The sequence below is a fragment of the Brachybacterium sp. ACRRE genome, assembly GCF_022346485.1.
In the GTDB taxonomy this organism is placed as follows: Bacteria; Actinomycetota; Actinomycetes; order Actinomycetales; family Dermabacteraceae; genus Brachybacterium; species Brachybacterium halotolerans.
This window is the reverse complement of the sequence record NZ_JAKRMO010000004.1, coordinates 1-102,758: the sequence shown is the minus strand read 5'-3', so window position 1 is coordinate 102,758 and position 102,758 is coordinate 1. Positions and strand designations below refer to the sequence as shown.

Genomic DNA, 102,758 nt, shown 5'->3' with positions numbered 1-102,758 from the left:
GAACACGTCCCGACTGCATGAAACTCTCGACTACCGCACCCCCGCAGCGGTCGAAGCGTCCTACACTCACCCCACGACGACCGCGCCCGCCTAACCACGGAACGAAACCCAGGGCGCTTCAAAGCACTCAGCGAACTGGTCCAGTCGCACCTGGCGGCAGAGCTCGAGGTGATACTGCCCGCCGGAACGTTCTGGGAGGTCGTTGCAGTCGTCGACGCCGAACACCCGATGGCGCGGCGCGACAGCAGGGACGTGTTCACGCGGGTGAGGACGATCCAGATGGTCGAGATTGGGGTAGACGATCTGGACTCGGCACACCCCATTCGCATGACGGCGACAGAGGCGGAGCTCGACGCGCTCGCTTCGGGGCCATCCTGACCGGGGCCGATCCAAAGCAATCGGAACCGTGAACATCTGGAACCTGGGATGATGCCGCCATGACCCAGAAGCCTCTCGTTGTCCCCGACATCCGTTCGCGCGCCGGCGCCTTCGTCGCCGAATGGCGGGACGCCGAAGGATACGAGCGCGGGGAGGCGCAGGAGTTCGTTCGGGACCTGCTGGGGGTCTTCGGAGTCAGCGGGCGCACCGCCGCGGTCTACGAGAAGCGAGCGCAGCGCTCCACGACCGGCCACCGCGGATACATCGACGCCCTGGTCTCCGGCACCGCGCTCATCGAGATGAAGTCCGCCGGCGAAGACCTCGAGCGAGCGGAAGCTCAGGCGCTGGACTACATGGGCTCCCTCACCGAGAACGAGAAGCCCGACTACATCATCACCAGCGACTTCAAGCGCTTCCGGCTGCTGAACCTCCAGGCTGGCCCCGGTGAACGGAGCGTCCTCGAGTTCACCCTGCAGCAGCTGCCCGACCACGTCGAGGACCTGCTGTTCCTGGCCGGGTACCGCCGCACCCAGTTCGGGTCCGCGGAGCAGGAGGCCGCGTCGATCAAGGCCGCCCAGCTCATGGCGAAGCTCTACGAGCACCTCGAGAAGACCGGGTACGACGACCACCAGGCGAGCATCTTCCTCATCCGCACCCTGTTCTGCCTGTACGCGGACGACTCGGGGCTCTGGGACCGCGACCTGTTCTCCCGATGGATCGAGGAGCGCACCAGCGAGGACGGGTCTGACCTCGGATCCCAGCTCTCCACGCTCTACCAGGCACTGAACCGTCCCGAGGAGAAGCGCTACGGCCAGGACGACGACCTGCTGATGGCGTTCCCGTACGTCAACGGGTCCGTGTTCGGCGAGGCCGTGGACATCCCCTACTTTGACCGCGCCTCGCGGGAACTGCTGCTGCAGGCCGCCTATTTCAACTGGTCCAGCATCTCGCCGGCGATCTTCGGGTCGCTGTTCCAGGCGGTGAAGGATAAGAAGTCCCGGCGGAGCCTGGGTGAGCACTACACGACCGAGACGAACATCCTCAAGGTCATCCGCCCGCTCTTCCTCGACGAGCTCGAGGAGCGCTTTGAGAAGTCGAGGAGCCGCCGGGGCGAGCTGGAGAAGCTCCTGGACCATCTGGGGTCGCTTACGTTCATGGATCCCGCGTGCGGCTGCGGGAACTTCCTGATCATCGCCTACCGGGAGCTGCGCGCTCTGGAGCTGCGCATCCATCAGCGTCTCCAGCAGCTTGAGAGTGACCAGGCGAACCGCCAACGCGGGAGGCGTCTCTCGAAGCTGGGGATCGACGGCGACGCTCACCGCGATCGGGGAGTCCAGCTCACGCTCGGCGCCGAGGACCTGGTGCACGTGAAGCTCGCGCAGTTCCATGGCATCGAGCTCGAGGAGTGGCCGGCGACGATCGCGCGCACCGCCATGTTCCTCGTCGAGCATCAGGCGAATCAGGACATGAGCCGCACCCTGGGCTATTCCGCCCCGATGCTGCCGCTGGCGGATTCCGCGCGCATCACCGTCGGCAACGCCCTGCGCACCGACTGGACCGACGTCGTCGCCGCGACCCCGGACACGGTCGTCATGGGCAATCCCCCGTTCCTCGGGCACGCGACTCGCACCCCCGAGCAGGCCCAGGAACTGCGCGACGTCTGGCAGCGCAAGGACATCGGCCGCCTGGACTACGTCACTGGCTGGTACCGCAAGGCCGTCGACTACTTCGGCGGCACGAGCGGCCGCTTCGCCTTCGTCTCGACGAACTCCATCACCCAGGGCGAGCCGGTTCCCGCCCTGTTCGGGTCGATCTTCGAGGCCGGTTGGCGCATCCGCTTCGCTCACCGCACGTTCGCGTGGACCAGTGAGGCTCCCGGCGCCGCGGCCGTGCACTGCGTCGTCGTCGGATTCGACCGTGAGAAGGGCCCAGCCCGCCTGTTCTCCTATCCGTCCCTGCGCGGCGAGGCGGTCGAAGCATCTGCTCACTCGATCAATGGCTATCTCGTGGACGGCCCGAATGTCCTCGTCGAGCAGCGCAGAGCGCTCTTGTCCCCCGGATTGCCCCCGGCAACCTTCGGCAGCATGCCCCGAGACGGAGGGCACCTTGTCGTCGAAGTCGAGGAGTACGACGAGGTGATGGCAGACCCGGCCGCCGCGAAGTATGTGCGGCAGTACGTCGGCGCTCGCGAGCTCGTCCGCCGCCAGGAACGCTGGTGCCTGTGGATGGTCGATCTCGACCCCGCCGACGCGCGGAGATCTCCAGTGCTCCGGGAACGGCTCGAGGCAGTGCGCGAGTTCCGCAGCGCCAGCTCAGCATCCTCGACCCGCGAGATGGCTACGACCCCCAATCTCTTCGGCCAGCGGTCCCAGCCCGATGTCAACTACATCTGCATTCCGCGTGTGGTCAGCGAGCACCGGACCTACATGACCTGCGCCTACTTCGGACCAGAGGTCATTGCCAGTGACGCGACCTTCAAGGCGGAAGACCCGGACGGGCTCCTGTTCGGCATCATCTCCTCATCCATGTTCATGGCCTGGCAGCGCGCCGTGGGCGGTCGACTGAAGTCCGACATCCGGTTCTCGAACACCCTCACCTGGAACACCCTCCCCCTCCCCCCGGTGGAGTCGGCTGCGCGCGAGAAGATCATCGCGGCCGGCGCCGACGTCCTCGCCGCGCGAGCACTGCACCCCGAGCGGTCGCTCGCCGAGCACTACGATCCGCTGGCGATGAGCCCCGAGCTGCTCAAGGCACACCGCGTGCTGGACGTGGCGGTCGACAAGGCGTTCGGGGCCCGCCGCCTGTGCGGGTCGGAGCAGGAACGCCAGAAGATCCTGTTCGAGCGATACGCCGAGCTCACCGCCGCCGAACAGCCCTGATCGACGACACCGCGCCGGCTCAATGGGAGGATCACGCGCCCGTTGGACCCGGCAGCGCCTTCCCGTTCGCGTCGATCTGGCGGTCGATCTCCTCGAGCATCCGCCTGGCGCGGTCGACCTGATCCTGCAGGAGCTCGCGCTTGCTCCACTTGCTCTTGGCGTCGAGACCTTCCGGGATCTCGTCGGCGATCTCTCCCTCGGCATGGGAGATGAACTCCTCGAGGGAGTTGGTGAGCACGTAGTAGTCGGTGTGGTTCCCCAGGTCCAGCACTACCGGGTTGATCTCGTCCTGATCAGGATCCCGCTGGGCCATGTCACAGGCTTCCGTTCTGTGAGGCGCCCGGAGCCTGACACCGAGGGCAGTGCAGCCATCCGCCGTCGTCCAGGATGAAATCCGGAGGCTGCCCACATCCTGAGCAGAGGATCATGTCGTGGTGGCGCTGCCACCCGTCGATGGAGAACCAGTGGCCGTCCTTACCTGGGTAGTGCTGGGTCTTGAGGTTCACCGGCGGGCGGGGCGGCAACGGTTCATTGTGGGCGGCGACGAAGAGCCTGTCAATCTGTCTGTGTAAGTGGTGGTGTTCAGAGGTAGGGGTTGATGCGGTCGGGGTAGGCGGCGGCGAGTTGGGCGAGGGCTTGTTTCCAGTTCGTGGTGACCTGGCCCTCGACGAGGCGGCCGGAGGCCTTGCGCTCGCTGGCGGGCTTTCCCTTCTCCCGTGCTCGATCGAGGGCGCGTTTGTCCTCGATGTTGCAGATCGCCAGCCAGAGCAGCTTGACCGCGGCCTCGGTCGAGGGGAAGTGGCCGCGGTTCTTGGTGACCTTGCGCAGCTGGAAGTTCAGCGACTCGATGCTGTTGGTGGTGTAGATGACTCGGCGCAGCATCGGAGGGAACGCGAGGAACGGGACGAACCGGTCCCACGCGTTGTTCCAGGTCATCACCGCGGACGGGTACTTCTGGCCCCACCCAGAGGCCGTGAACTCCTCGAGGGCCTTGCGGGCAGCGTCCTCGCTCGGGGCGGTATAGATCGGCTTCAGCGCGGCGGCGACCTTCTTGCGGTCGGTGTAGCTGACGAACCGCATAGCGGCGCGGATCAGGTGGACCACACAGGTCTGGACCATCGAGTCCGGCCAGGTCGCCTCGATCGCCTCGGGAAGGCCCTTGAGCCCGTCGCAGCACACGATCAGCACGTCCTTCACGCCGCGATTGGCGAGGTCCGCGCACACGTGCGCCCAGAACGCGGAGCCCTCGGTGTCCTGGACCCAGATGCCCAGCACGTGCTTGACGCCCTCGAGGTCCACGCCCACGGCGAGATACGCGGAGCGGCCGATGACCTGGTGATCCTCGCGGACCTTGATCCGGATCGCATCGAGGTAGATCACCGGGTAGAACTCTTCCAGCGGCCGCTGCTGCCACTCCAGGATCTCCTCGGCGACCGCGTCCGTGATGTTCGAGATCGTCTCGTGGGAGAGGTCCGTGCCGATCGTGGAGGCCAGGTGGTGCTGGATCTCCCGGATCGTCATCCCGCCCGCATACAGGCTGATGATGATCTCGTCCAGGCCACCCAGGCGGCGCTGGCCCTTCGGGAGCAGGCGCGGGGCGAACGTGCCGATCCGGTCACGAGGAACGTCGAGATCGATCGCTCCGACCTCGGACTGGACCGTTTTCGGCGTGGTCCCGTTGCGGGAGTTGCCCGTCCCTCGGCCCTTTGCGTCGTGCTTGTCGTATCCCAGATGGTCGGTCAGCTCGGCCTGCAGGCCGCGTTCGAGAGCGGCTTTGACCAGCGCGGGAATGAACCCGCCGTCGCCGGTCAGCTCGATCTTTCCTGCGTCGATCTGCGCGAACAGGCCATCGAGCTCGCCAGCAGCCTGAAGCTGCTTGACGAGGTCCGCACCCGTGGGAGCATCGCCCTCGTTCTCATCGGTCATGGTCGTCATTGTCTCGGTCCCTTCAGTCAGGACTTACACAGACCATCTGACACGCCCGAGCGGTGACCGGCGTCGACTGTCGGTCTGGGCGTAGCGCTCCCGCTGCGCACCCCGTGGTCCTCCCCGCCCACTGGTGGCCACGCGCCGTCGGCGCGGCGATCCATGGACTCGCCTTTTCTGCACCCACGGTCGACCGGTACCCCGACCCAAGAGACGGAGAAGTATCCAGGTGAAGACCCCGAATCTCCCACTGGTCCCCGAGGTCGACGTCCCGCTGTGGCGGGCACTGGTCGACCTCACCGAGACCCCCGCCATCACTCCCCGAGAGGAGAGCCGGCTGGAGGCCATCTACGCCGCGGCCAGTGGCACCGCCCAGGACGGTCTCGCCACACGCCGCGAGATCCTGACCGGCTCGTGGCTGGTGAACCATGCTCTGCCGACGTTCATCGGAATCGACCACAGCCCCGCCTTCGACCTGTCGACTCTCGACGGAGCCCAAAGAGCCCTTGGCCACACGGCTCGTGTCTCCCAGATCGTTCCTTCCGCTTTCATCGACAGGAGGGCGGGCGAGAAGCCGGTGTACATCGGGACCGGGGTCAAGGGCGCATGCGAGCTCATCCACGAGTACCGCCCCCGGCAGGACTCCTCGCTGCCCCCAGAGCACGCGCACTGCCTGGAGGAGATCGCCAAGACCGCCGCCCGAATCTCACTGGGCGTGAAAGACCCCGACGGACACATCACGTCACGACTGCGAGAAGGGTTCCTCCACCACCTCGAGAGCCTCGTGCACACGGAAGCGTGGTCCCCGCCCACTGCCCGTGGTGAGTAGTTCGAGGGGAAGGACGGGGCGTGGGTCTTCGCATCCAAAAGCGCGTGAAGGTCAGCAAGAACGCGCACGTCAACGTGTCGAACTCCGGCGTCAGCACGTCCGTCAAGATCGGCCGACTCACCTTGAACTCCCGTGGCCGCAACTCGATCAGGCTGTTCAAGGGACTGAGCCTGAAGTTCTGAGGAGGACCCCATGCTGCCCTTTCGCGAAGCCTCGATCGGCAAGCCGATCGTCGCGCTCGTCCTCGGAGTGATCGTGCTGGTCGCAGTCCCACGCGACCTCTACGGATACCCCACCGCGCCCCTGGGGTGGATCGTGATCATCTGGGCCGGCGTGTGCCTGATCGGAGAGATCCTCGCCAACGGCACTGCCCGCGCCCAGGCGAACGGGAACTTGATGTTCCGAGAGGCCAACATGCTCTCCCCCAGCCTGCTCGGCGCGCTTGGATCCGTTCTGGTGGTCTACGCCCCGCCGTCCATCGGCACGGTCCCTCTTCACTCGGTCGGATGGGTCATCGTCGCGGGCGCCACCGCTTGGCTGATCCTCGAGGCGGTCGCCAACGGGGTGACGAGGGCCCGGCGCCGGCCGCGCAATGACAGCGGCGACGACGCCTCCGGGAGGCCCCCGATCATCCTGGAGTGAGCACCCGTCTGCACTCTCACTTCCCCTTCTCGCGGGCCCCGCCCACTGGGTTGAGCATGAGCAGAAAGTTCCCGGAGACCGTCCTCGTTCCCCTCTCCCACAACCGCCCTCCGTACCGCATCGACGACGTGTCCTCGGACAGCCGGTACGTGCGCATTCGCAAGACCGGCCCCGACGTCCTCGCGCTCGTCCCACCCGGCGACGACGCTCACGGGTACCGCACCCGACTGATCAATGAGCTCCAGGCCTACTCCACGAAGTCCATCACCACTCGCCGCTACGACCGCCTCCTGTACGTGCTTCTCTTCGGGTTCGTCCCCCTGCTCCTGATCGCCTCCCTCTTCGTCACCTCCGCCGGCATGATCCCCCTCCCGGACAACTCGGTGCTCTCCAGCACTGCACCGATTCTGTGCCTGGGGGCCCTGGTCATGTACCTGGTCCTCGCGCTCACCCCGAACGTCGGAGTCGCCTACACGCTGACCTCCGCCGTCTACCCGACCAACCCCGAGTACGCGCTGCGCGACATCGTCGCCTCCGGGTCCGGGATCCGCTACCTCACAGAGGACGACTTCACCAGCGAGGTCGCCATGGAAGCGCTTCGCCATGACGTCCTCGACCGCCCCTCGTCCGTGGGGGCGGAGGAGTGGGCGGCCCTGTGGGTCCTCGCCTCTCGCGACAGCCTGTACGCCTCGGCCCTGGTCTCGGTGCGCAAGCTCGCGCAGTTGCACCTGGACCAGACCCTCAAGGAGCGAAAGCGCGAGTTCGCCGCGGAGCTCCAGGTGTGTATCGAGGACCTGGGCGACACGTCTCCGTCTGCCCCGCCCACTTCTCCTGGCGAGGGCACCGATACGAGGGAGGCGGCATGAGCACCGGCAAGAAGATCCGCAAGCGGGACACGGGCGAGCAGGGCAACAAGGGACAGTTCGGCACCATCAGCCGCGCCGACGCCGACGTGGCCGTGCCGCAGGCCCGGTTCGCGGACACCGATGGCCCCGAGCGGTCTGCCCAGAAGTGGTGGGACCGTGCCGCCCAGATGACGGACGTCTCCGGGAAGGTGCCGACCATGGGGCGCGACAGCGGGCGCCCCTACCGCCGCACCTACAAGGGAGACGACTACAGCCTGACGATGCCCTCGCACGCATCGGTGCGGCGATTCGCAAAGGACGTCGCCACGCGCACCGGAGACGAGTCGCGCCCCTTCGAGATGCCCATCGAGTACACCGGGCCGGACGGCACGACCACGATGTCTGCAGTGCGCGTGTCGAAGAAGGGACGCTCCTACGAGGTCACGATGCCCACCGGGTTCGACCCCGAGCGCAAGGCCCAGGTCTCGGAGTCGGTGCGGGCGAGCCTCGAGTCGCGGCGACCGTCGCTGACTCGAGAGCACACCGCGCAGCTCGTGGCCTCCTACCGCCACCGCGCCGCAGGATCCGGGGTCGAGACCCGCAAGGCGGCGTCGTCCTGGATCAAGGGCATGGGCTACAACGCCGAGGCCCAGCAGGCGACCATCGTCATGAGCCCGACCAAGAACAACCCCACGGGCGCCTACGTCTACGACATGGACCCCGAGACGTGGGGACGAATGTCTTCGTCGCCCTCCGTCGGCAGGGCCTACAACACCTACGTGCGCCGCGCCGGCAACTCCAGCGTCGACGTGGCAGTGCAGTGCGCGGACTGCGGCCGCTACTACGGCACCTCCACCACTCACGCATGCCGCGCCAAGGTGTCCTGACCGTCCCGTGAACACCCGACACCGCCCACTACCTGCGTAACCGCACAGGAAGGGCGAGACCATGGACAGCACACGCGACCCGGAGATCAACTGGGAGGACCGCCTGCCCGCGCAGGCGTCAGCGCTCATCGCCGCGCTCTGCGCACTGGTCTCGTTCTTCCTCGGCGAGGACCTCGCACTGTTCGCCTTCCTCCTCGCTGCCGTCGGCGTGCTCGCCGCGGTGACGGCGATCGTTCGCCTCCCCTCCGATGGATGGCTCGTCCCCGAGGAGGCCCGGTGAACGCGACGGGCTCGATGAAGGCCTCCGAGTACGCCGCACAGCGCCGGGAGGAGGCCTCGAAGACTGGCCGCGCCCTGCCGCGCATGTCCGAGACCCTCCCGTCCCTACACGCGCGCGACAAGTTGTTCGTCTGGGTCGACAAGGGGCGCGTGCGCACCTCCGACGGCCCCATGAAGGGACGCGAGATCGCGGCCGTCCTGATGCACACCGACGACTCCGAGGGTCGCCGCGAGATCGTCATGCCCACGATGAGGGATCTGCGCCTGCTGCTGCGCGCGTTCTCCAAGGCTCGCTTCGACACCATCGACCAGCGCAACACGGTCCTCTCCGCCCGGCGCGTCCTCGACGTCGCGGTCGTCGCCCCCTGGTACTCATCGCTCACTGTCATCACCCGCGCCCTCGGCATGCGATACTGGGCCCCTTTCGAGGACACCGACGACCTGCGCGCATGGGGGCGCGCTCTCCGCGTGGCGGATCCGCACTCGGTCACCGGGATGCAGGACCTCTACCGCACCGCGATCCACGGATCGACCACGCACGGCGGCCTGTGCGGGCGCATCACCTCCGCCTGCGATCGCATCACCCGGTCGCGCTCATTCCCCAGCGCCCTCAACGACGCCCAGGCATATGTGGCGATGGAAGCCCTCGGCGACCAGTGGAAGGCGCTGTGCGCCGTCGACAGCACGCTCAGGCCCTACAACCTCGCGGGTCGACGCACCGTTGCCGCACTCCCCCAGCGGCCTTCGCGCGAACGCAACACCGAGCGCTGCCAGATCCCGGCGGGCTCGATCCCGTTCCGCGAGGGGTCCACCGTGTGGGTCGTGGACCCGCAGCACCCCGACGCGGATCTGCGGGGCGGCCGCGTCGCGGGGTTCGGGTACGACCAGGGAGACTTCATCCTCGAGGTCACCCCGGAATCGAAGGGAACATCGTCCTTCCGGAGGGCGTACGGGCGCGAGGTCTTCCTCGTCGAGGCCCCGTTCGGTGGCGCTGCCCGCTTCACGCGCAAGGAGCCCTCTGCCTGGGACGGGGGCGTGCCGCCGGAGGATCCCGTCGAGCGAATCGTGCCCGCCGAACTGTCCCTCGCAGGCATGGAGACTGCTCCCCTGTGAGCGTCCCGTGACCACGCGATCCCGCCCACTGGTAGGGCATGGTCGACATCCAGGAAGAAGTGTTCCGCGCGAGCATCGCGGCGAACGTCCCCGTGTTCATGAAGGGACTGTCCGGCATCGGGAAGTCCTCGGTCATCCGCGACTACGCGACCGCCTCGCGCCGGCATCTCGAGCGCGTGGTGATGATGCACAAGGAGAAGTCCGACGTCTCGGGAATCCCCTCGCTCGTCGAGGAGTCGCACACCACCGAGTTCGCCCTGCCCGGCTGGGCCTCGCGGCTGATCGACGCCGACCGCGGTCTGCTCCTGTTGTCGGAGTTCAACCTCGCCGATGAGGACGTGCAGAAGGCCTGCATGAACATCCTGCAGGAGCGACAGGTCGGGGAGAACACCTACCTGCCCGAGTCCGTGGCGATCGTTCTGGACGGTAACCCTCCCGACTACTCGGCGGGCGCGTCCGATCTTCCCGGGCCGATCGCCAACCGCATGCTCCACCTTGGCTGGGAACTGGACCGCGAAGCCTGGTTGAACGGGATGTCGACCGGATTCCCCATCCCGGAGAAGATCGTCGACGACGCCGACGCGCGCCCCGAGCGTGTGGCCCGAGAGCGCTCGCTCATCCTGACCTTCCTCGACGCCCACCGGCATCTCATCCACGATCAGCCCTCCGACCCCTCGGGTGCGGGGGGACCGTGGCCCTCTCCTCGCTCGTGGGACAACGCGATCCAGGTGCTCTCACGCCTTGACGAGGCGAAGGTCGACGCGCAGCGCATGGCGCTCGGCGGGCTCGTCGGGGACCGAGCGGCGGACGGGTTCATGCGCTGGCGGATCGAAGCGGCGGACTTCGACCTGCGCGCGGTGCTGGAGGATCCGTCCGCAGAGGACTGGACCCACCACCACCCGTCCAAGACCCTCACCGTGCTCGGCGCCGTCTCCTCCTACGCGGTGGACCGGGGAGAACTCGCCACCTGGAAGAAGGCCCTCGAGGTTCTCCTGCACTGCGCGGAGGTCACCGGGCGCAAGGACGTGTGCCTGCGCTCGGCGCGTCTGCTTCTCTCCCGCGCACCCAAGGGCGCACAGATCCCCCGGCGTGCCGAGGACGCCTTCGGGCCGATGCTGCGAAGTGTCGGGGCCTGGCGCTGAGGCGTCCCGCCGCACCTCCTACCCGCCCACTGACCTGGTGACCCACGAGAAGGAGAACCCCATGTCCGGCTATGCACGTCGCCTGACCACCGAGCAGGAGGACCGCCTGTCCGTGTGGCGCGCCCTCGCCGAGAAGGCTGCCCCGTACACCGCAGCCCTGCTGTATGCGGCCCGGTACGTCAACGCTCCTGGGCTGGGAACGCTCGGCGCTGTAGACCCTCGCCTGCGGGTGTTCCTCGACGTCGACGCGATGATCGAGAAGTGGACCGACGAGGAGAGCGCCCAGGTGCTCGTGCACCTGATGTTCCACGTCATGTTCGACCACCACTCCCTGGCCGAGCAGAAGCTGCAGTCCGACGGCGACCTCTCCCCGGACCTGTGGCGCATGGCGGCCGACGCCGCCGTGAACGACGACCTCGAGGATGCCGGTATCACCTTCCCCTCCACGGTCTCGACGACCGCCGAGCAGATCGGCATGGACCGGGGCCTGTCCGCCCCGGAGTACTACGACGAACTGTCCCGCCGCGCGCACGACGCGGACATGGACCTCTTCCACCTTCATGAGATGGCGAGCGATCTCATGGGAGGAGCGATCACCCTCGGGACCGACCTGCAGGATCGCGTGTCCCTCGACTTCCTCACCAGTACCTGGGAGGACCTGGACCTGATCGCTCCCCCGGCGGAGGACTTCGAGATCGTCGCGGCCGTCCACACCGTCGCCGAGGAGATCACCAAGGCCAAGGGGGCAGGGCCCGGACGCCTGGGGCGGTGGGCCGAGAAGATCACCGCGCCCAGCGTGATCCCCTGGCAGATCGTCGTCGGCGGGTACCTGCGCAAGGCCGCTCGGCGCAAGCCCCGGGGACTGCTCAAGACGTACTCCCGAGCCTCTCGCCGCCAGGCTGTGCGTGTGCGGATGCCGGACGGCTCCAGGGGGCGCAAGATCATCCTGCCGGGCACGGTGCGCCCCGTTCCCACGCTCGTGGTCATCCGCGACACTTCCGGGTCCGTGTCGGACCGCGAACTCGGCGAGATGAGTCGAGAGATCGAGGAGATCGCCGTCCAGTGCGGGGTGCCTGAGGATCGGGTGTTCGTCCTGGACGTGGACGATGCTGTCTACCGGGCACGGTCCCTGTCCGAGAAGGGGGTGCTCCGTTCCGCCACGGGTGGAGGCGGCACCGACATGCGCCTGGGCCTCGCCGCCATCCCCGAGGTGTTCACGGAGGCCCCGGAACTGGTCGTCGTCGCCACGGACGGCGGCACCTCCTGGCCCGAGACGCCGACTGCGTTCCCCGTGGTCGCGTTGGTCACCTCCGACGGGAAGGACACCACGCCCGCGTGGATCCACTCGGTCTCGGTCCACGGCGTCCCCGCCTGACGTCCCCTCGCTGTCCCGTGGGTACCCGGGTCCGCCCACTGGGTGGGGGAACCGGCAGCAGATGGAGGAATCGTGGCGCTGAGCATCGCAGACCTGAACACCCTCGGGATCGACACGTCGAAGGCGCCACGCGTCGAGCCCTCCCCCGAAGAGGTGCGGGCCTCGCGCCAGGTGCCCTCGTGGCAGCGTCTCGTCCCCGGGTCCGTTCTCTCGCGGGCCCTGTACGAGACGGCGTCGGGGCGGCGCGTGACGATCATCGACTCGCCTCCCGGTTCGGGGAAGACGACGCTGCTGGTCGACGCGGCCCTGTGGCTCAGCGCGAACACCGACCTCACCCTCACGATCGCCGCCCCCACCCGGTCGGCCGCCACCTCGGTCGCCGAGCGCCTCGCCGCGGTGTGGGAGAACGCCTCCGTCGTGCTCGCCCTCAGCGGAGTGGACAAGGCCTCGACCACGGCGATCCACGCTCCCGGCAACGGCTCATTCCAGGGGGAGCCCGGGGACATCGTGGTCAAGACCATGGCCTCGCTGGGCATGAGCACCAGGGCCACGAGCGATGTGCTGATCGTGGATGAGGCCTACCAGTCGACGTTCGCGTCCCTCGCCGCCGCCGCGAAGGGCTGCGAGCAGGTGCTGATGGTCGGAGACCCCGGTCAGATCGGGCCCGTCACGACCGCCGATACCTCTGTGTTCGAGGACAGCCAGTACCCGCCCCATGGCCGGGCCCCTGATGTTCTGCGCCGTCACCCGGCCGCGAAGACCCTGCACCTGCCCACGTCCTACCGGCTCGGGCAGCGCACCGTGGACGCGATCGCTCCCCTGTACGACTTCTCGTTCGACTCCGGCCGCCCGGACCGGCGCATCGTCGGCCATGAGGAGATCGAGAGTGTGCAGATCGACCGGGACGACCCCGTGGACCTCTACGCCGACGTGGCGCGCCTGGCCCAGACCTACGTGGGTGCTGAGGTGTCCACCGACGACGGGGTGCGCCCGCTGACGAGCAGTGACGTGTGCGTGGTCGCGGGCGACAACATGGCAGTCAACGGCATCGCCGGGTTCCTGTCGACCCTGGGCCTGTTCCCCGGGATCACGGTCGGCACCGCCGATCGGCTGCAGGGCGGGCAGTGGCATGCGGTGATCGCGGTCGACCCCCTCGCGTCCGCTTCGACGGTTTCCGACCATCACCTCTCTCTGGGGCGCCTGTGCGTGATGGCGTCTCGCCACATGACCCACATGGTGTGGGTGCACCGTGCGGACTGGCGGGCCCTGATCGCGGAGCAGGACGTGGAGGACATCGAGCGGATGGTCACGGTCCGAGAGAGCCTGGTGGGCTGACCCGTGCGATCCCGCTACGCCTGTGCGACGCGCTGTGCGGCGGCGAGGAGTTCTGCTCGCAGCTGCTCGAACGACGCGGCGGGTGCCACCTCTTCCCGCACCTCGCGGGTCTGGTCTCCGACGGTGATCGTGCCGGCAAGGACGATCAGGTCCCCTTCGCGCAGGATGTCCAGCTCTCCGTCTGCGATCCCGTCCCCGTCGACGTCGATCTCGAGGTCCTCTTCGAGCTCCATCTCTTCGATGGCCTCGGTGAGGTCGTCGTCGCTGAGCGAGCCCAGGTCGAGGTCTGCTTCACCTCGCCGGGAGCGACCGAACTGCCCCTTGTTGCCGGGCTCTCCGGTGTCGCGCTTGCGGGTCTTCGCCATGCGGGCCCTCCTTCGTAGATCTCTGGGTCTCGTCCTGGCCAGTGGGCGGGGGCCGCCGACCTGCGGCGTCTCGAATCGTGAGCGCCCGATCGCGTCTCGTGCGGTGTCCCCGCCCACTTCTCTCAGTGCATACCTCAGGGGTCGGAGAGTCCGGCCCCGTCGCCCATCCGAAACGGAGGCAGTCCCGATGACCATCACCGTGTATTCCAAGCCCATGTGCGTCCAGTGCGATGCGACCAAGCGCGCTCTGGCCAAGAGCGGCGTCGACTTCGAGGTCGTGGACATGGCAGAGGACGCCGCGGCGCTCGCCCACGTGAAGGAGCTCGGCTACGTGCAGGCGCCCGTCGTGGAGGCCGGGGAGGATCGCTGGTCGGGCTTCCGCCCCGACAAGATCAAGGCGATCGCTCATGCACTGGCCCCCGGGGAGCCGGCCATCGCCTGATCCCGCTGCTGTGAGAACGGCCCGCACACCATCCCGGTGCGCGGGCCGTTCTCGTGGTCCAGGGCTACTGCTCCGGGAGCCACCCGGGGACGCGCTCGTCGAGCAGACGTCTCCGATCCTTCTGAAGCGTGCCCTTCCTGGCGGCCTGGCGCTGCCTGTTCAGCCAGTCTCCGATCACGGGGGTCGCGAGCGGTGGGGTCCGCCCGTGCTCGGCGACGTACCGGGCCAGATCCTCGAGATGCCCCATCCACTTCCGGTCGCGGTCGTTGCCCTCGGGAAGCCACCCGGGAACATGCTTGTCGAGAAGGCGTCGGCGATCCATGCTGAGGGTTCCGCGCCTCGCACTGGAGCGCTGGTTGTGTAGCCACGCCCCGATCCTCGGGACGCTGGCGGGTGGGGTTTTCCCGTGCTCGGCGATATAGGCCGTGAGCTCATCGAGGGTCTGCTCGACGGGACGCCTTTCCCGCATCGACAGGTCCCAGCCTGGTGCTGTCTCATCCAGGCGTCGCCGACGCTCGGGGTCGAGTCTGCCGATCCGCTTCAGGCGGACCTGGTTCATGCGCCAGATTCCGGCAGCGGAGGATCCGCCCATGACGGGGTGACGGCCATGCTCTTGGACGTAGTCGCGCAGCGCGAAGAGCTTCTCCTCCCATCGTGCATCGAAGTCCGGCGTTTCGTCCCACCCTGGCACGCGTTCGTCGAGTTCACGGCGCAGCGTCTCTCGCAGATCTCCTGAGCGGGAAGCTTGACGCTGGTACGCGAGCCAGTCCCCGGCCGCCGAGCTGTGCTTCTTCGGGAGTTCCCCGTGCTTTTCCTTGTGCTCCAGGACGGCAGCGATCATCTTCTCGGCACGCTGCTGTGGGGTTTCGACCTCTGGGAGCCAGCCCGGTACGCGCTCGTCGAGTGCGCGCCGACGGTCATCTTGCAGGGTGCCGGCGCGTGCCTCCTGCCGCTGGTCGCCGAGCCAGCGCCCGAGTCCTCCGGCTGCACGCTTGCTGGGGAGTGCGCCGCGGTCGGCGACGTACTGGGCCAGATCTTCGAGGTTGTCCATCCACTGCTGGTCGCGGTCGTGCTCCCACTCGGGAACGCGCTCGTCGAGCAGGCGCCGCCGGGCCTCCTGGAGCTTTCCACTTCTGGCAGCCGTGCGCTGGTTGCTCAGCCATGCTCCGACCATCGAGCCGCCATTGGGCGGCGTCTGTCCGTACTCGGCGACATACCTTGCGCATTCTTCAAGATGGTCCATCCACTGCTGGTCGCGGTCGTGGTCCCATCCAGGAACGCGCTCGTCGAGCAGGCGCCGCCGGTCCTCCCGCAGCGTGCCCTTCCTGGCAGCCTGGCGCTGCCTGTTCAGCCACTGCCCCGGGCCCGAAGTGCCTTCGAATGTGGGCTGTCCGTGCTCGTCGACATAGGCCGCGAGGGTCTCCAGGCGCTCGAGCCAGACTCGATCCCGGGATCTCTCGGTGCCGCCAGAGGTCGTAACTGGACTCATGTCGTGGACAGTGGGCGGGCTCCCGCCACCGCGGGACGTCGACGGGTCTGCACGCCGCTCATCCCACCACATCGGCGCCGTCCCGCCACTCACCCGCCCCGCCCACTTCCTCTCTCGAGAAGGACGAGCGAGGAGTTCAGCCATGGCGACCACCAAGATCCGCAAGCGCGACACCGGCGAGGCCGGCAACAAGGGCCAGTTCGGCACGACAGCCCGGCCCGACGCATCGGTCACCATCCCTTCCCCCACACCCGTCAGGCACGGTCGCACCATCACCGTCGGCGCCGAGGCCGCGCACCTCGTGTTCGAGATCGAGTCGACCTTCGACGAGAGCGGCCGCACCCTCATACACGTGCAGATCGACCGGGAGCACCTGCCCACCTCCGCCTACCGCGTCGGATCGGAGCCGTGGGACGTGGACGATGACGACGTCACCGACGACCAGGTGGACTCCTACCTCGAGTGCCGCAGCGATGACCCCGAGGCCTTCGCCGAGGATCTCGGGTTCCCCGGAGGCGCCCGCTGGGATTCCCCTACCAGCACCCTCGAACTGACCCACGAGGGGTTCGAGGGCATCGATGACGACGAGCTCTCCGCGACCGTCACCGAGACCCTGCGCGACTTCGACGACGACCTGCGGCTGCACGAGTGGTCGTGACCCGGCGTCCTGCCAGAGGTTCCCCTGACACAGGACGAGCATGTGACGTAGCGTACGTTCCGCACCATCCCTGACTCAAGGAGCCCTCGATGAGCCGCCACTCACTTAGAAGAAACCGAGTCAAAATCTTTGCAGCGACCGCCCTAGTCGCCCTTACCGCTTCTACCGCGTCAGCTTCCGCGGAACCAGCCAATACTGAGGACGATAGCTGCTCCGAGACCAGCTACCAGGCAGGCGATTGCCTGTGGTTTGCCGCAAGCCCGGGGGAAGACCCGCTCACCCAAGGTGTCGGCCAAGCGATCGAGCGCGGCGACACTGACGTCGCCGACAAGTTCATCGCGAAGTATTCGAAGGCGAACGACTTTTCGTCGAAGCAAACTGCCACACTGCGAGCCGAATCGAAGGAGGCCGCGACACCCAAGGAAGCTCCGTCCAAATCAACCACGACACCCCAAGTACAGATGAAGAAGGGTGGAGGCACTACAAGCGGGTTCACCAACACTGTGGCAGACACGGTTTCGTACGGGCCTTGCGGACTTGGGTCGTGCAAGGTGATCGGGAAGACTCACGTAGACTTCCGATACGAGCTCGAAGGCGTCGCAGATTTTTCGCTTGTCGCCGACTTTGATGTGAAATCAGGGCCTAAGATTCTGCTGCACGAAACTCGCTGTCGAACAAGGTTTAACCACGGAGCCTGGCCCGATCAAACCGTGCACACGTGGGGCAATTGCAAGAAGTACGGGGGCCCGACTGGGTATCTCCCCAGCTTCTCGATCCATCTCGAGAACTGGGGCGGAGGGACCCGCGGAGAGATCTACCACCCTGACTACCGACTTAGTTTCAACGTCAAGGGCGGTGCGGATGTGACCAAGAGCTGGAGAGGTCACGACTACAAGATTCGAGAGAGTGGATCAGGCAGACCGTATTGGGTCTGAGTCGTCATGATTGGCCGCGCCCAGTCGGTCCGCCTTCGCGCAACCGACTGAGCGCGGCCTCATATTCAAGACGTTGCGCTTCCATCGACGCTGGGGACAATTTGCGCAACTGTGTCGAAAGAAGTTGTCGCGCGACATCGAGCTCGCATCCTAGTTTAGACGACACTTCTCTCGCTGGATCGTCAGATCCGAGAGACTGAATTATCTTGTCCAGATTATTCGGAAGCTCGAGGAAATGTGGGGCAAACCGTGCTATAAATTCGTCCATTTCGCGCTCCTGTGCGCTGTACACGACACGACCATTTTTGCGCATCTCGGCTCCTCCTCAAGAACGCTGCAAGTTCCACGCGATGGTAGCAACGCTCGTACGAGGATGCGCGCCTCAACTCGGTGGCCCCGACTCACTGTCCCGCCAGACGGGGCGCCCGCCCACTTCTCGGTGTGAGACCCCATCGCGATGAAGAGGAGCGGCCCGACATGCCAGAGAACGCGTCGAAGACCCCGAAGATCCGCAAGCGCGACACCGGCGAGGCCGGCAACAAGGGGCAGTTCGGGAGCACGAGCCGCCACGAGGCCGACGTCGCCGTCGCCTACGACCCCATGGATGATTCCCTGGAGTGGGACCACGAGGACGCGGGCATCCATTGGGAGTACCCGGCGACCGACGCCGAGAGCACGTTCCACGACAATGGCACGATCGCGGACCGCGTCCTGCTGGACGGGACCATCGAGCATCACGACGCCGACGGCACCCTCACCCGCGTAACCCGCGACGACGGGTCCACCATCCTTATCAACGGCGACATGGACCATCCCTACGTCGTGCACCGCAAGCTCTCCGAGTTCGCCTTCGAGACCCACGAGCTCAACCGCATCCAGGCCCGCGCTCGATTCACAGAGATGACCCCGGCCCTGTCCGCCCACGATCCTGAGAACGCCGATCGCCTCGCCGACGCCATCGCCGACCGGGTCGCCGCCGATGACCTCTACGAGGTCGAGGAGCTGTGCGAGTCCGCTGCCCAGCAGCACGCCATGGCGACCTGGCTGCGCGACCACCCGCGGGCGAACAACCCCCACGCACCCGCCGCAGCCCCGGAGTCCCTGAGCGAGGCCCGCAGGATGCGTGACGTTCTCCTGGACAGTTTCGCCGTGGATACGCAGTCCCAGGAGCTGCCCACCGACCCCGGCTACACGCCGATCATCACGCTGGGACGCGGCAGGCCCACCTTGAGCGTGGAGGTGCGCAACGTGCCGGACTCCCTCACCCGCAATCGGTACGACGGCGGTGAGACCCTTAGTCCGGCCGGTGAGGAGCTGCGCGCCCGCGTGGAGCGCTCCTGCCGGCGTTCGCAGATCGAGGTCGAGACCGTGGCCCTCGAGTCCGACTGCCAGCGGGCGATTCGCAGGCTGCGCACGCACCGTGAAGCGATGAGGAGCGAGGTGGAGGCGGCATGATCGTTGCCGGTATCGACCTGTCCCTGTCGTGCACGGGGCTCGCGCTCGTCCGATCCCCTGAGCGTGTGGAGACGTCGACGGTCACGTCGAAGCCGCCGCCGCCAGGAACGGAGACCCTCAGGTCGCGCTTCGAGCGCATGGAGAAGATCTCGGAAGGGGTGCTGGCTGTCGCCGGCAACGCAGACATCGTCGGCATCGAGGCCCCCGCGTACGGGATGCGCAACGCCGGGAAGGTCCACGACCGCTCAGGCCTGTGGTGGCACATCGTCGCGCTCCTCGAACGGGAAGGGGTCCCTGTCGTGGAGGTCTCTCCGCCATCGCGGATGATGTACGCAACGGGGAAGGGCAACGCGGGGAAGGACCTCGTGCTGGTGACCGCGGCGTCGACCTACAAGCAGGCGAGCATCACCGGGAACGATGTGGCGGACGCGGTGGTGATCGCGGCGATGGTCTCCCGCCTGGTCGGTCAGCCCATCGAGTTGCGTGAGCCCGCGCAGGCGAAGCTGAAGGCACTGGCAAAGGTGCACATGCCCGCAGCCCTCGGGGCGGCCGTTGCCTGGAGGAAGGGGTGTCGTGGCGTATCGAAGGCCGGGTGCGGCACCGAGGTTCGGCGGGCTCATCCTTCCCATATAACCCCCTCGGCCTCCTGGTTTCACCCACGTGCGTGAGCTCCAGGCAGTTGCCGCACATCCATCGTATCCGGGATTCACCGGTGTGGCTGAGCGCTGTCCCGTCATCGGTCCAAGCGGCACTGGGGTGTCCTGCGGGACAGTCCGCTCGCCCACTGTGATCCCGAGACGAGTGTGACGCCGCGCGAGGGCAGGACGTCTCCGAGGCGGGCCTTGGGACATGACAGACCCAGGTTCCCCACCGCGGCCGAACATCTGCGAAAGGGACGAACCATGACGCTCGGCAACGTGTGGTCCAAGGCTGCTGGGGCTGCCTCCAAGGTGCTGCAGTGGGGGTGGGGAGCGATCAGCCGGTTCGGGCGGCGCATGCCGTAGGCCAAGGTGCTCGCCTTCGTCGGTCTCACAGCGCTCTCTCCCTTCGTGGCCGTCACGCTGCTTTAGTTCGCGCGGTAGGCCGGCACCGAGACTCCCCAGCAACAACGGCATCCCTTCGGCGTGGACGCTCAGGCGCCCGCCGGGCGGGTCAATGGATGCCATACGGCTCAAGTTGATGCGAGTGTCGGATCCCGCTCCCGTACTTGGATCTGCCGATGACAGGACGTGCCACATTTCGCCCCGACCTAACCCTTCCCCTCCCGACCTTCAGCGCGCGACGCCACGTTCACGGATGCCGCGAAGCGCTCGCCCGGCTAGAATGCCTGAGCACAGGGGTGCATCCTGTAGACGGCCGGTGTTGGCGCCTTCACGGAAAGTCATACCTGCCGGGTTCCCGATGGACCCATCCGGCGACTGGGGTCTCGCTCAATCCCGCCACAGTCGCGAGGCGGACACCCGCAACTAGTTGGGAGCCACTGTGCCTGAAGCAACACCGCGGGAGGCGACGGAGAACGTGGACGGCGAGTTCGCCCAAGATACCGTTTCGGAGCGAGTCGAGGTAGACGTAGCCTCGGGGCCCTCGACGCCGTCTTCTGGGATCACGGCGCCCGATCTCGCGTCATTAGCGCCAAAATATGTTGAATCCCAGCACCAGTCCTACCTGGAGCGGCTGACAGCTGCCTTGGACGATGAGCGGAACCGCAACATCGCGCTCACCGGTCGATACGGGGCCGGCAAGTCGAGCATTCTGGGTAAGTACGTCGAGGAGTACTCAAGCACCACGCTGCGCCTGGCGATCTCCTCGCTCGGTCCGAACGACGAAGGCTCGTCGCTGACGAACCGAATCCAGAAGGAGGTCGTAAAGCAACTCGTCTACAGCGCCGAACCGTCCACCCTTGAGAGGTCGCAGTTCCGGCGACCCGTCGAGCTGTCGTGGGGCAAGGCGACGTTGCAGGCTGGCGCTGTGCTGGCTCCCCTGGCGGTGCTGTTGGCGCTGATGGGCTGGTTGCCGACCCCCGAGGTCGCGAAGTCAGCCAACCCGCTTCTCCAGGGCTTGGTGTGGCTCGTGCTGGCCGGCATCGCGCTGGCCGCGGGCACGGGCGTGCGGCTGCTGACCCACGAGAAGTTCTTCGTTTCCGACCTTTCCGCCGGGGGCGCCAAAGTGAAGCTGTCGGAGAAGAAGCTCACCTACTTCGACGAGTATCTCGACCTGATCGTGAACTACTTCGACTCTGAGAACATCGACGTCGTCATCTTCGAGGACCTCGACCGGTTCGACGACCCGCAGATCTTTGAGGCTCTTCGGGAGCTGAACACGCTGCTCAATGGGCCCAAGCGCGGCAAAGCCCGGTCCGGACGGCCGCTGCGGTTCGTGTACGCGGTCCGCGACAGCCTGTTCGAGAAGATCGGCGCCAAGCAGGACCGAGTCAGCCAGACCGACGCCGCCGCGACGACTGCAGACGCGAGCATGCGAGCGACTCGTCGTGACGACGCCGCAACCGCGGAGACTGCCAGGGCAAACCGGACCAAGTTCTTCGAGATTGTCATCCCAGTCGTGCCGTTCATCTCGCACCGTAACGCCCGTGACCTGCTCAAGGGCCGACTCGACGATGTTGGCGTGAGCATCGAGCGTCCGCTCGTTGACCTGGTGGCTCGACACTGCACCGACATGCGGCTGCTGCGCAACATGGTCAACGAGTACCTGGTGTTCGCCGAGCGGCTCCTGCACCGTGAGAAGCGTGCTCCGGAGCTGGACGAGACAAAACTGTTCGCGCTCGTGGCGTATAAGAACTTTCACATGGCCGACTTCGAAAACATTGCCCGCCGCACCAGCGCCCTCGATGTCCTCTATGACGACCGCCGCGGCATCATTCGCCTTGGCGTCGAGCGGCTCGAGAGAGAGAAGCGCGCTGTGCTCAAGGCGGGCGCGCGACCTGCGTCCGTCCGGCCGTTCATTCGAGAGATGGCCAACCGTCTCAACGCGGTGGCAAGCATGCTGCGAGACGAGAAGGGGCTGACCGGACATGAGGTGCTCTACCGAGTCGGCGACGAGGACTACTCGACGCCGGACGCCGCATCGGCCGTGTTCTGGGACCACGCGCTCGATACGGCCAGCATCACCATGATTGTTCGCCGGCGCGGCCTCGGAGATGTGACACTCGCTTCTGTGCACCAGGAAGAGCTTGAGAGTCTCTACCCGGAGCTGTTAGAGGGGCGGTGGGAGGAGCGGAACGAGAAGGCAGCGCAGGCCGAGGCCGCGAGGCTCGACACCCAGATAGCCGATCTCAGGGGTGCCGGCTTCCGCGGCGTCATCGAGTCCACGGGCAGCTACACAATGCCCCAGTCCCTGGCCGGGACAGGCGGCCCCGGCACCGTCGCATGGCAGGCCGCCGCAAACGGCGACACCTCGACAGAGGCGGTGACGATGGCGGATCGGGTGCACGAACTCCTCGAATCCGAGCTCGCGCGCGACCTGGTCCGCGGCGGTCACATCGACCTGAACTACAGCGTGTACGCCGCCCAGTTCTACGGCAGTTTCGCCGGTATCGACGTCCACACGTTCCTCATCCAGACCGAGCAGACTAACGGCACCGACATCGACTACAAGTTCGACAGTCCGAACGCCGTCCAAAACCTGCTCGCCGAAGCCAGCGCCGACTTCACCGCCTCGGTCAGCGCGTTCAACACCGATGTCGTCGACTGGTTGCTCGACTCTGACCACGGCGGCGCCGACGACGTGGTCGAGCACCTGATGCGGGTTCACGACACAAGCGATATCGCACGGCGGTTCATGGCCACCTACCTGACCTCCGGGAAGGCACGAACCGAGTTCGTGGCCCGGCTCGCGCACGAGGCGTGGCGGCCTGTCTTCACCCACCTGGTCAACAGCACGGACGTGCCCGACGACGTCCGCGTCGAGCTCGTCGACGTAGCGCTGCGAGTTACCACCGCGGACACCATCAGCGCGTTTGACACCCCCGCCGACGTCGCGCACTTCGTGCTTAGCCACTACCAGCAGATGCTGGCCTACACGGACCCCCAGGACGCAGGAATCGCAGACGCGGCAGCAGCGCTGCTCGTGCGGTGCGACGTGCGCCTGTCCGACCTGGACGGACTCCACGACGATGTGCTCCAGCGTGTCGTGAAGACGGACCTGTACGAGCTTAGCGCCGAGAACCTGCGCCTCGCCGCGAGCATCGAAGGCCCCGTCGCCCTTGACCCGCTCCTAGAGGCGGCACCGGACACCGCCTACAGCTACTGCTTGCGCAACCTCCACGAGTACCTCGCCCTGGTTGCCGCCGACGACGCTACAGACCCCGCCATCACCCACGAGGCGACGCTCGTCGACGTGCTGAACACCGACGAGGCGGCCGATTGGTCTTCGAAGCAGCGGGAGGCGCTACTCAGCGCCACCGCGGCCACGGCGACCCTCAGCGACCTCAAAGCGGCACCACCAGCGACGTGGAAGTCGCTGGCTGGAGCCCACCTCTTCCGCGCCACCGCGGCGAACGTCGAGGTTTACCTGGACCAGGTGGGCAGCATCGACACCGAGCTTGGTGAGCTGCTGACCGCCGCCGGCGCCTTCACCGTCGACACTTCCGGCTTGGGGTCCGCCGACAAAGCTGAGGAAGACAATGAGGAAGAGACGTCTCCGGACGTTCGCAAACTCGCGATCACCATACTGAACGCCCGCGTCGCCATCCCCTCGACTGAGATGCGGGCGCAACTCGCAAAGAGCCTCAACCCACAAGCCCACCTTCTCGCGACCGACATTGCCGCCGAGAACAGCGACCTGTTCGCCCGGCTCCTGGACGCCCGCCTGCTTCCCGACGACACCGACACGTTCGATCACCTCGCGACCGGCGGCTGGAACGCCATCAGGGCCGGCATCGAAGCATCCGAGAACGTGGCGACGTTCCTGGCCCCCGAACACGTCGCCGACGCCGTCGGCGACGTGCTCGAAGACCCAAGGACTGCCGACAAAGTCGGTCACCGCATCTTAGGAAACCTGGACTCGTTCGTCTCCGACGAGAACGCCTATACCTGGACACAGATCGCCGAGTACGCGTTGCGGACCCACACAGTCCTCACGTGGTCGCAGCTGCAGCGACTAGCAGCGAACAGCACGATTCCGGCGCAGCAGACGATGCAGCTCATCAGCATCGCTGACCCGCAGCCGGCGGAGGTACCGGAAGTTCTCGCTGTGGTCTCGCATCTTGAGAGTCCGTGGTGCTACCTGGCAACTCGCGAGGCCGAGAAGTTCGACGCACCCGATGATGAGTCGGCCATCTCTGTGCTCCAGTTCCTAGCGTCGCAGAACGTGCTCAAGGTCAACAGGCCGAAGCTCAACGGAAAGCGCACCGTCACCCTCCTGTAGAACGTGGAATTCACCCATACTCTCCGACGGACCACGTCCCTCGACAGGGCGACCGGCAACGGCCACGATTCGGGCCCTCGTCCACTTGACGCCCCTAGATGACGCCGTTCGTCTTGGATCGCGGCGGTGCCCTGGCCTGTGCGGAGTCACCAATAGCAGGTTGGTTCGCGGTTCATTGATCCCTGTCCTTTTGCGGCGAACGTCGCCAGATAGGCCACTTGAGAACGTCCGCTCATACCGCGATCATTAAGTCACACCCCAAAATGTTGGTTTGCCTCAGCTGAAGTGGCCCCGGGTCACAGCGAGGTGGGTGGGAGGGGATGAGCCTAGTAACTTGGGGTGTACTTTCCGGGGGTACGGAGCGCCCGGTCATCCTCGGCAGCACGTGCGTGGTCCTCAAACCCGCGGTGTGGATCGGCAGCATCTACGGGCGGCGTTCCCGGGCCGAGGAGCGCGAGGGCCTTCGTCATGGCCGGCCCCTGTCCAGGCGGATCGCCATGCTCCAGCCGGGCAGTACTGAGCTTGTCGCAGAGTACGGGGACGCAGTGGTCCAGGCAGCGCGTGCGGCTGCTCCATCGGGTGCGGATGCTGCGGTCCTGCATGAGCGTGCTCGGGATCTGGCTGCTCGCTTGGCTCCGAGGCAGTGGCAAACGCTGGGCCGCCGGTCCGACCACGAGGCTGCGCATTCGGTCGTCGCACTACCTTGGCGCCGTGATCCAGGGCTTCTTGAAGCTCTTCAGTGCCTTCTTCTGTCCGACATTGGCTCCGCTCTCTCGCCCTTGAAGGGCGGCGTCGATCTATTCGGATGAGTGCCCGCGTTCGGCGAGGTGTCCCGCTTAGTGGGACTAGGCACGGGCGCCGACGTTCGGCGGCCTCATCCGTCCCACGTAACCCCTCGACCTCCTGGTGTCCCCCACTTGCGTGAGCTCCAGGCAGTTGCCGCGCACCCCTCGTACCTGGGACTCACTGGGATGTCTGCCCCATGCTTCATCATATGACCGAGACCTGCTTCGGTGTCCTGCGGGAGGAGCACCCCGCCCACTGTGATCCCGAGACAAACACGACGGGTTGCGGAAGTGGTGAAGATGGCGGAGCGTCTACGGGCCTACAAGTGCGCGCTGGACCCGACCCCTGCGCAGCGCGCACGCCTCGAGCAGTGCGCCGGCGCCGCCCGGCACGCCCATAACCTCCTGGTCGCCGAGAATCGGGCCCGCGGCGACCGATATCGCCTCCTCCGCGACCACCTTGCCACGCGTGGCCTGGGCCCCGCCCAGCTCACGACGGTGCTCCGGGAGCATGAGGTGGAGTGTCCGGGCGAGCCTGTCCGCCCAATCGGCTACCAGGCCTACGCCACGCAGTACCTCACCGGCATGATCGCCGAGCACCGCGACGCCGCGGCCCGCATCACCTGCGGCGAGGACCCCGCGGCGGTGTGGACCAGCGACCGCTCCGAGGTCCCGTGGATGCACGAGATCTCCCGGCGCGTCCACGTCTCCGGTCTCCAGCACGCCGACGCCGCGGTCAAGAACTGGTTCGCCTCGCTGACCGGGGCGAGGAAGGGCCGCAAGGTCGGGGCACCCCGGTTCAGGAAGAAGGCCAGCTCGCGGGACTCCTTCACCATCCCCTCGCCTGAGGCCATGGGGCCCCGCGCTAGCTATCACCGCACCCTCGACGAGCGCAACGGTCCGATCAGCGACTACCGGCATCTGCGCCTCGCCGGCCTCGGAACGCTCCGCACTCACGACACCACGAAACGCCTCGTGCGAGCCCTCGACCGCGGCGCGGCCCTCCGCTCGTTCACCGTCTCCCGCTCCGGCACCCGCTGGTACGTCTCCCTCCTCACCGCCGAGCACGCCCCCGAGCCCCAGCCGACTCGTGCGCAGCGTGCCGCGGGCGTCGTCGGCGTCGATGTCGGCGTGAAAGTCCAGGCCGCCCTGTCCACAGGTGAGCTCGTCGACAACGTCCGCCCCGGCGCCCGTGCGACGAAGCGCATCACCCGGATCCAGCGCGCCATCGCACGCTGCGAACGCGGCTCACGCCGCCAACAAGCCCTCTACAGGCGACTCGCCGCCGCGCAGCACCTCGTCGCACTCCAGCGGTCCACCGCCCAGCACGCCCTCACCAAGCGTCTCGCCACGGGCTTCGAGCATGTCGCGATCGAGGACCTCAACGTCGCCGGCATGAGCTCGTCCGCCCGCGGGACGCTCGAACAGCCCGGACGCAACGTCCGCCAGAAGGCGGGCCTGAACCGGGCGATCCTCGACGTCGGCTTCGCCGAGATCCGCCGGCAGCTCGACTACAAGACCAGCTGGTACGGATCCCGGCTCCATGTCATTGACCGGTACCTGCCCTCATCGAAGACCTGCCATGCTTGCGGGACAGTGAAAATCAAGCTGTCCCTGCGTGAGCGTGTCTTCGAGTGTGAGTGCGGGTGGCGCGAGGACCGAGACGTTAACGCCGCGAAGAACATCGCCGCGTTCGCTGTCCCGGATCTCGCGGTCACTGGTCATCTCGCCGCCGGCAGGGCGGAGAGACGAAACGGACGCGGAGACCGCGTCGCTGGTCCTCCACTCGAGGTCGTCAGTGACACGGTCGACGATGCGTCAAGACCCCTCCGCCGCGAGGGGCCACCGGTCGGGAGCAATCTCGGCCTGTTCCCACACTCCGCACGGACGGGGTAAGGGCCCTGCTCAGCAAGGGGCCCGCCCGTGCACGCAGGGGAAAGCCAGGGGTATGTCCCGCAGACAGCGGGGTCCAGGGTCTTGCCCGTTCACGCAGGGTACGCCCTTTTCGACGCGCTCGCAGGCTCGCTTATTTGGATTCCGCCCGTGTACTCAGGGAACGGCCCAGCTTCTTCCACATCCATCTCTCTGCAGACGTTATGCCCCACGAGCACACCGGGCGCGCCGGGCGGACACCCACAAGTTCGGACACCACCCCATAAGAACGGCCGCAACCTAGAACAGTGGTCCTACGCCGCGCCGCAGTTCTCAGTCCTTCTTGAAGCTCCGGAGTGCTTTCCGTCCGCCGACGGGGTGCTTGACGTCTTCGCCTCGCAGTTCAGCATCGATTTGCTCCGATGAGTATCCGTGATCGGCCATGTCGCCCGCGTACATCTTCTGAGTCGTGGTCGCGACTGACGAAACCTCGCGGCGCAGCTGCTCGAGCTGGCGCTTGAGGTCTGTGTTGTCGTCGGGGAGGCGCGTGAAGCCCTCGGGGTGACGTGCGGCGAACCCGGGCATGGCGTACCGCGTGGAGATCTCGGCTGGAGTGCCCGTGTAGTCGCCGACGGTCACCTGTGTGGTCTCGAGCTGCTGCTGCTCGTCGTTGGGCAGGGTGTAGCGGTAGGTCCATGCGAGGTGTGTGCGGACGGCGTCGCGGACGGCGAAGCGGTCGAGTTCCTTCGGGATCTGCTGCTGCCATCTCCGCACTACCTCGTTGTGCCTATCGGCGTCCTCGCGTGCCCGGGCCTCGTACTCGGCCTGGCTCCACCCGAGCCTGCGGGGCGGCGCCTGCCACTTGCCTCCCACCATTGCCCCGATCGTCGCGGTGCGGCTCTCGGCGTAGTCGTCCATGACGGACTGCAGGACTTCGTCCGGCACCGGGACGCTCGACCACCATTGCAGGTGCTCCTCGGCGCTGTGCAGTCGTGCGGGGAAGTAGATCGACCCGTCGGCCCCGTCGGTGCTCATGGGCACGAGTGTCGCATCCGCGCCCACTTCTGAGCGAGCAGCACTGGTGAACTGCCCACCGTCACGGCCTCCGGCCGGCATCCGCGGCTGAGTGCTCATCGCTCATCTCCTCCGATCGTCTGGTCCGCTGCTCAACGGGTGATGCGACTGGGGTCGTTCGCCCGGTGCCGGCCATCGCGCGGCAGGGCGAACGATCCCTGGTCCTGGGAGATCGTCACGGACTGAGCAGGGGCCGGATCAAACGATCGCGCATCCACTGCCGTCACCGGCGCAGCGCCGACCGCTGCGGGTGCCGATGCGCTCCCCATCCCCTCCAGGTGCAGCGCACCCTGGCGGGGGTCCAGTCCAAGCACGGACTGGGAGTAGAACGGCAGCTCGCGGGTGGCCTCTCGCATCTGCTCGCGGGCCATTCCGTCGCCGTGTTCGCGCTGATGGGCCGAGAAAATCTCCTGAGCCTTGGCACTCTCCTCGGCGACCTTCTGGTCGAACATCGCCTTGAGCTGCGGGTCGGAGTTCATCGACGAGTAGAACGGCAGGTCCTCGACCATCGATGTGCGTTCGTCAGCATCGGGTACCCGCCCGTTCTCGGCCTGGAAGGCGTCGTAGGAGGCAAGTGCGTCCTGGAGTTCGAGGGTGAGCTGGCGCTCCTGGACGACGGGCAGACCGTGCGCGAGCTCGGTGATCGGCGCCTGGGCGTCGTCGCTCTGGTCCGCCTTGATGCGGGCCTCCAGCTCCATGGTCTGGAGTGCCTCCTGGCGGTCCGTCGTCGACATCTCGGGGACCCCTGCCCGATACGCGTTCTTCGCGACCCCGGTGAGGGCGCCAACGCTCACACCAGCAGCACGTCCGGCACCGTGGGCGAGCGACTGGCGATGCTTGAGGAGGGCTCGTCCGCCCATGACGGCTGCGGGTACCGCGAGACCGCCCGTGGCAAGGCCGAGCCCCCCGTAGAGGGCTGCGCCCTTCAGGGCCCGCTTGTACGTGGCGGGGTCCTTCGCCGCTGCGGCGAGCTTCGAACCCGCGGTGCCAACGACTTTCATTGACGCACCCATCCCTCGGGTGGTGAGGTACTGGGCCGTGAGCGCCTTGTTGTTCCAGATGGCGCTGCGCGTGTCCTGCCCGGACTGCCACTTCTCGCGCAGGGTCTGCGCGCCGCCGGCGATCTGGCGCCGGATGTTGGCAGGGATCGAGGCTGCGCGTCCGAGGGCGAGGCGCGAGCCACGGCCGAGGCCCTGCGCGGTCGCTCCGGTGGAAACTGCCGCGGCGCCGACCTTCTCTGCTCCCGCTTCGATGGTGTCGTCGCGGCCTCCGCTCTCCTGGAATGCGGCGAGCTTGTCGGCGAACGAGAGGCTGTCGGCGCCCTTCCCCTTTACGGCGTGCAGCGGATCACCGATCATGGAGGCATCGCCGAGGAGGTCGTCGGTGTCGTCACCTGGGGCCTGGATAGAAAGCGAATCCTCCGCATCCGCCTCAGCCCCCGACACCTTCTCGGTCGACGCGCCGTCGGTCACCGCGGCCTCAGAAACGCTCGAGCCAGACGTGACGGCGTCACTCTTGCCGCTGGTCTCGACGGGGTTCTCCGCGTCAGCGACCAGATCATCGTTCTGCGCCACCGAAGACCCATCCGTGCTCTTGCCCTTGCCTACCCCGATCTTTCCCTTCGCAGCACCCCACGCCGCGTCCGTGATCCTCCGGCGCCCAGCGTCCATCGCCCCCTTGGCGAGGGTGCCCCCAGCCAGAGCGGCACCGCCCACGGCCAGGGGGTTGCCCGCCATCGCCTGCATGCCGCGCAGCGTGAAGGGCGACTTCGCCTGGAACAGCTTTCTCCACATCAGGTTCAGCAGGAAGATCGACAGGGCCGGGGCCAAGCCGATCCACAGCAGCATCGCGACCGCCCACTGCCCCAGGAACCCGTCACCCATGCGGATGAGGGCCATGGCGACCATCTGCACGAACGCGAACAGCAGCGTGGTGACCGACGTGATCGCCGTGTAGCCGATCCAGCTCTTGAAGAAGGCCACCGACGACCCGAACCCCTGCGAGACCACGCCCGCCAGGGCTGCGATGATCAGGAAGAACGCCATCACGTAGCTGAGCAGCTTCATCACGAACACGGCAGCAGCCAGAAGCGCCATCGCCAGGCCCCCGATGACGGCGGAGACCGCGTAGGCCCAGGCGAGGATCGAGTGGGCGGTGCGCGTCGTGCCCGACACGTTGCTCACGTACGCGTAGGCCTGCGGGTGCGAGGCCAGCCCGTTGTCCGGGTCCTGCAGGGTGTCCTTGTCGCCGACCACGGCGAACTGGACCTCCGAGAGTTCCTTGATGGTGGTGTCCGCGGACACCTTGTCGGAGAACGGCAGGTGGAAGACGAACTTCGACTCGTTCTGGTTGCCGCTGCCGGTGAAGATCTGCTTGCAGGCCTCCGGGGTGATCGGACCGCCGATCTTCCCTCCTTCGATGCCCTCCTTGGGCAGGTCTGCGCGCAGCGAGTAGTTCCCCTTCGCGTCGATCGCGCACAGTCCCCATGCCTGGGACTGGCGGGCGACGCGCTTGTCGTTGGTCATGTCGTTGAGCATCGGGGACCCGGCGGCCGGCACCGCGACTGCGTAGCTCTCGTCGCCGCTGGTGTAAGCGCTCTGCAGGATGTCGTGCCGGTCCTTGGCATCCATCTGGAGGTGGCCATCCAGCTGGTGGCAGGCGGCGTAGTCGGCGCCGAGGGTGCTCTCGTCGCCGTACTGGACGTCGGAGAAGACCCGGTATCCGGTCTCCTCCCACCAGCGGGACATGACGTTGAGCGCGGCGGGAGCGGTCTCGCCGCGGTCTTCGTAGTAGCTCGTGTACTCGCGGTGGAGTTCGTCGATGTAGGCCTTGCAGGACGTCGGGTCCTTCTTCGCCGCGTCGGAGAAGACCGTGGACTCCTTCGAGGATCGATCCGAGATGGGCGTCGCGATGGCATCTGATGCCTTCGAGAACGCCGCAGAGGTCTCCTGCACGAGCCACGCCGGGGAGGCGGTGCCGGGTTCGTAGGTGCCGCCTTCTCCGGTGTCGTTGAGGGACCCCCAGATGAGGGCGCAGAACGCACCGAGGGCGGCGAGCATCGTCAGCAGACGGCGCAGGTTGAAGCCTCCCGCGAAGGTGGCCCAGCCCAGCGCGAGGGCTCCGGCGCCGATGACCAGGAAGATGGCGCCGGAGTCGATGATGGTGGTGCCGAAGCTGGCGGCGAAGTCGTTCAGCGGCTTCACCAGCTGCGCGTTGACCTTCCAGTTCGTGGCGGCGTCCACGAGTAGGGCGGCGATCAGCCAGGCGAAGTTGCCGACCGTCATGATGCCCTCGAACGAGGGCTTCTCCAGGATGTTGACCTCGACGCTCCGCAGCGGCTGCGTGACGTTGAACTCGACGGAGTCCGTCATCGCCATGGACATCGTCCAGCGGGTGATGGGCAGGCACTTGATGGGGTCTGTTTCCCCGTCGACGCGGGCGCACGGGGGCATGTTGTCCTCGGCCCCGCCCCTGTCCAGTGCCGCCGGCTGGATTCCGACTGCCTGTGCCACGACGTTCTGCGGGCTGATCGCGTCGCCTGCGCTGGTGAGGGAGGCGCCGTTCGCCGGGGACAGAGCGAATGCGCTAGCTCCGAGGATCACTGCCAGCGGCAGGAGGAGCTTGAGGATCCAGGCGGGGACCTTGTTGGTGCGGTCCATCAGGCATACACCTCGTCGAGAATCAGTTCGGTGTCCCATTCCTGGGCGTAGTCGTTGTCGATACCGGAGGGAGCGATCAGGACGGGGGTCGACTCGAGCGGGTCGATGATGAGAAGCCCTCCGGCCTGGGAGGAGACTCCCCCCTGGATGAACACGTTGAGCTGGTTTCGAGTTGCGGCGAGCTTCTTGTCGATGAACGCGCGACCGTGGGTGAGTCGGAGCCCTCGACGCTGGTGGATCAACATGAGTCCCAGCGAGACGAAGAACGCGAGGAGCCCCGGGAAGATGCCGAGGTAGGTGGGCACGTAGGGGATCATCTGGAACACCAGGAGGGAGATCACGAAGACCGGGATCGAGATGAAGGTCGAGGCGACGACCGAAATGAGGGTCCCTCGCTTCATGTCGATGGTCAGGTGCACGGACCTACGCTCGGCCTGCGCATCTTTCCCCGTCATGGCCGTGAGGTTGTACAGGTAGACCTCACGTTCCTTCTCGTTCTCGTCGCTCACTCCGCCGCTCCGATCCGACGCTCCACTCAGCTGTCCGCAAGCCCGAGGAGGGCGAGACCCAGGTTGAGAAGGGCATCTGCGATGAGCAGGAGGAGCGGCAGGAATGCCGACGGCGCGGCGAAGATCCCGGCGATGAGCAGCTCGATGGCCATCTCCTTGCCGCCGCCGCCCGCGCCATTGCTTCGCTTGTTCTTGACGATGAACTTGATGATCGCGTACAGCGCGAGACCGATTGCGATTGCGATGAGCATGAGGTCGATGCCGGACACGCTGTCCTGCACTCGCCCCCAGATCTGGTTCCACGATCCGCTGAGATCGACCTTCGTCTTGTTCATGGCTGCCCCTCCCGTGGTGCTGTCTGCCTGCCTGGCCTCTCGGTCTCGCTAGTGGGCGGGGACTGGGCGAACTCGCATCGAGGCATCGGTCAGCGGTCCTCGAGCTGGCTGGGGAACTCGAAGTTCTTCAGCTGCGGGTCGGCGCACTTCAGGGCGGAGCCCCACATCTCGTCGGCGTACGGGCTCGTCTCGAACTGGGAGGCGAAGGCCTCGCGACGCTCGTCGTCGATCTCCCCGAACGGGAGGAAGAGGGCCTCCGTGCGCTCGTCGCGGGCGCCGTCGAGGTAGTCGGCGCACACTCCCTGCACGCCGCGCTCGTGGGAGCGGACCGTGCGGCCTGCGTTCATCGCCTGGCGGTGGCTCAGGGAGTCCGGCTGGGCTGGCGGGATCCGCATGGACTGGGCCAGGGTGTTGTAGATCGTCGTGCTCGTGTTGCGCGAGTGGATCGGCATCGGCGACTCGTCCTTGTTCTGGACGAAGTAGAGCATCTCGGACGCGTCCATCTGGGTGCGGTCGATCGCCTCGGGGAACGGGGTCAGGGGTTGTTCGTCGAGGACCGAGTCGTCGGCCGGGACGGAGAGCCGGTTGGAGGCGCCGCTGTCCTCGTCGTCGACCGAGAGGAACCTGTCCTTGCGCGCGACATGGAAGTCCTCGGGGGGACGGTTGTTGGTGGGGAAGGTGAGGCGGACCTCGGCCGCCAGGCGGTCCTTCTCCCGCCCGGACAGTTCGCGTCCGAGCTCCTGCTCCTTCTGTGCGACCCGCTGTGCGAGGCGGACCTGCCCGGAGCGGACCTCGGAGCGTTCGACCTCGCCCGAGCTCAGGCGATGGTTGAGGTGTCCGCTGACGATGCGGCGCACGAGGGATGCTGTGGCGACGGCACGCACGTGGCCCTCGCGGTCCTCGCTCTCGCGGATGCGCTTGATGATGTCGTGGGCGGTGTCGCCGATGACGTCATCGACGTGCTCCATGGCTCCACGGCGTCGGCAGAGGCGCTCGGCGTCCCGCTGGATGCGCTCGAAGACCTCGTTCTCGTCGAGGAGCTCGGCGCTGGCGTCGACCTCGGCGCGGGTGAGCAGGGCGCTGGCGTCGAAGTGGTCCTGGAGCTTGTCGTTCCACCAGCCGACGGTGAGGTAGCGGTAGCCGTCGTCGTCCGTGCCGACACGGATGTCGGCCTCGTCCCGGGAGTGGGTGCCGAACTGGCCGCTGTTGCCCTGTTCACCGGTGTCCCTCTTGCGCAGGACGCGGGCCCCGTTGCCTGATCCGCCTCGGATCCTCGATCCGTTCGCTGCCATGATCTGCTCCATCTCGTCGCGATCGACTCTTCGATGGAGGTAGTGGGCGGCGCGCTCTGCGAGAAGCGTCGTGGCTTGTCAGGGGCTTGTTCGAAGTGCGTAGTCGGGCAGCCCGATCTTGGTGACCTTGCCGCGGCACTCCGCGGTCCACGGGCACGTCTTCGGGGGTGTGGCCCCGGCGATGTATCCCCACCGCTGGCAGGTGTCGCATTCGGCGATCGTGGTGACGATGGAGGAGCGGTTCCCGTTGCTTCGTCGCAGTCCGCGTAGGGTCTGCTCGTGGGCGTCGAGGTTCTGCAGGTCCTCCAGGGGGAGGTTCACGCCCCGTCGGATCTCCTGGCTGCGCCCCGGGTCGGAGCGCAGGACGCTCTCGAGCTCGTCCCACGTGGTGACTTTGGCGGCCAGCATGATCACCAGGGCGTGCTGGACGGCGCGCGCCCGGTCGCTCAGGTGGTGCTCCAGCGCCCACTGGATGAAGAATCCGCTCACGGGCGGTCCTCGCCGAGCAGTCCGTCCCAGTCGACCTTCGGGATCATCCCTGCGAACTTGGCCTGGTGGTTGTCGGCGACGATGCGGGGCTCGTGACCGATGGCGTCGCTGATGCCGCCGAGCAGCCCGGCGGTCGCCAGCACCAGGGACTCTGTGAGCCGCTGCTCGCCCATCCCGCGGATGATCTGGGCGTACAGGGGGCGTGGCGTCCAGGAGGAAGATTCCTCGTGGCAGAGCCACTCGGCCGTGGCCAGCATCTCCTGGGGGTGGTAGGGGAGGTCTCGGGCCTCGAGCCCGGCGAGGACGAGCCCGGCGACGAGGTAGGGCTCGAAGCGCTCGGAGATGCCCCGGTTGTTCAGGAGCATCTCGTGGCGCATCGCCCGGGCGTAGAGGTACGCGCCGGTGCGGCCAGCCCCCTCCGTGAGAGAGAGCTTCCCGTTCTCCAGCGTGTTCAGCGCCGATGTGAGGGCGGCGTTCATCGGGAAGATGGAATCGGTCATGCCACCACAGTGGGCGAACGGGGTGCCTCGCGGGACATGGTGACGGGCTCTTGGTAGTTCTGCTCGCAGTGGCGGATGCGCGGGAGCAGGACGTCCTCGATGATGCTGCCTTCGTCCAGGGCGATGCCGGTGACGGATCGCGCTCCCCCATCGGAGGCGTTCAGGGACATCGCCACCTCGAGGGTCGTCCCGGACCCGAGGAACGGGTCGAGGATCCGGGCGTCGCTCGCGGCGACCGTGTCGAACCAGCGCGCGAGCACGTGAACGTCCTTGGGGAAGGGGAAGTCCGCTGCGCCTTCGACTCGTGCGAGATGCCTCGCGCCCTCGCGCTCCTGGCGGAACACGGAGCGGGGCACCGCCGTGGAGTTGTCCTTGAGCATCCGCTTGAGTTTGGGCTGGGTGGTGTGGTCGGGCCCGAACTCGATACGTCCTTCTTCGAGCATCCGGTCCATCGAGGCGTCGTTCATCCGCCATCCGCGCTTGGGGACGGGGCAGTCGCGGCCGGTCACGGGGTGCTGGAGGGGACGGAACGATCGGCTTGCTTGCTCGGAGGGGGCTCCGGGGTCTGAGACCCGGTAGAGGGACCCGTTCTCGTCGATGCGGTCGTATTCGGTCAGCCCTCGGGGCAGCACGGCGCGTCGGGGCAGCAGCCATGCACGGAATCGCTTCTGCGCTTCGTCGGCGTTGCCGTGGCCGGCGCGCCAGGCGCTGTCGGCGGCCTCGAGCATGGTGCTGGCGTCCGGGCGCTCTTGTCTCCACCTCGTGCCGGTCGCCTTGATCGCGGCGAGGTCCTTCGCGTAGATCACGAGGTAGTCGTGGGAGACGCTCAGCAGGTGGTTGGCGTTGATGGTGGATCCATCCCAGACGATCGTGCCGACGTGGTTGTGAGCGCCGAGCAGATCGTCGAGGAGGACACGCAGGTGGTGCACTTCGCGGTCGTCGATGGAGGCGATGACGATGCCGGCCTCGGTGAGCAGTCTGGGCAGGTGGACGAGCCGGGGCGCCATGAAGCCGGTCCAGTCGTCGAATCGGTCCGTGTAGGCCTGCACGACTCGGCCACCGGTGTTGTAGGGCGGGTCGAGGTAGATTAGGTCGAAGGGCTCGGTCAGGGTGGCCAGTACATCGAGGTTGTCTCCGACCCGGACCGTGTGCTGTGGCGAGGTGCTCATGCTCTTATCAGTGAGCGGGGAGCTGCGGCAGCCGCGCTCAAGCGCGGGGGCGCGGGGTTCAGTACCTGGTCTGGCGCGGGCGCATGTAGGTGTGTCGGCGCACGCCGATGCCGCGCAGGTAGGCGTCTCGCGCGGATTCATCGGGGTCCTCGCGCGATGCGGCGAGAGACTCCCAGGCTGATCCGTCGTCGTGGGAGTGCTTCTTCAGCAGCTCCCCCAGGGCTTCGGGTCCTGCGGAAGCGTCGAAGTCTTCCTCGCGGGATGCCTCGGTGTCAGCGGTGGGGTAGTCCTCGTCCGCGAAGTCGTAGTGGAGGGTGGCGGTGCTGGTCGTCAGGTCGATCTCGGCCTGCTGCATGATGTCGTCTTCGTGCTTCGCCGCTCCGTAGAGGTACTCGGCGTGGATGCGGTGGGGGCCGTCGGGGCGGAGGTAGTACTGCAGGTCGCCACGCTCGTCGGAGATCTTGAAGACGCCGGCGTAGGTGCCGTCGCTCTCGACGTCGATCTCGGGGCAGAGGGAGGCGATGACCTCTCCTGAGGGTCCGGAGTCGCGCAGGGCGGCAGCGTGAGCGGAGGGGTGTTCGGGGGTGCGCACCGAGACGTCCGCGTCGTCGCGGCCGATCGACCCGAACTGCCCCTTGTTGCCGGTCTCTCCGGTGTCGCGCTTGCGGATGATGGTGCTCATCGCCTGTCCTCCTGGTAGTCGTCGCTCACTGGGGTGAGTGGGCGGGAGGTCGCGGGGCGCGTTCTCCAGGCATCGGGGCGGGCTCTGGCCATCGTGGAGCCTGACCACCCGGGCTTACACCGCCTTACACTTGATCAATCTGTAAGGAACAGTCCGAAGGAGCACCGTGCAGCTCAGCCCGTACACCCCCGGGGAAGTAGCCCGAGACGTCCCCGGCCGCGAAGTCCAGCTCCAGGAGATCGGCGGGATGCTGACCCTGCCCGCCCTCCATGGGCGCTTCTCCGGCCGCATCCGCGTCGACACCGGGCCCCGCGGCGTCGGCAAGACGAGCCTGCTGCGTCGCGTCCAGGGAGACGCTGTGCGTCTCGGGCTCGCCCCGATCTACGTGACTGCAGGAAATGGGCCGCTCTCCGCCGTGATCGCCGACCAAGCGAGCAAGCTCGTCCATGACTGGGGCACTCCCAACGATCCCGGCAGTTGGATCGACCGACTCTCCGTCACGCTCGGCGTTCCCGGCGTCGGGCATGTCACCGCCGAGCACCGCAAATCCCCGTCGTCTGCGCAGGCCACGCGGGCGTTCCGTGAGCTCATCGAGAAGACCACGAAGGAGGCCGTCGCGCAGGGGCTCTCTGGAGTCGTCGTGCTCGTCGACGAGTTCCAGGACGCCGACAGCGACAGCCTGAAGACCGTCGCCTACGCCTGGCAGGAGATGCAGGGAAGCAGGGTGCCCGCCGCGTTCGTCGCCGCTGGCCTCAGCCACACAGCGGACGTCGTGACGGCCGCCGTCACCAGCGCTGAGCGGTTCGCCTTCCGAACGATGCGCGACCTCGAGGACGCCCAGGTCCGCGAGGCGCTCACCGAACCCGCGACAGAGCTCGGCGTCCGCTGGGAGACCCCGGTCCTGCAGGACGTCGTGCGCGAGACCCGCGGCTACCCCTACGCCGTGCAGCTCTGGGGAGATGCGATGTGGGCCGCCGCCGGCTCACCCGACCCCGACGGCGTCATCGGCGCCGGCGCATTCGAGAGCGCGAGGGAGTCGGTCAACAACGACATGGAGGCGCTGTACCGCGCGAGATGGTCCAAGGCCTCCCCCAGGGAGCGCGAGGTGCTCACCGTCATGGCCACGCTCGGAGGGAACGAGGTCGCACGGGCGAGCATCGCCGAACACCTCGGCGTCGCATCGGGATCGCTGGGCGTCGTTCGGCAGTCGCTGCTGGACAAGGGGATCATCCAGATCGCAGGTCACGGGCTGCTGTCCTTCAGCGCCCCCGGATTCTCGGAGCATGTCCTCTCGCACTCATCACGCTGAACAGCCTGCGGGGCGTCAGGCTGCGGCCAGTTCCCCTCGTCGGGCGAAGGCCCTCTCGCACTTGCGCAGCAGAGGCTCGGCGATCTCCCACATCACGTCCCCGATCGCCAAGGAGTCCATGTCCTGCTCCGCGACCGCGACACGGTGCCCGGTGCCGCCGACGACCTGGTCGAGGACCTCGATGTTCTTGCGCAGTACGCGCTGGATCGTATGGTCCAGCGTGCCCGGGGCGACCATGGTCGTGACCATGACGGTGCGCTCCTGACCGATGCGGTGCTGGCGGTCTTCCGCCTGAGATACCAGGTCGGGGATCCATTCGGTCTCCACGAACAGAGCATCGGAGCCCCGCGTGAGTGTGATGGCGACGCCTGCGGCGACGATGTTCGCGAGGATCACGGCGATCTTGCCGTCCTGGTAGGCGTCCTTGATGCGGTCGCGCTGGACCATCGAGGTCTTCCCGTTGATGACCGCGTGGGGGACGCCGAGCTTCTCGAGGTGTTCGTCCAGCGAGTCCATGACGACCTGGTGAATGCCCCACACGATCAGGGGGCGGTCGTAGACCGTCTCGCCGTTCTCCTGCCGGCTGGTGGACTCCACCCACTCGGAGATGTGCTCGGCGGCGGCGGGGGTCTTCGAGAGACCGGCCGCTCGGCGCAGCAGGGACACGCAGCCCATCTGGTCGGCGCACCAGGCACGCACCTCGCCCTCGGATGGCGCGCCGCCCAGCTCGCGGCTGCGATCCCGCAGGTACTGCGCTATCTTCTCCTGTACTTCGCGAGTGGCCTTGCGGTACTCGGTCGGTGGGACGTCGACGATCATCGTCGAATGCTGCTTCTCGGGGAGGTCGGGCAGCACCTGCTCCTTGGTGCGGCGCACCCACACCTGCTCTCGCAGGATGTCGCCGAGCTCCCCGAGGTGCTGCTTCGCCGGCACGACCTTCGTGATCGTCTGGGAGCCGACCTGGATGTCGTAGGAGCGCGTGTAGCGGTTCATGAAGGCGGTGCGGGACCCGAAGATGGGCTTGAGCTGCCCGGTGATCTCCAGCAGTGAGGGCAGGTCTGCGGGGTTCGTCATCAGGGGCGTCCCGGTGAGCACGAAACGCTCCGTGGCGCTGTGGGCGAGTCGTCGCATCGCCTTGGAGCGCTGGGAGTCCCAGTTCCGTGCTCGATGCCCCTCGTCGTAGATGAGGACGTCGGCGTTCCACTCCATCAGGTCTTCCAGGAGTTCACTGCGGGTCGGGGCGGCGAGCAAGGAGTCGGTGACCACGACCATGCCCCGTTCGGGGAGCTCGGGAACCTTGCGGCCGGGCCGGATGACGGCGATGGCTCCATCGATGTGCTCGGGCACCCGACAGCGTTCGATCTCGGCGGCCCAGTTCGACTGCGCGACCGGCGGGCACGCGACGATCCAGCGTTGCGCTCCGAGCAGCACCGCGGCGAGGATGCCCTGGACGCTCTTGCCGAGTCCGGGCTCATCTGCCAGGAGGTGGCGTCCCCCGGCGGCCACGCACAGCGCACCGATGTGCTGGTACGGGTAGGGGTCCATGCCGAACCAGTCGGGTGCGTCGCCCACGGCTCGGGTGAGGAGTGCGAACTCCTGTTCGTAGCCCTGGACGCTCGGGGCAGCGGCGGCGTTGCGCGCGGCCTCTTCGGGAGTCGAGGGGTTCTCGATCCGTGCGATCGCGAACTCGGTGCCGCCGACGTCCTGCCCGGGTCTCGCGTTCTTCGGGGGTTGTGCACGGTTCAGCGTGTCGGGGAGAAGTGCGCGGGGCCAGTCCGACACGGCAGATGCTGTCGCGGTGAAGCTGCCCGTGGCGGGATCGAAGTCGGCGCCCTCGCCCAGGTTGAAGGCGACGTCGTCGCGGAGCGCAAGGCGGGGGTAGACCTCGATGCGGTCATGCCCCCGGTCCAGCACCAGAGGGTCGTGCAGAGATGCGAGGGTTTCGGGGAAGTCGAAGGCGTCTACCAGCACGCCGGCGTCTGCGAGCAGTCCCAGCATCGGAGCGGTCGGCGAGTCGGCGACGCACCGGCCGGTGGCCGTGTCGACGGTGATGCCGGGGATGGCTCGCAGTGCTGCCACGAGATCCTCGCCGGTCCTTCGGTGCACACTGCCTCGGGCGACATGGAAGTCCAGGCGGGGGTTCTCGCGCGTGCCGGTCAGCAGCGCGTACGGCATCGTTCAGTCCTCTTCGTCCTGGAGAGGGTGCGGCCACTGCCGGCGCCATGCTCGAGCCATCACGATTCCGTATCCCGCGATCAGCAGGATCGCCCCGTAGAGGGGGACGGCGGTGATGAAGAACAGCCAGACCAGCGCGTACTCGTGCCAGTGTCGTCGGCGTTCCCGCCGGGACAGGCACATCGGGATGACACCGGGGAGGATGACGAGCACGACCACGAGGAGGGCACTGCCTGTGGCCTCGGTGACCAGGGAGATCACCATCAGCCAGAGGCTGGAGGCGATGGCCGCGAGGGCGAAGGGCAGCAGGTAGATGCGCAGGGCGCGGATCACGGATCCGAGCGCGGAGAACGTGCCGGTGTGGAGCGTGTGCAGCCAGGTGCTCGTCGTGTTCATCGGGCGAACCTCCATGGGGTCGGGGTGAAGTGGTCGGGGTCGGCGACGGGCACGGGGTCGATGAACAGTGCGATCAGCCCGGAGAGCAGGTCGAGTCGCGTGATGCCCATCTGGTGCGCCGCGTCCTTGAGGAGGACGGGGAACGTGCATGCAGAGGCGGCGCGCCGTGCTTCTTCCTCTGGGGGCAGTGGGCGGCGGATGCGGTCGAAGTCCGTGTAGGCGTCGACGAAGGTGTCGAGGAAGGAATCCAGTGCGCCCATGAGACTGTCCTCCGCATGCGCGGGGACCTGGCCGCGGACGCGGTTGCGCGTACGCGCGAGCTCGCCAGAACGGGCCTTGGGTCGGGGCAGGGGCATGATCGCGGCCGCGCACAGCAGGTGCGGGATGTCGCGCGCCTCGGTGGACTTCGCGAGCATCTCGGCGATCTCGTCAGGTCGCCAGTGTGCCCACATCGATTGGATCGCGTACGCGGGCTCCGTGGTGTCCGGGGTGGAGCGCGAGAGCACCTTCCGCGGAAGGGAAGGATCCTGCTCGATGGCATCCTTCAGCAGCTGCCGCTGACGGGGAGTGAGTGTCCACGAGGCCACGGGAGGGAGTCCCAGGAGCTGGTGGATGGCGGAGGCGTGGACGATGCGGAGGGTGGAGCTCGTCGACGGCAGACCCTGCGTGTGCTCTTCGATCTCGGGGGTCCCGGATCCGAGCACTTCGTCTTCGGCGCTGGGCGTGGTGACCTGCTCGAGCTCGAAGGGCTGGGCGATGGCGCGGGTGTCCACTCGCATCTCCCGGAGAATGCGTGTGGTGCGCATGGCTCCGATGACCTTCCCGATCCAGCCAGAGGCGGACGTCGTGCCGTCGGCGAAGCGCTTCGCGTCCAGGTGCCCCCGGCCCTCGGTGCTTCCCAGGGCGTACTGGGTGAGCATCGTGGTGACCGCGCTGGTGATCTCTTCGACGTTCCACGTCTGCGCGAGGTGCCGGTGATGGCGGGCGCACATGAACCGCACGACGTCGCTCTCGACCGCCACGGAGAGGATCTGGCAGGCGGCGTCCTCGGGGGTGACTGCTCCGGCGACGACGAGCTGCCCGATGCGGCGCGCCTGCTCGTCCAGGCTGCGTGTGCCTGGGTCGAGGGTGCTGGTGCCTGATGTCGTCACGCGGCTCTAGTGGGCGGGGCGAGACGCTCACGGGACGCCGGCCGGGTCAGATCACCTGGCGTCCTTCTCGCTTTGCGCGGTCCAGGGCGTTGGTCGAGGACTTGTCGAGGAAGTTCTGCGGGATGGTGACCTCGATGTCGACGGCGCGATCGTCCATGTCGCAGTACAGGCCGATGGCCCCTCGGATCAGGCCTGTGCGATTGCCCTTCTCGTCGTACGTGAACAGGGGCTTCCTGCTGTTGAAGTTGGCGCCGCCCTGGCCGATGCGCTCGGGCGCCATGGTGTAGGCCACGCGCTCCTCGGTGGCCTGCACCCCGAAGAGCTTGAAGGCGGCCTCCGCTTCCTTCTTGTCCTTGGTGTGCAGGATGATCCCGCGGGCGATGTGGTTCGTGAGGTTCGCTTCGATGAGGTCCGAGATGCGCTGGGTGAACAGGATCGGGAACACCTCGAGCGAGCGGGCCAGGCGACCGAGTCGTTCGACCTCCTCGGCACCGGCGCCCAGGAACACCCACGCCTCGTCGAGCTCGAGCACGCCGCGACGGCCGCGCAGCGCTTCGGCGGAGCCGTAGACCATCATGCGGATGAGTGCTGCCGATACGCGCTGGGTGAGGCTGAGCGACCTCTGGTCGACGCCCATGGGCGGCAGTTCGAGGTCAGCGTTGCCGACCTTGATGTACGTGATGCCCTCCGAGGCGCTCAGCACCGCGCCCTCGTCGCTCAGGCCGACGATGGCCCCGAACATGGGGTCGTTCTCGGACTGGCGGATGATCGGGTCGGCGAGCTCGGCGCTGGCCCTGCCGTGCTCCTTGGCGACCTTGAGGGCGGTCCCGATGGCCTTGGCGCCGTGCGCGACGCCGAACTTCAGGGCCGCCTGCAGGTCGGCCTCGAGGTTCTGCGTGGATTCGGGCCACACGTTCACGGCGTGCAGCATCGACACGGCGGTGTTGATGCCGTCTGCGGGTGTCTTCGAGAACCGCAGCGGGTCGAACACTCCCGTGCCGCCTGCTCCCCCGATGCCGCCGGAGCTGCCGGCGAACGAGTCCAGCGAGAACGACGTGCAGTCTTCGCCGAAGGCCTGCGTGAAGTCTTCGCCCTTCTTGGGGGTGATGGCGATGACGGGGCGGCCTTCCTTGCAGAACTGGTCGGCTGCGAAGGCGAACAGCTGCGACTTGCCGGCGCCGCTGGACCCCACGACCGCTCCGAGTGGGTAGACGTCCTGGTCGGAGGACCTGGTCGCGCTCATCAGCGCGGGCTGTCGATCGTGGACGGTGAAGCCCAGGGTGATGCCGGTGGCGTCTCCGACCGTCGCCAGGGACGGCATGCCCGAGTAGGCGACGGTGGAGGACGGCAGGTCCATGAGGTTCGGGTTCGAGCGCACAGGGGATGCCACCCAGCTCTCCGCGAGCGCCGGATGCTGGCGGTTGTTCATGGGGGCGACCTCGAACGCCGTGCCATTGCCCAGCGTGTCCAGCCGCTTCTTCCCGATACCGGCGAAGGCTGCGACGACGCTCGTCTCCACCAGCGTGGGGAAGGCCTTGCCCGTGGAGTAGGCGCCTTCGACGGAGTGCAGGGTCTGCTCCATCTCGTCCTGCTGCTGGTCATCCAGCTTGCCCTCGGCGCGGGCGTTGCGGATGTCGCGGAGGTACCGGCGACGCTGTCTGCGCAGCTCGCTGCGGGTGATCGCGCTGGGTTCGATCTTTCCGCGGATCGACACCATCACGGCGCCCTTGTCCAGCAGCGACGTCACCCAGGAGCTCAGCTTCTCCTTCGCCGCCTGGAAGGGCAGGTCGAGGCCGTGCACGGAGCCGAGCTGCAGGACGTGGTGACCTTCGATGCCCGAGGGCCAGGTCGCGCATGACGCGACGTCGGCACGGGCGGCTGCTTCGGCGCCGGCGACGGTGCGGAAGACGTGGATGTGGTCGGCGTGCGGCAGCAGGGACGCGTCCTTGGACCCTCCGGCGGCCCACCAGGTCTCAGCCAGGTGGAAGTCCCTAGTGGTGGGGATGGTGAGCCCGGACCGCGTGAGCATGTCGTCGACGTCTTCGTAATCGGGCTGGTAGTCGCTGAGCGGGACTTCGGCGGTCACGAGCGACGTGGCCAGGGAGTCGACGGCATCTCGCAGGGAGCGGTCTGCTCCCCCGATGACGTCGTTCAGCCCGGTGCCGAACAGCAGCACGCGGTCCTGGATGCGCCGGTTGCCGAACCATGCCTGCAGGTCCTCGGGGTATCGGGACTCCGGCGGTGGCGAGTAGCGGCGCGGGAGATTCACCAGCAGCAGGTGGAAGGAGCGGTACCGGCTGCGGGCGACGGATCGGCGAGCGGCGGTGTACGAGGTATCCGCTGCGAGCTCCTCGAACGCCGCTGCGAGGGAGTCGCCGACGTTCAGGGCGTCGCTGTGGGTCTTCGCATCGCGCACGGGGGCCATGGGGACCTTGCGGTACAGGTTCAGCTTGCCGGCCACAGGGAGGATCCGGCCGTCGGGGTACCGGATCTTCGTGGCGGTCGGCATGATGGGCGAGTTGAGGCTCTGCAGTGAGATCTGCGGTGCCTTCGCTGTGTTCGCCACCTGGTCACTCCCCTCCGTCGGATGCGGTCTGCTGGTCTGTCTGATCGGCGCCACCTGCGTCGGAGGCACCCGACTGGTTGGTCGATTCGGAGTCGACGTCCCCGTCCAGAGAGACCGCGTTCTGGTAGTTGCTCAGGCCGGTGCCAGAGCCGACGGGTCCCCAGGCGGTGACGTAGGGCGCGGCGGTGTCGGCGCCGCGCACGAGGACGTCGTACTGGACGTTCGTCTTGGCGTCTCCGCTGCCCTTCGAGTCGGCCGGCAGGAGCTCGACGTTGACGGTCGCTACCACGGTGGAGGTGTCGGCGGTGCCCTGCTTGGTCACCGGGGATGCAGCGGTGATGACCTGCACCTCCCCGGCGGTGACGCCGGTGAGCGAGGAGTACACGTGCGAGGAGTCGCCGTCGCGCGTTGCGAGCTTGAGATCGTTCGGCGATGTGGTGAGCGCCTTGGCCCACGAGGTGATCGCGCTCGTGGTGGAGTCCGACGCGCCGCTGGTGCGCCATCCGTCCATGGGTTCCTGGGGGTCCCAGTCGGAGACCGCGCTGGCATCGATGGGGGTGATCGTCGGCGTGGACAGCACCTTCACGCCGCGGCTGGCGGCGTAGGCGGTGCGCACTGCCGCGTGGTAATAGGTGCCGTCCGAGGTGCGGATCGTGAACTGGTGGGTCATCAGGGTGTAGCCGACGTCCTGTTCGGTCGCCTTGACGGACTCGGTGTCGGTGACTCCGTCCCAGGAGGAGATCTCGGCCCCGTGGAAGATGGAGTCGTTCGAATCCAGCCAGGACCGCAGGGAGCTCTCGGCTTCCGTGCGGCCGGTCTGATTTGCGGACGCCGACGAGGCTTCGCTGTCCCCGGTGACGGCGTTGCTCAACAGGACGATGGCCGCCAGGAGCAGCACGACCGAGAACGGGGCGACGATGAGGTTCGTCCAGATGCTGCGTCGGACCCAGGCGTAGCGCCTCTTGCCGGGGTTGGAGCGCGCGGTGTCGCTGGGCACCGTGACGGCGGTGTCCAGCATGTCCTCGACCTGGTTGCGGCCGCGTGTCTTCTTGCGTGCCATCAGCTCGTCTTCTCCATCCAGTCGATGTCGTCCGAGGCGCGGTCCTCGGCGTACCGAGCGACTCGCTCCCTCGCGGCGTAGGCCACGGGCGCGTCCATGTCCTCGGTCATGTCCTGCAGCACTTCCAGGGGGATGTCGTCGCGGGAGACCACGGCGCTGCGCACGTCCACGGAGCGGTGCGTGGCCAGCCGCAGCCAGCAGTCGTCGCAGAAGTCCGTGCCGGGTCGGCGCGCCTCGAAGCACGGCTGCCAGCACACCCGGCACGTGCCGGGGTCGTGTGAGAACGGGTGGTCCTCGCGTCGCGGTGCCGGCCTCCAGGCGCGGCACGCAACGCGGATGGTCTCCCAAGGGCTGCGCATCGTCACCAGGTCACTTCGCCAGCAGGCCGATCAGGCGCTCGATGGCTGCCTGGTCGACCTGGGCCTCTCGTACGGGGTCGACGAGCACGAGCGCGGCGTCCGTGGACTTCGTGGGGATCTTGTCGGGGATCTCGACGTCGGCGAAGGCGGTGACCACCTGGGCCAGGGACTGCAGCTCGGGCTTGGACATGCCCACCAGGTGCACGACGGCCTCGGGGATGCTCCCGTCCTGGATGACGTTCAGGTCCGCCACGGCGCGCTCGAGCGGGGTGCGCTTGGCTTCCATGATCGAGGTGGTCAGGTCGGCGATACCGACGGAGGGCGCCCCGATCATCTGGGCGACGAGCTCGCGGGTCTGATCGTCCGTCTCGGCGATCTCCTCGGCCTTCTCGGCGATCCGTCGCACCGACGGCTTGGGGGTGCGCCCGGACCGGGACCTCGCCTTGGGTGTGCGCTTGGCGCGAGGCGCGGGGTCCTCGACCACGTCAGGGGCGGTGTCGACGGCCTCCGTAGGGGCGTCGTCGGTGATGTCGTCGGTGGCGAGCATCTGGTCGGTCATGTGTTCCTCCACGGGGTCGAGGGCCTGTCATGTCTCCTAGTGGGCGGAGACCTTCCGAACTCGTCGTGAGCGCTGTCGGTGCAGGTGATCTGGCGGGACTCTCCGCACAGGGACGGGCCGTGCCGGTCTGACGTGCAGGTCGGCACGGCCCGTGTCCATCGGTGTGAGGAGGACCGTGGACGGCTCAGGCGTCGGGATCGAACTCCCCGGTCTCGGGATCGAACCTGTTGTCGGCTCCGAGGTCCATGAGGTGCTGGAGGACCCGGGTCTTCTTGTTCGGGTTGTTGGCCCAGGGCTCGAGGATCACCCACAGCAGGACTCGGTGACCGAGCAGGGACTTCGCCTCGGAGGCGACCATCAGGCCCTCGGGGTTGTCGGTCCTCTCCGTGCGCACGATCTCGTATCCGAGGTCGACGCCGTCGATCTCCTGCTGCGTACCCGTGTACAGCAGGAGCTTGCCGCGGGTGGAGGACTTCTCCCGGGTGACCTTGACGATCGTTCCCGTGAACCGCTTGAGGTCGATGCCCTGCGCGGTGCCGCTGAGGCGGTCGATCAGCTTCCACGAGGCGGATCCGTCGGACAGCTCGGCGACGAGCTCGCGGATCGACTTGGACACCGCCACCTGGCGCGGCACTGCCTGTTCGACGCCGGGCACCTGGACGAAACCGTCGTCGGTGACGTCGTACTTCGCGACGCGGTCGTGCGCCGCCATGATGATCTGGGCGTGGTCGAGCGTGGTCATGGGTCAGTCCTCCTTGCCCGCGGGGGCGATGGTGGCCAGGGTGTCGAGGTCGGCCTCGGCACCGTCGGAGTCCGCGAGCCGGATGGCGGCGGCGGCGATGGATCGGGTGTGGCCGGTGGTCATCTTGATCCACGTCGACCAGCTCTCGGCGTCCTCCCCGAAGGGCGGGGGAACGGCGTCGAGGACGGTGCGCAGGACGCCGCGGATGCGCGTGTTGGTGCCGTCCTGGAAGGACGTGGAGCCGGTGAGGCCCGACTGCACGGTGGTGACGATGCTCGCCAGCACTCCCGTCAGGGCGTCGACGGAAACGCGCTGGATCGGGATGTCGTGCTTGTGCAGCGTCTCGTAGGACAGGGAGGCGATGCCGAAGTAGCCGATCGAGGCGTAGCTGGCGCCGTTGAGCCTGTCGTTGACGGTCTCCTCCCAGGGCTTGCCCTCGGCGAGGGAATGCTCGGCCATCTCCATCAGTCCTTCCATGTGGGGTTCGATCAGGTCTCCCGTCTCTGCCGGGGACACCTCTTCAGTGGGCGGACCGGGCACCTCGTAGGACGCCTCGGAGGCGTCGATGTCCAGCAGGTCCGTGGCGCACAGGGCGGTCTGGCTGTCCGTGCGGTCGGTGTTGAAGCGCGACTCCTGCGCTGCGGGGCAGAGGTTCACCAGTGGGCACCATCCGCACAGGGGGCCGACCTTGGTGGGGAACATCTGCTCGGCGACCATGTCGTTGTGCGTGTCCCAGGCGCGGGTGAACTCTCCGACGGTCTGGGAGACGCGCTTGTCGGAGACCGCGACGACGCTGCTCTTGCCGTGGCGCACGTAGTAGACACGGCCTTCGAGGACGGGCTCGTCCTGGAGCTTGCGCAGGGCGGCGGCGTACAGGCGGATCTGGTCGCCGTGGTCGTCGCCGTAGCGCTCGATGGTGCGTCGGTCCGGCACCTTGTTGCTGGTCTTGTGGTCGACGACGCGCAGTCCGGTCTTGCCTCGCGCGGTCACGCGCTGGGTGAGGTCGACGTACCCGGTGAACGGGACGCCTCCCAGCTCGATGCCGCCAAGGGGCCATTCGGTGGCGACCACGTCGATGTTCCGGGGGTCCTCGATGTCGAAGATGCCCTGGTACTTGCCCATCACGTCGGAGATGAACAGTTGGCGGGTCACGGGGTCCATCAGCTGGGGGAACTCACCGTGCCGCCACTGGGCGACCATGGACAGCAGGAGGTTCGCTGCCCGGCGCCGAGTGCGCTTCCCGCGCGGGAGCTTGTACAGCTCCTCGAGCACGGCGTGCACAGCGGTGCCCTGGGTGGTCGCGGCGAAGGGATCGTTGTCCCTCTCCCCGACGAGCTTGCCGAAGGCATACCCGGCGGCACAGTTGTGCAGCAGGGACTTCGCGGTCGAGGCGGACAGCGCCCGGCGTCGCACCTTGTCCACGTCGAGGGCGTCGAGATGAAGCCCCTCCCGTGTCAGGGTTGTGGACACGCGGTCTCCCTTCGTGGACTGTCCGTACCCCTATGAAGTGGGCGGGCGGGAGCTCTCGTGGGACCGTGAACGGGCGTCCACCTCACGCCTCGTCCTCGCCGTACAGGGTCGACATCGCGATGGGGACGCCGCGAAACCGTGACCCGCCGGCCTGCGTCTCGATCTCCCCGGTGCGTGCCCCGTCGCGGACGCGCTGCTCCCAGATGCCGTCGGCCACGAGGCCCTCGTGCCAGACGGCCTGCCAGCTGGTGCGTGCCGTCTGCCCGGCGGGGATTAGGTGCCTGGCATGCTGCCGGGCGGCCTGGAAGGCGTCGCGGGAGAACACCACGACGTCGACGCCCTTGCCGCGCGCGTTGGGCACGAAGCGACCGAGGATCTCCCCACGTGGATCGCGGCCGGTCGGCCATCCCAGACGCAGGTTCAGGCTGGTGTCCGCAGTGGGCCCGTTGCCGGTGTCCTGCGGGACGATCGCCTCGACGTACCCCTTCTGGCTCTCCAGGAGGTAGCGCAGTGCATCGACGAGGGCGTGCCCGGCGGTGCGCCCCTGCTGGGTGCGCGAGAGATCGACGGTGAGGGTGGCCAGGTCCTCGCGCATGGAGGAGATCCGGTCGCAGAACTCGTCGTCCATCTCGAGGTGGGCGGCGTACTGCTCGAGCATGGTGACGCTGAGCAGGTACTCGCTGGCGATCTGGGCGTGCCGGGTGGCGTTGACCTTGCTGCCGAGCTCCCGCTCGACGTGGCGTCGGATGTCCGCGGCCGCATCGTCTCGCTCGGCGACGAAGGTCGAGCGAACCTGGGCGTAGCTGTCGCGAGCGAACCAGTCGCACATCCACCGCAGCATCTGTGCGGACAGGCGGGCCTGGTCGCCCCTCTTGAGCATGGTGTTCAGGGCTCCGAGCGGGTCCTCGGAGGCGGAGTTGATGAACCCGCCGCCGCCGTCGCTGTAGAGGGTGAGCATGCGGTCACGCACGGAGTCGACCTGCAGCTCGTTCTCGGCGGTCACGACGACGAACGAGCGTGGAGGGTTCTGCACTCGGGTCTTCATGTCCGAGGTCATGCGGCCCTTGCCTGCGCCGTTGAAGGCGGACCGGACCATGGCCTCGAGGTCACTGGTCTGCTTCTCCCACTGCCGCTGGTCGGAGTTGGGGGCGAAGTCGTCGATGACCCACATCATCGACTTCGAGACGGCGTTCTCCATCCATGCGCGCGTGTCCATGGCGGAGCCAGGGAGGCGCTCTGCGCTCCAGGCGCCTCCGCGTGACTGCCAGAACCCCTGGATCATCGAGGCGATCCAGGACTTCCCGGAGCGACGGCCTCCCACGAGGTACAGGACGCTGTGCGGGGTGATGGGTGCGATCGGGCGCACGCCGGACAGGAGGGCGACCATGCCGAAGCGCGGGTCGACGAACGTGTCGGTGGACGTGTAGGCCTCGACGATGCGTCGCAGGAGGTCACGCTGCTCGGGGATGGTCAGCGTCTGGTCGATAACGCCGAAGTCGTCAAGGTTGGGGAAGTCGTCTGCGGTCAGTCCGGCCTGGGAGCGCTCATCTCCTTCACCGCCGGGCCCGACCACGTGTCGCCCGGCGATGAAGGAGGGGATCCCGTCCTTGGTGGGGACCCATCCCTGGCATCCCCACAGCACGTCGTCGGTGGTCTCGGAGGCGCGGTAGGCCTTGATGGCGCGCGTCCAGTTGATCCCGGAGCGCGGCGGCCAGGAGGGCAGTGCGGAGACCTTGGTGGGGACGTCCGCCCTGTAGCGGGTCTCCCAGCGCGCGGGGTCCTCGTCGAGCATGCCCTTGGGGCCTCGGATGGTGGCGGAGTCGACGAGTCCGTCGGCCGTGCGCCACTGGACGAAGATGGCGACCTGGCGTTCGGAGCGGGAGACGGCGCCGGGGATGATGCGGCCGCTCTCGAGCTCGTCGGAGGTGGGCATGCGGAACTCCTCGAAGCTCAGCAGGCGTCCGCCGACGTCGTCGATCTTCTGCCAGGTCTTGATGTCCGGGCCGCCGTTGGGGTCGGTGCGGACGTTGCAGACCTCGACGCCGAGCCCGTCGGGGGTCACGCGGGTCTCGCCCTTCTCGCCGGTGTCGTCGACGGGGCGCTCGGGCAGCTCGGTGATCAGCAGGTCCATCGCGTCCTTCCAGCGGCCGGAGTAGGCCAGGAAGTCGTCGATGCCTCGCTTGGGGTCGACGGTGTCGTCGCCGCGCGGGGAGAGGTCGACCAGCGACGTGTCGGAGGCGTTGCGCTCGCGCAGGAACTCCATGAGCCCGTGGGCGGCATCCCACACGGCGGCGTTGCGCGCGATGTCGCCGTCGAAGCAGATGATGGCCCGTCGCTCGCGCATGGTGACGGTGTTCCACTCGTCGTTGCGGCGCCAGGACTGCACGCCGGGGATGGCGAGGATGAGCACTCGCTTGTCCTCGGGGATCCTCTCGAGCAGTCCGCGCAGTCCTTCGAGAGGATCAATGGCGCCCACGGCTGTGCGCAGTGCCTTGTCCTCGACACCGGCGTCGCGGAGCATCGCGGTCAGTGCCGAATCAGCCTTCACGACGCCCTCGGTGAAGAGCATGGGGATGCTGGAGTCGGAGAACCACTCGGGCGGGGTCGCAGGGTGGGCGTCGATGGCGGTCCCGCTCCCGCGGAGGAACATGTACTTCGCCCAGCTGGACCCCTCGGGCGGATCGTCCTCCGGGCGCAGCTGGAGGGTGCCGAGGATGTGCTCTCCGCGTGCGACGGAGTCCATCTTGAAGTAGGGGATCTCCATCCATGCGCCCTGGCGGGCGAGGTTGAGCAGGTGGCGGCCGGGGTTGCGGCGGCCGTCGTATCCGAAGCGGCGGAGGGTGTCGCGGGCGTCGTCGTCGCCGGAGATGGTGCGGTAGCCGCGGGCTTGGGCGACCAGCGGGGCGACGATCGAGGACTGCAGCTTGACGACGGAGACGTCTCCGATGGACCCCGGGTACTGGGATGCGGGGAACGGCTCCTCGCGCATGGAGGAGATGGCGGTGTCGATGTCGGCGATGGAGGTGCCGCCCTCTTCATCGAAGGCGGCGTCCTCCTCCTCGACAGGTGCGGGGGTCGCCTCGAGATCGGGGTCGGTGGCCTCGACGTCCACAGCTGCGGTCTTGGGATCCTTGGCGCTCATGCTGGGGACAGTGGGCGGGGCGCGACTCTGGTGGGACGCGGCACCTGGGATCCCGACGGGCGATGGGCGTGCTGTTCGCGCTGGCTGGACGTGGGTTCCGGTGGGATTCGCGCGTGGATCCCCACCGGTCCCGACCGAGTTCCACCCATCGAACGCGCAGGTCGGGACGGGAACCCCCTCATCCCCTACATACTTTCTCTATCTCCTAAGAAGAGGAATGTATGTATGTATGAGGGCGTCATGTTCTCCAGTCCCCTCATGTGTATACGTCGCGCCCGTCGGGATGGGGGATCCGGGGGTAAACCGGCGTTGGCCTGCACATAAGTAGCCCCCACGACGATGGGGCGGCGTGGGGGCTGGGTGGGGCTGCGGGAGAGTCAGATGTCGAGATGGCGTGCCGGGTGCTCGGACTCGTCGTCCATGCCGGCGACCGCGCGATAGTCCTCATCGGTCAGCGCTGCCGTGAAGACGTCAGGGTCGATGCTCTCGTGCGGCACTCCCCTGCCGTCCTCGACCATGAGGGCGTAGGACAGCCAGCTGTACATCATCGACAAGGGGAACTCGTCGTCCGCCCCCCTGTAGATGCGCCGCCTCCACAGCGACCACAGCACGATCGACTGCGCGATGTCGGCGGTGCGCATGTCGCGCCTGGTCGCCTCGGACTGGTTCCGCACGTCCGTGAGCGTGAACTGGCCGTCCTCTGCGCCGGCGGCGCACGCGGCCATCACGCGGGCGGCGCCGGGAGGCATGGGGTCGGCGATCGCGGCGAGACTGAGGTCCAGCAGCATGCGCTGACGGTCCCACTCGTCTTCCTCGTCGGGGATGAACGTGACGTCTCCGGCGTCGCGCCAGGTTCCGAACCCCGGGGTCGGATGCCGCCACGGGTCGTTGGGCGGGAGGGTGTCCAGGATGGAGGCTGCGACTCCTGTTGCCCAGGCGATGGTGAAGGTGGGGGTGCGCCGAGTCCACTCCCGGAATCGTCGGTCGATGTCGACTCGCGTGGAGATCGGAAGTAGGGGCTCGTAGGCGCCCGCCGCCCATTGGGCGAACGTGCGCCTACGGGCCGTCGCCTCTTCCCGAGTGATCTCCATGATCGTGCTCCTATGAGTGTCTCGGCGCCGCATGGGATCAATACTCCCTGATCATTGGCGCTCAACGAAGTCGCGATGCACTTGATTTGCTGTGGCTTGGCATATAGCCACCATGAGCAACTACCGCATCGGTGTCATCGGCTTGCCGGAGGTCCGTGATGCCCTGCAGCAGCTGGGCGTCGACGTCGTCTCCGGTGAGACCTTTCCTGAGACGTCTCGCAACATCCGAGAGGCAGTGAGTACCTCGGCCCTGCCAATCCTGGTCGAGGACCAGAAGCAGCTCGGACTGGCGCAACTGCTGGCCCGGGTCCCTGAGGGGACTCCGGTGGCTATCGTACGCAGAAGTGAACATGTGATGAACGACAGGTGGCCGTCGGTCGCCATCGCCTCATCTCTCGGTGACTATCTGCGCGCCATTCAGGTCGAGGATATCGACCCCCTGTTCGACGACATCTTCGTCAACGAGGACGGGTCGGTCAACGAGGACGACACGGACCGGACAGCCGCCGCAGCCGACCCGCAGGAGTCCCCGGCCCCGTCGGCCCAGGAGGAGACCAGCCCGGACGCCTCCGACTGGCTGTCCGACGCGACCGATGAGGAGGAACCGGCCCCCTCCCCCGCTCCCGTGCACACCACGAGCTCGCCCAGCGCGGACAGCCCGTCCGTCTCCTCGAGCACCTCCGACTGGCTGTCCGACGAGGACTCGGCCGACTCGCCCTTCGAGGACTCGACCCCCGAAGCCCTCGACGACGACGCCTCGGACGACGAAGAGGAAGACGACGAAGAGGAGTTCGAGGGGTACACCGCCCCGACCCCTACCGCCCGCGCAGCACGCTCCCATCGCGCCGACCCTGCGCCGGCACCGCAGCCACCCGCTGCAGCCCAGCCTGCGCCGCACAAGCCACAGCCACGGCGCCGCATCGCCATGCCCACCTTCGCAGCCGCGGAGCCGACGGAGGAGAAGGCACCCGGCGCGGCCGTCGAAGCCATCGACCGCGACTTCGACGACGTCACCGACCTCGAACCGGAGCAGCCCGACGACGATGACTTCGACGTCGACACCGCCCTGGACGGCGCCTTCTCGCGCACCGCCAAGTCCTCCGCGCACCGCAGCGCACCCCTGGGAATCGCCCTCGAAACGTTCGCCGGAAAGGGCGGCGTCGGGAAGTCGACCGTCTCCCTGTGCATCGCCCAGGCCGCAGCCGAGGTCGGCGGACTCTCGGTGTGCCTGATCGACGCCAACCGCGGACAGGGCGACCTCGGCCTCTACCTGCGAGTGCGCAAGAGCGACCTGCCCTCCATCTACAACGCCGTCACCATCGGCGACCTGCCGGCGGCGATCCTCTCCCCGGAACAAATCGCCTCCGCCCGCAACGGCTCCGGCGATAAGATCTCCTTCAGCTTCGTGCAGGCGCCGCGCCCCCTGCCCGGCGGCGAGGTATCGCACGAGATCCAGGCAGTACGCCCCGAGCACTACGCCGAGCTGATCCGCATCGCGCGCGAGCGATTCGACCTGGTCATCGTCGACACCCAGATCACGGAGGGCCTGGACACCTCGGGAGTCATCGACGACGTGATCGGCCCCGTGCTCAGCCACGGCGGCTACGGACTGGGCATCGCCGAGTTCAGCACGACGGGGGTCGAGAACCTCCTGACCGCCATGAACTACCTGCGCAACCTGGGCGCCGACAGCGCCCGGATGATGTCGATCGTCAACCGCCTGGACTCCTCCGTGCGGGAGTACGGGAAGCTCCCGCAGCTGCTGGGGCGCGAGGCGAAGTGGAAGGGGGCCATCCAGTACAACGAGCGCATCTACGACGACATGGTCTCTCGCCACATCCCGTACAACGTCCCCACGATGCGCAAGGTCGTCATGGACGTGCTGTTCACCATCACCGGGCTCGAGGAGTTCAACGCCCGACAGGAGTCCGAGCCCGCCTCCTCCAAGCTGCCCTGGTGGAAGCGGTGGTTCCGCCGATGACCTCCACCACCTCCGAGGATCTGTGCACTCTGCTGGACCGCATGAGCTGGGGCCGCTCGGCGTCACGCCACGTGCGTCCTTCTCGCCCCGCGCGCCTGCATGCCCTGCCTCCGACGATGTGGGTCACGCCCGCCGGGGAGATCGGCGGCCACAAGGCGGCCTCACGCGGGGTTCTCCCGGCGACCGTCGAATGGGACGAGGGCACGATCTGCGTCGCCGCCCCCGACCCCACCGAGCACACGAGCACCACGTGGACCCTCAACGCCGCCGGCATGCACCGCTCGGGCGCCATCGTTCTCGCCGAAGGTGCCCCACTGGCCGGCCGGCCGTCACGGAACATGTGGAGCCGCCACACCGCTCCGGTCATGTCGACCTACGAAGCCGGCCAGGCGCTGGATGACCTCGAGGAGCAGGGCGAGCTCGCGAAGTGGGAGATGCTCCAGAGCCTCGAGCACTTCGCCCACGAGAAGATCGGCGCGATCTCATCGGCGATCTGCCGCGAGATCTCCGGCGCCGACGACACCGAAGCGGCCCCTCACCTCCTCGACGACGAGCAGATGGGCGTCGTCGTCACCAACGTCATCTACGGGACATCCGGGACGACCAGCCGGATTCTTCGTGGGCTCGAGCGGTGCCTGGACCCCGCGACCACCCGGAACGTCGACCCAGTGCGCTACCTGACGACGCAGGTCCGCCGAGACCTCGCAGACGAGGTGAGAGTGGCGATCGGCGACCCACAGGTCGGCTCGCGAGTGCGACGCATCGCCCGCGGCCTCGGCACCGGCGCCACCCTCGACCAGATCATCGAGCGCTACAACCAGGCGCACACCTCGGACCGAATCTCCACCTCGCGGGCGATCCGGGCCCTCACGGTGGCGCCCACGTTGGAATCGTCCGCCGTTCGATCCCGATTCGAGGTCCGACATGCCTGAGACGTACAGCCCTCACATCGACATGTCCGAGCTCACCGAGACGCGCCGGCAGGCCAACGCCGCGCGCGGCGAACTGCTGCAGCTCATCGCCGACGAGACCCTCACCCCTTGGGAAGCAGTCATCGCCGCGGCCACGTCAGGAGACAGGCACCTGATGCGCCTGCAGCTCACCCAGCTGATCACCGCGCACCCGGGATTCGGGGAGGCGCGGGCCAGCCAAGTCGTCGAGCAGGTCACGAACATCCTCGAGACGACGCCCGCGCACAGCCCCACCGGGCGGATCACTCTCGCCTTCATCCTCGACCAGCAAGCGCAGGGCAAGAGGCTGCTGGCTGTGCTCGACGCGTTCATCTCGCACGGTCTGATCCACGACGGCGACGAGCTCGCCGTATGGGCCGGCTTCCCCTTCACTCCCCCGCCGTCGTTCGCCCCGAAGGAGGGACGATGACCCCGATCATCCTCGACTCTCCGATCCGCACGGCCAAGAAGCGCCACCACCACAGGTGCGAGTGCGAGCGAGACACGCTGGACTCGCCGTGGAAGGCCGAGCTGTGCTCCATCCTCCACACCCGTGACGAGCAGAAGGCGCAGCTGCTCCTGGACGCCTTTCTCGAAGCTCACCACGGTGAGATCGACCAGGTCATCAAGCGCGTCCAGTATAACGCTCATCTCGACTACCGCGATCGCGTCACGCCCTTCTCCTACTTCGGGCAGGCGCTGCTGCAGATGATCAACAACCGGTGGCGCGCGAAGGACCGGGATGGCACCACGCAGGTGTTCAACCATTCCCACAACATCCCCTCGATCCTGGAGATGGAGACGCGGTACTGCGTGCGCGAGGACCGCAAGCGTGGACTGCTGGACGGGTCGGCCGGCCTTCCGGGTGGAGGCGCCCACGATCGGAAGAAGAGGCTGCTGGAGAAGTCTCGGCAGCTGTTCGAGGACGAGAACGACCGCACCCCGACTGACGACGAGATCGTGAAGTTCCACAACGAGCGCATGCTTGCCACCAGGAAGGATGCGGCTCGCCAGTCCGTCCTGATCACGCAGAAGGATCTGCGTGGACAGCAGGCGGTTCCGATCGACGATGCGTCTCTTGCCGCCGAGGAGCGCCTCATGTCGGTGGACTCTCCCGACATTGGTGCGTTCGAGCGTGAGCAGCGGCTGAAGGCCCTGTTCGCGTTGTGCGAGCGACAGGACCGAGAGGCCGCGGAGGCGAGGACCCGTGCCCTCAAGCGGGATCCCGTCCTGATGGCCGATGTCGCACGGGCCTACTTCGCGCACCATCTCGAGGGCGAGTACCCCACCCGGCGGGAGCTCGTCGAGGCGCTCGGCGCCACGGAGTCGGCGCGGCGTCGCGAGGTGGGCTCCCAGTTCAACGCGGTGCTGCAGCTGGCGCGGACGGTGTTCTCGGACTACCAGCCGATGGACTGAGCCCTCTTCGGTCACTCCATGTGCACTGCCTGCACCTGGGGGAACCTCTGGGAGACGAGCTCTCTGGACGTCTCGAGGATCAGCGGTCTCTGGTCGCCGGCAAGGCCTCTGCGCGTGAGCAGGCGCGCGATCTGATCGGCGACGATGTTCAGGTGGTCCTGCACGTTCTCGGGGTGCTCGCAGTGCGCGCGTACCCACCGCACCCGCGTGGCACCGGACTCGAGGTCCTTCCCCAGCTCTCGGGCACGGCGCATGATCCAGGGGTGCAGGCTGCCGTAGGGGCTGGCCCCGTTGCTGGCGACGAGCATCCGTGCGATGTCGTCGTCCGTTGCATCGGCGAACTGCAGGGCGAGGCGGATCGCGGCTCGACTGTCGCTGTAGATGGTGCGTCGCCTGCCCTTGGGGCCCTCGAGGTGGATGGAGTTGCCCTGCAGGATTCCGGTGAGCTCAGCGATGTGCAGAGGAGCACGGAGGGAGCGGCGCGTTTGGATACGGGCGACCTGGCCGTCGAGCGCCACAGCGACGGCGGCGGTGCGGCGAGATGAGCGGTAGGAGGCGTCGCTTGCGATGGAGACCTCTTGAGCCAGCAGGGAGCTGGCCTTCTTCATGCGCAGCAGCTCGCGTTCGCTGGAGACGTCGAATGGCCGCAGGACGTACAGACCTGTCGCGCTCTCGATTTCCTGGGCGTGTGCCAGGGCCTTCTCGTCATCGGTGAGCAGGATGATGTGCCCACCCTCGCGGTCCGCCAGGAGGCCTTCGAGCACGTCCTGGAGGTCTTCGCGGTGTGCGATCGGCCCGTTGGGGCTCTTCACGAGGCATTGCTCGCCGTCGCGGCACATGATGAACGTGCGCATCATCGCTCACCGCCTCGACCGTACGTCGTGCACGGCGAGCAGCTGCCTGTGGTCTCGAGTGCCATGACGCCCCTTCCTGCGTGTTGCAGGGTTAGTGGGCGTTCGCGGTCTCCCGCGGGCCAGGAGTCGATTGCCGGCGCTCTGGAAAGCGACGGCGAGTTCACGTATACGCTCGACTCGATCCGATTTTCTTTCGAGGAGGCAGACGTGGCGAGAAAGACGCATGTGGTGCTGGTGGATGATGTCGACGGCTCGGACGCGGAGGAGACCGTTCGCTTCGCACTCGACGGCATCGCATATGAGATCGACCTGAGCAGTTCTCACGCGCAGGACCTGAGGTCCTCCTTCAGCACGTGGGCGACGTCGGCCCGGCGCACGGGCGGCAGGTCGCGGCGGGGGTCATCTTCTGCTCGTGAGGAGACTCGGCGCATCCGGAAGTGGGCGCAGGACAACGGCTACGACGTCGCGGACCGCGGACGCGTGTCGGGGGCGATCCGCGAGGCCTACGCGAAGGCCGAGTGACCCCTTCCCCGCTGCACGTTCACAGGCCGATCTTGCCGGCGGTCGAGTCGTCGACGGCGCTGGCGGGGCGCACGTACCTCGACAAGGAGTCCAGGCGCCGGTGCCTCGTGGTGCGCGCGATGGTCATCGGGTCGAGGCCCGCTTCGGCGGCCGACGTGGCGTGACCTGCTCGGAGCGAGTGGCCCGACACCCAGGACTCGGTGCCGAACACCTGGGAGTACTCCTTGCCGGTGATGCCGGCTGCGGTCGCACGCGCTTGGATGATCCGCGCGATGGACCGGTCAGAGATCTTCGTCTTGGCGATGCTGGCGTGGCTGAAGATGCGGGAGAACAGCGGGCTTCCATCCCCGATCCGGCGTCCGCTGGCTTCGAGCCAGTCTTCGACGGCGAGCACCGGGCATGTCTCAGGGTGCTCCCCCAGGGGCACACCGATCACGTCGCCCTTCCCGGTCTGGTCCGTCTTGGATCGCCTGATGCGCACGAGCAGACCGGTGTCGAGCCGAGTGAGGTCCTTGGTGGTCAGGTCGGCGACTTCGCTGCGTCGCTGGGCGGCGGCCAGCCCGATCAGGAGGATCGCGCGGTCTCGCTTGCCCACGGCTGTGTGCAGGTCGTCCATCGCCTCGATGATGAGGCGCATTGCGTCGGTGGTGACGGGGGCAGCGCGTCGTGACGGCGCCGTTCCGTGGCTGCGGCCCACGGATCGCAGCGCGAGGCGCACTCCGTGGTGGGCTGTGGGGTCCTCGAGTCCGCTGTCGAGGTGAGCGGCGGAGATGGCTGCAACGTCGCGGGAGATCGTCGAGTGGGAGACGCTGTTCGCGCGGTGGGCGATGAATGCTGCAACGACATCGGGGGTCGTGGGGTGCGCGGGGTATCCGCGCTCGTGGCACCAGCTGACGAAGGTGCGCAGTGCGGAGGTGTAGGACCTCCGGGTCTCGTGCGCGCGACTGGAGGTGAGCAGGGCCTCGAGCTTCACCGCGTCCTCGGCCGAGATGATCGTGCCCGGGGAAGTTCTCTGCTGGACGGTGCCGCTCATGGATTCTCCTTCGTTCCGCGAAGGATAGAGGGAGCGGACGTGGCGCCGCCAACGTGCCGTGTCACGGAGCCCCATGATTTGCTGATCCCCACATACCCACATTCCTGGGTTCTCGGTGATGTGTTCTTGATGCGCTCCTGTAATGTGGGCGTATGCGTGTTGCCGTGATCTCCACTAAGGGAGGGTCGGGGAAGACGACATGCACCATGCACCTGGCGCAGGCCCTGGCGGCGTTCGGCACTGTCGAGGTTTTCGATATGGATCCCCAGGGTTCTGCGACCGACTGGGCGTACCGGGCCGAAGATTCCGGCGACCCTATGGACTTCCATGTCAGGCCTTCGAACGTGCGGGAGCTGACGCACATCTCGAGGGTTCAGACTGCGGATCATCTGGTGATCGACACGCCACCCGGGCTGCCAGATGTGATCCTCGCCTCGGCGCGGGCTGCGGATGCGGTGATCATTCCGACGGAGCACTCCGGTCTGGACATGGCGCAGGTGTGGAAGCTCCTGGAGGCTCTGCCGGATGTGCCATACGGGGTGCTGATCTCGAAGTCGAATCCACGCACGATCTCTTACCGTGAGGCGGTGACCGAGCTCCAGGACCACGACGTCCCGCTGTTCGCCACGGATGTCCGAAGGAGTGAGCGGGTCAAGGACAGCTTCGCGCGGCGGCTGCGCCCTGACAGGCTGTTCGGGTACGACGCGGTGCTGGAAGAGCTCGCCCGCGCCTTGGGTGTTGGGCTAGCCCCAACAGGGAGTGAGGAGCCACGGTGAATTCTAGTGTGCAAGGGGCCGCGTCGACTCGTCGCCCGCTGACCATGGGGCCGTCGACGCGCGCGACCCCTTCGGTGTTCCCAGGGCGCACGTCCGCTGGCGCGGAGGAGCGGCTGACTGTCGACATCCCTGCAGGTCTCAAGAAGCGCTTGAAGCTGGAGGCTGTCCGCCGGGATGTGACGGTCAAGACCGTGGTGATCCAGGCGCTGGAGCGAGAACTCGGGGCCAATGAGGACGCTCCCACGATCGAGTGACCGTCGGCCCGCGCGTCCGCACATCAGGGTTCCTGGATCCCCACATTCGAAGGTTCCCTCAACGGCGGGAATTCACATTCACGCAGTTCAGGGTCTCTGGACATGTGCACATGTGGAGGCGCGGCCTGGTCCCGCCTCCGACGGGTCGTCAGGCGATCTTGTGTTCCTGCTCTGCGACCCAGGTGTTCACGCTCGAGACCCGGTAGCGAACTCGCCCGCCGACCTTGATGTACTTGGGGCCGAGTTCGAGGCTCCGCCAGTTCGCGAGTGTGCCGACGGACAGACCGAGCGCTTCGGCGACGTCGCCCGCGGTGAGCAGTTCGTCCATCGTGATGACGTCGGGTGCGGGGTTCTTGCGAGCCATGGTGACCTCCCGGACTGGGCGAGGTCGCGGATCGACCCCTTGTGCTCATGTCAGTGGGCGGGAGGTCACGGAACTCGTCGCGAAGCTCCCGGCAGGTACCTGGTTACCCTGTGCGAGCCCACAGGATCACGGGGGATCACGGTACCGACGACGGGGGAGCTCGTGAGCCAGGCCGCTGTCCACACCACGTGGCACGCACCAGTCGCCGATGCGACGGCGAGTCACGGCTGCAGGTACGAGTTAAGTACGACTTAAAGAGGGAAGCGCCGTGAAATCGGGTGACCCGGCATGAGCTTAAGTGACTCGCATTCGTCACATCAGCGCAGGTCAACACAGCTTCCCTTGACGCTGACCAGCGAGGATCTCCACTGGGGTTCGATAATCCGTAGGTTGCAGGTTCGAGTCCTGCTGGGGGCACTCCGTCCGCTTCGCGAGGAGCTCGACCCCAGGGCACTGAGTCCGCGGATCGGCATCGCTCCGCTGCTGCAGGTGAACTCGATCGGGACCAGGCCGTTCCGGGCGAAGGCCGTCATCCAGGTCCTCTGCGGCGCCCCGTCCCCGCCGTGACCAGGATATCTCCCCCACCGGGGCTTGCGGCAAGGCCCCCTCGGCCCGCCAGAATGCTCGCTCGCGGCCGGATGCTCCGGCCGCAGAGGGGCGGAGGCGCACATGGTGGACGCACGGATGGACGAGGACGTGCACGACGTGCTCGTGGTCGGCGGCGGGCCGACGGGCATGATGCTCGCGGCCGAGCTGCGGCTGCAGGGCATCGACGTGGTGGTGCTCGAGAAGGAGGAGGAGCCGAGCCGCCTCGTGCGCTCGCTCGGCCTGCACGCCCGCAGCATCGAGATCCTGGACCAGCGCGGGATCCTCGAGCGCTTCCTCGCGGAGGGGACGGTGTACCCGGGCATCGGTCGGTTCGCCGGGATCCCGTCGGCCAGCTCCCCCGAGCTCGACACCGCTCACGGGTACACGCTCGGCATCCCACAGCCCGTGACCGACCGTCTGCTCGAGGAGAGAGCGCGCGAGCTCGGGGCCGACGTGCAACGCGGACGCGAGGTCGTCGACATCGCCCAGGACGCGGAGTCCGTGGATCTCGTCCTCGCCGACGGCGAGCACGTGCGCGGACGCTGGGCGGTCGCATGCGACGGCGGACGCAGCCGCGTGCGGGGCCTGCTCGGGATCGGCTTCCCGGGCGAGGCGGCCGAGCACGTGTGGCTGCTCGGGGAGATGGAGGTGACGGCCCCGGCCGAGGAGGTCGCCGCCGTCTCCGAGCGCGTGCGGCGCGAGCACCGCGGCTTCGGGATCGGCCCGTCCTCGAATCCGGGGCTCCACCGGGCCGTCGTCCCCGCGGAGGGTGTGGCCGAGGACCGCACGGAGGGGCCGACGTTCGAGGAGTTCCTCGAGCGGCTGCGCGTCTTCGCGGGCACCGACTTCGGCGGCCACTCCCCCGTCTCGCTCACCCGCTTCACCGACGCCACGCGGCTCGCCGAGCGCTTCCGCAGCGGCCGAGTGCTCCTCGCGGGGGACGCCGCGCACGTGCACCCGCCGCTGGGCGGCCAGGGGCTGAACCTCGGCATCCAGGACGCCTTCAACCTGGGGTGGAAGCTCGCGGCGGTCATCGCGGGTCAGGCCCCTCCCGCTCTTCTCGACAGCTACGAGGCGGAGCGGCGCCCGGTCGCCGCCGACGTCCTGACCACCACGCGCGCGCAGAGCGTGCTGATCTCCGGCGAGCCCGGCGCACTCGCCCTGCGGCGCGTGCTCGGCGAGCTGATGGACCTCCCGGAGGTGGACCGGCTGCTGAGCGAGAAGATCGCCTCGCTCTCGATCCGCTACGACCTCTGGCCCGGTGGCGAGGCGCCGGGCGGCATCGTCGGCCGCAGACTGCGGGACCTGCCCGTGGGCTCCGGGCGTTTGTTCGAGCGGATGCGCGAGGGCAGGTGGACGCTGATCGATCCGTCCGGCGCCTTCGACGACGAGCGGTGGTCGGATGCGGTGGATCACCTGGTCGAGCCCGTCGAGGACCTCCCCGCGCCCGCCGCTCTGCTGAGGCCCGACGGGCACATCGCCTGGGCCGCCACGGCGCCGGCGCCCGAAGGTCCCGGACTGCCCGCCGCACAGTCCTCCCTCGACCCCTCGAGCCCGGAGCCCGACCCCTCGACCCTGGAGTCGGTGCTCGAGCACTGGCTCCCGCGGTGACCTCGGGGCGCCCGGATCCGCGTCCTGACGCCTAGCGTGGGGGCGAGGGCCGGATCGCCGAGCCCTCGCCCATCCACGAGGACGTCGGAGGTCCAGGCCATGAGCGATGCATCCACCCCCATCACCGCGAGCGCGACGATCGCGACGTGGCTCGAGCACCCCCGCGGCGGACGGGGCCGACCGGGCAGACCCGGCAGACCGCGCCGACGCATCCTCGGGCCGCTTCGCCGGGCGCACCGTCGTGGTCACCGGCGCCGCCGGCGGCATCGGTCGGGCGACGGCCGAACGGCTGCTCGCCGAGGGCGCGCGCGTGGTCTCGACCGACATCTCCGCCGAGCGCCTCGAGGCGCTCGCGGCCGAGACCTCTGGAGCGCACGCGGACCGGCTGGTCACGGTCGTCGGTGATCTCGGCTCCGCGCGAACGATCGACGCGATCCTCGCCGCGGCCGGCGAGCGCGTCGACGCGCTCGCGAACGTCGCCGGGATCAACGACGACTTCTCCGCGATCCACGAGGTCAGCGACGAGATGTGGGCGAAGGTGCTCGCGGTGAACGTGGGCGGTCTCGTCGCCCTCACACGGGCGGTCACGGCCCGGATGCTCGAGACCGGGGGCGGCTCGATCGTGCACGTCGCGAGCGAGGCGGGACTGCGCGGCTCGGCCTCGGGCGTCGCCTACACGGCCTCCAAGCATGCGGTCATCGGGATCACCCGGTCGATGGCCTTCATGTACGCGAAGAAGGGGATCCGTACGAATGCCGTCGCGCCGGGCGCGGTCGCGACGGGCATCCCGATGCAGCCGGAGATCGCGCCCTTCGGCAGCGCCCGGCTCGAGGAGGCGCGCGGGAACATCCCGTCCCTCGCCACGGCCGAGCAGCTCGCCTCCTCGATCCTGTACCTGCTCTCCGAGGACGCCTCGAACGTCAACGGCGCGGTGCTCGCGTCCGACGGGGGGTGGTCGGCGGTGTGACGGGACGCCGGGTCCGGGTCTCCGTCCGGGTCACAGCAGCAGGGCGATGATCGCGCCGATCACGAGAACGGCACCCGTGAAGGCCGGGATCGCCCAGTCGCCCGGCGTCGCCGCCGCACCGGCGCCCCCGCGCAGTGCCGCGGGGTCGTCGGGCCCCGCCCCGGCGAGCGCATCGGCCCGACGGTCCGCGAGTCGGCACACCACGAACAGTCCGATCACGAGGACCCCCGCGAGGACCATGTACAGCGGGGTGCGGTAGAGCCACGAGTACGGGGAGAAGTGCACGATCGTCACCGCCGCGAAGACGATCGGGACCTGCCGGTGCGCGCGGCGCAGGATCAGGTAGATGAGGATCGGCAGCGCGAACACCTGGGAGACGGCGAGCGCCGTGGACAGCTCGTCGAGCAGCGGGTCCTGGGGGCGCGGTCCGGTGGCGGTCAGGGCCATCAGGCCGAAGGCGATCGGCAGGGCGATCACCCCCTGCAGCAGCACCGCGTAGGCGCCCGCGAGCTGCCCGCGCCATCGTCAGACGCCCGCCGCGAGCAGCCAGGTGAGGCCGTAGGCGAGGAGGAAGGCGAAGCCGTGGTGGTTGACGGTCGCGAGCCGGCTCAGATCCGTATCCATGCCGACGGTCTACCGGGGTCGGCGCCCGCCGTCCCCGGGTCCGTGCGAGGTCATGACATCTGTCGTGGAGCGCCCCGTGACGCCGGTCCCGGATCGCCCTCGAACCCGGCCAGCACCTCGCGGACCACGGCCGCAGGGTCGCTCGCGCCCATGATCGCGCGCATCAGGGCGACCCCGGCGACACCGGTCGCGGCGAGCGCGGGGACGTCGGCGGGCATCACGTCTCCGATCGCGACGATCGGCAGGCGTGTGCTCGCGAACAGCGTCCGGTAGCCGTCGATGCCCAGGGGCGTGCGTCCCGAGTCCTTCGTGGGCGTGGGCCGGAAGGGGCCGGCGCCCACGTAGTCCAGCAGCTCCGCCTGCCCCTCGGCGGACCTCACGAGGTCGAGGGTGCCTGTGGTCAGCCCGATGATCGCGTCCGGGCCCAGCAGCGCGCGAGCCGCGGCGACGGGCAGGTCGTCCTGGCCGAGGTGGACGCCGTGCACGTGCGCGCCGCGCGCCCGGGCGGCGAAGGCGACGTCCGCCCGGTCGTCGACCAGGACCCGGCACGCGGGAGCGACGGAGCCGACCGCACGCGCCACCGCGGTCACGAGGCCGAGCAGCTCACGGGCCTCGAGCCCCTTCGCACGGACCTGGACGATGCCCGCGCCGGCCGCGGCGGCGGCAGCCGCGGTCTCCACGGTGCGGCGGTCGCTCCCGGAGGTCACGAGGTAGCAGCGCAGGTCGAGCGGCACCGGGGCCGCCGGGGCCGCCCCGTCTACGTCCAGGCCCGGGCGATCGTGGTCGTGGTGGTGGTCATGGGGCAGGGTCATCGGTCCTCCTCGGCGGTCTGCAGGGCGTGCTCGCCGATCTCGTCCAGGGCATCGAGCAGGGCGGTGCGAAAGGCACCGGGCCGCGGCGCGCGCCGGGCGGCGCGCTCCCCCGCGACGTCGAGCCACACGGTCGCGGCGTGAGCGGAGCGAGCGGCACGAGCTGCGAATTCCGATGTCCCGACGGGCGGGTCGACGGGCCCGATCCTCTCCACCGCGACGAGGCACGCGGCGGTGAGCGCCCCGAGCAGACAGCCGGTGCCGGTCACCCGGGTGAGCAGCGGGTGGCCCCGACGGACCTCGATCTTCGGTGTGCCGTCCTCACCGGAATCGCCCGCACCCGCACCCGCGCCCGCGCTCGCGTCCGCCCCAACGATCCGGTCGACGGGCCCTGAGACGGCCACCGCCCCGTCGGTGAGGGCGACGATCTCGCGGGCGGCGCCACGAGCGCTCTCAGTTCCGTCGCTCGCGTCGGCCCCGCGTCCGCCGGACCCTCCGCGCAGGGCGAGGACCTCCGACGCGTTTCCGCGCACCACGTTCGGACGCAGCCCCACGAGCTCGCAGGCGAGGGCCGTGCGCACGGGCGGGAGCCCGATCGCGGTCGGATCGAGCACCCAGGGGTGACCGGCCGCGATGCTCGCGAACACGGTCGCGGGGATGCCCGCCATCGCATCGGTGCTGAGGGTCCCGAGGTTCACGAGCAGCGCGTCGGCCGCCTCCGTGACCACGGGCGCCTCGGACTCGGTCTCCGTCATCATCGGGCGGGCACCCGCGGCGAGCAGGCCGTCGGCCACGATGCCCATCGACACCGTCGCGGTGAGGCAGTGGACGAGCGGCGGGCACCGGCGCACCTCGGCGATCACCGGGGCGACCGCGCGCAGGTCCGCATCGTCGTCGTGCTCGTGCGGTTGCTCGTCGCGGCTCATCGCCCGCTCCCGCGGCCGTCCCGCGCGGCGACGGCGTCGAGGTCCCGATCGATCTCCACCGCGGACAGCCGCGGTCCGATCGCCGCGCCGAGGACGAGGAGGATCCCGCCGAGCACGAGCAGCGAAAGCACCGCGGCGCGCGGCCCGAGCAGCGCCGAGAGCCCGGGCAGGTAGAACGGGTAGAGCGCGGGCAGGATCAGCGAGAGGCTGTAGCCCATCCCGTAGCCCGTGGACCGCACCGACGTCGGGAAGCGCTCGGAGAGGTAGGCGGAGACCGGCCCGTACGCGGCGACGGTGACGACCTGGAGCGCCGCGGCGAGCACGGCCGCACCGGCCAGCGTGCTCGAGCCCACCGCCGTCCACCACAGCACCGGGCCCAGCACGGTCGCCGCGATCCCCCACCCGATGAGAAGTCGGCGCCTGCCGGTGCTCGTGGAGAGATGCCCGGCGAGCGCCATCGCGAGCGCCTGCGCGCACGAGGCGATGCCCATCGCGACCGAGACGCTGGTCGCCGGAAGGCCCGTGTCCTCGCCGAGCTGGGCGGTGAGCATGATGACGGTCGTGTTCGTGAGCAGCCACAGCCCCGTCATCAGGGTGAAGACCTGCCAGAAGGCGCGCGCCCAGCGTCCGCGCAGCATGGCCGCGATGCCCGTGACGGCGGGCTCGTCCGTCGGCTCGGGCCCCTGGGGCCGTTCGCGCTCGCGCCGGGCGATCGGCGCGTCGACCACGTGCCGTCGGTAGTAGACCAGCATGCCGAGGGAGGCGAGCGCCCCGAGCACGAACAGCGCGCGCCAGCCCCAGGCGGCATAGGCGTCGGGCCCCAGGACCAGGAGCAGCGCGGCGGTCGCGAAGGCGATCGCGGCCTGCGCCCACGGCGCCATCGAGAGGATGAGCCCGCTCATGAGGCCGCGCCGGCGCGGGGCCGACCATTCCATGGCCAGGGGGATCGCGGCCGAGTACTCGCCGGCCACGAAGATCCCGCCGAGGAAGCGCAGGCAGAGGATCAGGCCGATCGTCCCCGCACCCAGCAGCTCATGGGTGGGCATGGCGGCGATCAGCAGGGCGCAGGCGGCCGTGCCGGTGATCGCGACCTTCGTGGTGCGCGTGCGCCCCAGGCGGTCCGAGATCCTGCCGAAGACCATGCCGCCGACGGGCCTGCCCAGCATCATCGCGATCACCACGATCGCTCCCGTGGTGGCGGCGATCCCCGGGCCCGCGACGACGGCGAGCGCCGGGGTCAGCGCGGTGAGCGGCAGGAACACGTGGACGTTGTCGATGAAGTTGCCGACCACCCCGGCGCGCAGTGCGGCGCGGCCCTCGGGCGGCAGCTGCGGCATCGGCGTCGGCCCGGCCGGCGGCGGGTGGGCCGCGGCGGCGATCGTGGGCGGGCTCTCGGGCAGACGTGACCGCATGGCGGACATCCCTTCGTCAGTGCGAACTGCATCAGGTTCCACGGGTGTGATCTCAGCGCGCGCGGCGCACCCCGTGTCCGGCGCGCCAGTATTCCAGAGGCGCCAGCGGGGCCGCGGCGCCGTCCGCGGCGACTACCCTTGCCACGTGAGCACTTCGAATCGTGGAACCGCCGACCGCATCGTCTGGGTCGACTGCGAGATGACCGGACTGGACAAGGAGAAGGACGCGCTCGTCGAGATCGCCGTCCTGGTCACCGATGGTGACCTCAACATCCTCGGGGAGGGCGTGGACGTCGTCGTCAGGCCCCCGGCCGAGGCGCTGGAGCAGATGGGCGACTTCGTGCGCACCATGCACACGAATTCCGGGCTGCTGGAGGAGCTGGACGCGGGCATCACCCTCGAGGCCGCGCAGGAGCAGTGCCTGGCCTACGTGCGCGAGCACTGCCCGGAGGCCGGCAAGGCGCCGCTCGCGGGCAACTCCGTGGGCACCGACCGCGTCTTCCTCGACAAGGACGTGCCGGAGTTCGCCGCCTGGCTCTCCTACCGCACGATCGACGTCTCGAGCCTCAAGGAGCTCGCCAAGCGCTGGTTCCCCCGCGTCTTCTACAACACGCCCGCCAAGCACGGGGGCCACCGCGCCCTCGCCGACATCCGCGAGTCCATCCAGGAGCTCAAGTACTACCGCGAGGTGCTGTTCGTGGCCGACCCGGGGCCGACGACCGCGCAGGCCCAGGCCGCCGCGCGCACCTTCGAGCTCACGGCCGACGGCGAGAGCGCCGACGGGTCCGACGAGGCGGCCGCAGGCGCGGCGGGCTCCTCCGCACCGGCGGTGCCGTGGCTGCAGCGCGCCACCCATCGCACCTGGCTGGACTCCGAGGGCGAGGAGCTCCTCGTCTTCGGCGCCGAGTCGCTGCGGGAGGACGGCGGCTTCGGCTGGCTCGACGAGAACGGCGAGCTCGACGGCGACAAGCCGGCCGAGCTCTGGGTGACCTGCCGCATGACCCACTGCTTCGCGCTCGCCACGATGCTGGGCAGCCCCGAGTACGGGCGCTTCGTGGACCACGGCATCGAGTCCCTGCGCACCGTCTTCAAGGACGAGGAGCACGGCGGCTGGTTCTCGAAGATCGCCGGGGAGACCGTCATCGACGACGCCAAGGAGGCCTACGCGCACGCGTTCGTGGTGCTCGCGGCCGCCTCCGCGTCCGCCGCCGGACGCCCGCACGCCGCGGAGCTGCTCGAGGAGGCCCTGGGCGTCCTCGACGAGAAGTTCTACGACGAGGAGGCGGGGATGAGCGTGGACACCTTCGACCGCGCCTTCGCCGTCTGCGAGGAGTACCGGGGCATCAACGCGAACATGCACACGACCGAGGCCCTGCTCGCCGCGGCCGATGTCACCGGGGAGCGCCGCTGGCTGGACCGCGCCGTGGGCATCATGACCCGGGCGATCGACGAGTTCGCGCGCGAGCAGGACTGGCTGCTGCCGGAGCACTTCGACACCTCGTGGAACCCGATCCTCGACTACAACGAGGACAAGCCGGCCGATCCGTTCCGTCCCTACGGCGCGACCGTCGGCCATTGGCTCGAGTGGTCCCGCCTGGTGCTGCACGGGCGCGCCGCGCTGCTCGCGAAGGACGGCGAGGCACCCGACTGGATGCTCGAGGCCGCGAATGCCCTGATGGGGAGGGCCGACGACGCCTTCGGCATGGACGGCGAGCCCGGCTTCCCCTACACGGTGGACTGGGACGGCACGCCCGTGGTGCACGAGCGCATGCACTGGGTCGCCGCCGAGGCGACCGCCGCCGCGGCCGTGATGTTCCAGGTGACGGGCGACCGGAAGTGGGCCGACCGCTACCAGGCCTGGTGGGAGTACGTCAGCGAGTTCCTGCTGGATCCCGAGCGGGGCAGCTGGCACCACGAGCTGGACCGGCGCAACCAGCCCCAGGCGCGCACCTGGGAGGGCAAGCCGGACATCTACCACGCCTACCAGGCCACGCTCATCCCGCGACTGCCCGTCACCCCGACCATGGCCGCCGCGGTCCGCGACGGCCTGGTCGACGAGATCGGCTGATTCGGCCTGGCGGCGCCGCTCTCACATGCGGCGCCGCCCTCAGTTCCGGTCGAGGGCGGCGTCGAGGCGCTCGATCTTCCCGTCGAGCTCGCCCTCGTGCCCGGGGCGGATGTCGGCCTTGAGCACGAGGGAGACGCGCGAGCCGTAGCGGCCGGCCTCGGCCGTCGCGCGCCGCACGACGCCCATCACCTCGTCCCAGTCGCCCTCGATCTCGGTGAACATCGAGCTGGTGCGGTTCGGGAGCCCGGACTCCCGGACCACGCGGACGGCGGCGGCGACGGCGTCGTGGACGCTCGCGGCGTCGGATCCCTCGGCGAGGTCGCGGGTGAGGCCGGGATCGGAGGGCTCACCGGTGGGCTGGACGGAGAAGGCGATGATCATGCCCCCACTGTTCTCCCCCATCGGCCCGCGGGCAAGCGGATCATGCGCTGACGACGGGCCCGCGGCTCCTCGAGATCCACTCCCGCAGCCGGGAGACCGTGTCCAGGACGGGTGTCCCGGTCGTGTCGATGACCTCGACCTGCCACGCGCGCGGCCTCGCGGCGGGAGGCAGCCAGCGCTCCCATCGCATGCCCGGCTCGCCCGTCGCGACGATCACCTCGGGAGCGTGGGCGGGGTCCGCGGCGTGCCGCCGGTGCCAGCGAGCCCATCCCAGGAACGCGTCGACCTGCGTCGGCGACCACGTCCCGGGATCACGGGCCACCAATCGGCGTCGACGCTCCTCGTCCGCGACGTCGAGGAGGCACACCGCCGCGCGCAGGTCTGCGACCTCCGGCACCGCCAGCAGTTCGCCGATCGGCGACTGGCCCGTGAGCAGCAGGTCCACACCGTGCTCCTCGAACCGGATCGCCTCGCGCACCCACCAGCGCAGTTCGCGCTGGCGCCAGGCGGTGTCGGCATTGCTCGGCACGCCGCGCTCGTCGCTGTCGTGGACCACGATGCGCGGAAGATCAGCGCACGAGAAGGCCGCCGTGGTCTTCCCGGAGCAGCTGGAGCCGGTCACGAGCAGGAGCATGCGGCGAGCCTGTCATGACGAGGCGGGATCCGGCTCCTGCTTTTCCGGCCCGGAGTCCTCCGGACCGATGCCCCAGTCTGCCGTGCCGGCGAAGTGCAAGGCGTCTCACAGCGAGAACCCCCGTCCGAGGGTGCGGAGCAGGGCCGACGCCCGGTATGCTTGCTTCTCGTTGCGGTCCTCGGAGCGCACATGGTGGTCGTAGCTCAGTAGGTAGAGCTCCTGGTTGTGGTCCAGGCGGTCGCGGGTTCAAATCCCGTCGATCACCCCAAGAAACGCCCTGGTGACAGGGCGTTTTTTCTGTCCGGAGGACTGTCCGGACATCGTCGTGGACACCGGCGGCGCCCAGCGAGCCCATGCATCCGCCGCCCCGCTCTCATGCGACGCCGCCTCTCCCGCCTCCCACTGCAGCCCGCCGCTGCCCGGGAATCATTCGAATGCCGATGCAGCGAATTCATGATCGATGCGCAGGAAACACCCCGCACCGAATTCTTGGACGCCCTCGACCTGCACATGAACGGTGGCGCGCCCTCACACGGCCTCCATTCTTCCTCCATGCCTCTCATCAATTCTCTTACCATTCGTCCGCATTCCGTTCACCGCCCGTACACCTGACGTACTGCGTCCGTTCCCTCAGTCGGTGAAGTCGACCACGGACCCCCGTCCGAGCCCGTTCCGCACACCTCGCCGGGCCAGAAACCAGCACCCGTCGATGCCAGGTCGCGACGCCGCGACCTGCACGCCATGGCCGCCGATGTTCCTCACCTGGGGTGATACCGCGTTCGCCCACCGCACCCGACGGCGGCCCACCCCGCGATCACCGGCCCCGCGCCCCGCACTCGCCACCCGTCCTCCGCGGTGGTCCCCATCGGCCTGCGGGATCTCCCCGTGACACCGGCGCGACACGACCGATTTCCCCCGGCGGTGCTGGGCTAGACTCACCGCAAGCATTTCGGTCGCCCGCCCGGAACAACGAACGCATCGAATTCACGGGCACACGCACGAAATGCATCACAGACTCCAGGCGTCACCTCCTGCAGCAAGCGATGAGAGGCAAGGATTCACCAGATGACCGATCCGAAGCAGACATTCGACGTCGCCGTGTGCGGTTGGTGGTACGGGAAGAACTACGGGTCGATCCTCACGTACTACGGCCTGAACCGCGCGATCCAGAACCTCGGCCACTCGGTGCTCATGGTCCACGAGCCCCTGGGCTACAACGGCTTCCGTGTCGAGTGGCCGGACGACATCGTCTCCATGCAGTTCGCCGAGCGTGTCGGCTACCACACCACCCAGCAGATGCACTTCACCGAGCTGCCGCGCCTGAACGAGCGCGCGCGCACCTTCGTGGTGGGCAGCGACCAGCTGTGGAACCCGCTGATCGGCCGCGTGAACAGCGATCTCTTCCTGGACTTCGTCTCGGAGCAGAACAACCGCGTCGCCTACGGCACTTCCTTCGGAAACCGCGGCACCAAGAAGTTCACGCCCGAGTTCATCGCCACCCACGCCGCGCAGCTGCAGCGCTTCAAGGCGATCTCCGTGCGCGAGGGCTACGCGGTGGACACCGCGCGCGATATCTTCGGCGCGAAGGCCTCGCTGGTCGTCGACCCCGTCTTCCTGCTGCCTCGCGAGCACTACGACGAGCTCGCCGCGAAGGCCACCGTCGCCCCCGAGGGTGAGTACCTCAGCGTGTTCTTCCTCGATCCGACCGAGGAGAAGAAGGCCGTCGCGCAGGGCATCGCGGACAAGCTCGGCCTCGAGATCATCCGCGTGATCCCGAACCCCGATGACGGCATCGAGCACTGCCGGACCCTGTGGGCCGACGAGCCGCGCGCCCAGATCCTCGACGAGGACCGTCCGGAGAACTTCCTGCGCACCTACCAGGACGCGGAGTACGTCGTCACCGACAGCTTCCACGGCTCCGCCTTCGCGGCGATCTTCGAGAAGCCCTTCTCCTCGATCTTCAACAGCAAGCGCGGTGCGGACCGCTTCAAGAACCTCATGAGCTCGCTCGGCTTCGACGAGACGCGGCGCGTGCGCGAGACCGACTCCCACGAGGACATCGCCGCGAACCCGAACGTCACCCGCGAGATCGACTACTCGACCGCCCGCGACTACATCAGCTCCGGCCGCGAGTCGTCGATGGCATGGCTGAAGGACGCGCTGGACCCGAGCACCACCGGCTCCGCCGCGCTCTACCCGCGCCAGAAGCTCACGCTCACCGCGCCGGAGTTCGCGACCGGAGGCTCCGGCTGGAAGATCGCCCGTCGCGGCAAGCAGACACGCCTGCGGGTGGCGCGCGGCGGCGACGTGCTGGGCAACCTGGTGTGGACCGATCTGCCGGAGCCGCTCGTCGCAGGCTCGGCCTACCAGCTGCGCATCGACTGGACGCCGACGACCGACGCCAAGAAGGTCAACATCCACGTGCGCAACCCCGAGTCGACGCGCTTCCGCGTCGTCGGCGCCGTGAACGTCGAGGGCGCACGCGGCCAGGCCCGCACCGACACGCTCACCTTCACGGTCTCCGAGCCCGGGTTCACCCAGTTCATGCTCGGCGGCGTGCACTTCACCGGCCGCCGTGCCGGGGCGGACATCCGCAGCATCGAGATCGAGCGGATCCCCACCGGCGCCCTCGCCGCACAGGCCCCGGCCAAGCGCAAGGGCGGGGCTCCCGCGGGCGGCTTCTCCGCCCAGGCGAAGGCGCTCGCGCTCAAGGACTCCGAGCGCCAGGTGCGCTCGTTCGGCCACGCCCGCTCGGCCGACGGGGTCTCCGGCGCCCAGGCGCGGATGATCTTCCACGCGCACGCCATCGAGAAGGGGCTGAGCCGCAGCAACTTCCGCCCCGGCTTCGGCGGCCGCGCGGTCCCGGGCCTCGCCAAGGAGATGAACGCCTGGCTCGCCGCGGATCGCGACACCTCGGACGAGTTCCTGCAGAGCTCGGCCGCCGTGATGAAGGCCTACTTCGACCGCCACGACCAGCTCGGCACCGACGTCTCCCACTTCCGCCAGCTGTTCTCCGAGCCCGCCCAGGCCCTCATCGACGGCACCACCCACTCCGAGGGCGGCGTGCTGCCGGCCGGGCAGGTCCGGGAGCTCGTCGGCGAGGTGGAGAACGAGGATGCGGAGCGCAGCTTCCTCGACGTCGTCTACGGCCGCCGCAGCGTGCGCGAGTACACCTCCGAGCCCGTGAAGGACGAGGAGATCGCGCGCGCGGTGCAGATCGCGATGCAGTCGCCCTCGGTCTGCAACCGCCAGGGCGCGAGGGTCCACCAGTTCGAGGACCCCGACGTCATCAAGAAGGTGCTGGACATCCAGGGCGGCTTCGCCGGCTACGAGATGCCGCCCAGGCTGCTGCTGGTCTCCGCGGACCTGGACGCGTTCCTCTTCGCTCCCGAGCGCAACCAGCCGTTCGTGGACGGCGGGCTGTTCATGATGTCGCTGCTGCTGGGACTCACCCAGGTGGGTCTGGGCTCGGTGCCGCTCAACACGGCGATGGGCACGGAGAAGGAGACCAAGATCCGCGAGCTCATCGACATCCCGGACCACGAGGTCTTCATCTCGTTCATCGGCGTGGGCCACTTCGACGAGAACGTCCTGGTGCCCCGTTCGAAGCGCACCGGTGTGCAGCGCGCGCTGGTCCAGCACAAGGACGCCTGAGGCCCGGATCTCCGGCGGGCTCTCCCCGCCCGGTCACGACGAGCGCGCTCACCCTCGGGTGGGCGCGCTCGTCGCGTTCCTGCTCCGCGCGTCCGCGAGCACGCCGTCGAGTCGGTCGCGCGCCGCGTGGAGCTGCTCGATCTGCTGCTCCATCCGCGCCCGTTCGCGCTCCAGCCGCTCGACCATCGCGGCCGTGGTGCGGCCGCTGCGCATGCACGGCAGCAGCTCGGCGATGTCGGCGCTGCTGAGCCCGGCGGCGAAGAGCTGCTGGATGAGCAGCACGCGGTTCACGGCCTCCCCCTGGTAGGAGCGCTGCCCACCGCCCGTGCGCTGCGCCTCGAGCAGTCCCCTCGACTCGTAGTAGCGCAGGGAGCGCACGCTCACCCCGGTGCTGCTCGCGAGCTCGCCGATCCTCAGCATCCCGGTCTCCTCCTGCATCGCGCCCCCGCCCCTTGCATCTGACATGGGTGTCAGGTCCTAGTGTCGCGCACATGGACATCGCACACAGCACCGCACTCGTCACCGGAGCCAATCGGGGCATCGGCCGCATCGTCGTCGAGCAGCTGCTCGAGCGGGGCGCCCGGCGCGTCTACGCCACCGCCCGGCGCCCGGAGTCGCTCCCCTTCACCGACCCGCGGGTCGTCCCGCTGCGCCTGGACGTGACCGATGGGGCGCACGCCGCCTCCGCCGCCGAGCAGGCCGGCGACGTCGACCTCCTCGTGAACAACGCCGGCATCGCCTCGGCCCAGAACCTGCTCACGGGCGACCTCGAGCGCATCCGCGCCGAGATGGAGACCAACTTCTTCGGCGCCCTGCATGTCTCCCGGGCGTTCGCCCCGGTGCTCGCAGCACACGGCGGCGGCGCGATCATCAACATCATGTCGCTGCTGTCCTTCCGCACCTTCCCCGGCAACGGCTCGTACGCCGCCTCGAAGGCCGCCGAGTGGCAGCTGACCAACAGCACCCGGCTCGAGCTCGCCGCCCAGGGGACGCAGGTCCTGGGCGTCCACCTCGCCTCGACCGACACCGACATGATGGCCGGCTGGGACATCCCCAAGAACGATCCCCGACAGGTCGTGGCGATGCTCCTCGACGCCCTCGAGGCGGGCCGCAGCGAGGTGCTCGACACGGACACCGCCGCGATCAAGGCGCGCCTGGCGAGCCCTCCCGAGCAGCTCTACGCCGAGCTCGGCTGAGCCTCCGGGACCCGGGCAGGTGGGAGGATGCCCCGATGGACACCTCCCCTGCCCTGGTCCCGGAGCTCATGGTCGAGGACCTCGCGCGCAGTCTGCGCTTCTGGGTCGAGGAGTGCGGCTTCTCCGTCCGCTATGCGCGCCCCGAGGAGGGCTTCGCCTATCTCGAGCTGGGGAGCGCCCACGTCATGCTCGATCAGCGCGGTATCGGCCGCGACTGGGTCACGGGGCGGCTCGATCCCCCGCTGGGCCGGGGCATCAACCTGCAGATCGGCATCCCGGACGCGGAGGCGCTGGCACGGCGCCTGGTGAGGCGCGGCGCGGAGCTGTTCCTCGCTCCCGAGACGCGCTGGTACCGCACCGGAGCGCAGGAGGCGGGCGTCGTGCAGTTCCTGGTCCAGGATCCCGACGGCTACCTGCTCCGCTTCCAGTCGTCCCTCGGGAAGCGGCCGAGCGGGACTCAGTCCGAGCCGCTCGCGTAGATGTCCCGGTACATCCGCAGCGCCGCGGCGCGCAGGGCGCTCGGGTCGTCCCCGGCGAATCGGCCCGGCACCAGTCGCGCGGGAATCTCCGCCCCGGCCGTCATCGCCTCCGCGAGCATCCTCGCGGCGCCTGCGGCATGCGTGACCCAGAGGCCCTGAGCGATCCAGACCCCCTCGACCTCGGGATGGGCGCCGACGAAGGGCAGGTTGTCCGGGCTCATCGCGAACACTCCGTCCACCCGCCGCTGCGCGGTGAAGCGCGCCCGCTCGTGCAGGACCTGCTGCGCGGCCTCGATCGCCGTCGAGAAGGCGGGGTCCCACGGCAGGGCGGCACCGCCTCCCAGCTGCTGCTGGTCCACGGGCTGCGGCGCATGGTCGTAGGTGCCGATGCCCAGCCTGTCCTCGTGCACCCGTGCGTAGACGTGGTGCTCGGGCCATCGCAGGAACGGCCCCGGTGCGAGGCCGGTCGAAGGTCCCGAGTAGACGTAGGGATGGGCGACGGGGACCAGCGGCAGGTCGATCTCCGTTCCCTCGATCCGCCGCATCAGGGGCGGCCCCCAGATGCCGCCGGCGAGCACTACATCGTCGCCGCTGTACGAGCTGCCGTCGGCCGAGGTCACGCGCACCGTCCCCCGATCGCGGGAGATCCTGACGACCTCTCGCCCCTCCACGATCCGCACCCCACGGGCGATCGCCTCGCGTCGCGCGCAGGCGAGCAGGGCGGGCACGTCTGCGCTGCCGTCGGCGGGGAAGAGTCCGACGCCCTCCACCCTGTCGAGATCGACGAGGGCGGCGACCGAAGCAGGAAGGTCCGAGGGCCCGAGCAGCTGTGCCGGCAGGTCCGCGGCGCGGGACGCGTCGACGCGGCGCGCGACCTCTCGTGCTCCCGGGGCGGACGTCGCGATCTCCAGGCCGCCGGTCCTCTCGAACGCGGCACGGCGAGAGCCAGGGCCAGGGCCAGGGCCAGGGCCGGGGCCGGGGCCGACGGAAGACCTCTGCGAAGGCGCCCCGATCTCGTCGAAGATCTCTGCTGAGACGCGGGCGAGCTCGGTGAGCAGGGGCTCGTCGTTGAACACGCCCACGAAGCCCGGGGCGAAGCGCGTCGAGCCGCGGGGCTCCCCCGTGTCGCGCTCGAGCACCGTCACGGTGCAGCCCGCGTCGGCGAGCTCGCGGGCGAGGCAGATGCCGACGATCCCGCCGCCGACGACCAGCATGCTGCGCTGCGGCTCCGACACGGTCATGCGTCCTCCTCGCTGCGCTCCGCAGCGCACGCGGGGCCGCGGAGCACTTCGTTCCTAGACGGTCGCCTCGTACTTCCGCGCGCCCTCCTGGACGCCCGCGAAGCGGAACGGCGCCGTGGTCGCGCGCGGGGTCTCGACGTCCTCATCGCTGCCCAGCAGGCGCTCGTGCAGCTCCTCGTACTCGGCAACGGTCACGGGGACGCGTGCATCCAGGGCCGCTCGGGTCGCCGCGGCCCGCTCGGGGCGCGCGTACCCGGGCTGGACGGTGCCGGTGAGCATCTCCCCCGCGCTGCCGGAGCCGTAGCTGAACAGGCCGATCCGTCGGCCCTCGAGCCCGTCGCGGTGGTCCAGCAGCGCGGCGAGCCCGGCCCACAGCGAGGCGGTGTAGGTGTTGCCGAGACGGCGGTCGTAGACGGCGCCCTGCTCGAGCGCCTCGGGGTCGAGCCGGCCGCCGGTGTGCTGGTCGAGGAAGCGCTGCGCCTTGACGGCCATCTTCGTGAAGGGCTGGTGGTAGACCACGGCGTCGAGCTCGTCGACGCCGGGGCCGCCCTGTTCCTGCAGGTCGTCCCACGCGCCCAGCAGCGCGTTCTTGTAGGCGCTGATCGAGAGCCGGCCGTTCACGAGCGCGGTCGTGGAGTCGTTCGGGCGCCAGAAGTCGTCGACGTCGGCCGAGTAGACGCCGGAGACGGGGTCGATCGCGAGGAGCGCCGGGTCGGCGGCGATCAGCAGCGCGACGGCGCCGGCGCCCTGCGTGGGCTCTCCGGAGGTGCCGAGGCCGTAGCGGGCGACGTCGGCGGCGATCACGAGCACCTTCTCCCGGGGCCGACGGGCCACGATGCCGATGGCCGTCTGCACGGCGGCCGCGCCCGCGTAGCAGGCCTGCTTGAGCTCGACGGAGCGCACGGAGCTCGGCAGCCCGAGCAGTCCGTGGACGATCACCGCACCGGACTTGGACTGGTCCACGCCGGACTCGGTCGCGAACAGCACGGTGCGCAGGCCCTCGGTCCCGGTGCGCGCGAGCAGCCGCGAGGCGGCGGAGGCGCCCAGGGTGACCACGTCCTCGTCGGCCGCGACCACGCCCATCTCGTCCAGGCCGATCCCGCGCGTGTACTTCGCGGGGTCGACGCCGCGCGCCTCGGCGAGCGCGCCGAGGTCCAGGACGTGGTGGGAGGCGGCGAGCTCGAGGTCCTCGATGCCGATGCTGGTGCCGGTGGATTCTTCGGTGCTGGTGGGTTCTCCGGTGCTGGTCATGAGCGCGGTGCCTTCCTCCGCTCGAGGCGACGATGGGCCGTCATCAGCTCACCCTGGTTGGTCTGGGCGGCCAGCAGCGAGAGCTCGCCGCACAGCACGCTCGCGGCGATCAGCGCGGCCAGCCGGCGCGAGTTCGCGCCGGGCTCCCGCTCCTCCCGGCAGCCGAGCCGCTCCATCGCGTAGTCGACGTGCGGGAGGTCCTTGCCGTTGCCCACGGTGCCGACGATCAGGTGCGGGAGGGTGCACGAGAAGTACAGCCCCTCCTCGCGGACCTCGGCGTGGGTGAAGCCCTGGGAGCCCTCGACGATGTTCGCGGCGTCCTGGCCGGTCGCGAGGTAGAAGGCGAGCAGCATGTTCGCGTAGTGCGCGTTGGCCGAGCGCAGGGCGCCGGCGATCGTGGAGCCGATCCAGTCCTTGCGCACCACCAGGTCGGTGATCCGCTCGGCGGTCGAGCGCAGCTGCTTCTCGACGATCTCGTGCGGGATGAGGATCTCGGCGACGACGCTGCGGCCCCGGCCCAGGACGCCGTTGACGGCGGTGGCCTTCTTGTCCGAGCAGAAGTTCCCGGAGATCGATCCGTACTCGATCCCCAGGTCCCAGGAGAGGATCCGCTCCATGAGCTGCTCGGAGGCCTGCGTGACCATGTTGTGGCCCGAGGCGTCGCCCGTGGTGAGCGCGAAGCGGGTGAACAGCAGGTTCCCGACGATCTCGGGGTGGATCTCCTCGAGACGGGCGAAGCGGGACCCCGAGGAGACGACCTCGCGCAGCTCGTCGACGCGCTCGGCGATGACCTTCGACGCCTCGAAGGCGGTCGCCGCGTCGGGAGCGACGAACAGCGTGGAGCGGGTCATCCGCTCCCCCAGCACGGTCGCGCGGATGCCGCCCTCGACCAGCCGGGAGATCCGCGCCCCGCGGCCGACGGAGGGCCACAGCGGGGTCTCGTAGGTCGCGAGCGGCACCTCGATCTCCCCCTCGACGGCGTTGCCGCTCATCCGCAGCGGGCCGACCCAGCGGGTGGGGATCTGCGTGGTGGGCGCGGGCGCAGCAGGGGCAGATGCAGTGGTGGCGGATGCGGTGGGTTCGGGCTCGGTGCTCATCGCTGCTCCTGGGGGTCGGAGGGATCGTCGGTGGCGCGGGCGGAGCGGTGCGCGCAGGCGCCCGCGTCGATGCCGCGCAGGGTGCAGAACTCGCGCAGGCGCCCGCGCACGAGCACATCGGTGCCCGTGAGGCCCGCTGCCGTGCGGGCGCCGAGCAGGGCCGCGAGCTCGCGGGTGTGCCGCTGCCAGGAGCCGATGAGCTCGACGAGCCCTTCGGGCCCGCCCTCGACCACGGCCTTGAGGAAGGAGCCGGCGACGCCGACGGCGCGGGCGCCGAGCGCGAGGGCCTTGACGACGTCGAGGGGGTCGCGGACTCCGCCGGAGGCGAGCAGCGTCATCCCGCCCAGCTCGTCCTGGTGGGCGCGGGCGTCCAGCAGCGCGGCGGGCGCGGACTGGCCGAAGCCGGTGAGATACGAGTAGTCGCGGCCGGGGCGGCGGTCGTTCTCGATGGCGAGGAAGTCCGTGCCGCCGCGCCCGGAGACGTCGGCCCAGGCCACGCCGATGGATGCGAGGTCGGCGAGGGTGCGGGCGCTGAGCCCGAAGCCGACCTCCTTGACGAGCACCGGCACCTCGAGCGCCGCCACGATCTGCTCGATGCCCCGCAGCCATGAGGAGAAGTCGGGGCTGCCCTCGGGCATGACGGTCTCCTGCACGGCGTTGACGTGCACCTGGAGGACGTCGGCCTGCAGCAGGTCGACGGCTCGGCGGGCGTCCTCGACGCTGCGGCCCACGCCGATGTTCGCCATCACGAGACCGTCGGGGTTCTCGCGGCGGATCACGCGGAAGGCGTCCGCGGCGGACTCGTCCTCGAGGGCGATGGAGACGGAGCCGCAGCCCATGGCGGTGCCGGTCTCGCGCGCGGCGATCGCGAGCTGCTGGTTGATGCGCCCGGTGGACTCCGTGCCGCCGGTCATGCCGTTGATGTAGAAGGGCGCGGCCACGGTGCGGCCGAACAGCTCGACGCCGAGGTCGACCTCCGGCAGGCTGACCCCGCCGAGCGCGTGGTGGAGGAACTCGAGATCGTCGAACTCGGTGGTGCGCGTCCCGCCCTGCCACTGCGCGGTGGCGAGGCGCACGTGGTCCTCCTTGCGCTCGCGGCGTCCCGCGGCGTCGGCGTCGGGCCTCGCCCCGTCGGTCCCCGCGCTCATCGCACGGCCCCCGCGGCGTCCGCGGTCTGCGGGAGGTGGGGGCGCAGGTCCAGACGCAGGATGTCGTGCTCGCGCCAGGTGGCGAGCACCGCGTCGTCGCTCACGTCGCCGGGCAGGAGCATGATGCCGCAGTCGCCGCCGCCCGCCCCGGAGGGCTTGCCGGCGGCGCCGCTGGCCTCGGCGAGGTCGCACAGGGTGCGCAGCTGGTCGGTCTCGATGGTGGTGCCGCGCAGGCGCCCGAGCTTCTGGAGCAGGCGGCGGCAGCGGCGGATGATCTCGAGCATCGTCGCGGGGTCGCTGTCCCAGGCGGCGACGAGCTCCTCGACGGCGGTGCGGGAGTCGTCGAGGAACCGGGCGTAGTGCGCGTCGAGGTCGTCCTCGCTCATGCGCACGCGGTCCACGAGCCGCTCGGTCGAGGCGGGAGAGCCGGTCCAGCCCACGAGCAGGCGCAGCGCGGCGAGGTCCGGCAGCGGACGCACCGTGCACACGTCCCATTCGGGGGCGGTGAGCACCTCGGCCACCGGGAGGGCGTCGCTGAGGGCGAGCAGCCGCGCCCGGTCGGGCGCGGTGTAGGCGATCCAGCCGCCGAAGGTCGAGGCCGCGAGGTCGCCGCCGGAGGCCTTCGGGGCGACGTGGATGGTCGCGAGCAGCGCGAGGCGGAAGCGCTCCATCGCGGTGAGCCCGAGGCCGTAGAACCGATCGAGCGCATCGACGACGGCGACGGTGACGGCGGCCGAGGACCCCAGCCCGAACTTGCGACCGCTGGAGTCGTCCAGCTCGGAGTCGATGTGCAGGTCGAAGTAGCGCGGGTCGAGGCCCCGCTCGGAGCGCAGGCGCTCGAGGATCGTGATCGCCGCGGTGACGTAGTCGAAGGGGCTGTGGTCCACCACGATGGTGTCGCCGTCGGCGTCGCGCACCCAGGTCACGGGGCCGTGCCCGTAGCGGCTCGAGTGGACGCGCCCCATGCCGATCGCCTCGGTGAGGCGCACGGTGAGGTAGCGGTCGACGGCCACGAGGATCGCGGGATGGCCGGGCTCGACCACGGCGTACTCGCCGGCGATGTAGAGCTTGCCGGGGGCGCGGGTCTCGATCATCGCTCGCCCCCGTCCGTCTCAGCCGCATCGACCGTCGCGTCCACGAGGTGCGCGCCGGGCCCGGGGCCGACGATCCGGACGCTGCCGTGCGCGGAGACCGCCCGGGCGACCGTCTCGGCGTCCGCGGGCGTGGTCAGCACGCACACGTTGGGGCCGGCATCGGCGGTGGGGTGGGCGACGACGCCCTGGGCCCGCAGCGCGGCGGCGGTGTCGAAGACGGCCACGCTCGGGGGCGCGAGGTACCGCACGGGCGGCTCGCTCGAGGCGATGACGGCGTGCATGCGCAGGGCATGGGACTCGGTGATCTCGCCGATCCGGGTGACGTCCCCGGCGGCGCACGCGCGCACCATCTCCTCGAGGGTGCGGGCGGTCGAGGTGATCCAGGCGTCGTAGAACGGCGAGGTCGCGGCCGTGCGGCGCATGCCCTCGCGGCTCGAGACGGCCTTCTGGGCGCCGTCGACCGTGACGATCACCAGGCGCAGGTCCGGGGCGTCGATCTGCTCGGCGTAGGAGGTCTCGTCGTCGGTCCCCGCGTGCCAGACCGCATAGCGATCCACGACGGAGCGGCAGGCCGAGCCGGAGCCGCGGCGGGCCAGGCGGCTGAGCGCGCGCTCGTCGAGCGCGAGCCCGAAGGCGCGGGAGGCGGCGAGGGCGAGGGCTGCGAATCCCGAGGCGGAGGAGGCGAGGCCCGCGGCGGTGGGCGCCTCGTTCACCGAGTCCACGCGCGCCCGCTCGCTCGAGCCGGAGAGCTCGCGCACGTGGTCGAGGAACCGCGTGGTCCGGGCGAGGGCCGTGCCGGTCGCCGGGGTGCCGTTGAGGACGAAGGAGTCCTCGTCGGCCTCCGGGTCCAGGGCCACCGTGGTCGTCGTGGCGAAGGCGTCGAGGGTCATGGACATGCTGCCGGCGACGGGGAGGATGAGCTCCTCGTCGGCCTTGCCCCAGTACTTCACGAGCGCGATGTTCGGGTGCGCGCGCGCTGTCGCCGTTCTCATGCGGTCTCCACCGTGGTCTGCCAGGTGCGGGTCGCGCCGGCGTCCCGCAGCATCGTCTCGAGATCCGCGGCGCGGGCCGCGTCGGGGGCGAGGGCGAGCACGCAGCCTCCGCGCCCTCCCCCGGTGAGCTTCGCGCCCGCCGCGCCGGCCCCGCGGGCCGCGGCGACGAGGCGGTCGAGGGTCGCATCGGACACCTCGAGCTCGGTGAGCAGGGAGTGCGCCTCGTCCATGAGCGCGCCGAGCGCGGGGACGTCGCCGGCGGCGAAGCGGTCGAGGGACTCCTCGACGATGCCGCCCAGGCGGCCGATGATCCCGTCGACACGGCTCGGGAAGGTCTCGCGCAGCTCGCGGACCGCGCCGACGGCCTCCGCGGTCGACCCCTCGTGGCCGCTGTCGGCGAGGACGAAGGTGAGCGGGGCGCCGACGGGGACGGGGGTGACCTCCCCGCCGCGGAAGCGGATGGGCACGTCGGACGCGACGGCCCTGCCGTCCAGTCCGCTCGAGCGGCCGTGGGCGATGGTCTCGGCGGCCATGACGACGTCGTGGACGGCCTCGGGATCCAGGGGCGTCTCGGTGAGGTCGCCGATCGCGCGGGCGATGCCGGCGGCCACGGCCGCGCTCGAGCCGAGCCCGCGCTCGAAGGGGATCGCCGAGTCGATCTCGACGTCCAGGCCGATCGGCGCCGAGGTGGTGAGCGCGAGAGCCGCGTGGATCGCGGTGACCAGGGGGTGCAGGCGCTGCGGGGCGTCGGCCGCGGAGCCGGTGAACAGGGCGCTGCGCAGGTGGAGCTGCTCGTCGGCGCGCTCGGTGACGCGCACGGTGAGGTCGAGCGCGTGCAGCGGGACGGCGATCGCGGGGGTGCCGTAGACGACGGCGTGCTCGCCCAGCAGGATCGATTTCGCGTGGGCCCGGCCGATGCCGGTGCGCGCACCGTGCACGCTCGTGCGCGCTGGGTTCATCCTCGTCTCTCCCCGCTGCCTGGTGGGTTGCCGGCCGACCTCCGGCCGTGCGCCAGGATACGGCGCGCCGCCCCGGGCCCGCCCGCTGCGGTGGGCCTGCTCACCTGCACGCTCACCTGCACGGACGCCGAGGGAGGACATGCGTCGATTCTGGCACGCGCCACGCCGCCCCGAGCGGGGTTCCTGGGCCGGGCGTGCGAAGGTTCTGTGAACACCCCGGCACAGTCGCCGGAGGGCTCCCCTCACATGCGCGACCAGCCGGGGGTCGAGGGGCCGATGAGAGGGCGCCAGCCCGTCTCGGACATGAAGCGCACGGAGCTCACGCGCAGGCTGCGGCGCTGGACGTCGAGCCGGGTGCCGACGACGGCCTGCGCGATCTCGGGGTAGAACTTCGCGGGCCCCTTGGCCTTGGCCTCGGTGCCGAGGTCCTTGGCCCAGCGTCCGCGGGTGATCGGCTCCCCGCCCACGTTGTAGAAGCCGCTGCGCGCGCCGAGGGCGGCGACGAAGGCGCGGCCCGCGTCGCGATGGTGCAGCAGGGTGATGTAGCTCTCGGGCCGACCCAGCAGGATCTGGTCGCCGCTGCGGGTGGCCTTGAGCGTGTGCGTGGTCTGCGGGTCGCGGCCGAAGAGCTGGCCGAGGCGCAGGATCACGGCGCTGCGCCCGCCGGTCGCGAAGTCGACGGCCGCGCGCATCTCGCGCACTCGCGGGCGGAAGGCCTGGTTCCGGACGGACAGCGGCTCGTCCTCGCCGATCCACTCGTCGCCGTTGTCGGGGTAGAGGAAGATCGTGGACTCCTGGACGAGGCGCTGCACACCCGCTGTCTGCGCGGCCGAGGCGATCGCGACGGAGGCCTCCATGTGCAGCTTGTCGTCCTCGCGCCAGGCCAGCGGGCGCATGGCCGCCATGCCCTTCGGGACGTGGGCGAGGGTGTTCACGACCACGTCGTGGCCCGCGAAGACGTCCTCGAGGGCGGCGGCGTCGAAGACATCGGCGACGACCGCGGAGGCGCCGCGGCCCTCGACCACGGGGATGCCGCGCTCACGGCGGGTCACCCCCGTCACCTCGTGGCCCGCGGAGACGAGCGCCTCGACCGCCTCCTGCCCCAGAACGCCGGTGGCACCGGTGACGGCGATCTTCACAGCCGATCTCCTTCCGCAGGTCGCATGTCGCGTCGTGCGCGGATCGTCCGGATCGAGAGCCCTCGAGCGGATCGAGCCTGCGCAGGTCGAGTCTAAGTGATCCTGCACCGCTCTCCCGATCCGCGGCTGGGAGCGGCGTGCACGCGAACCGGACAGGGGCCGCGAGGACGATGGGAACGACGAAGCCCCCGTCGCTTCCGCGACGGGGGCTTCTCGATCGGGTGCGCCATCAGGGACTCGAACCCCGGACCCGCTGATTAAGAGTCAGCTGCTCTAACCAACTGAGCTAATGGCGCCGACGAACGAAAACATTACCCCGCTCGGGTCCGAGCGCAAAACCGGAGGCCACGCCCTGTGAGCGAGCAAACAGGAAGCGGCCCGCGCCGGGCGCACCGCGCGCCGGCCGGGCCGCCCCGACGGAGGATCAGTGGGCGCCCGCCCGCTGGGCGAGCACGAAGGCCTCGGCCTCCTCGCTGAGCTCCTTCGCGTGCGCCGTGGCCTCCTTGCGGTCGCTCGCCGCGGGCTTCGAGCCCCACAGCGGGCGGCCGTTGCTCTCGGGCACGATGTGCACGCAGATCAGGCCGATCACGCCGGCCGCCATCAGGTAGATCGCGGGCCACATGAGGAAGTGGGTCCAGGTCACCAGGGAGGTCATCACCGTGGAGGTGGTGCCGCCGAACAGCGAGATGGCGACGTTGAAGGAGATCGACAGGGCGCCCGCGCGGACGGCCGTCGGGAACAGCGACGGCAGCGTGGAGGGCATGGTCGCGCTGAAGCAGATCAGGCTCAGGCCCATGATCAGCAGGCCGAACAGCACGGTGACGTCGCTGTTCCCGCGGATGAGGAGCACCGAGGGGATCGAGAGCACGATGAGTGCGATCGAGCCCGCGCGCACCACGGCCTTGCGGCCCACGCGGTCGCTCAGACGGCCGATCACGGGGATCAGGATCAGGCACATGACCATGACGATGATCTGCAGGATCGAGGAGGCGAGGTCGGAGACGCCGCCGCTGCCCTGGTACTCGCGGATCATCGGGAAGAACTGCGGCATGAACGCCGTCAGCATGTAGTTCGTGACGTTCCAGGCGAGCACGAGGCCCATGCACGCCAGCAGGTTCGGCCACAGGCGCAGGATGCCCTTGATCTCGCCGCGGCCCTTCGTCCCGCCGCCGGCCTCGGAGCTCGCCGGCGCGCCGGACTTCTTCGCGGCCTTCTTCTCCTCGGCCTTGGCCTTGGCCTCCGCGTCCTGCTGCTTCTCGAGCTCGCGGTAGGCGGGCGTGTCCTCGAGCTTGGAGCGCAGGTAGACGCCGACGAGACCCAGGGGCAGGGCGACGAAGAACGGCAGGCGCCAGCCCCAGCTGAGCAGCTGGTCCTGCGTGAGGATGGCGGTCATGATGGTCGCGACCGAGGCGCCCAGCACGTAGCCGCCGAAGGTGCCGACCTCGAGCAGGCTCCCGAAGAAGCCGCGACGGCGGTCCGGGGCGTACTCGGCGATGAAGGCCATCGCGTTGCCGTACTCGCCGCCGGTCGAGAAGCCCTGGATCAGTCGGCAGGCCAGCAGCAGGAACGGGGCGGCGAGGCCGATCGTCGCGTAATCGGGCAGGACGCCGATGAGGAAGGTGCCCAGCGCCATCATGATCATCGTGGTGGCGAGGACCGACTTGCGTCCGATGCGGTCGGCCAGCGGGCCGAAGAACATGCCGCCGAGGGGGCGGACCAGGAAGGCGACGGCGAACAGGGCGGCCACGATGATCGCGCCGGCGGCTCCCGCGTTCTTCGGGAGGAAGACGCCCTCGATGGTGACCTGCAGGTATCCATAGACGCCGAAGTCGTACCACTCGGTGATGTTGCCGATGGCCGCGGCCCCGATCGCTCGCCGGATCACCGAGGGTTCGGTGATGGTGACCTGCTCGGGACGCCACTTCTGCGGCGTATAGCTGATCGTGCTCAAAGAACTCCTCCTGCGTGCTCGATGTCCGGGTGCGCTGGGCGCCGTCGTCCAGGAACCGCTCGTGCACAGTACTCCTGTGATCTCCCCGACATCCACGGGATGACGCGCATGAGCGAGCGCCGGGCAGCGGGGCCCTCACGCCGTCGCCGCCACGGGTCTAGGGTCGTGGCAGAACCGGACGAGGAGGCCGCGATGACGCAGTTCCAGGATTCCTACCCGTACGCGATCGTCGGCGCGGGGGTCGCCGCGGCCAGCGCCGTTGCGGGCATCCGCGAGAAGGACGGCACCGGCTCGATCGTCGTCCTCGGTGCGGAGCCCGACCCGCCCGTGCACCGACCCGATCTGTCCAAGACGCTGTGGCTGGACGCCGACGCGTCCCTCGAGGACTCGGTGCTGGATGTGACCGGGGAGGGCGTCGAGCTCCACACCTCGAGCCCGGTCGTCGCGATCGACCCGGACGGACATCGCGTGGAACTCGCCGACGGCACCCGGATCGGCTTCGAGCACCTGCTGATCGCGACGGGCGCCTCGCCGCGCACCGGCCCGATCGCGCCGGGCCCGCGCGTCATCCACTACCGCACGAGCGCCGACTACCGGGCGCTGCGCGCCGTGGCGAGCCCGGGCGCGCACGTCGCCGTGGTCGGCGGCGGGTACATCGGCGGCGAGATCGCCTCCGCGCTCCTGCAGAACGATGTCGGGGTGACGCTGGTCCTCCCCCACGGCACGGTCCAGCCCGGCATGTTCCCGCCGGATCTCTCGGACCGCATCACCCGGAAGCTCGCCGCGAAGGGCGCCCGCATCGTCACGGGCCGCCTCGCCGGAGGTTCGGAGGACGGGGACTCCGTGACCCTGACCCTCGAGGACGGCGGGGAGATCACCGCGGATGCGGTCGTGATCGGGATCGGCGTCACCCCGAACACGTCCCTCGCCCAGGAGGCGGACATCGAGGTGGACGACGGCATCGTCGTGGACGAGCTGCTGAGGACCTCCGCCGCGGACGTCTTCGCCGCCGGGGACGTCGCCTCCTACCCCGATGCCCTGCTGGGCAGGCGCCGCGTCGAGCACGTCGACAACGCCGAGACGATGGGGAGGGCCGCCGGCCGGGCGATGGCCGGCGACCTCACCCCGTACGAGCACACGCCGTTCTTCTGGTCGGACCTCCTCGACGACGGCTACGAGGCGATCGGGGAGCTCGACGCCTCGGGCGTCCTGCGCGAGGACGCCTCCGAGGACGGCTCCGCCGAGGTCGTGCTCTACGGGGCCGACGGGCGCGTCCGCGGCGCGCTGCTGTGGAACACGTGGGACAGCGTCGACGCCGCTCGCGAGCTCATCGCCGAGACCCGCGAGAACCCGGTGGCCGGCCCCGAGGACCTGCGCGGCAGGATCAGCCCCGGCGGCTGAGGGACGGGTCCTCGGCCTCCTCGTCGAGCGCCTCGTCGGCCCCCGCGCCGCGGGTGCGCAGCAGGCTCGCGACGGTCGCGATCGCGACCACGAGGCCGATGAAGGACAGCGAGAACCAGATCGGGACCTCGGGCACCCACAGCAGCGGCTGTCCGCCGTTCACGAAGGGCAGCTCGTTGACGTGCAGGGCGTGCATCACGAGCTTGACGCCGATGAAGGCGAGGATGATCGCGAGCCCCTGCGCGAGGTAGACGAGGCGCTGCAGCAGACCGCCGATGAGGAAGTACAGCTGACGCAGGCCCATCAGGGCGAATGCGTTGGCCGTGAACACGATGTACGTCTGCTCGGTGAGGCCGAAGATCGCGGGGATCGAGTCGACGGCGAAGACCACGTCGACCACGCCGATGGTGAGCACCGTGAGCATGAGCGGGGTGACGAAGCGCCTGCCGTCGATGCGGGTCACGAAGCGGCCGCCGTCGTACTCGTCGCTGACCGGCAGGACGCGGCGCACCAGGCGCATGATCCGGCCGTCGGTCGGATCGGAGTCCTCGGACCCGAAGGCCTGGCGCCAGGCGAGCACGAGCAGCAGGGCGCCGAACACGTAGAAGACCCAGGAGAGGTTCTCGATCAGCGTCGCGCCCACGGCGATGAAGGCGCCGCGCAGCACGAGGGCGATGACGATGCCGATCATCAGCACCTTCTGCTGATGGACCCTGGGCACGGCGAAGCTGGTCATGATCAGCAGGAACACGAAGAGGTTGTCGATCGACAGCGCCTTCTCCGTGAGGTAGCCCGCGAAGTACTCGCCGCCGTATCCCCATCCGGAGAAGACCCCGATGCCGACGCCGAACAGCAGCGCCAGGCCGATGTAGAGGGCGGACCAGCGGGCGGCTTCGCCGATCGAGGGCTCGTGCGGGGTGCGCACGTGCGCGAAGAACTCGTACACGAAGAAGGCGACGGTCACGGCGAGCGTGACCGTCCAGACGAGGGGTGAGACGTCCACTGAGGGCTCCTGAGGGGCTCGGGCAAGCGATGGCTGCCAGAGTCTCCTTCGTCCTGGTCCCCCAGAACCGACGGCCCGGGTCGTGATCGCACGACCGTATTGACGAGCCCGCCGAGGCGAAGTACTCCCTCTGCACCGCAGACGCTACGGAGGGAAGGTGAACTGGAGCTGGGAACGGCCGGCTCAGTCCGCGCGGTCCGCTCAGTCCGCGCGGTCCGCGCGGCGCGCGAGCCGCGAGGGCCACCACACGCTGCGCCCCACGTCGACGGCGAGCGCCGGGACCAGCAGGGTGCGCACCACGAAGGTGTCCAGCAGGACACCGAAGGCGACGATGAACGCGAGCTGGGCCAGGAAGAGGATCGGGATCACGGCGAGCGCTGCGAAGGTGGCCGCGAGCACGATCCCGGCCGAGGTGATGACTCCGCCGGTGAGGGTGAGTCCGCGCAGGATCCCGGGTCTCGTGCCGTACGCGAGGGACTCCTCGCGCACGCGGGTCATGAGGAAGATGTTGTAGTCGATGCCCAGGGCGACCAGGAACACGAAGCCGTACAGCGGCACGGCCGCGTCGGCCCCCGGGAAGTCGAGCACGTGGTCGAAGACGAGCGCGGAGACCCCGAGCGCCGCCCCGAAGGAGAGGGCCGTGGTCGCGATGAGCAGCAGCGGGGCGAGCAGGGAGCGCAGCAGCAGCACGAGGATCGCCGCGATCACCGCGAGGACCACGGGGATGATGAGGTTCCGGTCGTGCACGGAGGCGTCGTCGGTGTCGATCGCGGTGGCGGTCTCGCCGCCCACGAGGGCGTCCTGCGGCAGGTCCTCCCGCAGGCCGCGCACCGTGGTCTCGGCGGCCGCGGAGTCGGGGGCGTCGGCGAGCGTCGCCTCGAGCAGCACGCGCCCGTCCTCGACGCGGGGGTCGACACCGCCCCGGATCCCGTCGGACGTGACCGCGGCGCTGCCCGAGGGAGCGTCCGAGGAGCGCGCGCTCACCGACTCCACCCCGTCCGCGTCCAGGAGCCGGTCCGCCGTCTCCTGCAGCTGGTCCTGCGGGACGAGGATCTGGGCGGGGCTGCCGGAGCCGCCCGGGAAGTGCTCGCCGAGCACCTCCTGGCCGGTGCGGGCCTGGGAGTCGCCGAGGACGAGCTCGGACTGGGAGACGCCGTCGGCCCGCAGCTGGAGCAGGCCCGCGCACGCGACGCACAGCACGAGCACCACGCCGATCCAGATCCGGCGCGGGTGGCGCTCGACGCGGCGGGCGACGCCGGCCCAGAGCCCGCGGTTCACGAGCTCCTCCTCGCTGCGCTCGGCCTCGGCGGGGTCGTAGAGCGGCCGACGGGGCCAGAACGCGGTGCGGCCCGCGAGGAACAGGAGCGCGGGAAGGAGGGTGAGCGCCGAGAGCATCGCGAAGGCGATGCCGATCGCGGCGACCGGGCCCAGCGTGGAGTTCGAGCGCAGGTCGCTCAGCAGCAGGCACAGCAGGGCGGCGATCACCGTTCCGCCGGAGGCCAGGATCGGCTCGGCGGTGCCGCGGATCGCGCGCAGCAGCGCGACGCCGCGGTCGGGGACGGCGCGCAGCTCCTCGCGGTACCGGGCGACCATGAGCAGGGAGTAGTCGGTGGCGGCGCCGATCACGAGGATGAACAGGATGCCCTGGGTCTGCCCGCTCAGCAGCAGCACGCCGGCGTGCGCCAGGTGCCAGATCACCGCGAGCGCCGCGCACAGGGCGAACATGCTGGTCGCGAGCACCATGAAGGGCAGGAGCGCCGAGCGGTAGACGATCAGCAGGATCGCGAGCACCGCGGCGAGCGCGACGCCCAGCAGCAGGCCGTCGATGCCGGAGAAGGCCTCCGTGAGGTCGCCCGAGAAGCCCGCGGGTCCGGTGACGTACGAGGTCGTCCCCTCGGGCAGGTCCGCGGCGAGGGCGCTCTCGAGGTCGGAGACCGCCGCGCCGAGGTCGGCATCCGCGTCCAGGGGCACGAAGGACTCGACGGCCCGGCCGTCCTCCGAGGGGATCGGCGGCGACGCGTTCCCGGAGACCTGGTCGAGGTCCTCGGCGGAGGCGAGGGCGTCCTGGACACCGCGCAGCTGGTCCTCGCTGAGCGCCCCGTCGCCCGCGCCGTCCGCGGTGACGACGACGATCGCGGGGATGGTGTCCCCCTCGGTGAAGGCCTCGGCGGCCTTCTGCACCTGCGTGGCCTCGGCCGAGGTCGGGAGGTAGGCGGTCCGGTCGTTGGAGGAGACCTCGTCGATGCGGCCGAACAGTGGCCCGCCGACGGAGGCGCCCGCGAGCCAGAGCACCACGAGGAGCGCGGGCAGCACGATCCGCACGGCGCGGATCCAGCGGGTCCGGGGCGTGGGCGTGCCGCGGTGGGTCATGAGGGCTCCGTCCAGAGATTGCTAGCCTGGCGAGCAATCTACCCCATCGCCGCTCATCGCCGCCGGTCCCGTCGCGGGCGGTGGCTACGCTGTCGCCCATGAGCACGAGTCCCGAGCCGCACTCCCCCGCCCCCTGGCGGGTGCAGGACATCGACGCGAGCGACCCGTCCGGGGAGCTCGTGGACCGCTCGGGGCTCACGCGCGAGGCGATCACGGGGATCGACGAGCTGATGGCGGCCCTCGTGGAGCTGCGGCGCACCGAGGAGGAGCTGCGCGAGGCCTCCGAGGCGTACATGCAGCTGAACTCGACGGACATGCGCGCGCTGCACTACCTCATCGCCGCGGCCCACCGCGGCGAGCGGCCGACGGCCGCGGCCCTGGGCTCGGAGCTGCGGATCTCGAGCGCCTCGACGACGAAGCTGCTGGACCGCCTCGAGCGCGGCGGGCACGTCCACCGCCGTGCGCACCCCTCCGACCGCCGCGCGATCACGATCGAGGTCGCGCCCGCGACACGGCAGGCGGCCATGGAGACCATGGGACGCCAGCAGGCCGGCCGCTTCCGCGCCGCCGCGCGCCTCAGCGACGCCGAGCGCGAGACGATCACGACGTTCCTGCGCTCGATGGCCCGCGAGATCTCCGTCGAGGACGCTCCGTGGGCCCGCGAGGCACGATCGTCCGCATCCGCCCCCGCACTCACCCCCTCCCCTGAGCCCAGAGAGCCGAGGACCTGACGATGACGACCCCGCCGGTGCCCGCCGCCGCCCCGAACGCCCTGCCCAGATCTCCCTGGTACGAGCGCCTCTCCTGGCTGTTCGTCCTGGTCGTCGGCGTCTTCGCCTACATCGTGATCTTCGTGGTCATGCTGCTCACGCGCAACACCACCCTGCTGCCGACCGTTCTGCTCGTGGGCGCCGGGACCGTGCCGCTCACCGTGCTGCTCGCGGCCCAGACCACGCGCCGCGGGATCCTGGTGCCGATCCCGATCGTGCTGCTGACGGTCGGCGTCGGCGGCCTCCTCGCCGTCACCATCGCCGGCTTCCTCGAGACGATCGCGGCGCTGATCCTCGGACAGGAGTCGATCCTGCTGGTCGGGATCATCGAGGAGACCGCCAAGCTGATCGTCCCGCTGCTCGTCCTCGCCATCGCGCACCGCGCCACCCGGGGCGGCGGGATCGCCGTCGGCATCGCGGCGGGCACGGGCTTCGCGGTGCTCGAGACGATGGGCTACGGCTTCAACGCGCTGCTCGAGCGCGGGGGCGGCCTCGCGGCGCTCGACTCGACGCTGGTCCTGCGCGCGATCCTCGTCCCGGCGGGGCACGTCGCCTGGACGGGCGCGATCTGCGCCGCCGTCTGGCACCTGGTCGAGGGGCGACGCAAGGGGCTCGCGGTGCTCGAGCTGGTGCTCACCTATGTGGCCGCGATCGTCCTGCACACGGCCTGGGACGCGACCTCGAGCGCGGTGCTGCACGTGCTGATCGGCGTCGTCAGCGTCGGCGCGCTCGTGTTCCTCATCCTGCGCGCGCACCGCTCGCACGTGAGGTCGCTGGAGGGCGTCGCCGGCGACCCGCGCTGAGCGGCCCCGTCCCTCACCGCCCTCACCAGGAGCGCGCGGCCCCCTCGAGGGCCTCGCGCACGCGGACCACGGCGGGATTGCACTCGGCCCCGGGCCGCTGGACCAGGAACAGGGTGTTCAGGGGCGGCACGTCCTCGCCGCCGAGGTCCACGAGGGACCCGGCCTCGAGATCCTCCCGGCACAGCGACCGCGGCAGCACGCTCGCCCCGGCTCCCGCGCGCACGGCCGCGAGGACGGCGTGCAGGGTGGGGGCGATGAGCGCGGCCCCGGGCGGCTGGGCGCCGAACACGGAGCGCCAGTAGCGCCGCACGATCGGCATGTCCTCGGCGATGCTCACGAGCGGCACCTCCCGCAGCGCGCGGCACAGGCTCTCCCCGTCCTCGCGCCCCTCGAGCCGGCGCGCCCACTCGGGGGCGACGACCAGCACGTACTCCTCGTCGCTGAGCGGCGTCGCCGCGAGCGCCCGGCCCCGCGGCCGACGGGTCGTGATGACCAGGTCGTGCGTCCCCTCGCGCAGGGATTCGAGGAGCTCGTCGGTGAGCCCCTCGGCCGTGCGCAGCTGCACGCCCTCGGCGACGAGCGGGGCGAGGGCGGGGAGCACCCGCGAGCACAGCATCTCGGCGGGGCCCGCGAGATGGACGGGGGTGGCGACGCCGTCGAGGTCGCACTCGTCGGTGCGCAGGGCGTCGAGGGCGTCGAGCGGACCGCGCACCCGCTCGGCGAGCTCGTGCGCGTAAGGCGTCGGCTCCACGCCGCGCGGCAGGCGCGTGAACAGCGTGCGGTCCACCTGCGCCTCGAGGGCACGGATCTGCGTGGTGACCGAGGGCTGGCTGAGACCGAGCGCGCGCGCCGCGGCGGTGAAGGAGCCGGCCCGGTGGACGGCGAGGAAGGTCCGCAGCAGATTGAGGTCGAGGACGGGTGTGCTCACGTCTTCCACCCTACCGCCCGCCCCATACGCGGACACATGTCCGCCATAGGCGCAGCTATTGGACGCCGGAGGCGTCGAGGTATAGCTTCGTCGATGTCAGTCAGCGTCGCTGCCATGTCCGGGATCGCCATCGGGGGATCTCTCGCCCTGGGGCGCGCGGACACGGCGGCCGGCGCTCGTCCCCCAGCTTCGAGGAGCAGTGGCATGAGCCGCACCCTGTTCGACCCCATCACCCTGCGCGATCTCACCGTGCGCAACCGCGTGTGGGTCCCGCCGATGTGCCAGTACATGGTCGAGAAGACCGACGGGGTCGTCACCCCGTGGCATCTCATGCACTACGGCTCGTTCGCGCGCGGCGGCGCGGGCGCCGTGATCGTCGAGGCGACCGGCGTGGTGCCCGAGGGCCGCATCAGCCCCCAGGACCTGGGCCTGTGGAACGACGCCCAGCGCGACGCCCTGCGCGGCGTCGTCGACCTCGTGCACTCCCTGGGCGCCGCCGCCGGCATCCAGCTCGCCCACGCGGGCCGCAAGGCCTCGACCTTCAGCGAGTGGGGCAACCCGGCGCCCGGCACCTCGATCCCCGTCGCCGACGGCGGCTGGGAGACCGTCGGCCCCTCGGATCTGGCCTTCGGCGATCTGACCGCGCCGCGGGCGCTCGACGCGGACGGGATCGACGGCGTCATCGAGGCGTTCGTCGCCGCCGCCCGTCGCGCCGTCGAGGCCGGGATGGACATGATCGAGATCCACGGGGCCCACGGCTACCTGATCCACGAGTTCATCTCCCCGCTCAGCAACGTCCGCACGGACGAGTACGGCGGCAGCCTCGAGAACCGCGCGCGGCTGCTGCTGCGGATCGTGGACGCCGTGCGCGCGTCGATCCCCGAGGGCATGCCGCTGCTGGTGCGGCTCTCGGCGACCGACTGGGTCGAGGACGGCCTGCACGTCGAGGACACGGTGCACGTCGCGCAGTGGCTGCGCGAGCACGGTGTGGACATGGTGGACATCTCCTCGGGAGGCAACAGCCCGGCGGCGCAGATCCCCGTCGGCCCCGGCTACCAGACGCCGCTGGCGACGGCCGTGAAGCAGGGCGCGGGCATCCCGGTCTCCGCCGTCGGCATGATCGACGAGCCCTGGCAGGCGGAGCAGATCACCGCGACGGGCCTCGCGGACGTGGTGCGCGTGGGCCGCGAGTTCCTGCGCGACCCGAGCTTCGCGATCCGCACGGCACTCGCGCTGCGCATCGCGGAGCCGCCCATCCCGGCCCCCTACGTCCGCGCCTACCGCCAGCAGCTGCGCGGCTGAGGCAGGGACCCGCGGGTCACAGCCCCAGCAGGGAGTGCACGGACGCGGTGCGCTCGGCGAGCAGACGCCGCACGTCGGCCGCCGCGGCGGCGAGGCTCTCCGCCTCGTCGTCGTGGTCCGGCCGATCGCTCGCCGGGCCCCGCCCCAGCACGCGCTCGACGGCCGAGGCGAAGGTCTCGGTGGCGAGGTCGTCCCCCGCGTGCGAGCCGTGCAGGGGCCGGCCCGCCATAAGTGGGTCCATGAACCCGCGCAGGAGGCACTGCAGCGAGAAGGCCTGGTGATCGGCCTCGCAGACGAGGCACACCAGGCCGTGCTCGCGCCAGATCCCGACCATCTCGCCGACCAGGCCGACGGGCATGAGCAGCCGCGTGAGCTGCACCGTGCGGGGGTCGTCGACCGCGTCGCCCAGGAGGTCCCCGTCGGCCCTCTGCAGCGCGCACACCAGCACGCGCGAGCGCAGGCTCTCGACCAGATGCAGGCAGAGCCGGTCGGGTCGCGCGCGGGCGGGATCCTCGCGCAGGGCGCGGGAGACGCGGCGCGCGGCCTCGAGCAGGTCCCGGGCGATGAGGCCGACCATCAGGTCCTGGTCGGAGCTCCACAGCCGGCGTGCGCCGGCGGGCTCGACCCGCGCCGCACTGATCACCTCGTCGAGGGTCACCGCGGAGCCGGGCTGCTGGGCGAGCACTTCGCGCGCGGAGTCCAGGACCCGCTGTGCGATGGGGTTCCGGCTCTCGGGCATGAGAGCGCCGGCGCGTCGCGCGTGCACGCGAGTCCCCTGCTCCCCCATGCGTCTCCCCTCGTCACTCCTGCGGGTGGTCCGGCGGCCTGCTCGCTCCTCCCAGCACCGGTCGGTTACGTCGGAATTGAGCGACCTGTCCGATCCGCCTCACCGGCAGAGAATACGTCATCGCACGACCGCTCCAGGAACGGGTTCGGCCCGGAAGACCGGCGGCCCGGACGACACACCCCGACGGGACGGCCGCGCGCCCCACGCCGAGGGCATCAGGCCTGGTCGTCCGCGATGTTCCCGGGGTCCGTGTCGTTCCCGTCGGACCCGGTCCGGCTCCCGTCGCCGTGGGGCCGCGACCCGGGCAGGGGCCGACGGGCGGTGCCGCGGAAGGCGCGGTAGCCCCAGATCGTCATCACGATCACGACGGCCCATGAGACGGCGAGGACGACGCCGATCACGACGCCCGGATCGGCCAGGAAGGCCCCGATCGCGACCAGGGAGATCTGGCCGGGGATGCAGGCGATGAGCGAGGCGGTGAGGAACTCGCGCTGGGTGATGCCGAAGGCGCCGGCCCCGTAGTTCACCGGCCAGTAGGGCAGGCCCGGCATCACCCGCAGCAGGAAGACCGCGGCGAAGCCGCCGTTCTCGAGCCGATCTCCGACGGTGCGGGCATGGCTGCCCAGGATCTTCCCGACGACGCCGCGGCCCAGCAGCCGGGCGACCCAGTAGGCGCCCCAGCAGCCCAGCATCACCCCGACGATCGAGAGCACGCCGCCCTCGAGCACGCCGAAGAGCATGCCGCCCGCCACCGCCATGATCGTCACCGGGATCGGGGTCAGCGCGACCACGGCGTAGAGCAGGGCGAAGACGAGGAACGCCGCCCAGCCGTAGTCCTCGAGGCGATCCTGGAGGACGTCCAGCGAGGGAAGGCGCACGGTGAGGGCGAGCCACACCATGAGCAGCACCACCGCGACGAGCCCCATCGACCGCAGCACGGGCAGCGGCTCGAACCGACGGGCGGAATGCTCATGCGGGGACCGCTCGGGCGAGGCGGTCCCGGGCGGGGCGGACTCGCCGTGGGGCACGGCGGGATCCGGGGATGCGGGCGGCGTGGCGTCCTCGCTCAGGAATCCGCCGACTGGGCCAGGAAGTCCTCGGCGCCGCCGACGAGCTCCACGTGCCCGGTCTTCACGTCGGCCGAGGCCATCTTCGCGACCTCGGCCGCGAACTCGGCGACCGAGTACAGGCGGCCGGCGGCCTCGCGGCGCGCGTCCAGGGCTCCGGGCTCGGCGCGGTTCAGGAGGGTCGCGGTGACCGTGCCCTCGATCATGTCGCCGGAGACGACGACGAAGCTGATGCCCTTGGCCTCGAGCTCGGGGATGCGCTCGACCAGGGCGTCCTCGCCGGCGCGCTTGGACAGCGCCACCGCGACGTACTGGTCCATGGTCTCGACGTCGCGGATGAAGTGGGCCTGGTGGCTGGTCACGAAGACGACGCGGCCGCCGTCGCTCATGAGCTCGGTGCCGGCGAGCAGAGCGTCCAGCTGCGCGTCGCGGTTCAGGCGCATCGCGTAGTCCTCGCCGAGGTCGGCCTCCATGCCGCCGGAGGCGTTGAGGACCAGCAGATCCAGGCCGCCGAAGGCGTCGACCGCCGCGCGCATGAGGCCGCGCACGTCCTCGGGGCTGGTGAGGTCGGCGCCGACGGCGATCGCGCGGCCGCCGGCCTCCTCGATCTCCTTGACGACCTTGTTGGCGCGGGGCGCCTTCTGGCGGTAGTTGACGACCACGTTGGCGCCCTGGGCGGCGAGCAGCTTCGCGGTGTCCGCGCCGACGCCTCGCGAGGATCCGGTGATGACGGCGGTCTTGCCTGCGAGGGACGTCGACGACATGGTGCTGCTCCTTCGATGGGGTCTGGGCGCCGGTGCGCGACCGGCATCGTCCCGAGGCTACCGGACGCTCAGAGCTCCCGGACCACCCGTGCGGGGCTCCCCACGGCGAGGACGCCGGGCGGCACATCGGACGTCACGACCGAGCCCGCACCGATCACGGCTCCCGCGCCGATGGTGACGCCGGGGCAGACGATGACTCCGCCGCCCAGCCACACGTCGTCCTCGAGCGTGATCGGCTCGGCCGCTTCCCACCCCTGGGCGCGCGCCTCGCGCTCGAGCGGGTGGATCGCGGTGAGCAGCTGGATGCTCGGGCCCAGCTGGCACCGCTCGCCGATGCGGACGTCGACGACGTCGAGGGCGACGAGCCCGAAGTTCACGAAGGTGCCCGCGCCGATGAAGAGTCGGCTGCCGTAGTCGACGCGCAGGGGCGCCCGCACGTGGGCCCCATCACCCAGGCCTCCGAGCAGACTGCCGAGGATGCCCTGCGAGGCGTCGGGGTCCTGGGCGTAGACGTCGTTGAAGCGGGCGGTCTCGCGCAGGGCGCGACGGAACTCCCGCTGGATGTCGGGGTCGTCGGCGATGTACCAGTCGCCGGCGAGCATCCGCTCGAGCTGGCTGCGGGGGTCGTCGGGGTCGACGGCGAAGGGCTTCATGGGCACGAGCCTACGGGCGAGGGGCGCGTGGTGGAGGCCGGGTTCACCGTCCCGCGAGCCGCATGCCGAGCGACGGGGCGACGTCCACGAAGCCGGTCGCGTCATACAGCCGACGCCCGGGCGGATCGGCGATCAGCGTGATGTACGGGTCGGGCGGGGCGGCGGCGCGGATCCTCTCGATGAGGCAGTCCAGGACGACGCGGCCGATCCCGCGGCCCTGTTGGGCGGGCGCGGTCGCCATGTCGGCGATATGGAAGTACCACCCGCCGTCGCCGATCACCCGGCCCATCGCGACGAGGGCGCCGTCGGCGTCGCGCACGGTCTGCCATGCCCAGCTGCCCGTGAGGATCGGCGCCGCCTGCTCAGGAGTCCTCGGGCTGAGGCCGGAGGCGGTGCGCAGGTGCACGTACTCCTCGACGGTCGGCGCCTCGGTGCTCGCGACGAGGTCATCGGGCAGGGTGCGGGGCGGGAGATGCGAGGTCATGCTCGTCATCCTCGCAGTCGGTGGGGCTCCGCGGGATACTGGGGCGATGCCCTCCCCCACCCCGGAATCCGATGACCCGCGCGATCGCGGGGCTGGTAACGCACCTGCACCTGCACCTGCACCTGACGATTCCTGCCTCTGCGGAAGCGGCGAGGTGTTCGCCGGCTGCTGCGGACCGATCCTCGCCGGTGATCGCGACGCCCCGACGGCCGAGGCGCTGATGCGATCGCGTTTTTCCGCCTTCGCCCTCGGGGACACGGCGCACCTTCGGCGCAGCTGGGACGCGGCGCAGCGCCCGTCGGCCGCGGAGCTCGAGGCGTCGGATGATGGGGATCTGCGCTGGCAGAAGCTGCGGATCCTCGACGTGGACGCGGGCGGTCCCGGGGATGCGGAAGGCGTCGTGGAGTTCGTGGCGATCGCGCGTGGGAGCGAGGGCAAGGTGCGTCTGCACGAGCGCTCGCGATTCCGGCGGGTGGAGGAAGCACCGGGGTGGGTCTACGTCGACGGGGAGATCCGCGGCTGACGCCGATGATGAGCAGGGGGCGGCCCCTCGGACGCAGTTCGCCCCCGGTACGCGGAGCGATCCGCGCCGGGGGCGAGCATGTGCGCTGCGGGTCAGCGGCGGAAGAGGCCCTTCACGGTGCTGACGGCCTCGTTCGCCCAGCGGGCGACGGCGTTCTTGGGGTTCACGCGGTCGACGAGCTCGTCGATGTCCGAGGCCAGGTTGTCCTGGCGCCTCGTCGCCTCCTGGCGCATGTCCTCCAGGGACACCTTGTTCTTCTTGGCCACGGCTGCCTCCGGGTCGTCGGGTGCTGACGGGTCCGATCGTATCGTGCACACGGGGCCGCCGCGTCCGGACCGCTACTCTGGTGCGGCGCGCGAGTGGCGGAACTGGCAGACGCGCTGGATTTAGGTTCCAGTGCCCGAGGGCGTGCGGGTTCGAGTCCCGCCTCGCGCACCTGTCTCCCAATTCATGCGGCCATCGCATTCACGGTCGCGCCGCCCTGCCCTCGTCGGCCCCGACGCACGATCCGGTTTCGGGCGTGCCTGTAGAGGGGCACGGTGGCGTGCCCCTCTACAGGTGAGGGTGGTGCTGCTTTCGGGGTTCTGACCTCGATGCCCTGCGAGGGTGGGCCGCGCCGGTGGGTCAGAAGGGTGGTGGTCCGGGGTCAAACTTGGGTGGCGGGTTCTGTTTCTCGCGTGGTTTTCGGGTGGTGGCGCTGATGGGGATGTCGCCGTCGAACTGGAACGTCGGGAGCGGTTGGTACCGGCGGCGCACGGGTTTCTCGACGGGGACTTCTTCCAGGTCGGGGGCGCCGGCCTGGTCCATGTCCACGCGGGGCCACGGGTCAGGTGGCCCGGGCCGGATCGGCCACGGCGAGTCCAGCCGGGAGGGATCGGGAGTCGGTGCCTCTGCGCTGATTCCGGCGTCTGCATCGCGTTGCTGCTCGTACTCGTCCTGCCTGCGCTGCATCGAGTCCCAGACGGCGTCGAGTTGGGCGACGGCCTGTGGGGTGAGGAGGTCGGTGTCGTCCTCGCGGAACACGCGGAAGCGTTCTTGCATCTCCCACACCGTGCCCGCGGTCCCTGCCGGCGACTCGTCCGCCTCCACACGGACGGGATCGAGGCGCCCGGCGGTTTTCATCGCGTGGTGGAACCAGCACAGGAAATGCAGGTTCTCCACCGCCGTCCGACCACCACAGACGGGATCGGCATGGTTGTACTCGACGATGTGGTCCGCTTCGGAGGCCACGGACGCGGTGCGTTCGCAGCCGGGGACACCGCAGGACTGGCCACGCAAGCGCAGGTGTTCGAGCATTGCCCCGGTGGGCCGGTACTTCTCCGCCGGCCGCGGCAGAAACTCACCCGTCGAGGGATCGGTGAGGACTCGGAACCATTCCTCGCTCTTCCCGGCGATCTCTCTCGCCATCTGCGCGGGAATCGGGGTCCCGTCCTCGAGAACACCGGGGGCGTCGTCGCCACCGACGAGGGTGAGGAAGGGGACGAGCACGTTCAACCGGAACCGGGCCTCGGGCACGGTGATGCCGCCGGTGTCGAGCTGGGCGGCGTGGGCGAGGTGGTAGCGGATCAGGTTCAACGACAGGGGCATGCCTTCGTTCTCGACCCGACGATCCGGATCCAGCGGGATCTCCGTGCCCTCGATGAGGGCGTGGCGCTGGGCGTTCTGGATCGCCCGCGCCGCCTGATCGAACCGCCCGGCGAGGGCTTTGATCTCGGGGGCAGGGCCGATGATCCGCAGGGACGCGACGCCGTCGAGGGTTCCGGGGTCCAGCACCATGCGGCGACGGGTCGCGGAGACTTCTTCGGGTTCTTTCGGATGCCGCTGCTGAATCTTCGCCACCAAGAGTTCGAGGCATTTCGTGAACACCCTCGGCATGATCGCCAAACACCACGACGCGACCGTCACATCCACCAGCACCATCTCCGCCGGGGTGAAATCAGCGGTCCGCCGCAACAGGGTGCGGAACCATTCCGCAGGGAATTCCCCCGCCTCCAATGCCTGAGTGCAGCGAGGCAGGAGGTCCACGGCCCGGTGGGCGTCGGTGATGGCTTTGGCGGCCTGCCCGCGGGTGCAGCGCATCGCGACCGCGACCATGAGGTCCTGCTGCTCGACCTCGAACGGGTCGGCGTCCATGTCCTCACGCCCCGCCCAGAACGGAGCCAACGCCACGAAGCGACGGGAGAGCTCGTAGGACTCGTCGACGCCCTCGTCCCACAGGGCGCGGACCTGCGCGGTCAGCTCCGCGTCCGGGCGGGCCTTCACCCTGCGCGCGACGACGTCCCGGCAGACCGCCTTCTTGGGTTCCTTCACGATGAACAAGGGTCGGACGCCCTCCGGGGGCGCGGCCACGAAGCGGGGCGTGTGGACGTGCATGTCCTCGCGCTGACGCTCGGTCATCTTCTCCAGGTCATCCAGGACCGAGAAGGTCGACTCGATCGCCGGCTCCCCGGGCAGGTCCAGACGCCCCTGCGACTCCGGCTGCTCCACCGCACTCACACCACCCACCCCCTTCCCTGGCATTCCACGACTCCGCACGATAGTGCGCGACGTCAAGACTCTGAATCGATAGACGAGAACAATGAATCCGGCGACTTCAACCATGAAACCGCCGCCACTCGCGCTCGATCGATATGTCCGATTCTATCCCGCCGCGCCCCCGAAAACTAGACCTCAATCGAGAATGTGGATAAACCCGCGAACATTCCCCGCCCCCTCTGTGCCCACCCACCTCTCAGTGGATAAACTCGTGGAAAACACCCCCTTGTGGAGGAACCTCCGAACGCCCCCGAT

The 102,758-nt window shown here is 69.3% G+C and carries 91 protein-coding genes, 3 tRNA genes, 1 pseudogene and 1 riboswitch; of the genes and pseudogenes, 41 read left to right on the top strand and 54 right to left on the bottom strand.

Going from position 1 to position 102,758, the window contains the following annotated elements; translation table 11 throughout:
* Window positions 1-168 precede the first annotated feature (168 nt).
* On the top strand, window positions 169-378 hold the full coding sequence (locus MHY49_RS02240; RefSeq protein WP_239202245.1) for a hypothetical protein: 210 nt from the start codon (window positions 169-171) through the stop codon (window positions 376-378).
* A gap of 59 nt (window positions 379-437) precedes the next feature.
* Window positions 438-3,257, top strand: coding sequence for a DNA methyltransferase (locus MHY49_RS02235; protein WP_239202244.1), 2,820 nt, complete (start codon window positions 438-440; stop codon window positions 3,255-3,257).
* Between the two features lie 31 nt (window positions 3,258-3,288).
* Here the strand turns inward: MHY49_RS02235 and MHY49_RS02230 are convergent, their stop codons facing one another.
* A complete protein-coding gene (locus MHY49_RS02230) occupies window positions 3,289-3,570 on the bottom strand; it encodes a hypothetical protein (RefSeq protein WP_239202243.1) in 282 nt (93 codons plus the stop codon).
* 269 nt (window positions 3,571-3,839) lie between these two features.
* Window positions 3,840-5,192 (bottom strand): IS256 family transposase, encoded by a 1,353-nt coding sequence (locus MHY49_RS02225; RefSeq protein WP_239202242.1) that lies wholly within the window; start codon window positions 5,190-5,192, stop codon window positions 3,840-3,842.
* Between the two features lie 220 nt (window positions 5,193-5,412).
* Between MHY49_RS02225 and MHY49_RS02220 the strand changes: the two genes are divergently transcribed.
* The 10 genes from MHY49_RS02220 (at window position 5,413) to MHY49_RS02175 (ending at window position 13,630) form a co-directional block, all read left to right on the top strand.
* Complete coding sequence (locus MHY49_RS02220) at window positions 5,413-6,012, top strand: hypothetical protein (protein ID WP_239202241.1); 600 nt, start codon at window positions 5,413-5,415, stop codon at window positions 6,010-6,012.
* A gap of 20 nt (window positions 6,013-6,032) precedes the next feature.
* Window positions 6,033-6,194 (top strand): DUF4236 domain-containing protein, encoded by a 162-nt coding sequence (locus tag MHY49_RS02215; RefSeq protein ID WP_239202240.1) that lies wholly within the window; start codon window positions 6,033-6,035, stop codon window positions 6,192-6,194.
* Window positions 6,195-6,204: 10 nt separating this feature from the next.
* Window positions 6,205-6,654: a hypothetical protein gene (locus MHY49_RS02210; RefSeq protein WP_239202239.1), complete on the top strand. Its 450-nt coding sequence runs from the start codon at window positions 6,205-6,207 to the stop codon at window positions 6,652-6,654.
* Window positions 6,655-6,710: 56 nt separating this feature from the next.
* Window positions 6,711-7,520 carry a hypothetical protein gene (locus tag MHY49_RS02205; RefSeq protein WP_239202238.1) on the top strand — a complete coding sequence of 270 codons (810 nt, stop codon included), beginning with the start codon at window positions 6,711-6,713 and terminating at the stop codon, window positions 7,518-7,520.
* Window positions 7,517-8,386 carry a hypothetical protein gene (locus MHY49_RS02200; RefSeq protein ID WP_239202237.1) on the top strand — a complete coding sequence of 290 codons (870 nt, stop codon included), beginning with the start codon at window positions 7,517-7,519 and terminating at the stop codon, window positions 8,384-8,386. The genes MHY49_RS02205 and MHY49_RS02200 overlap by 4 nt, the downstream gene beginning before the upstream one ends.
* Before the next feature lie 61 nt (window positions 8,387-8,447).
* A complete protein-coding gene (locus tag MHY49_RS02195) occupies window positions 8,448-8,666 on the top strand; it encodes a hypothetical protein (protein WP_239202236.1) in 219 nt (72 codons plus the stop codon).
* Complete coding sequence (locus tag MHY49_RS02190) at window positions 8,663-9,778, top strand: hypothetical protein (protein ID WP_239202235.1); 1,116 nt, start codon at window positions 8,663-8,665, stop codon at window positions 9,776-9,778. Before MHY49_RS02195 ends, MHY49_RS02190 begins: the two co-directional genes overlap by 4 nt.
* Before the next feature lie 38 nt (window positions 9,779-9,816).
* Window positions 9,817-10,920, top strand: coding sequence for a hypothetical protein (locus MHY49_RS02185; RefSeq protein WP_239202234.1), 1,104 nt, complete (start codon window positions 9,817-9,819; stop codon window positions 10,918-10,920).
* 61 nt (window positions 10,921-10,981) lie between these two features.
* Window positions 10,982-12,295: a VWA-like domain-containing protein gene (locus MHY49_RS02180; RefSeq protein WP_239202233.1), complete on the top strand. Its 1,314-nt coding sequence runs from the start codon at window positions 10,982-10,984 to the stop codon at window positions 12,293-12,295.
* 72 nt (window positions 12,296-12,367) lie between these two features.
* Window positions 12,368-13,630, top strand: a complete 1,263-nt coding sequence (locus MHY49_RS02175) for an AAA family ATPase (RefSeq protein WP_239202232.1) — start codon at window positions 12,368-12,370, stop codon at window positions 13,628-13,630.
* 14 nt (window positions 13,631-13,644) lie between these two features.
* Here the strand turns inward: MHY49_RS02175 and MHY49_RS02170 are convergent, their stop codons facing one another.
* Window positions 13,645-13,995, bottom strand: a complete 351-nt coding sequence (locus MHY49_RS02170; protein WP_239202231.1) for a hypothetical protein — start codon at window positions 13,993-13,995, stop codon at window positions 13,645-13,647.
* A 187-nt stretch (window positions 13,996-14,182) separates the two neighbouring features.
* Here MHY49_RS02170 and nrdH point away from each other — a divergent pair, with 187 nt between their 5' ends.
* Window positions 14,183-14,437 (top strand): glutaredoxin-like protein NrdH, encoded by a 255-nt coding sequence (gene nrdH / locus MHY49_RS02165; protein WP_239202230.1) that lies wholly within the window; start codon window positions 14,183-14,185, stop codon window positions 14,435-14,437.
* Window positions 14,438-14,501: 64 nt separating this feature from the next.
* Here the strand turns inward: nrdH and MHY49_RS02160 are convergent, their stop codons facing one another.
* Entirely contained in the window at window positions 14,502-15,926 is a 1,425-nt protein-coding gene (locus MHY49_RS02160; RefSeq protein WP_239202228.1) for a helicase associated domain-containing protein, read from the bottom strand.
* A gap of 142 nt (window positions 15,927-16,068) precedes the next feature.
* Here MHY49_RS02160 and MHY49_RS02155 point away from each other — a divergent pair, with 142 nt between their 5' ends.
* The 7 genes and pseudogenes from MHY49_RS02155 (at window position 16,069) to MHY49_RS02130 (ending at window position 27,037) form a co-directional block, all read left to right on the top strand.
* A complete protein-coding gene (locus tag MHY49_RS02155) occupies window positions 16,069-16,584 on the top strand; it encodes a hypothetical protein (RefSeq protein WP_239202227.1) in 516 nt (171 codons plus the stop codon).
* An 89-nt stretch (window positions 16,585-16,673) separates the two neighbouring features.
* Window positions 16,674-17,519, top strand: a complete 846-nt coding sequence (locus MHY49_RS02150; protein ID WP_239202225.1) for a hypothetical protein — start codon at window positions 16,674-16,676, stop codon at window positions 17,517-17,519.
* A gap of 477 nt (window positions 17,520-17,996) precedes the next feature.
* On the top strand, window positions 17,997-18,974 hold the full coding sequence (locus MHY49_RS02145; protein WP_239202223.1) for a hypothetical protein: 978 nt from the start codon (window positions 17,997-17,999) through the stop codon (window positions 18,972-18,974).
* Window positions 18,971-19,642 carry a hypothetical protein gene (locus tag MHY49_RS02140; RefSeq protein WP_239202221.1) on the top strand — a complete coding sequence of 224 codons (672 nt, stop codon included), beginning with the start codon at window positions 18,971-18,973 and terminating at the stop codon, window positions 19,640-19,642. Before MHY49_RS02145 ends, MHY49_RS02140 begins: the two co-directional genes overlap by 4 nt.
* An 850-nt stretch (window positions 19,643-20,492) precedes the next feature.
* A complete protein-coding gene (locus MHY49_RS02135; RefSeq protein ID WP_239202219.1) occupies window positions 20,493-24,356 on the top strand; it encodes a hypothetical protein in 3,864 nt (1,287 codons plus the stop codon).
* A gap of 1,085 nt (window positions 24,357-25,441) precedes the next feature.
* Window positions 25,442-25,555 (top strand): annotated as a pseudogene (locus MHY49_RS19280) (helix-turn-helix domain-containing protein); the annotation flags it as partial.
* A 102-nt stretch (window positions 25,556-25,657) separates the two neighbouring features.
* Complete coding sequence (locus MHY49_RS02130; RefSeq protein WP_239202218.1) at window positions 25,658-27,037, top strand: transposase; 1,380 nt, start codon at window positions 25,658-25,660, stop codon at window positions 27,035-27,037.
* 309 nt (window positions 27,038-27,346) lie between these two features.
* Here MHY49_RS02130 and MHY49_RS02125 read toward each other — a convergent pair whose 3' ends face one another.
* From MHY49_RS02125 to MHY49_RS02085, 9 genes are all read right to left on the bottom strand, one after another.
* Window positions 27,347-28,048 (bottom strand): hypothetical protein, encoded by a 702-nt coding sequence (locus MHY49_RS02125; protein WP_239202216.1) that lies wholly within the window; start codon window positions 28,046-28,048, stop codon window positions 27,347-27,349.
* Window positions 28,049-28,179: 131 nt separating this feature from the next.
* Window positions 28,180-31,746 carry a hypothetical protein gene (locus MHY49_RS02120; protein WP_239202214.1) on the bottom strand — a complete coding sequence of 1,189 codons (3,567 nt, stop codon included), beginning with the start codon at window positions 31,744-31,746 and terminating at the stop codon, window positions 28,180-28,182.
* A complete protein-coding gene (locus MHY49_RS02115) occupies window positions 31,746-32,255 on the bottom strand; it encodes a hypothetical protein (RefSeq protein ID WP_239202212.1) in 510 nt (169 codons plus the stop codon). The genes MHY49_RS02120 and MHY49_RS02115 overlap by 1 nt, the downstream gene beginning before the upstream one ends.
* A gap of 26 nt (window positions 32,256-32,281) precedes the next feature.
* Window positions 32,282-32,590 (bottom strand): hypothetical protein, encoded by a 309-nt coding sequence (locus MHY49_RS02110; RefSeq protein ID WP_239202210.1) that lies wholly within the window; start codon window positions 32,588-32,590, stop codon window positions 32,282-32,284.
* 89 nt (window positions 32,591-32,679) lie between these two features.
* Window positions 32,680-33,882: a hypothetical protein gene (locus MHY49_RS02105; protein WP_239202209.1), complete on the bottom strand. Its 1,203-nt coding sequence runs from the start codon at window positions 33,880-33,882 to the stop codon at window positions 32,680-32,682.
* Window positions 33,883-33,960: 78 nt separating this feature from the next.
* Window positions 33,961-34,371, bottom strand: a complete 411-nt coding sequence (locus tag MHY49_RS02100; RefSeq protein ID WP_239202207.1) for a hypothetical protein — start codon at window positions 34,369-34,371, stop codon at window positions 33,961-33,963.
* The gene (locus tag MHY49_RS02095; RefSeq protein WP_239202205.1) at window positions 34,368-34,871 is read right to left on the bottom strand and encodes a hypothetical protein; all 504 of its coding nucleotides are present in this window, start codon (window positions 34,869-34,871) and stop codon (window positions 34,368-34,370) included. The genes MHY49_RS02100 and MHY49_RS02095 overlap by 4 nt, the downstream gene beginning before the upstream one ends.
* On the bottom strand, window positions 34,868-36,040 hold the full coding sequence (locus MHY49_RS02090) for a site-specific DNA-methyltransferase (protein WP_239202203.1): 1,173 nt from the start codon (window positions 36,038-36,040) through the stop codon (window positions 34,868-34,870). The genes MHY49_RS02095 and MHY49_RS02090 overlap by 4 nt, the downstream gene beginning before the upstream one ends.
* A gap of 58 nt (window positions 36,041-36,098) precedes the next feature.
* Window positions 36,099-36,722 carry a hypothetical protein gene (locus MHY49_RS02085; RefSeq protein ID WP_239202201.1) on the bottom strand — a complete coding sequence of 208 codons (624 nt, stop codon included), beginning with the start codon at window positions 36,720-36,722 and terminating at the stop codon, window positions 36,099-36,101.
* A 166-nt stretch (window positions 36,723-36,888) separates the two neighbouring features.
* Here MHY49_RS02085 and MHY49_RS02080 point away from each other — a divergent pair, with 166 nt between their 5' ends.
* On the top strand, window positions 36,889-38,031 hold the full coding sequence (locus MHY49_RS02080) for an ATP-binding protein (protein ID WP_239202199.1): 1,143 nt from the start codon (window positions 36,889-36,891) through the stop codon (window positions 38,029-38,031).
* A gap of 15 nt (window positions 38,032-38,046) precedes the next feature.
* Here MHY49_RS02080 and MHY49_RS02075 read toward each other — a convergent pair whose 3' ends face one another.
* From MHY49_RS02075 to MHY49_RS02025, 11 genes are all read right to left on the bottom strand, one after another.
* Window positions 38,047-40,206: a DEAD/DEAH box helicase gene (locus MHY49_RS02075; RefSeq protein WP_239202197.1), complete on the bottom strand. Its 2,160-nt coding sequence runs from the start codon at window positions 40,204-40,206 to the stop codon at window positions 38,047-38,049.
* Window positions 40,207-40,209: 3 nt separating this feature from the next.
* The gene (locus MHY49_RS02070) at window positions 40,210-40,602 is read right to left on the bottom strand and encodes a hypothetical protein (protein WP_239202195.1); all 393 of its coding nucleotides are present in this window, start codon (window positions 40,600-40,602) and stop codon (window positions 40,210-40,212) included.
* Window positions 40,599-41,753, bottom strand: a complete 1,155-nt coding sequence (locus MHY49_RS02065) for a hypothetical protein (protein ID WP_239202193.1) — start codon at window positions 41,751-41,753, stop codon at window positions 40,599-40,601. Before MHY49_RS02065 ends, MHY49_RS02070 begins: the two co-directional genes overlap by 4 nt.
* A 46-nt stretch (window positions 41,754-41,799) precedes the next feature.
* The gene (locus MHY49_RS19275; RefSeq protein ID WP_239202191.1) at window positions 41,800-44,319 is read right to left on the bottom strand and encodes an ATP-binding protein; all 2,520 of its coding nucleotides are present in this window, start codon (window positions 44,317-44,319) and stop codon (window positions 41,800-41,802) included.
* Between the two features lie 4 nt (window positions 44,320-44,323).
* On the bottom strand, window positions 44,324-45,379 hold the full coding sequence (locus MHY49_RS02055; RefSeq protein ID WP_239202189.1) for a hypothetical protein: 1,056 nt from the start codon (window positions 45,377-45,379) through the stop codon (window positions 44,324-44,326).
* Window positions 45,379-45,636, bottom strand: a complete 258-nt coding sequence (locus MHY49_RS02050; RefSeq protein ID WP_239202187.1) for a hypothetical protein — start codon at window positions 45,634-45,636, stop codon at window positions 45,379-45,381. Before MHY49_RS02050 ends, MHY49_RS02055 begins: the two co-directional genes overlap by 1 nt.
* A gap of 112 nt (window positions 45,637-45,748) precedes the next feature.
* A complete protein-coding gene (locus tag MHY49_RS02045) occupies window positions 45,749-46,297 on the bottom strand; it encodes a hypothetical protein (protein WP_239202185.1) in 549 nt (182 codons plus the stop codon).
* Window positions 46,298-46,481: 184 nt separating this feature from the next.
* Window positions 46,482-47,039, bottom strand: coding sequence for a hypothetical protein (locus MHY49_RS02040; RefSeq protein ID WP_239202183.1), 558 nt, complete (start codon window positions 47,037-47,039; stop codon window positions 46,482-46,484).
* Between the two features lie 3 nt (window positions 47,040-47,042).
* On the bottom strand, window positions 47,043-48,509 hold the full coding sequence (locus tag MHY49_RS02035; RefSeq protein WP_239202181.1) for a PD-(D/E)XK nuclease family protein: 1,467 nt from the start codon (window positions 48,507-48,509) through the stop codon (window positions 47,043-47,045).
* 82 nt (window positions 48,510-48,591) lie between these two features.
* On the bottom strand, window positions 48,592-51,651 hold the full coding sequence (locus MHY49_RS02030) for a DUF3854 domain-containing protein (RefSeq protein WP_239202179.1): 3,060 nt from the start codon (window positions 51,649-51,651) through the stop codon (window positions 48,592-48,594).
* Window positions 51,652-52,028: 377 nt separating this feature from the next.
* The gene (locus MHY49_RS02025; protein ID WP_239202177.1) at window positions 52,029-52,742 is read right to left on the bottom strand and encodes a hypothetical protein; all 714 of its coding nucleotides are present in this window, start codon (window positions 52,740-52,742) and stop codon (window positions 52,029-52,031) included.
* Between the two features lie 355 nt (window positions 52,743-53,097).
* On the opposite strand from MHY49_RS02025, the gene MHY49_RS02020 reads away from it, so the two are divergent.
* The 4 genes from MHY49_RS02020 to MHY49_RS02005 are packed head-to-tail and all read left to right on the top strand — an operon-like array spanning window position 53,098 to window position 57,089.
* Entirely contained in the window at window positions 53,098-54,723 is a 1,626-nt protein-coding gene (locus MHY49_RS02020; RefSeq protein ID WP_239202175.1) for a hypothetical protein, read from the top strand.
* Window positions 54,720-55,655 (top strand): hypothetical protein, encoded by a 936-nt coding sequence (locus tag MHY49_RS02015; RefSeq protein ID WP_239202173.1) that lies wholly within the window; start codon window positions 54,720-54,722, stop codon window positions 55,653-55,655. The genes MHY49_RS02020 and MHY49_RS02015 overlap by 4 nt, the downstream gene beginning before the upstream one ends.
* Window positions 55,648-56,103 (top strand): hypothetical protein, encoded by a 456-nt coding sequence (locus MHY49_RS02010; RefSeq protein ID WP_239202171.1) that lies wholly within the window; start codon window positions 55,648-55,650, stop codon window positions 56,101-56,103. Before MHY49_RS02015 ends, MHY49_RS02010 begins: the two co-directional genes overlap by 8 nt.
* Window positions 56,100-57,089, top strand: coding sequence for a hypothetical protein (locus MHY49_RS02005; RefSeq protein WP_239202169.1), 990 nt, complete (start codon window positions 56,100-56,102; stop codon window positions 57,087-57,089). Before MHY49_RS02010 ends, MHY49_RS02005 begins: the two co-directional genes overlap by 4 nt.
* An 11-nt stretch (window positions 57,090-57,100) precedes the next feature.
* On the opposite strand, the gene MHY49_RS02000 is transcribed toward MHY49_RS02005, so the two are convergent.
* Window positions 57,101-57,946, bottom strand: a complete 846-nt coding sequence (locus MHY49_RS02000) for a hypothetical protein (protein WP_239202167.1) — start codon at window positions 57,944-57,946, stop codon at window positions 57,101-57,103.
* A gap of 204 nt (window positions 57,947-58,150) precedes the next feature.
* Between MHY49_RS02000 and MHY49_RS01995 the strand changes: the two genes are divergently transcribed.
* A complete protein-coding gene (locus MHY49_RS01995; RefSeq protein ID WP_239202166.1) occupies window positions 58,151-58,465 on the top strand; it encodes an Lsr2 family protein in 315 nt (104 codons plus the stop codon).
* A 19-nt stretch (window positions 58,466-58,484) separates the two neighbouring features.
* Here the strand turns inward: MHY49_RS01995 and MHY49_RS01990 are convergent, their stop codons facing one another.
* Window positions 58,485-59,498 carry a site-specific integrase gene (locus MHY49_RS01990; RefSeq protein WP_239202165.1) on the bottom strand — a complete coding sequence of 338 codons (1,014 nt, stop codon included), beginning with the start codon at window positions 59,496-59,498 and terminating at the stop codon, window positions 58,485-58,487.
* 152 nt (window positions 59,499-59,650) lie between these two features.
* Here MHY49_RS01990 and MHY49_RS01985 point away from each other — a divergent pair, with 152 nt between their 5' ends.
* Together MHY49_RS01985 and MHY49_RS01980 are read left to right on the top strand one after the other, a co-directional pair.
* Window positions 59,651-60,274 carry a ParA family protein gene (locus MHY49_RS01985; protein WP_255719175.1) on the top strand — a complete coding sequence of 208 codons (624 nt, stop codon included), beginning with the start codon at window positions 59,651-59,653 and terminating at the stop codon, window positions 60,272-60,274.
* Window positions 60,271-60,528: a hypothetical protein gene (locus MHY49_RS01980; protein WP_239202163.1), complete on the top strand. Its 258-nt coding sequence runs from the start codon at window positions 60,271-60,273 to the stop codon at window positions 60,526-60,528. The genes MHY49_RS01985 and MHY49_RS01980 overlap by 4 nt, the downstream gene beginning before the upstream one ends.
* Before the next feature lie 148 nt (window positions 60,529-60,676).
* Here the strand turns inward: MHY49_RS01980 and MHY49_RS01975 are convergent, their stop codons facing one another.
* A complete protein-coding gene (locus tag MHY49_RS01975; RefSeq protein ID WP_239202162.1) occupies window positions 60,677-60,892 on the bottom strand; it encodes an AlpA family transcriptional regulator in 216 nt (71 codons plus the stop codon).
* Between the two features lie 669 nt (window positions 60,893-61,561).
* On the opposite strand from MHY49_RS01975, the gene MHY49_RS01970 reads away from it, so the two are divergent.
* Both MHY49_RS01970 and MHY49_RS01965 read left to right on the top strand, forming a co-directional pair.
* Window positions 61,562-63,091, top strand: a complete 1,530-nt coding sequence (locus MHY49_RS01970) for an FAD-dependent monooxygenase (RefSeq protein ID WP_239202156.1) — start codon at window positions 61,562-61,564, stop codon at window positions 63,089-63,091.
* A gap of 106 nt (window positions 63,092-63,197) precedes the next feature.
* Window positions 63,198-64,058: an SDR family NAD(P)-dependent oxidoreductase gene (locus MHY49_RS01965; RefSeq protein ID WP_239202154.1), complete on the top strand. Its 861-nt coding sequence runs from the start codon at window positions 63,198-63,200 to the stop codon at window positions 64,056-64,058.
* A 30-nt stretch (window positions 64,059-64,088) separates the two neighbouring features.
* On the opposite strand, the gene MHY49_RS01960 is transcribed toward MHY49_RS01965, so the two are convergent.
* The 4 genes from MHY49_RS01960 to MHY49_RS01945 form a co-directional block, all read right to left on the bottom strand.
* Window positions 64,089-64,550 carry a hypothetical protein gene (locus tag MHY49_RS01960; RefSeq protein WP_239202152.1) on the bottom strand — a complete coding sequence of 154 codons (462 nt, stop codon included), beginning with the start codon at window positions 64,548-64,550 and terminating at the stop codon, window positions 64,089-64,091.
* 182 nt (window positions 64,551-64,732) lie between these two features.
* The gene (locus MHY49_RS01955) at window positions 64,733-65,494 is read right to left on the bottom strand and encodes a thiamine phosphate synthase (RefSeq protein ID WP_239202150.1); all 762 of its coding nucleotides are present in this window, start codon (window positions 65,492-65,494) and stop codon (window positions 64,733-64,735) included.
* Entirely contained in the window at window positions 65,491-66,417 is a 927-nt protein-coding gene (locus MHY49_RS01950; protein WP_239202148.1) for a hydroxyethylthiazole kinase, read from the bottom strand. Before MHY49_RS01950 ends, MHY49_RS01955 begins: the two co-directional genes overlap by 4 nt.
* Window positions 66,414-67,829 carry an MFS transporter gene (locus tag MHY49_RS01945; protein WP_239202146.1) on the bottom strand — a complete coding sequence of 472 codons (1,416 nt, stop codon included), beginning with the start codon at window positions 67,827-67,829 and terminating at the stop codon, window positions 66,414-66,416. The genes MHY49_RS01950 and MHY49_RS01945 overlap by 4 nt, the downstream gene beginning before the upstream one ends.
* Window positions 67,821-67,913: riboswitch (TPP riboswitch) on the bottom strand. Its footprint overlaps the gene before it by 9 nt.
* Window positions 67,914-67,974: 61 nt before the next feature.
* Here MHY49_RS01945 and orn point away from each other — a divergent pair.
* Window positions 67,975-69,897, top strand: coding sequence for an oligoribonuclease (orn, locus tag MHY49_RS19270; protein ID WP_370645948.1), 1,923 nt, complete (start codon window positions 67,975-67,977; stop codon window positions 69,895-69,897).
* Window positions 69,898-69,936: 39 nt separating this feature from the next.
* On the opposite strand, the gene MHY49_RS01930 is transcribed toward orn, so the two are convergent.
* Together MHY49_RS01930 and MHY49_RS01925 are read right to left on the bottom strand one after the other, a co-directional pair.
* Entirely contained in the window at window positions 69,937-70,278 is a 342-nt protein-coding gene (locus tag MHY49_RS01930) for a thiamine-binding protein (RefSeq protein WP_239202145.1), read from the bottom strand.
* Between the two features lie 40 nt (window positions 70,279-70,318).
* On the bottom strand, window positions 70,319-70,912 hold the full coding sequence (locus MHY49_RS01925) for a hypothetical protein (protein WP_239202144.1): 594 nt from the start codon (window positions 70,910-70,912) through the stop codon (window positions 70,319-70,321).
* A 192-nt stretch (window positions 70,913-71,104) separates the two neighbouring features.
* Here MHY49_RS01925 and MHY49_RS01920 point away from each other — a divergent pair.
* Together MHY49_RS01920 and MHY49_RS01915 are read left to right on the top strand one after the other, a co-directional pair.
* Window positions 71,105-71,180 (top strand) — tRNA-His (locus MHY49_RS01920).
* Window positions 71,181-71,977: 797 nt separating this feature from the next.
* A complete protein-coding gene (locus tag MHY49_RS01915) occupies window positions 71,978-74,566 on the top strand; it encodes a polysaccharide pyruvyl transferase family protein (RefSeq protein ID WP_239202143.1) in 2,589 nt (862 codons plus the stop codon).
* 48 nt (window positions 74,567-74,614) lie between these two features.
* Here the strand turns inward: MHY49_RS01915 and MHY49_RS01910 are convergent, their stop codons facing one another.
* Entirely contained in the window at window positions 74,615-75,031 is a 417-nt protein-coding gene (locus tag MHY49_RS01910) for a MerR family transcriptional regulator (RefSeq protein WP_239202142.1), read from the bottom strand.
* A 26-nt stretch (window positions 75,032-75,057) separates the two neighbouring features.
* On the opposite strand from MHY49_RS01910, the gene MHY49_RS01905 reads away from it, so the two are divergent.
* Window positions 75,058-75,762: an SDR family oxidoreductase gene (locus MHY49_RS01905; protein WP_239202141.1), complete on the top strand. Its 705-nt coding sequence runs from the start codon at window positions 75,058-75,060 to the stop codon at window positions 75,760-75,762.
* Between the two features lie 35 nt (window positions 75,763-75,797).
* The gene (locus MHY49_RS01900; protein WP_239202140.1) at window positions 75,798-76,241 is read left to right on the top strand and encodes a VOC family protein; all 444 of its coding nucleotides are present in this window, start codon (window positions 75,798-75,800) and stop codon (window positions 76,239-76,241) included.
* Here MHY49_RS01900 and MHY49_RS01895 read toward each other — a convergent pair.
* The 10 genes from MHY49_RS01895 to MHY49_RS01850 form a co-directional block, all read right to left on the bottom strand.
* On the bottom strand, window positions 76,220-77,482 hold the full coding sequence (locus MHY49_RS01895; protein WP_239202139.1) for an FAD-binding oxidoreductase: 1,263 nt from the start codon (window positions 77,480-77,482) through the stop codon (window positions 76,220-76,222). The genes MHY49_RS01900 and MHY49_RS01895 overlap by 22 nt on opposite strands.
* Window positions 77,483-77,536: 54 nt before the next feature.
* The gene (locus MHY49_RS01890) at window positions 77,537-78,733 is read right to left on the bottom strand and encodes a hydroxymethylglutaryl-CoA synthase (protein WP_239202137.1); all 1,197 of its coding nucleotides are present in this window, start codon (window positions 78,731-78,733) and stop codon (window positions 77,537-77,539) included.
* On the bottom strand, window positions 78,730-79,830 hold the full coding sequence (locus MHY49_RS01885) for a hydroxymethylglutaryl-CoA reductase (RefSeq protein WP_228358136.1): 1,101 nt from the start codon (window positions 79,828-79,830) through the stop codon (window positions 78,730-78,732). The genes MHY49_RS01890 and MHY49_RS01885 overlap by 4 nt, the downstream gene beginning before the upstream one ends.
* Window positions 79,827-80,978: a type 2 isopentenyl-diphosphate Delta-isomerase gene (fni, locus tag MHY49_RS01880; RefSeq protein ID WP_239202135.1), complete on the bottom strand. Its 1,152-nt coding sequence runs from the start codon at window positions 80,976-80,978 to the stop codon at window positions 79,827-79,829. The genes MHY49_RS01885 and fni overlap by 4 nt, the downstream gene beginning before the upstream one ends.
* Window positions 80,975-82,072 (bottom strand): phosphomevalonate kinase, encoded by a 1,098-nt coding sequence (locus MHY49_RS01875; protein ID WP_239202133.1) that lies wholly within the window; start codon window positions 82,070-82,072, stop codon window positions 80,975-80,977. Before MHY49_RS01875 ends, fni begins: the two co-directional genes overlap by 4 nt.
* On the bottom strand, window positions 82,069-83,064 hold the full coding sequence (mvaD, locus tag MHY49_RS01870; RefSeq protein ID WP_239202131.1) for a diphosphomevalonate decarboxylase: 996 nt from the start codon (window positions 83,062-83,064) through the stop codon (window positions 82,069-82,071). The genes MHY49_RS01875 and mvaD overlap by 4 nt, the downstream gene beginning before the upstream one ends.
* Window positions 83,061-84,023: a mevalonate kinase gene (gene mvk / locus MHY49_RS01865; RefSeq protein ID WP_239202130.1), complete on the bottom strand. Its 963-nt coding sequence runs from the start codon at window positions 84,021-84,023 to the stop codon at window positions 83,061-83,063. Before mvk ends, mvaD begins: the two co-directional genes overlap by 4 nt.
* Window positions 84,024-84,265: 242 nt before the next feature.
* The gene (locus tag MHY49_RS01860; RefSeq protein WP_239202129.1) at window positions 84,266-85,162 is read right to left on the bottom strand and encodes an NAD(P)-dependent oxidoreductase; all 897 of its coding nucleotides are present in this window, start codon (window positions 85,160-85,162) and stop codon (window positions 84,266-84,268) included.
* Window positions 85,163-85,384: 222 nt separating this feature from the next.
* Window positions 85,385-85,458 (bottom strand) — tRNA-Lys (locus MHY49_RS01855).
* Between the two features lie 128 nt (window positions 85,459-85,586).
* The gene (locus MHY49_RS01850; protein ID WP_239202128.1) at window positions 85,587-87,113 is read right to left on the bottom strand and encodes an MFS transporter; all 1,527 of its coding nucleotides are present in this window, start codon (window positions 87,111-87,113) and stop codon (window positions 85,587-85,589) included.
* A 192-nt stretch (window positions 87,114-87,305) separates the two neighbouring features.
* Here MHY49_RS01850 and MHY49_RS01845 point away from each other — a divergent pair, with 192 nt between their 5' ends.
* On the top strand, window positions 87,306-88,514 hold the full coding sequence (locus MHY49_RS01845) for an NAD(P)/FAD-dependent oxidoreductase (protein WP_239202127.1): 1,209 nt from the start codon (window positions 87,306-87,308) through the stop codon (window positions 88,512-88,514).
* On the opposite strand, the gene MHY49_RS01840 is transcribed toward MHY49_RS01845, so the two are convergent.
* Together MHY49_RS01840 and MHY49_RS01835 are read right to left on the bottom strand one after the other, a co-directional pair.
* Window positions 88,498-89,517: a TerC family protein gene (locus MHY49_RS01840; RefSeq protein ID WP_239202126.1), complete on the bottom strand. Its 1,020-nt coding sequence runs from the start codon at window positions 89,515-89,517 to the stop codon at window positions 88,498-88,500. The two genes, MHY49_RS01845 and MHY49_RS01840, sit on opposite strands and share 17 nt — an antisense overlap.
* 201 nt (window positions 89,518-89,718) lie before the next feature.
* The gene (locus tag MHY49_RS01835; protein ID WP_239202125.1) at window positions 89,719-91,887 is read right to left on the bottom strand and encodes an MMPL family transporter; all 2,169 of its coding nucleotides are present in this window, start codon (window positions 91,885-91,887) and stop codon (window positions 89,719-89,721) included.
* A 98-nt stretch (window positions 91,888-91,985) separates the two neighbouring features.
* Here MHY49_RS01835 and MHY49_RS01830 point away from each other — a divergent pair, with 98 nt between their 5' ends.
* Together MHY49_RS01830 and MHY49_RS01825 are read left to right on the top strand one after the other, a co-directional pair.
* Entirely contained in the window at window positions 91,986-92,618 is a 633-nt protein-coding gene (locus tag MHY49_RS01830; protein ID WP_239202124.1) for a MarR family winged helix-turn-helix transcriptional regulator, read from the top strand.
* Between the two features lie 2 nt (window positions 92,619-92,620).
* A complete protein-coding gene (locus MHY49_RS01825) occupies window positions 92,621-93,460 on the top strand; it encodes a PrsW family intramembrane metalloprotease (protein ID WP_239202123.1) in 840 nt (279 codons plus the stop codon).
* 22 nt (window positions 93,461-93,482) lie between these two features.
* On the opposite strand, the gene MHY49_RS01820 is transcribed toward MHY49_RS01825, so the two are convergent.
* Window positions 93,483-94,388, bottom strand: a complete 906-nt coding sequence (locus MHY49_RS01820) for a LysR family transcriptional regulator (RefSeq protein WP_239202122.1) — start codon at window positions 94,386-94,388, stop codon at window positions 93,483-93,485.
* Window positions 94,389-94,592: 204 nt separating this feature from the next.
* Between MHY49_RS01820 and MHY49_RS01815 the strand changes: the two genes are divergently transcribed.
* Window positions 94,593-95,690: an NADH:flavin oxidoreductase/NADH oxidase gene (locus MHY49_RS01815; RefSeq protein ID WP_239202121.1), complete on the top strand. Its 1,098-nt coding sequence runs from the start codon at window positions 94,593-94,595 to the stop codon at window positions 95,688-95,690.
* A gap of 16 nt (window positions 95,691-95,706) precedes the next feature.
* Here the strand turns inward: MHY49_RS01815 and MHY49_RS01810 are convergent, their stop codons facing one another.
* From MHY49_RS01810 to MHY49_RS01790, 5 genes are all read right to left on the bottom strand, one after another.
* Window positions 95,707-96,456 carry a hypothetical protein gene (locus MHY49_RS01810; protein WP_239202119.1) on the bottom strand — a complete coding sequence of 250 codons (750 nt, stop codon included), beginning with the start codon at window positions 96,454-96,456 and terminating at the stop codon, window positions 95,707-95,709.
* A 236-nt stretch (window positions 96,457-96,692) separates the two neighbouring features.
* Window positions 96,693-97,505 (bottom strand): TVP38/TMEM64 family protein, encoded by an 813-nt coding sequence (locus MHY49_RS01805; RefSeq protein WP_239202117.1) that lies wholly within the window; start codon window positions 97,503-97,505, stop codon window positions 96,693-96,695.
* A 38-nt stretch (window positions 97,506-97,543) separates the two neighbouring features.
* Window positions 97,544-98,308 carry an SDR family oxidoreductase gene (locus MHY49_RS01800; RefSeq protein WP_239202115.1) on the bottom strand — a complete coding sequence of 255 codons (765 nt, stop codon included), beginning with the start codon at window positions 98,306-98,308 and terminating at the stop codon, window positions 97,544-97,546.
* A 68-nt stretch (window positions 98,309-98,376) separates the two neighbouring features.
* Entirely contained in the window at window positions 98,377-98,961 is a 585-nt protein-coding gene (locus tag MHY49_RS01795) for a sugar O-acetyltransferase (protein WP_239202113.1), read from the bottom strand.
* A gap of 43 nt (window positions 98,962-99,004) precedes the next feature.
* Window positions 99,005-99,445, bottom strand: coding sequence for a GNAT family N-acetyltransferase (locus MHY49_RS01790; protein ID WP_239202111.1), 441 nt, complete (start codon window positions 99,443-99,445; stop codon window positions 99,005-99,007).
* On the opposite strand from MHY49_RS01790, the gene MHY49_RS01785 reads away from it, so the two are divergent.
* On the top strand, window positions 99,444-99,968 hold the full coding sequence (locus tag MHY49_RS01785; RefSeq protein ID WP_370645946.1) for a YchJ family protein: 525 nt from the start codon (window positions 99,444-99,446) through the stop codon (window positions 99,966-99,968). The genes MHY49_RS01790 and MHY49_RS01785 overlap by 2 nt on opposite strands.
* A gap of 92 nt (window positions 99,969-100,060) precedes the next feature.
* On the opposite strand, the gene MHY49_RS01780 is transcribed toward MHY49_RS01785, so the two are convergent.
* Window positions 100,061-100,234 (bottom strand): DUF3618 domain-containing protein, encoded by a 174-nt coding sequence (locus MHY49_RS01780; RefSeq protein ID WP_228358047.1) that lies wholly within the window; start codon window positions 100,232-100,234, stop codon window positions 100,061-100,063.
* Window positions 100,235-100,321: 87 nt separating this feature from the next.
* Between MHY49_RS01780 and MHY49_RS01775 the strand changes: the two genes are divergently transcribed.
* A tRNA-Leu gene (locus MHY49_RS01775) sits at window positions 100,322-100,403 on the top strand.
* Window positions 100,404-100,592: 189 nt separating this feature from the next.
* Here MHY49_RS01775 and MHY49_RS01770 read toward each other — a convergent pair.
* The gene (locus MHY49_RS01770; RefSeq protein WP_239202107.1) at window positions 100,593-102,569 is read right to left on the bottom strand and encodes an HNH endonuclease signature motif containing protein; all 1,977 of its coding nucleotides are present in this window, start codon (window positions 102,567-102,569) and stop codon (window positions 100,593-100,595) included.
* Window positions 102,570-102,758 lie beyond the last annotated feature (189 nt).

Coding starts and splice junctions, on each gene's coding strand:
- MHY49_RS02235 (WP_239202244.1), top strand. CDS start 438: ATGACCCAGAAGCCTCTCGTTGTCCCCGACATCCGTTCGCGCGCCGGC.
- MHY49_RS02230 (WP_239202243.1), bottom strand. CDS start 3,570: ATGGCCCAGCGGGATCCTGATCAGGACGAGATCAACCCGGTAGTGCTG.
- MHY49_RS02225 (WP_239202242.1), bottom strand. CDS start 5,192: ATGACGACCATGACCGATGAGAACGAGGGCGATGCTCCCACGGGTGCG.
- MHY49_RS02210 (WP_239202239.1), top strand. CDS start 6,205: ATGCTGCCCTTTCGCGAAGCCTCGATCGGCAAGCCGATCGTCGCGCTC.
- MHY49_RS02205 (WP_239202238.1), top strand. CDS start 6,711: ATGAGCAGAAAGTTCCCGGAGACCGTCCTCGTTCCCCTCTCCCACAAC.
- MHY49_RS02200 (WP_239202237.1), top strand. CDS start 7,517: ATGAGCACCGGCAAGAAGATCCGCAAGCGGGACACGGGCGAGCAGGGC.
- MHY49_RS02195 (WP_239202236.1), top strand. CDS start 8,448: ATGGACAGCACACGCGACCCGGAGATCAACTGGGAGGACCGCCTGCCC.
- MHY49_RS02185 (WP_239202234.1), top strand. CDS start 9,817: ATGGTCGACATCCAGGAAGAAGTGTTCCGCGCGAGCATCGCGGCGAAC.
- MHY49_RS02180 (WP_239202233.1), top strand. CDS start 10,982: ATGTCCGGCTATGCACGTCGCCTGACCACCGAGCAGGAGGACCGCCTG.
- MHY49_RS02170 (WP_239202231.1), bottom strand. CDS start 13,995: ATGGCGAAGACCCGCAAGCGCGACACCGGAGAGCCCGGCAACAAGGGG.
- nrdH (WP_239202230.1), top strand. CDS start 14,183: ATGACCATCACCGTGTATTCCAAGCCCATGTGCGTCCAGTGCGATGCG.
- MHY49_RS02160 (WP_239202228.1), bottom strand. CDS start 15,926: ATGAGTCCAGTTACGACCTCTGGCGGCACCGAGAGATCCCGGGATCGA.
- MHY49_RS02155 (WP_239202227.1), top strand. CDS start 16,069: ATGGCGACCACCAAGATCCGCAAGCGCGACACCGGCGAGGCCGGCAAC.
- MHY49_RS02150 (WP_239202225.1), top strand. CDS start 16,674: ATGAGCCGCCACTCACTTAGAAGAAACCGAGTCAAAATCTTTGCAGCG.
- MHY49_RS02145 (WP_239202223.1), top strand. CDS start 17,997: ATGCCAGAGAACGCGTCGAAGACCCCGAAGATCCGCAAGCGCGACACC.
- MHY49_RS02140 (WP_239202221.1), top strand. CDS start 18,971: ATGATCGTTGCCGGTATCGACCTGTCCCTGTCGTGCACGGGGCTCGCG.
- MHY49_RS02125 (WP_239202216.1), bottom strand. CDS start 28,048: ATGAGCACCGACGGGGCCGACGGGTCGATCTACTTCCCCGCACGACTG.
- MHY49_RS02120 (WP_239202214.1), bottom strand. CDS start 31,746: ATGGACCGCACCAACAAGGTCCCCGCCTGGATCCTCAAGCTCCTCCTG.
- MHY49_RS02110 (WP_239202210.1), bottom strand. CDS start 32,590: ATGAACAAGACGAAGGTCGATCTCAGCGGATCGTGGAACCAGATCTGG.
- MHY49_RS02105 (WP_239202209.1), bottom strand. CDS start 33,882: ATGGCAGCGAACGGATCGAGGATCCGAGGCGGATCAGGCAACGGGGCC.
- MHY49_RS02095 (WP_239202205.1), bottom strand. CDS start 34,871: ATGACCGATTCCATCTTCCCGATGAACGCCGCCCTCACATCGGCGCTG.
- MHY49_RS02090 (WP_239202203.1), bottom strand. CDS start 36,040: ATGAGCACCTCGCCACAGCACACGGTCCGGGTCGGAGACAACCTCGAT.
- MHY49_RS02085 (WP_239202201.1), bottom strand. CDS start 36,722: ATGAGCACCATCATCCGCAAGCGCGACACCGGAGAGACCGGCAACAAG.
- MHY49_RS02075 (WP_239202197.1), bottom strand. CDS start 40,206: ATGCCGTACGCGCTGCTGACCGGCACGCGCGAGAACCCCCGCCTGGAC.
- MHY49_RS02070 (WP_239202195.1), bottom strand. CDS start 40,602: ATGAACACGACGAGCACCTGGCTGCACACGCTCCACACCGGCACGTTC.
- MHY49_RS02055 (WP_239202189.1), bottom strand. CDS start 45,379: ATGGCACGCAAGAAGACACGCGGCCGCAACCAGGTCGAGGACATGCTG.
- MHY49_RS02045 (WP_239202185.1), bottom strand. CDS start 46,297: ATGACCGACCAGATGCTCGCCACCGACGACATCACCGACGACGCCCCT.
- MHY49_RS02040 (WP_239202183.1), bottom strand. CDS start 47,039: ATGACCACGCTCGACCACGCCCAGATCATCATGGCGGCGCACGACCGC.
- MHY49_RS02030 (WP_239202179.1), bottom strand. CDS start 51,651: ATGAGCGCCAAGGATCCCAAGACCGCAGCTGTGGACGTCGAGGCCACC.
- MHY49_RS02025 (WP_239202177.1), bottom strand. CDS start 52,742: ATGGAGATCACTCGGGAAGAGGCGACGGCCCGTAGGCGCACGTTCGCC.
- MHY49_RS02020 (WP_239202175.1), top strand. CDS start 53,098: ATGAACGACAGGTGGCCGTCGGTCGCCATCGCCTCATCTCTCGGTGAC.
- MHY49_RS02015 (WP_239202173.1), top strand. CDS start 54,720: ATGACCTCCACCACCTCCGAGGATCTGTGCACTCTGCTGGACCGCATG.
- MHY49_RS02010 (WP_239202171.1), top strand. CDS start 55,648: ATGCCTGAGACGTACAGCCCTCACATCGACATGTCCGAGCTCACCGAG.
- MHY49_RS02005 (WP_239202169.1), top strand. CDS start 56,100: ATGACCCCGATCATCCTCGACTCTCCGATCCGCACGGCCAAGAAGCGC.
- MHY49_RS02000 (WP_239202167.1), bottom strand. CDS start 57,946: ATGATGCGCACGTTCATCATGTGCCGCGACGGCGAGCAATGCCTCGTG.
- MHY49_RS01990 (WP_239202165.1), bottom strand. CDS start 59,498: ATGAGCGGCACCGTCCAGCAGAGAACTTCCCCGGGCACGATCATCTCG.
- MHY49_RS01985 (WP_255719175.1), top strand. CDS start 59,651: ATGCGTGTTGCCGTGATCTCCACTAAGGGAGGGTCGGGGAAGACGACA.
- MHY49_RS01975 (WP_239202162.1), bottom strand. CDS start 60,892: ATGGCTCGCAAGAACCCCGCACCCGACGTCATCACGATGGACGAACTG.
- MHY49_RS01970 (WP_239202156.1), top strand. CDS start 61,562: ATGGTGGACGCACGGATGGACGAGGACGTGCACGACGTGCTCGTGGTC.
- MHY49_RS01965 (WP_239202154.1), top strand. CDS start 63,198: ATGCATCCACCCCCATCACCGCGAGCGCGACGATCGCGACGTGGCTCG.
- MHY49_RS01955 (WP_239202150.1), bottom strand. CDS start 65,494: ATGACCCTGCCCCATGACCACCACCACGACCACGATCGCCCGGGCCTG.
- MHY49_RS01950 (WP_239202148.1), bottom strand. CDS start 66,417: ATGAGCCGCGACGAGCAACCGCACGAGCACGACGACGATGCGGACCTG.
- MHY49_RS01945 (WP_239202146.1), bottom strand. CDS start 67,829: ATGCGGTCACGTCTGCCCGAGAGCCCGCCCACGATCGCCGCCGCGGCC.
- MHY49_RS01930 (WP_239202145.1), bottom strand. CDS start 70,278: ATGATCATCGCCTTCTCCGTCCAGCCCACCGGTGAGCCCTCCGATCCC.
- MHY49_RS01925 (WP_239202144.1), bottom strand. CDS start 70,912: ATGCTCCTGCTCGTGACCGGCTCCAGCTGCTCCGGGAAGACCACGGCG.
- MHY49_RS01915 (WP_239202143.1), top strand. CDS start 71,978: ATGACCGATCCGAAGCAGACATTCGACGTCGCCGTGTGCGGTTGGTGG.
- MHY49_RS01910 (WP_239202142.1), bottom strand. CDS start 75,031: ATGTCAGATGCAAGGGGCGGGGGCGCGATGCAGGAGGAGACCGGGATG.
- MHY49_RS01905 (WP_239202141.1), top strand. CDS start 75,058: ATGGACATCGCACACAGCACCGCACTCGTCACCGGAGCCAATCGGGGC.
- MHY49_RS01900 (WP_239202140.1), top strand. CDS start 75,798: ATGGACACCTCCCCTGCCCTGGTCCCGGAGCTCATGGTCGAGGACCTC.
- MHY49_RS01895 (WP_239202139.1), bottom strand. CDS start 77,482: ATGACCGTGTCGGAGCCGCAGCGCAGCATGCTGGTCGTCGGCGGCGGG.
- MHY49_RS01890 (WP_239202137.1), bottom strand. CDS start 78,733: ATGACCAGCACCGGAGAACCCACCAGCACCGAAGAATCCACCGGCACC.
- MHY49_RS01885 (WP_228358136.1), bottom strand. CDS start 79,830: ATGAGCACCGAGCCCGAACCCACCGCATCCGCCACCACTGCATCTGCC.
- fni (WP_239202135.1), bottom strand. CDS start 80,978: ATGAGCGCGGGGACCGACGGGGCGAGGCCCGACGCCGACGCCGCGGGA.
- MHY49_RS01875 (WP_239202133.1), bottom strand. CDS start 82,072: ATGATCGAGACCCGCGCCCCCGGCAAGCTCTACATCGCCGGCGAGTAC.
- mvaD (WP_239202131.1), bottom strand. CDS start 83,064: ATGAGAACGGCGACAGCGCGCGCGCACCCGAACATCGCGCTCGTGAAG.
- mvk (WP_239202130.1), bottom strand. CDS start 84,023: ATGAACCCAGCGCGCACGAGCGTGCACGGTGCGCGCACCGGCATCGGC.
- MHY49_RS01845 (WP_239202127.1), top strand. CDS start 87,306: ATGACGCAGTTCCAGGATTCCTACCCGTACGCGATCGTCGGCGCGGGG.
- MHY49_RS01835 (WP_239202125.1), bottom strand. CDS start 91,887: ATGACCCACCGCGGCACGCCCACGCCCCGGACCCGCTGGATCCGCGCC.
- MHY49_RS01830 (WP_239202124.1), top strand. CDS start 91,986: ATGAGCACGAGTCCCGAGCCGCACTCCCCCGCCCCCTGGCGGGTGCAG.
- MHY49_RS01825 (WP_239202123.1), top strand. CDS start 92,621: ATGACGACCCCGCCGGTGCCCGCCGCCGCCCCGAACGCCCTGCCCAGA.
- MHY49_RS01815 (WP_239202121.1), top strand. CDS start 94,593: ATGAGCCGCACCCTGTTCGACCCCATCACCCTGCGCGATCTCACCGTG.
- MHY49_RS01800 (WP_239202115.1), bottom strand. CDS start 98,308: ATGTCGTCGACGTCCCTCGCAGGCAAGACCGCCGTCATCACCGGATCC.
- MHY49_RS01795 (WP_239202113.1), bottom strand. CDS start 98,961: ATGAAGCCCTTCGCCGTCGACCCCGACGACCCCCGCAGCCAGCTCGAG.
- MHY49_RS01785 (WP_370645946.1), top strand. CDS start 99,444: ATGCTCGTCATCCTCGCAGTCGGTGGGGCTCCGCGGGATACTGGGGCG.
- MHY49_RS01790 (WP_239202111.1), bottom strand. CDS start 99,445: ATGACCTCGCATCTCCCGCCCCGCACCCTGCCCGATGACCTCGTCGCG.
- MHY49_RS01770 (WP_239202107.1), bottom strand. CDS start 102,569: ATGGTTGAAGTCGCCGGATTCATTGTTCTCGTCTATCGATTCAGAGTC.